The organism is Brevundimonas sp. GW821-FHT12E07 (assembly GCF_058807035.1).
Map to the genome: position 1 here is coordinate 109,570 of NZ_JBXAQH010000002.1, position 110,838 is coordinate 220,407.

Below are 110,838 nucleotides of genomic sequence, written 5' to 3' on the forward strand. Positions count from 1 at the left end.
CCATCGGGATCGAGGCGCGCCGTCAGATCGAGATCCTCGAGGACGGCGGCAAGATCGATCAGGAGACCCGTCTCTACGATCCGAACAAGAACGAGACCCGCTCGATGCGGTCCAAGGAGGAGGCGAACGACTATCGCTACTTCCCCGATCCCGACCTGCTGCCGCTGGAGATCGAACAGGCCTGGATCGACGAGATCAAATCGGCCCTGCCGGAGCTGCCCGACGACAAGCGCCGCCGGCTGATGAGCCAGTACGGCCTGTCGCAGTACGACGCCGTTGTCCTGATCTCGGATCAGGCCAAGGCCGACTATTTCGAGGAGGCCGCGAAGGGCCGCGACGCCAAGCTGGTTGCCAACTGGGTCACCAACGAACTGTCGGCCCGCCTGTCGGCCGATAACCTCGAGTTCGACGCCAGCCCGCTGCCCGCGGCCCATGTCGCCGAGCTGGTGGCCCTGATCGAGGAGGGGGTCATCTCCTCCAAGATCGCCAAGGAAGTCTTCGAGCACGTCTGGAACGGCGAGGGTTCGCCCCGCGCCGTCGTCGAGGCGCGTGGTCTGGTCCAGGTCAATGACACCGGCGCCATCGAAAAGGCCGTCGACGAGCTGATCGCCGCCAACCCCGACAAGGCCGCCGCCGTCGCCGAGAAGCCCCAGGCCCTCGGCTGGTTCGTGGGCCAGGTCATGAAGGCCACCGGCGGCAAGGCCAACCCGGCCTCGGTCAACGAAATCCTGAAGGCGAAGCTCGGTCTTTAGGGCGCTACCGCTCGCGACGCGGTCGCTCGCTGCTTGAGCGCGTTCGGCGTCTGATGACACAATAAAAAGCCCGCCCGGATCGCTCCGGGCGGGCTCTTTCTTATGCGGCGTGTGAGGCCTTTAGTTGCTTAGCAGCGAGATGATCACGCCGGTCGCCAGGGCCGCCAGGACGATGTCGCCCGTGTCGGTCCGGTAGTAGCCGTAGCCGCGCGGCGGAGGGGCGTAGCCGTAGCGGTTGTAGTCGCGGATGTACCAGTTCGAACGGTACTGATACGGCAGGGTCCCGCCGCGGTAGTAGCGACGTTGGTCCTGACGGTAGTCCCGGCGCTGGTCGGCGTAGTAGCGGCGGTCGTCGTTGTAGCGCTCGCGGTTGGTGTAGCGGCCGCCGTCGTAGCGGTTGCGGTCGGCGCGGCGCTCGTTGCGCTCGTAACGGCCGTCGTGGTCGCGGTCGCCGCCGCGCCACGACTGGGCGGAAGCGGCCATGGGGGTGGCGACGACGGCGAGGGCGGCGGCGCCCAGGGCGGCCAGCTTGATGATCTTCGTCATGACGTGTCTCTCCTTTGAGACTGCCGCGGGGGCGGCGTGAAAACCCGACATGGTGAAGGATTAGGCTTTCCAGCCTGAACCGCGCCTGAACGGGCCTGTCAGGGTTCAGGGTTTTACCGGATAGACAAACGGCCCCTCCGGAAGGAGGGGCCGCGGTCATTCTCAGGTTGTGAGACCTGCAGACGCTACCAACGCCAGGCGCTGCGGATCACGTCGATGATATAGCCGTCGTACTCGTCGATCAGATAGATCGAGTTGTCGACATAGACCCAGCGGGTGCCCTCGGGCGGATAGCCGAGGCCATAGGTCCGGTAGTCGTTGATGCTGTAGCGCCAGAAGATCGACGGCAGGTACTGGCCGACATAGTATTGCACGCCGTAATAGCTGCGCGGCACGCTGTAATAGCCGTAGCCCGGGGCGAAATAGAAGCCGAAGCGGACGCCGTTCCAGCCGCGGAAACGGCTGTCGTTGCGCCACCAGTCGTCGCGGTGGCTGCGGCTCCAGTTCTGTTGCCAGCGGTTGGAGTCGAAGCGGTTGCGGTACTCCTGACGCTGCCGATCGCGGTCACGGTTGTCCGGACGGCCCTGATTGCCGTTCCAGCCGCCGTTGTTCCCGGGCCGGCCCTGGTTGCCGTTCCAGCCGCCATTGTTGCCGGGGCGACCCTGGTTTCCGTTCCAGCCGCCGTTGTTGTTCCCGTTGCCGGGACGGCCCTGATCCGGGCGTCCCTGATCCGGGCGTCCCTGATCCGGGCGTCCCTGATCCGGGCGTCCCTGATCGGGCCTGCCTTGATCCGGGCGACCGCCGTTGGGGTTCCAGCCGCCGTTTCCGTTGCCCGGACGGCCCTGGTCAGGACGGCCCTGGTCAGGACGGCCCTGGTCAGGACGGCCCTGATTGGGGCGGTCGGGACGGTTCTGCCCGCCGTTCCACCCGCCGTTCTGGCCACCGTTCCAGCCGCCGTTTTGGCCGCCCGAAGGACGGTCCGGACGCGACGGTTGCTGCTGGGGCTGTTGTTGGGAGGGCTGCGACGGCCGGTCAGGGCGCTGTCCGCCATCGCTGCGGCCACCACCGCGATCGCCCCGATCGCCACCACGGTCGCCGTCCCAGTTCGGACGGTCGCCGGACGAGGGACGCCCGGCGCTATCGTCACGTTGGGGCGCGGATTGCTGCTGGGCGCCGCCGCGGTCGCCGCCGCGGTCGCCGTTGTTGTTGTTGCGGCGGTTGGTGTCACGCTGCGGCGCCCTGGCGGTGGCTTCCTGGCCGCGATCACCGCGGTCCTGGGCCAGGGTGGCGACAGGCGCCATCGCCGGGACGGCGAAGGCGGAGATGGCGGCGAACACCATCAATGTGCGTTTCATGGTCGTTATTCCCCGCACGCCCCTGATGGGCGGCTCGTGGTCAATTTCCGATTTCGTCCATGAACCCTGTCTGAATGAAAACGGACCCGAAAGTGAAGTCTGCGTAATGTATCGCCGGTCCCCGGACACGAAAAAGCCCCGCCGGCCATAGACCTGCGGGGCTCTTCTTCGATCGGGCGCCAGGTCTAGTAGACGCCCGACAGGACGCTGGCGATCAGGCCGGTGGCGACGGCGATCATCACGATGTCGCTGCCGGCGTGGACATAGGCATAGCCGCGCGGGGCCGGACGCAGGCCGTAGACATACGGGTCACGCACGTAATAGCCGCGGTAGGCCGAGGGCAGGTAGCCGCCCCGCTGCCAGCGATAGCCGGCGTAGCGCGGATCGACGCGGTAGTAGCCGTAGCTCGGCGCGTACCAGTAGCCGCTGCGGTAGCCGCGGTAGTCGTAGAAGTCCTGACGGCCGCGATACCAGTCGCGATTGTTGCGGTCCCAGCGCTGGTCCTGACGCCAGTCGCGGCGGTCGTCACGACGGTCGTAGCGGTTGTCCTGACGCCAGTCCCGGCGGTCGTCGCGGCGGTCATAGCGGTTGTCGCGACGGTCATCGCGACGGTCATCGCGGCGGTCCTGGCGATAGTCCGGACGGCCATAGCTCTGGGCCTGGGCGGCGAGGGGGGCGGCGGTGGTCGCGACGGCCAGGGCCATGACGGCCGCCTTCATCAGTCGGTTCATCTTCATGCTCCTTGCTCTGGTGCGCGACGGACATTCCGTCTTGCCCCGTTGAAGATGGCTAACGGTCGCGCTCCGCGCATGAACTCGCCCTGAACGCGAGTGTCAGGTTTCGGAAGCGACACCGTTGCGCCTCGCGACGGCAGGCCCCAGATCGGTTCGGGGGCGATCCGGCCCGCTGGAGGCCACTGCATGACCCGTCCGATCGAGCTTTGGTACTGGCCCACGCCCAACGGCTGGAAGATCTCCATCGCGCTTGAGGAGATGGGTCTGCCCTATGAGGTCAAGTACGTGAACATCGGGGCGGGCGAGCAGTTCACGCCCCAGTTCCAGGCCATCAGCCCCAATGGCCGGATGCCCGCCATCATCGATCCGGACGGCCCCGATGGCCTGCCGTTGTCGATCTTCGAGTCGGGGGCGATCCTGCAGTACCTCGCCGCCAAGACGGGCAAGTTCTACGCCTCGGATCTTCGCCACAAGGCCGAGATCGATCAGTGGCTGTTCTGGCAGGTCGGCGGCCTGGGGCCCATGGCCGGTCAGACCCACCATTTCCGGCAGTACGCCCCCAGCATGATCAAGGACCAGCGCCAGATCGCCTATGGGGTGCGGCGCTATACGAACGAGACCAACCGCCTGTACGGCGTCATGGACAAGCGACTGGCCGACCGGCCCTATCTGGCCGGCAATGACTATTCGATCGCCGACATGGCGTCCTGGCCGTGGATCCTGCCGACGCTGCAGGGCCAGAACCTCGACGACTTCCCGCATCTGAAGGCCTGGGTCGAGCGGGTCGGCGAACGGCCGGCGGTCCAGGCGGGCAGGGCGCTGGGCGAGGATCTGCGCAAGAACCTCGCCGCCTCGGGCAAGGCGGCCGAAGAGGCGCGCAAGGTTCTGTTCGGTCAGAGGGCGCGTTGAACAGGGGCGTAGGGGCTTTGCCGGGGTCGTTTGTTAACCTTGAGAATACCCGAATAAACGCAGGGTTACCGGCGAGTTCATGATGTCTGAACGTGTCGCGGAACTTTGGTAAAGTCTTTACACAAAAGGCTTTTTCGACCCCGTTGCTGTTAACTCTAACTTCAAACCGCGGGTATTTGATGTGACCTCGAAGGACGGCTCCAGAATGGCAGCCACTAGAGGAAGACGACGATGACCGCGCAAGAAACCGCGCCCGAGTTTGTTGAGGCCGCCGCCGATGAGGCGATGATGCCACTGCCGACCCCCGACATGGACGGCGACATGCTGTTCCGCCTGGGCATGCAGTATTCGTCCGGTTCGGGCGGCTGCCCGATGGACCGGGTCTCGGCCCACATGATCTTCAACCTGGCCGCCATGAAGGGCTCCATCGAGGCGCGCGTCTATCGCCGCGAGATGTCGCAGGAAATGGAACGCGAAGAGATCGCCGAAGCCCAGAAGGCCGCCCGTCGCTACATCGACGCCGGCGTGGTCACCCTGGCCGCCTGATCAAGACGCAGACGGCGCGCTCAATCGGGCCGCCGTCCGTCGAGAGGGCAGGAGTGATCTCGCGCTCAAGCAGCGAGCGACCGTGTCGCAAGCGATAGCGCCCTTAAAACTGCTGATACTGGCCGTTGATCGTATAGGTGAAGCCGATCGGCAGAGCCGCCTTCACCTGGGTGAAGAAGACCGCCAGTTCGCCGAGCGTCGAGCGCGGCACATAGATCAGGTCGCCGCGGCGAAGCGCCACGACCTCGCCGCGACGGGGCCTCAGGTCCAGCACCCGCATCATCCGCCGTCCGCCCGGCCCGCGCCGGATCAGGGCGGCCTGTTCGGGCTTGCCGCTGGGCAGATAGCCGCCGGCCATGACCACCGCCTGATAGGCGTCGATGTCGCCGGGCATGTCGTAGACGCCGGGGTTCTTCACCTCGCCGTCGACCCAGACCTTCATCGGTCCCGCCGTCTTCAGCGTGATCTCGACCACCGGCCGCACCAGCTGGGTCGCGTAGGCGGCCGAAATCGTTTGTTGCAGATCATAGATGGAGCGGTCGGCCGCCATCACCTGGCCAATCAGGGGCAGGGCGATCCGGCCGTCGGGTCCCACCTTGACCGTACGGGTCAGCTCGGTCGCCGTGGGCGTCGCCACTTCCAGCTCGTCGCCGGGATAGAACAGATATTCGGGCTCCTGATCCGTCCAGTCCGAGAAGCCGATCTCCTGGAAGCCGCCGCTCTGCACCCGGTTGCCGGTGCGCGGCGCCGGATTGACCAGGGGCACGTGCGGTCCCCCGCCGCAGCCCGCGAGGGCGGATGACGCCGACAGGGCGCCGAGGGCGAGCAGGATCTGGCGGCGGTCAGCGGTCATGAGACGGGACGACTCGAGAAAAGGGACTCGGGGCAGGGGCCCTGGACCGGACCTTTACCGGTTATGGGTAACTGATGGTTAACGCCGCTCGGCGAAGGATCGCATCAGTACCTCATCCGATGGATTCGCTCGCCCTATGCGCACGGCCTATGTGACCGCCCGCCCACGTTACGGCCTCGCGGACATCGTCGGCCTGATGTTCCGCGAGCTGGGGCTGATGATCCTCATCTTCCTGGTGGTGTTCGTGCTCGGCGCCGCGGCGGTCATGACCCTGAAGAAGACCTATACCGCCACCGCCGAGGTCTATGCCGGGGCCGGCCAGGAATATGTCTATGAGCCGCGCGTCGGCACGGTCACCGAGCGCGCCAGCCCGCCGCCGTCGGGCGAGATCGCCCAGACCGAAGCCAATATCCTGACCAGCCGCGACGTGAAGCTGCGCGCCGTCCGTGCCCTGGGCGTCCAGACCTTCCAGAAGCCGGGCGGCAAGCCGGCCGCCGGATCGCTGGCGAAACAGGAAGGCGACGCGATCCGCGCCATCACCGAAGGTCTGGTCGTCGGCACCAGCCCGACCAGCTCGATCATCTCCCTCAGCTATGAGAGCGACAACGCCGAGAAGTCGGCCCGCGTCCTGGCCGCCGTGCTGGAGGCCTACAAGAACTATCGCCGCGAGGTCTTCCAGGACAACTCGACCCAGGCCATCGACGCCCAGCGCCAGACCTTCGAGGACGAACTGGCCAACGTCGATGACGCCTATGAGCAGTTCCTCGCCTCGAACGACATCGGCGATTTCGCCACCGCCAAGGCCGCGGCGACCGCGACATACCAGACCACCTTCACCGACCGGCTCTCGACCCAGGCCCAGCTCAGCCAGGCCGCGCGCCGCGTCGAGACCATCATGGCCCAGCTGGCCACCGTCCCGGCCGAGATCGTCCTGCAGCAGGACCTGAACATCGCCGCCCAGGACCAGATTCTGCAGAAGCGCACCGAGCGCGAGAACCTGCTGTCGCGCTATCGCCCCGATTCCCAGCCGATCCGCGACATCGACGCCCAGATCGCCCAGCTTCAGGCCTATGTCGCCGGCGGCGACACCGTCGGGGCCAAGGAGGTCCGCACCGGGCCGAACCCGAGCTGGGTCGCGCTGGATACGGCCCGCACCACGGCGGAAGCCGACCGCGACGCCCTGGCCGCCCGTCTGGCGGTGCTGGACGGCCAACTGGCCGCCCTGCGCGAGCGTCAGGCCCGCCTGACCCAACTGGAATCGAAGAACGCCATCTTCTCCGGCAATCGCGATGTCCTGACCGCCAACATCAAGGAATTCCAGCAGCGCGGCAGCCAGAGCCGGGCCGACAACGGCCTCGTCGCCTCGGGCGCCGACAATGTGAAAATCCTGTCCCACCCGGCCGCCCCGACCAAGGGCTCCAGTCTGAAGGCGCCGCTGCTGATCCTGGTCTTCCTGTTCGCCGGCTTCACCGCCCTGTGCGTCGGCCTTCTGCGGGTGTTCACCCGGCGCGGCTTCGCCACCCCGGCCTCGGCGGGACGCACCCTGCAGATGCCGGTCCTCGCGGTCGCCCCGGTGAAGGCCTGACGCCGGATGTCCCCGCTTTTTCAAGGGCGTGATAGCCTGAGAGCGGCGGAGAACGCGTAACCGATTCGATGGTCGATCTCACAACCGAAATGGCCGGCCTCTGGGCCGCCCTGGGCTCCGGCCCCGCCCACCGCGGGCGGGTGATCCAGTTCGCCTGCGCCGGGACCGGCGAGGGGACCTCGACCGTCGCCCGGGAGTTCGCCCGTCTGGCCGCCGTGCGCGCCAGAAAGCCCGTCTGGCTGGTCGACGCCGACCTGGCCCAGCAGGGGCAGCAGGAGACGGTCGCCGCCGAGGTCGAGCGTTTCGGTCGCCTGGGTTCGCCCGCCGCCGCCTCGCCCGACGGCTCGGTCTTCTATGCGGTGACGCCCCCGATCCTGGGCCGGGACGGCCGCCCCGTCGATCCGGCCCGGCTGATGACCGCACGCCCTTGCCTCGGCGGGCGTCTGTGGGTGACCCGGTTCCGCGCCGAGACCCTGCGCTCGGGCCAGCGCGCCGAACCCCTGCCGGATCCGCGCTACTGGGACGCCATGCGCAAACACGCCGACACGGTCGTCATCGACAGCCCGGCGGCCGATCGCAACGACGTCGCCATCACCCTGGCCCCCTATGTCGACGCCACCATCCTGGTGGTCGCCGCCGAGAGCACCGCGCCCAACGAGCCCGTCATCCTGCGCGATGAGATCGAAGCCGTCGGCGGCCGCATCGCCGGCGTCGTCGTCAACCGCTCGACCTACAAGCCGCCGTCGTTCCTGCGGCGGCTGGTGGGCTAGGCCTTCGCCTTCTCCAGCCGCTCAAGCTCGCGCACGCCGTAGAAATGCGGCTCGAAGCCCTTCGTCCAGAAGACCTTGCCCAGACCGCGCGCGGCCTTGTCGAGCGCCTCGGCGCGCTTGTCATTGCCGACGATGGTGAGGGCCAGCGCGGCCAGACCCCAGACGCCCGCCTGAGCTGCCCCGATGGCCATCCACAGCAGCATCCGCACCGGCTTGCCCTCGCGCCAGGCCAGCTGGGGCGGGCTCTGGCCATAGGCGAAGGCGCGGGTGAGGGCGTAATTCAGGGTGGCGCGATGGGCAGGGGCGAACTCGTCGACCCAGGCGTCGGCGGCCCAGCCGAAGGTCCCGCCGCGCATCGACAGGGCCGAGAACAGGGCGTCGTCCTCGCCGCCGCTCTGGTCGGTCTTCGGATCGAACGGCGCGTCGCCGGGCAGGGCGGTCGCCCTCAGCATCAGCGAGTTGCCACAGCCGTAGGCGTGGTCGATCAGACCCGTCTTCTCCGGCCCCTGCCGCCCGAAGAAGGTCTCCAGATAGCGGGTGGTCCAGCCCGTGCCCGGCGGCACCCGGCCGTGGATGGGACCGAAGACCACATCGCACTTCAGCGTCTCGCGCGCCTTGATCAGCTTCGCCAGCCAGGTCGGCGTGGCGCGTTCGTCGTCGTCGAGAAAGGCGATCAGGGGCGAGAGGGTCGCGGCCAGCCCGGCGTTCCTCGCCGTCGACACGCCCGGGCGGGGCTCGTGCCGATAGACCAGCGGGACCGGGCATTTCTCCGTCAGCCGTCCAACCACGACCGCCGCGCTGCCCTCGGGATCGTTGTCCACGACCACGACACTGGCCAGCCGGTGCTCCACGCCCTTTTGCGCGAAGACAGACTTCAGGGCGCGTTCGAGGAACTCCGGGCGACGCATCGTCGGGATGATGACGGCGACATCCTTGATCGGCGGCCCCTTCATACGGCCTCGGCATATAGGGCGGCGCGGTAGAGCCTGAGCGAGAAGGCGCGCGCCTTGACCGGCAGCCAGCCGGTCATCGCCGCCTGTTTCATCATCGGCCGCACGGCTTTCAGCATCGGCAGGTGCTTGAGCTTTTTCGCCACGCGGAAGCTGGGATAGCCGGAGACGATGTCCGGATGCTTGGCGACGACGCGGGCGAAGTTGGCGGCCGACTGTTCATACTTGCCCGCCAGCGACGCCGTGGTGTCGAGGCCCATATGGGTCGCGGGATTGTCGACGTGGATCACCGCCCAGCGGCGCGAGACGCGCATGGCCCATTCCACATCCTCCCAGCCCCAGCCGGTGAAGGCGGAATCGAAGGCCTCGGCCTCGAACACGTCACGGCGGACCAGAAGGTTGGAGGTGAAGACGTATTTCTCTGGCGTCAGGGCGCGCACATCGTGCGGCAGGCATTCCGACTTGGTCGCCATGGCCCGATGGACCGAGAATTTCCCGTCGTTCGGCGCCTGCAGCAAGGAGAAGCCGCCGAAGGCCACGGCCGGGTCCTGCGCCTTCACCAGATCGGCCCAGGCGCCGAGGAAGTGGAACTGGTCCGGCCGCATGTCGCTGTCGAGGAACAGCAGGCTGCCGCCCCGCGCCGCCGCAGCCAGACGGTTGCGCCCGACCGAGCGTCCCTCGTTCTTCGCCAGGGTGATCAGCCGCACGGGCAGGCTCATATGGGTGATGACGTCGATCAGCCCGCCGGTCAGGGCCTTGTCGCCGGTGCCGTCGTCCAGCACCACGATCTCGACCGAGCGGCCCACCGAGGCGGCCTCGCGGTCCAGCAGCTTGAGCAGCTCGCGCGGATCGTCGCGCAGGAAGGGCATCAGCACCGACAGAATCGGCTCGGCCCCCGTCCAGGCGGCGTTTTCGGTGAGGCGGGCGGTCATGCCGTGACCTGTCGGGCGCGGAACTTCTGGAGCAGGCCCAGCGCGATGTCGCGCACGCCAGCGGCGTTGATGGTCAGGGCCACGGCCGCATAGACGATGCCGCCCACGGAGGCGTCGAGGATCAGCTCGGGCAGGCCGCCGATGGCCGGCAGCAGGGCCACCGCCACGGCCATGATCCCCGTCGCGACGCCGCAACGGATCAGCGGCTCCCACGGCACGGGCAGGGGCACGACCTTGCGACCCAGCAACATGGTCGCCAGCATGCCGAGGCCGAAGCTGATCGCCGTCGACCAGGCCGCCCCGATGACGCCGAAGCGTGGAATGAGGATGAAGTTCAGCACGACATTGCCCAGCGCCGGCACGCTCATGGCCACCAGCAGCAGCTTCGTCCTGCGCCCGAGGGTGAAGGCCTGTCCGAAATAATAGGCGGTGAGGCCGTACAGCAGGGCTGAAAGGGCGACCCAGGGCGTCACCTGCGCCGCGGCGACCCTCAGGCTCTCGCCGATCATCACCTCGCCCAGCGGCTTGGCCACCAGCGCCACGCCCGCCGCGGCCGGGAAGCCGATCAGGAAGAAGGTCGAGGCCTGTTCGCGCGCGGCGATCTTCAGCTTTTCAAGCCCGCCGCGCTCCAACGCCATGACCAGGGCCGGCTGACCCGCCGCGCCCAGCCACAGGAACAGCACGTCCAGCGTCCGGTTCGCGATGGAGTATCCCGCGTGATAGGCGCCGACCGCCGCCTCATCCATGAACAGGGCCAGCAGGAAGCGGTCGGTAGAGGCCAGCACCAGAGCCAGCGTCAGCGACGCCGCGATCGGATAGCCATAGGCGGCGTAGGACTTCAGCCGGGCCGGATCGACCACGCCCGACTTCGCCTGTTTCAGCTCGCCCGGCAGGATGAAGGGCAGGGCGGCCAGAGGGGCCAGACCCAGTCCTGCCAGAGGCGCAGCCCCGCCCGCGCCGCACAGGGCGAATGCCACGCCGATGCACAGCCCGCCGATGGTCGTCGCCATGTCCAGCATGGCCGAGCGCGAGACCTCGCCCGCCGCGCGGAACCTCTCCTGCGCCAGCTTGGCCAGACACCGCGCCGGGCTTCCGATCAGGCCCGCGCCGATGGCCGCCTTGAACAGCGGGTCGATGGGCGCGAACCACAGGACGATGACCGCCACGGGGATGAACCCTGCGATCAGGATGAAGGCGGTGCGATAGATGCTGGCGAAATGGGCGGCCATGTCGGCGCCCGCCTGTTGCGCCGCCCAGAAACGCGCCATCGCCGCCTCCAGCCAGCTGAAGACGGCGACGTGGCACAGGGTCACGATGGAGAAGGCCAGGGCGTAGCGGCCGAAATCCTCGGGCGTCAGCAGGCGCGTGAAGATGAAGATGGCCAGAAACCCGACCACCCCCTGCACGATATTCGCGGGCAGATAGCCCCAGACGCCACGCCAGAACATCAGACGATCACCGGACCGCCGACCGGTCGCCCAGCAGGACGGGCAGGGTCACGGCCATGATCCACAGATCCAGCCAGAAGGACTGCCGCTCGATATAGTCGACGTCCAGCTGCACCCGGCGGCGCACGTCATGGGCGCTGTCCAGCGGCCCGCGCGAGCCGTTGATGGCGGCCCAGCCGGTCATGCCGGGCTTGATGCGGTGGCGATGGGCGTATTCGGCGACCAGCAGGGCGGATTCGACCTGACCGGTCTTCATGCCGATGGCGTGGGGCCGCGGACCGACCAGCGACATCTCGCCGGTCAGGACGTTCAGAAGCTGCGGCAGTTCGTCGAGGCTGGTCTTGCGCAGGAACTTTCCGACCCTGGTGATCCGGTCGTCGTCGGCCGTGACCTGACGCGAGGCGGTGGCGTCGGAGGCCTCCTGACGCATGGAGCGGAATTTCCACACCACGATGGCTTCCTGATTGAAGCCGTGGCGGCGCTGGCGGAAGAAGATCGGGCCGGGGCTGTCCAGCTTCACGGCCAGGGCGCACAGGCCGATGATCGGCGAGACCGCGATCAGGCCCAGACCGCCGATGACGATGTCCTGCAGTCGCTTGTGAAAGGCGCGGCGGTCCGCGTCTGCGGCGTTCAGCGAGGCCAGCGGCGCGCGGGCCAGCTTGGTCAGGGCGGCGGTGCGCTCCTCCTCGCCCTGCGGATCCACCAGCAGGGTGACTTCATTGGGCAGGGTCTGCAGCCGCGCCGTCAGCTCGCGCACCCGGGCCTGGGCCTCGGGATCGATGGCCAGGACGATGCGGTCGACGTAGGGGGTGATCTTGTGGTTCAGCAGGGCATCGGCGGCGCCCAGAACCGGCACGCCCTCGACGCTGTCGGGGTTGCGGGCCAGACGGTCGTCGAACACGCCCAGCACATTGATGTCGCGACGCTTGAGCGCGTCCTTGATCAGCCGCTCGGCATGGCGGGTCGCGCCCACCACCACGATATTGGGCGTCAAGGCGCCGGTGTCGCGCCAGTGGGCCACAAGGCCGCTCCAGACGCTGTGCAGGATGATGACGGTCAGAAGGGTAGCGCCGGCCCAGACGCCGATCGTCTCCAGCTCCACCGCCGGGCCGCGCAACAGCCAGCCGAGACCCAGTCCCAGACCGCCGGCCGTCGCGACCACCCCGGTCAGGGCGGTCAGATGCAGGGTGAGCGAAGACTGACGGTCGAACTGATAAAGGCCTAGCGACCGCATCAGGCCCAGAACCACGACCGCGCCGAGGATCATGGGCGCGGCGCGCGCGATCTCCAGCGCCATCAGATTATCGGGCGACACCGCCCAGCCGCAGGCCAGGGTCACGGCGATGACCGACAGTACGTCGACCGTGCGGAAATAGTGCACCGACAGGCGCGAACCGTGCTTCTGGCGCGCGTTCAACCACACCTCGGGCCGGAACGGGCCGCGCCGGGAGGCGCCCTCCGCCTTGGGGGCCAGCGCCTGCAACACGCCCGCATCGGCGGTGCGCGCGGCGGCCTCGGGCTCGCCCGTGAGAAGGCGGGTCGCGTTCAGGGTGTTCGACATCGTCGTCCGTCGGCTGGGGAACTCCGTCACATCCTGCACAGCCGCCGTGGATGTCGCGTTAACGCCCGGCGTTTTGCTGTTCGATCAAACTTCTGGCCTCAACTGACGTCTTGCCGATTGCGCCCGGCGACGACCTTCGCTATCGACGCCTCCTGCCGGAGACGTGGCCGAGTGGCTGAAGGCAACGGTTTGCTAAATCGTCATACCCTGTAAGGGGTATCGAGGGTTCGAATCCCTCCGTCTCCGCCAGTCCTGCTTCGCGCCGAAGCGCTACGCAGGACCATCGTCCCGACCGCTCCGGGACGTCCGACAAGCCCCCTCGCACCGATCGTGTCGAGGCGGGGCCTCTGTCCACTGACCTTCATTTCCCGTCCGGCCCATGCGCTCTCGCCAGCGGTGGGTCTCGCTGCGTTCCGAAAGCCATCCATGTCCGACCCCGTCCTGACCATCGGCATCGACTTCGGCACCACCAATACGGTGGTCGCGGTGACGCGCGCGGACGGCCAGGCCGAGGTGCTGCGGTTCGAGGCCCCGACCGGCGACCTGACCGCCTTCCGCTCGACCCTCGGCTTCCAGATGCATCAGACGCCGGGACAGGCGCCGGAGCGGGTGGTGACGGCCGGGCCCTGGGCCATCGACGCCTATGTCGAGGACCCGCTCGACACCCGCTTCATCCAGTCGTTCAAGAGTTTCGCCGCCAGCGCCGCCTTCACCGAGACGGTCATCGACAACCGCCGCTACAAATTCGAGGACCTGCTCGGCGCCTTCCTGCTGCAGCTGCGCAGCCATGGCGGGGAGGGGATGGCCGAGCTGCCGACCCGGATCGTGGTGGGACGGCCCGTGACCTTCGCCGGCGGTTCGCCCGATGCGGCCCTGGCGCTGGAGCGCTATCAGGCGGGGTTCGAGCGGCTGGGCTTCACCGACATCCGCTATGCCTATGAGCCGGTCGGCGCGGCCTTCTTCTTCGCCCGCACGCTCAAGGCCGACGCCACCGTTCTGGTCGCCGACTTCGGCGGTGGCACCAGCGACTTCTCCATCGTCCGCTTCGAACAGACGCCCGACGGCCTGCGCTCCCACGCCCTGGCCCGGTCCGGGGTCGGCGTGGCCGGCGACGCCTTCGACTACCGGATCATCGACCATCTGGTCTCGCCGGCGCTGGGCAAGGGCGGTCAGTACCGGACCTTCGACAAGACCCTGCCGATCCCCCAGCGTTACTACGCCGCCTTCGCCCGCTGGGACCAGCTGGCCCTGCTGCGCGCCTCGCGCGACATGAAGGACATCCGCGACCTGGCCCGCAACGCCGTCGAGCCCGGGAAGCTGGAGCGGCTGGTCGAGGTGCTGGACGACAACCACGGATATGCCCTCTATCAGGCCGTGTCCGCACTCAAGATGGCCCTGTCGGGCGCGGAGGAGGCGGACTTCGCCTTCAATGCCGGTTCCGTTTCCATCGAACAGACCGTCAGCCGCGCCACCTTCGAAGGCTGGATCAGCCCCGAGCTCCAGGCCATGGAAGCCGCCGTCGATCAGGCCCTGGCCGAGGCCGGGCTCGAGGCGACGGGGGTGGACCGCGTCTTCCTCACCGGCGGCACCTCCTTCGTCCCCGCCGTTCGCGACATCTTCGCGCGCCGCTTCGGCGCCGACCGCATCGAGACCGGCGGCGAATTCGAATCCATCGCCTCCGGGCTGGCCCTGATCGGACGTGAGGCGGACCTCGATCTCTGGACCGAGCGGCGTCAGGAACAGAGATAGAGAGAACTTGACCCGACGTGATCTTGTGAGGCCTCGCGCGGCGGTCTAGGGCTCTGGTCACCGAAATCCGGGCGACAAAATCCTAGGGAGACGACCCATGGCCGATCTGGCTCAAGTCACCGATCACATCCGCAACGCCGTCGGCGACAACTCCGGTCTGGGCAAGACCGTGAAGATCGACCTGGGCGACGCCGGCAAGATCTACATCGACGGCGCCTCGACCCCGAACACGGTCACCAACGAGGACAAGCCCGCCGACGCCACCGTCACCATCAGCTGGGACGATTTCATCGCCCTGTCGGAAGGCAAGCTGGACGGCATGATGGCCTTCATGCAGGGCAAGCTGAAGATCGCGGGCGACATGATGATCGCCCAGAAGCTGCCGGCGCTGCTGAAGCGCTGATGCGCGGCGCACAACACGACTGACGGACGGCGCGGCTCCTCGGGGGCCGCGCCGTTTTCGTTTCGACTCCCCAAGCCCGGCGCACGACCGGGAAACAAAAGAGGATACGCACATGGACTTTCAGCACAGCGAACGCGGCCTGCACTGGCAGGAGCGGGTGCAGCGCTTCATGGACGACAAGGTCTATCCGCGCGCCGAGGAATACTGGGCCCAGGTCCACGCCGACCACACCGTCCAGCCGCCGATCATGGAGACCATGAAGGCCGAGGCGCGCGAGGCGGGTCTGTGGAACATGTTCCTGCCGGGCGAGCACGGCGCGGGGCTGACCAACCTCGAATACGCGCCCCTGGCCGAGATCATGGGCCGGTCGCTGTGGTCGGCCGAGGTGTTCAACTGCAACGCCCCCGACACCGGAAATATGGAAGTCCTCCATATGTACGGCAACGAAGCCCAGCAGAAGCAGTGGCTGGAGCCCCTGATGGCCGGGACCATCCGCTCGGCCTTCCTGATGACCGAACCGGCCGTGGCCTCGTCCGACGCCACCAATATCCAGACCTCCATCGTCCGCGACGGCGACGAGTATGTGATCAACGGCCGCAAATGGTGGTCGACCAACATGGGTCACCCGAACGTCAGGATCGCCATCGTCATGGGCAAGACCGACACCTCGGCGGCGACGCACCAGCAACAGTCGCAGATCCTGGTGCCCACCGACACCCCCGGCTTCCGCGTCGAGCGCATGCTGACCGTCTTCGGCTATGACGAGCGCCCGATCGGTCACGCCGAGGTCGTGCTCGACAACGTCCGGGTGCCGGTCACCAACCTGATCGCCGGCGAGGGCCGGGGCTTCGAGATCGCCCAAGGTCGCCTCGGGCCGGGCCGCATCCACCACTGCATGCGCACCATCGGCGCGGCGGAGCGGGCCCTGGACCTGATGTGCGAGCGCCTGCTCAACCGCACCGCCTTCCGCAAGCAACTGGCCGAACATTCGGTTTGGGAGCAGCGCGTCGGCGAAGCCCGCACCAATATCGAGATGTGCCGCCTGATGGTGCTCAAGGCCGCCTGGATGATCGATCAGGCCGGCGCCAAGAACGCCAAGTCCGAGATCGCCCAGATCAAGGTCGCGGCCCCGCGCATGGCGCTCAAGATCATCGACGACGCCATCCAGGCCTTCGGCGGCGCCGGCGTCTCAGGCGACACGCCCCTGGCCGAACTCTACGCCGGGGTGCGGACCCTGCGCCTCGCCGACGGTCCGGACGAGGTCCACAACCGCACCATCGCGCGGCTCGAATACGCCAAGCACGGCGGCAAGCCGGTTCGGTAGAACGGCGCTCGCCCGTTTTTGTCAGCAGCCGTTCGCCGAAGGGGCTTTTCTTCCGGCGAACGGCGGTTGATCCATGGCGAAGCTGACGGTCATCCCCATTTCCCCGCCATCGACGCTTGCGGTTTCCGACACAGGAACCAAACCGCGCCGGTGACATTTCAGGGCCGGGTGGGGAACCGCCGTGGGCAACCCGGGCGGAGGCTGTCGCTATGAACGATCTCGCACGTATTCCGTCGTCCGCCTCGGACGACATCGACCTGTATCGGGCCGTGCGCGCCCGCATGCCGGAGCTGGCGCAGGGCCTTTCGCCTGAGGATCTGGCCGCCCAGCCCATGGCAGACGCCAGCCCGGGCAAATGGCATCTGGCCCACACCAGCTGGTTCTTCGAGGAGATGATCCTGGCCGCCGAGCCGGGCTACAAGCCGGTCGATCCGCGCTGGCGGCAGCTGTTCAACTCCTACTACGAAGCGCTGGGCCAACGCGTCGCCCGGCGCGAGCGCGGTCTGATGACCCGGCCCTCGCTGGACGAGGTTCTGGCCTATCGCCGCGAGATCGACCGGCGCATGGTCGACCGCCTGTCGCGCGGCCTGACGTCCGGCGCCGAACGCTATCTGTTCGCCCTGGGCCTGCATCACGACCAGCAGCATCAGGAGCTGTTCCTGATGGACCTCCTCTATCTGATGTCCCGCTCGCCTCTGGATCCGGTCGCCTATGCCGCCGAACCGCGCGAGGCGGCGGTTCAGTCCGCGGTCGGCGGCGTCACCCGTTTCGACGGCGGTCTGGTCACGATCGGCCATGACGGTTCGGGCTTCGCCTTCGATAATGAAGGTCCGGCGCACCAGACATTCCTCCAGCCCTTCGCCCTGGCCAATGATCTGGTGACCAACGGCGACTGGCTGCGCTTCATCGCCGACGGCGGCTATGACCGGCCCGAGCTCTGGCTGTCAGACGGCTGGGCGATGGTGAAGGGCGAGGGCTGGACCGCGCCGCTGTACTGGCATGCGGAGGAGGGGAACTGGTCTGTGTTCGGCCTCTCCGGCCTCGCCCCCGTCGATCCGACCGCTCGGGTGCGCCACATCTCCTTCTACGAAGCCGACGCCTACGCCCGCTGGGCCGGCAAGCGCCTGCCGACCGAGGTGGAATGGGAACATGCGGCCGTAACCAAGCCGTCCGCCTTCGCGAACCTGTTCGGAGAGGTCTGGCAGCACACGGCCAGCGCTTATTCCCCCTATCCCGGATTCAAACCGACCGACGGCACGGCGTCCGAGTACAACGGCAAGTTCATGGCCAATCAGATGGTCCTGCGCGGCTCCTGCTTCGCCACGCCTCCGGGCCACGCGCGGGCGACTTACCGCAACTTCTTCTATCCGCATCAAAGGTGGGCGTTCATGGGCCTCAGACTGGCCGAAGACCTCGCGCCCGACCGCGCGACCGCCGACACCGATGAGAGCGCGGAGTTCCGCGCCGAACTGATCGAAGGCCTGTCGAAGCCCCAGAAGGCCGTCTCGCCGAAATGGTTCTACGACGCCGAGGGTTCGCGCCTCTTCGAGGACATCACCCGCCTGCCGGAATATTATCCGACGCGGCAGGAGGCGGCCCTGCTCAAGGATCTGGCGCCGCGCCTGACCCGGGACTTCGGCGACAACGCCGTCCTGGTCGAGTTCGGCTCGGGCGCCAGCGAGAAGACCCGCATCATCCTCGACGCGGCGCCCAATCTGTCGACCTATATCCCCATCGACATCAGCCCCGACGCCCTGAACGAGGCGGCCGGGCGGATCACGGCGGCCTATCCGTCGATCGATGTCGTGCCGGTGGTCGGGGACTTCCTGAACCTGCCGCCGCTGCCGGAGCTGGGCCGCGGTCGTCGCATCGGTTTCTTCCCCGGCTCGACCATCGGCAATCTGGACCGCGAGGACGCCATCGCCTTCCTGAAGGTCGCGCGCGCCCGGCTGGACGACGGCTCCCTGTTCATTCTCGGCGTCGATCTGGTCAAGGCGCCCGAGCTTCTGGTCGCCGCCTATGACGACGCGCAAGGGGTGACGGCGGCGTTCAACAGGAACCTGCTGGTCCGCGCCAACGCCGAACTGGGCGCCGATTTCGATCTGGACGCCTTCGAGCATCTGGCGGTCTGGAACGCGGCCGAATCCCGCATGGAGATGCACTTGCGCTCGACGCGGGATCAGAGCGTCCACATCGGCGACACCACGATCCGCTTCACGAAGGGCGAGACCATCCACACCGAAAGCTCGCGCAAATACACCCGCGCCTCGGTGATCAAGATGGCCGAGGCGGCAGGCTGGACCGTCACCCTGTTCGAGACCAGCCCCGCGCCCTCCGTCGCCCTGGCCCTGCTCAGCGCAAGCTGAAGAGGGGTCGGCTGAGGCGCATAAGAAAAAGGCGGCGAAACCTTTCGGTCTCGCCGCCTGATCCTTGTGCTCTTCGGGGGAGGCTACTCCGCCTGGGTCTCGACGTCACCGGGACGCCGCGAGCCGTGCGAGGCCTCGCCGCCCTTGCGGCCGGCCTGGGCGGCCAGACCACGGTCCTGGGAGAAGCTTCTCTTCTCCGACGGGACGCTGGCCCCGCCCTTGCGGGCGATTTCGCGCTGACGTTCCGGGTCCATCGAGGCGAAGCCCCGCTTGGAGACACCCGAGGGGCGGTTGGTCTGACCTTCGGCCATTCGGCTGTTCCTTCCTGAGTAGTGTTGTGGCTCGCGATGAAGAACCCGGACGGTCGGCCAAGGTTCCGGGCGGAGATCATTCAGTCGCCAGAACAATCAACTTGCATTCTGATCAAACGTTCGGGAATCGGGTTCATCCCCAATGCCGGGATCAATCTGCGGCAACTCATCGGGCGCGCCGCCGGGATCGATATCCGGCGTTTCCGTGGGCTCATCGGGGAATTCGGGCGGGGCGCCCGGGTCGATATGGGTCATGTCGGTCTCCTGTCGAAAGGAGAACGTTCAAACGTTCGCGATGTTCAGACGCCGGGGAACCCAAGGCGATGGGCGGCGGTTCTTCCGCCGAACTTCAGGGAGCTTTCCGATGACCGAATCCTATACGCCGACCGCAGACGACATCCTCTCCGACGACCTGCGTGAGGAAGGCCCCGCCCAGCGTCTGGGCCGGAAGGCCGACACCCTGATCGCCGACGCCGAGGGCCGCGCCTTCGCCCGCTCCGAAGGCATCCGCAAGGCCGTCCGCTCGGACCTGCACCAGGGCCGCCTCTGGGCGCGTGATCACGCCAAACAGACCCGCGAGCTCATCCGCGACAACCCGACCAAGACCGCCCTCTACGCTCTCGGCGCGGGCGTCCTGCTGGGGCTTCTGCTGCGACGCTAGGACGGGAACGGGGGGGCGACAGCGGGCGCGGTCCTGCAGGATCCGCCCGCCTCGTCCTTGTACAAGCCGGACGGCGTGCTTAAAGGTTGTATGGACCGAGCGGCCTGCTGCAACCGGAAGGTTCGATCGTGACCGAGGGTGAACTCTATCGCGCGCTGGCTCTGCCGCTGATCCTGGCCGTGACTGTTCTCGCCTTTTCCAAGGTGTCTTGGCCTCGACGGTTTGTGAGCGCGGTCGCGGTCCTCATGGCCGGCGCTATTGTCGGCTTCGGACACATCTGGTTCCTGCGATCCGGCGCCCCCGGATGGACCGGCTGGGCTGCCTTGGCCGTGGTTCTGGCCCTGTTCGCTGCGTGGATGTGGACCCGCCGCCGATCTACGACGGCCCCGTAGGCTCCCGGAACAGCCTCGGCCCCAGCAACGCCCGGTCGGAAACGAACGGGTTCGTCTGCCGCTCCTGGCCGAAGGTCGAGTGCGGGCCGTGGCCGGGAACGAAGGTGACGCCGTTCCCCAGCGGCCAGAGCTTTTGCGTGATCGACTGGATCAGGGCTTCGGGATCGCTCTTCGGGAAGTCCGTGCGGCCGACCGAGCCCTGGAACAGGACGTCGCCGACCTGGGCGAAGCCGATGGCGCGGTTGAAGAAGACGACGTGGCCCGGCGTATGGCCCGGGCAGTGCACCACCTCCCAGGTCGTCTCGCCCAGCGTCAGGACGTCGCCGTCGTTCAGCCAGCGGTTGGGGGTGAAGGTCCGCGCCTCGGGCAGGCCATAGCGCTGGCCCTGCATCGGAATGCCCTCGATCCAGAACAGGTCCTCGATGTGCGGGCCGATGATCTCGACGCCCGACTTCTCCTGCATCTCGGCGGCGCCGCCGGCGTGGTCGAGGTGGCCGTGGGTGATCCAGATCTGGTCCAGCGTCAGGCCCCGCCGCGCGATCTCGCCCAGGATGGCGTCCGCCGAGCCGCCCGGATCGATCACGGCGGCCTTGTTGGTCTTCGTGCACCAGACGGTCGTGCAGTTCTGCTGCAGCGGCGTGACCGGGGTAATGAAGACGCCGACGGGCGGTTGAGGGGAGGGCGATTGGCTCATCCCCGACAGATAGCGGTCCGCGCCCGCGGGCGAAAGGCGTCGCGCCGGGTCTCGGCGGCCTGCTAGAACACCACCATGCTGAACCGCCGCCACCTCCTGTCCGGCCTCGCCGCCGCCTCCGCCCTGACGGCCACCGGAGCCGCCCGCGCCGCAGACGGCCCCCGCCTCGCCATCACCATCGACGACTTCAACATCGCCGACGGCGCCCTGCTGAACGGCGCCGCCCGCCATCGCGCCGTGCTGGACGCCCTTGACGGCGCAGGCATCAAGGCCGCCGGTCTGGTCGCAGGCAAGTACGTCGACAACCCCGCCGGCGCCGCGCATCTGGCCGCCTGGGCCGAGGCGGGGCATCTGATCGGCAACCACACCTTCGCCCACAGCTATTACGGCGGCGCCAACCCCGGCGACCTCGGCGCCGACATCGACCGCTGCGCGCCCCTGATCGCGCCCTACGCCACGACCCGGCCCCTGTTCCGCTTTCCGTTCCTCGCCGAGGGGCGGACCGTCGAGACCCGCGACCGGATGCGCGCCGTCCTCGTCGACCGGGGGCTGCACAACGCCCATGTCACCATCGACGCCTCGGACTGGTACGTCGATCAGCGCCTGCGCGAGCGGCTGGACAAGGAGCCCGGCGCCGACGTCGGCCCTTACGGCGACTTCCTCGTGCGCCACCTGCTGGACCGCGCCGCCTTCTACGACGGTCTGGCCCGCGACGTGCTGGGCCGCAGCCCGCCGCATACGCTCCTGATCCATCACACTCTCGCGACCGCCCTGTTCCTGCCGAAGGTGCTGCAGGGCTTTCGTGACGCGGGCTGGACCTTGGTCGATGCGGAAACCGCCTTCGCCGATCCGGTCTTCCAGTCGAAGCCCGACATCGCCCCCGCCGCCAACAGCCTGATCTGGCAACTGGCGAAGGCCGACGGCCGATTCGAGGCCCGGCTGCGCTCTCCCGGCGAGGACGGTCCCTGGGAGAAGCCCGCCATGGATGGGCTCGGCCTCTAGATCGCCACGTTCGCGTTGACCTTTGGGGCCTGTCTCGACATAAGGGCGGGCTTCGAGGCCGCCCCCTGATCGGGGCGGCTCTTCTGCTTTATCCATTTCGCGTATGGCCCCGTCGGCCGGTTGCGCCCCAGAACGTCAGATACCGACCATGCAAGTCGTCGAAAAATCCACCGAAGGTCTCAGCCGCGTCATCGCCGTGACCATCCCCGCCGCCGAGCTGAACGCCAAGCTGGACGCCAAGCTGAAGGAAGTCGCGCCGCAGATGAAGCTCAAGGGCTTCCGTCCCGGCAAGGTGCCCGCCGCCCACGTCAAGAAGACCTTCGGCCGTGAGTTCATGGGCGAGATCATCAACGCCGAGCTGAACGAGACGAGCCAGAAGGCCCTCGACGAAGCCAAGGTGCGCCCCGCCGCCCCGGCCGAGATGAAACTGATCTCCGACATGGACAAGGTCATCCTGGGCCAGGAAGACCTGGCCTATGAGATGGAGCTGGAAGTCATGCCCGACTTCACGCCCGTCGATCCCAAGACCCTCAAGCTGACCCGTCCGACCTATGAGGCGACCGACGCCGATCTGGACGAGGCCCTCACCGAGCTGGCCGGTCAGGCCAAGTCCTACGAGGACAAGAAGGGCAAGACCGTGAAGGCCGCTGAAGGCGACCAACTGACCATCGACTTCCTGGGCAAGCTGGACGGCGTGCCGTTCGACGGCGGCGCCGCCGAGGACGCGGATCTGGTGATCGGCTCGGGCCGCTTCATCCCCGGCTTCGAAGAGCAGCTGACGGGCGCCAAGGTCGGTGAAGAGAAGACCATCGAAGTCACCTTCCCGGCCGACTATCAGGCCGCCAACCTGGCCGGCAAGCTGGCGACGTTCGACATCAAGGTGAAGGCCATCAAGGCTGAAGCCCCCGCGGTCGTCGACGACGCCTTCGCCACCCGCATCGGTCTGGAATCGCTGGACAAGCTCAAGGAGCTGCTGCGCGACAATCTGAACCAGCAATACGCCGGCGCCGCCCGCTTCAAGCAGAAGCGCGCCCTGCTGGACCAGCTGGACAGCGCCCACAGCTTCGACCTGCCGCCCAAGATGGTCGACGCCGAGTTCGACGGCATCTGGCAACAGGTCCAGGCCGACAAGGCCAAGGGCGACCTGCCGGAAGAAGACGCCAAGAAGTCGGAAGACGAGCTCAAGGCCGAGTACCGCAAGATCGCCGAGCGCCGCGTGCGCCTGGGTCTGGTCCTGGCCGAGATCGGCCGCGCCAACAACGTCGGCGTCACCGATCAGGAACTGAACAACGCCATCATGGCCGAGGCCCGCAACTACCCGGGTCAGGAGCGTATGGTCCTGGACTTCTACCGCCAGAACCCCAACGCCGCCGCCCAGATGCGCGCCCCGATCTATGAGGAGAAGGTCGTCGACCTGATCTTCGGTCAGGCCGAGACGACCGATACGCCGATCACCAAGGAAGAGCTGCTCAAGGAAGAAGAAGAGGGCTGAGGCCGCTTCTTTCCGGACGCCGCTCCGGATCCTGACTGACCTTTGAAGGGCCGGTCCGTTCGCGGGCCGGCCCTTTCATTTGCCCCAAACCGTGGTAGCCACTCCGCCTCCCACCGTTCGTCCGCGAGAGACCCGATGTCCCTGTTCGCCGCCCTGCTCAGCGCCGCCGCCCTGATGGGCCAGACACCGCCTGTGCAGACAGCGCCCCAGGACGCCCAGACGCCGACGACCGTCGTTCCCGATGTCGAGGTCACCGCCCGGCGCGAGTCCGCCTATGAAGCCGCGCGGCGGTTCGTGGACGCCGTGGTCGAGACGCCTCCCGGCCGGGGCCTGGCGCGGTGGGACGGCCGTGTCTGCGTCGGCGTCATGAACATGCGCCGTGATGTGGCCCAGCCCTTGATCGACCGCATTTCCGACCGGATCGCGGAGGTCGGCCTCGACTTCGGCGCGCCGGGCTGCGAGCCCAATATCCTGATCGTGGCCGCCGACGACGGCGCCGCCGCCGCGCGCGCCATGGTCCAGTCGCGTCCCAAGGCCTTCGACGTCGGCGTCAGCGGCGTCAATCTCAGCAGCCGCGCGCTGCAGGCCTTTCAGGATTCCGACGCGGCGGTGCGCTGGTGGCGCCTGACCCTGCCGGTCGATGAGGACACCGGCGACGTGACGGTGCGCCTGCCGGGCCAGGATCCGGCCATGCGCGCCATCCGCGGGCCCTCGCGCATCCGCACCCAGGACCGCAACATCTTTGCGCGGACCTTCGTCATTCTGGACGTCAGCAAGAGCGCGGGCGTCGATATCAACGCGCTGGGCGACTACCTCGCCATGGTTTCGCTGGCGCAGATCGACGCGGACGCCGACGTCTCGGGCTACACCACCATCCTGAACCTGTTCGCCGATCCGACGGGTCAGCGCGAGATGTCGGACTGGGACCTCAGCTATCTGCGCGCCCTCTATTCGGCCCAGCTGAACGAGCGTCAGGTCTCGCAACAGGAAGGCAGCCTGGCCAACCGCATGACGACCCCGCCCCGGGAGTAGGCGCCGGGCGGCGCATTCAGGCGATTGCCGACAGCCGCATTCAGCCCTAGCGTGAGCGCCGAAAACCGGGGTTCGATCAAGGGGTGTGCGGATGGTTGGCTTTTCTGCCTGGGCGGCGATCGGCCTGACAGGTGTGATCCTGCAGACGGCCCCGGTTCCCGAGCAGGGACAGGCGGCGCCGCAGCAGCAGGACCAGGCTCAAACTCCCGCTACCCCGGTCGATGACATCGAGGTCCGTGCGGACCCGTTGCCCGCGGCGGTCCGCGACTTCGTGGACCAGATCACTGTTCCGATCCGGCAACGCGGCAGCGCGCGGTGGAATGGCCTGAAGGTCTGTGTGGGCGCCGTGAACATGCGCAGCGCCGCCGCCCATACCCTGGTCGATCACATTTCGAGCGTGGCGGCCGACTTCGGCCTCGAGCCGCGCGATCCGGGGTGCCAGCCGAATGTTCTGGTCATCGGCGCCGACGACGGTGCGGCCATGGCCGACGGCATGGCGGCCGCGCGGCCTCACGCCTTCCGTATCGGCTCCCTCCAGGCGGATCAGGGCAGCGCCGCCTTCGCGCGTTTCCGGACATCTGACGCTCCCGTGCGCTGGTGGCAGATCAGCGCGCCGACGGATTCCTATACCGGCCAGCCCACTATTCGTTTCCGCGGCCATCCGCCGCCCACGATCGCCATCTCGTCCAAGTCCGAGATGCGTCGCCGCATCCGCGATGACCTGAAGCGGGTCATCGTCATCGTCGATTTCAACCGGGCTGACGGGATGACCTTCAACCAGCTGGGCGACTACATCGCCATGGTCGCCTTCGCACAGATCGACCCCGAGGCGGACATCTCGGGATACCGGACGGTGCTCAACCTGTTCGACACCTCCGGGCAGGAAAGGGTGGACGGGCTCACCGACTGGGACCGGGCCTATCTGACGACGCTCTACGGCTACGGCAACGAACGCATCGTCCCGTCCCGTCAGGCGGAGGCGATGACGGCCGCCCTGCGTTCCGCCGAAACGCCCGGGGACTGACCCGCCCCGATCCCGCCCACCTTGCGTGAACGCTTCCGCAACGCGATATGCTGTTGAACGAGGCGGCGAACTCCCGAGTCGCCGCCCACAAGCATCCGAGAAGGCCATATGCGCGATCCGATCGACTACATCTCCAACAACCTCGTGCCCATGGTCGTGGAGCAATCCAGCCGGGGCGAGCGGTCCTTCGACATCTTCTCCCGCCTGCTGCGCGAGCGGATCATCTTCCTGACGGGTCCGTTCGAGGACACCATGGCCTCGCTGATCTGCGCCCAGCTGCTGTTCCTGGAATCGGAGAACCCCAAGAAGGAAATCTCCATGTACATCAACAGCCCCGGCGGTCAGGTGACCTCGGCGCTCGCGATCTACGACACCATGCAGTACATCAAGTCGCCGGTCTCGACCGTGGTCATGGGCATGGCCGCCTCGGCCGGCTCCCTGATCCTGACGGCCGGTGAGGCGGGCCAGCGCATCGCCCTGCCGAACGCCCGCATCATGGTCCACCAGCCCTCGGGCGGTTTCCGCGGCCAGGCTTCGGACATCGAGCTGCACGCCGCCGACATCCGCTACACCAAGCGCCGCCTCAACGAGATCTACGTCCAGCACACCGGCCGGACCTATGAGGAGGTCGAATCCACCCTCGACCGCGACCACTTCATGGACGCCGAGGCCGCCAAGGCCTGGGGCATCGTCGACCACGTCTACGACAAGCGCACCGAAGCCGAGGCCGACGGCATCAAGACCGTCTGATCCAGACGATCATTTCCGATCGAAGAGGGGCGCGCCGGACACGGCGCGCCCCTTTTTCTTTGTGCTAGCGTCGTTCCATGACCCTCGCTCCGACTCTGCGCACCCTCGTGATCGCCGCCATGGCCGCCGCGACCCTGTCCGGCTGCTACCCCTATCGCCTGACCGGCGACGACGTGGTCCCGACCGATGCGCGGCTGACGGCGGCGGGGATGCGGATCACGCCCGGCCTGCCCCTGGCCGAGGTCGGCGCCCGGCTGGGCCTGACGGTGACCGAGGAAACCCTGCCGGCGGCCTTCGGCCCCGTGGCCCTGACCCGGTTCGAGCATGCGACGCCCCGGCCACTCATCGTCTTCTGCGGCGGCAACATGTTCCGGCGTGAGCTGGGTGGGCAGAAGGTCGTGGCCCTGCTGGCCCCGCTCGGCGACGTCTGGATCTTCGACTACCCCGGCTATGGCGACTCAGCGGGGCAGGGGACGCCCGACCAGTTCGAGGCGATGAACCAGACGATCTCCGCCCGCGTCGACCACGCCTTCGCCACTGGCCGCACCGGCGACCTCGCCTTCTGGGGCCATTCGCTGGGCGGCACGGTCTGCGGCGATCTGGCAGGTCGCACCGACCACGCCTCCGATCTGGTGCTGATCTCCACCTTCCAGAGCTTCGAACAGGTCATTCGCGCGGGCGCCGCCCAGAAGGCCGGCCCGCTCGGCGGCCTCGTCCGGCCCGTCCTCTCGGACGACGTGCCCCGCTTCGATCTGGGCGTGGCGCTTGAGGGCTATCAGGGTACGGCCGTCGTGGTCGGGGCCCGCAATGACGACACCGTGCCCTTCCTCGCCACCGCCCGGCTGGAGCAGACCCTGCGCCGCGAGGGGGTGGCGACCCGCATGATCGCCGTCCCGGCCGCCGACCATTCGCGCATCCAGGAGACGCCCGGCCTGATCGACCAGATCGCCGAGGCCCTGAAAGCCGCCGGCTTCGGGGACTAATTCGGCGACTCTGTGCTATGGCCCCGCCCATGCAGCACACACGCGATCAGAAGGGGACCGTCGAGGTCGACGGCGAGCTCTACGACTGGGAGCTGCGCCGCCAGCCCCGGCGCACCACCGGCAACAACTGGGAAGGCATCGCCGTCAGCCTCTGGATGCAGGGCTACAAGCGCGAGGCCATCATCCAGTTTCCCATGCCGATGCGCGCCAACGGCCATCCGGACCTCGAGAAGCAGAAGGTCAACGTCGACTACGTCAAGAACGCGATCACCGCCGCCATCGAGGCCGGCTGGGAGCCCACCTCGCGCGGCAAGGCTGTCGAGTTCGACGTCGACGCCCAGGGGCGCTAACGGCCGTCAGGGCCGCTCCTTGAACACCCGGAAGCCCTTTTCCCCGGCGATCTGCAGCATTTCCGTGTCGCCCGAGGTGTCGCCATAGGCGGCGGCCAGCCGGATATCGGGCCCATAGACCGCCTGCAGACGCCGCACCTTCTCCGGCCCCCGGCAGTTCGGCCCGGCGAAAGCGCCGGACACCCGGTCGTCGGCGTCGAAGAACAGGGGCGTGCCCAGCAGGTTCTCGGCCCCCAGCCGTTTCGCGAAGGGCGCGACCGTGGTCACCGGCGAGGCGGTGACGATCACCCGGTGCGCCCCTTTGTCGCCCCAGGCGTTCCAGCAGGCGAGGGCGTCCGGTCGCATGAACCGGTCCCAGACGGCGTCGGCGAACCGGTCGGCCTCTGATTCCAGCGTCTGACGCTCCATTCCGCCCAGAAACTCCCGCACCGAGGCCGCCTTGATCCGTCCCCGGTCGCGATCGCGCGCATAGTGGGCCACCGCCGGCGCCAGCTTCAGCAGCCCCATGGCCCAGCCCGCCGGACCGGCCCGCCAGCGCAGGAATTCGGTGAAACTGTCGCGGATCGTCAGGGTGCCGTCGAAATCGAAGGCCACGACCGGCCGGCCGGGCTCGACCTGCACGCGCTCGCCCCTCTGGCGAACCGTGTCTGCGCTCCCCATGTCACTCATCCGCCGTGATCCCCATCGATACAGACCAATCCACGTCCATCACGAACTGCTCACCTTGAGCGGGGTTGTGAGTGGCGTTTGGATGGGTGATTGTCATTTTTTGAATATCTTCGCGTCCATAGTGATGGAATCAACGCGAAGGAAGCGCGAGAGTCCCATCCTCACCTGAGGGGAAAGACGCCGCGAGAGTGAGAAGGGTCCATGACCAAAGCCGCCGGAACTGACGCCAAGAGCACGCTGTATTGCTCCTTCTGCGGCAAGAGCCAGCACGAAGTGCGCAAGCTCATCGCCGGGCCGACCGTGTTCATCTGCGATGAATGCGTCGAACTCTGCATGGATATCATCCGCGAAGAGCACAAGATCGGCTTCGTGAAGTCCAAGGACGGCGTCCCGACCCCGAAGGAGATCCGCGAGGTCCTCGACGACTACGTCATCGGTCAGGGCCACGCCAAGAAGGTCCTCTCGGTCGCGGTGCACAACCACTACAAGCGCCTGAACCACGCGACGAAGAACAACGACGTCGAGCTGGCCAAGTCCAACATCATGCTGATCGGGCCGACCGGCTCGGGCAAGACGCTGCTGGCCCAGACCCTGGCGCGCATCATCGACGTGCCCTTCACCATGGCCGACGCCACCACCCTGACCGAAGCCGGTTATGTGGGTGAGGACGTCGAGAACATCATCCTGAAGCTGCTCCAGGCCTCGGACTACAACGTCGAACGCGCCCAGCGCGGCATCGTCTACATCGATGAGATCGACAAGATCAGCCGCAAGTCGGACAACCCCTCGATCACCCGCGACGTCTCGGGCGAGGGCGTGCAGCAGGCCCTGCTGAAGATCATGGAAGGCACCGTCGCCTCCGTGCCCCCGCAGGGCGGCCGCAAGCATCCGCAGCAGGAGTTCCTGCAGGTCGACACCGCCAACATCCTCTTCATCGTCGGCGGTGCCTTCGCCGGCCTGGAGAAGGTGATCTCGGCGCGCGGCGCGGGCGCCTCGATCGGCTTCGGCGCCAAGGTCAAGGAAATCGACGAGCGCCGCACCGGCGACATCCTCAAGGGCGTCGAGCCTGACGACCTGATGCGCTTCGGCCTGATCCCCGAGTTCATCGGCCGTCTGCCGGTTCTGGCGACCCTGGAAGATCTGGACGAAGCCGCCTTGGTCACCATCCTGACCGAGCCCAAGAACGCTCTGATCAAGCAGTACAAGCGCCTGTTCGAGATGGAGAACGTCAACCTGACCTTCACCGACGACGCGCTCAACGCCGTCGCCAAGAAGGCCATCACCCGCAAGACCGGCGCGCGCGGCCTGCGCTCGATCCTGGAAGGCATCCTGCTCGAGACCATGTTCGAACTGCCGACCTTCGAGGGCGTCGAGGAAGTGGTCGTCAACGCCGAGGTCATCGACGGCAAGGCCCAGCCCCTGCTGATCTATGCCGAGAAGAAGAAGGCGGCCGACGGCGCGGCGTAAGCCGGCCTTCACGCCAACCGATCAGGGGGCGCTTCCTTCGGGGAGCGCCCCTTTTCATGCCTTCAGCGGACCGTGATGCGATAGCGCGCGGTCTCGGCCGGGCGTGTTCCCGCCTCCCAGGGGCGGGCGTAGGCGAAGGTCAGGGTGGTCTGGCCCCGCCGGGCCGCCGTGAACGCCCATCGGGTCTCGGCGGCCCCCCCGGGCCTGTTGGCCGCCGTCGCGACCACGGCGCCGAATGGCTCTCCGCGCGCCAGAACCGTCTCGTCGAAGCTTTCCAGCCGCCATGCATAGCCGGTCCCGCTGTTCCCCGGCAGGGCGATGGACAGGGTCTGGCCCGGCCGCAGCACGGTCTCGCCGTCGCGGATCCCCGCCACGGGTCCAGGCGCCGGCGCCGGCCCGCCCAGACTCGGGAGCGAACCGCAGGCTGCGAGCACCGCCACCGCGAGGCCGGCGACGACGGCGACCTTCAGGACGGATCGAGAGAGGGGCAGGGGCATCAGGGAATCTCCTCGCGGCAGGGCCGTGCTGCGACACTAACCCAATCCGCCGGGCGCCGCCCTCCAGTCGGCTGCTGAGGCTGAATCCTGTCAGACGAACACCCGCAGCAGGGCTTCGGCGAACTCGTCCATGGTCCTCTGCGACATGGCGGTGTTGTTGAGCACCACCACCGCGCCGCGCCCGTCCAGCCGGTGCCCCAGCACCGAGCGATAGCCCATGGTGTTGCCGGTCTCCCAGGCTGCGCTGACGCTTTCGCCGCCGATCTGCACCTCGCGGATCCGGCCGCCCAGCGCATAGTGGTCCGAGGCGACCTCGACCGTGCACAGGGCCCGGCGCGAGGCAGGGGTCAGCAAGCGGGTGTCATAGACCCCGTGGGCGAAGCGCAGCAGGTCCTCTGCGGTGCTGAAATAGCCGCCCGCCGCCGCCAGATAGGCCGGGCGCGGACTGATCCACTCCACCGGCGGGTTGACGGTGCGGTAGGAGGTCGCATCCGTCGGAACCGACAGGGTCGTGTGGCTCATCGCCAGCGGGGCCAGAACCAGCGTCCGTATCGCCTCCGGGAAGGGCAGGCCGGTCACGGCCTCGACCACCGCCACCACGATGATCCAGTTGGTCAGGTTGTAGTCGAACCGGGCCCCGGGCTCGAAGGCCAGGTCGCCCATGGCGAAGGTCCGCACGGCCTCATCCGTCGTCATCGGCCGGTCGATCAGGGTCGCGTCGGCCCGGGTCAGGGGCGTGAACAGGTTGGGCACGCCGCTGCTGTTCGACAGCAGCCGACGCAGGGTGATCCGAGCGCCGGTGTCGGCCCGGTAGGCCTTCAGCCAGGTCGTGATCGGGGCGTCCAGATCCAGCTTTCCCTGATCGAACAGCCGCATCACCGCCACCGAGGTCAGCCGCTTGGAGATCGAGGCGATGCCCAGGGTCGTGCCGACCTGCATCGGAAGCGCCTTGGCGATGTCCGCCTGACCCGTCGCCCGCGCCAGCCGCACCCGACCGCCGCGCCCGAGCATCACGACGCCCTGAAACCCGCTGTCGCGCACCATGCCTTCGAGGATCGGCGTCACGGCCGCCTCCAGTCCCGGGGAAGCGCCGGCGGCCATCGACGCGCAGCCGGGCAGGGCGGCCATGGCGGCGCCGGCCGCGGTCAGCAGGGAACGGCGGTTGAAGCCTTGGGGTCTGGTCTCGGTCACGCTAGAACGCTCCTCACTCTGGTCGGGGACTGTCCGGTCGCGCCAGGGTCGTCCTGATACCCTGATCCGCCGCCGGAGCCTGTTTCATTGGTCTCGCCGACTGTCCTTCCAACCGGATTTCGGTGAACGACCGTGGGCGTCGGTGAGCGTCTGCGCGCCCGGGCGACGGCGCTTCTGCTCCTGCTCGCGGGGCTGGCGGTCCTGATCGGGCCGGCGCTCCAGCCGCTGATGACGCCGACTGCTCCGCCGCGCCCGGCCCTGAGCTGGAGCCTGTGCGACGCGCCCTCGACCTGCCGTCCGGTCCGGATCGACGGCCTGCGTCTCGACAGACCGGTCACCATCCTCCGCACCGCCTTCGTCGCCCGTCAGGGCCAGACCCCGGCGCCGCTCTCGGTCCACCTCGTCGCCATGGCAAGCGGCGAGGTCTGGTGGAACGGACAGCTGATCGGGCGCAACGGCCGCGTCGGTCCCGACCGCGCCGCCGAGACCCCGGGCCGGTTCAGCGCCGTCCTGTTCGTGCCTCCGGATCGGGTGCGCGACGGCGCCAATACTGTCGAGGTCCGGCTGTCGGCCCATCACCTCTGGGCGCCGGTCGCCCGGCCCATCCATCTGATCGCCATCGGCGCCTATGACGACCCGCTGAGGGGGGCGCTGGTCCACTATCTGCCGACCCTGCTGGCGGTCGGACTGCTGGCGTTGGCCCTGTTGTTCAACGTCCTGTTGTGGGCGACGCGCCGTCCGCCCGGCTCGGCCGCCTTCGCCGTCATGGCCGGGGCGGTGCTCTGTCAGGCCGTCATCGAGGCCGGCAAACTGGTCCAGACCTATGGCTATCCCTGGCAGCTTGGGCGGCTGATGGGGATCGTCGCCTGCGCCGCGCTCGCCGCCGCCGCCTTGGGCAGCCTCACGTCACGCTTCACCGCCGACCGGCGCGCGCGCCTTGCCCTGAACGCGGCTCTGGCCGTCGGACTGGCGACCGCCGTCTTCGGCCCGCCCTGGTGGGACGCCAAGGCGCTGTGGGCCTTCCGCTGCGGCCTCGCCGTCCTGCTGGCCGGAACGCTGTCAGGCCTGCTCAAGGACCAGCGCGGCGTCGTCTGGGCTGGTCTGGCCTGCGTCGCCGCCCTCGGCCTGTCCTGGACCCGGAACTTCCTCGACACCGGCTATTACTGGGGCTTTCTGGCCCTGTTCGGGTGGTGGGGCGTCCACGCCGTCCGGTCGCTGCGCCGCGAGGCCTCCGCCCCGGCCGTGGCCACGCCAACGCCCGACGACAGCCTCCTGTCGATCCCCAACGGCGGCTCGCGTCACCGGGTCCGCGCCGGGGACATCCTCCACATCCGCGCCGCCGACGACTATTGTCTGGTCCGGCTGGCGGATGGGCGCGAGCTGCTGTCGACGGCCAATCTCTCGGCCCTGATGGCGTTGGCCCCCGGCCGGTTCCTGCGCATCCACCGCAGCCACGCCGTCAATCCGCGCCGCATCGCCGTCGTCCATCGCGCGGGCCGGTTCGCGCGCACGGTCGAGATGGAGGGCGGGGAGCGTCTCGGCGTCGGCCGCACCTATTGGACCCGGCTCGAAGCCGGCCTCGCGCCGTCGGTTGAGGGGTAGCCTTCCGGGGGCGGACGGGTCTAGGGAGCGGTCCTGAAACCGGAGGCCCCGCCCGTGACCAATCCTGACACCGATCCCGACTTCGATTCCGGCGGTTACGACATCGACGACTGGTCGCGGCTGACGGCCTTCACCGGCCGGGTGGCGACCCTGGACGATGTTCAGGCCAAACAGGCGGTCTTCGCCCTCGACGACACCGAGCGGCCGTTCCCGCTGGATCTCGACCTGCCCCAGCCGGTGATCTGGTGGGAGGAGGACGGCGAACAGGCGGCCATCGCCGTCCAGGCCGAGTGCCACACCAATGCCGAGGGCGTGGAGATGGAGGTCGTCGGCCTGATCCTGCCGGACGGGGAGGCGGCCATCGCCCTGTTGGAAGACATCGACATCGTCGACGACACCGACCCGACCTGGCGCAAGCTGGTCTCGAGCGCCGTCGACGGCGTCTCTACCGACGACTGAACCTCAGACGACGTAGGGGATCAGCGGCGTATCCCCCCGTAAATACAGGGGATGTTTGGGACTGCCGTCGCCGTTCTGGCCGAAACACCACAGCTCGACCCCGTCGGCCCTCAGGGCCTCGATCAGGGCCTTTCCGGCGGGGGCCAGCGCCTTGTTGAGCTTGCCGTGGCAGACCACGACCTTGCCGGCCTTCGCCGCCTGGGCCCGGATCACCGGCAGGTTCTCGGGCGACACCGCCTCGACGCCGGGCGCCAGCAGCATCTTCGGATCGGTGGCGCGATAGTCGCCGACATTGGCCTTGACCATGGCGTCGAAGCCCTCGCGCTGGGTGAAGGTCCATTCGCGCGCGCAGGTCGGGTCGTTGACCATGGCGTCCGCGGTCGAGGGGTTCATGCCGATAAACAGGACGTAGCGCTCGGGGAAGGTCTCCCCCAGCCAGCGCCGCATCAGCTGGCGATACCGCCCGTCGGCGCTGAACGCCGCATCCCCCTTCACCCCCGGCATCAGGGCCAGCCGCACCTTGCCGCCGGGGTCGTGCCGCTCTGGACTGGAATGTTCAGCGGTCATTGTGCTGGCTCCAGGCAATCGGACTGGCGCCGATTCCCGCTGTGTTAGACTTCAGGTCTGGTCTTTGACATTCGCGGCGAACCCGCAAGCTCTTTGCACACCGTCTTTTCGCCGACGGATTGGGGTGGGCTTTTCGGGTGCGTAAATTCAAGCAGTTGTCGTCGTCTTCTGAGGCATCACTTACGAATTGCACTTTTTGCACCCACCTCTTTTGAGTGCAAAACGGTGTTCGAATACCCCGCGCCTACGCCTTGGCCGCCCGCTCCACGACCTTGGCCGCGTCCCACAGACCGTCCATCTCGGCGAGGTCGGACTGGTCGGGCGTGCGGCCGTCCTTCGCCAGCTCGGCCTCGATGAAGCCGAAGCGGCGCACGAACTTGGCGTTGGCGCCACGCAGCGCATCCTCGGGCTCGACCCCCAGCTTGCGGGCCAGGTTGGCGACGACGAACAGCAGGTCGCCCATCTCCTCGCGCGCCTTGTCCAGGTCGCCGGCGGCGATCTCGGCCTTCAGCTCGCCGACCTCCTCGTCCAGCTTGTCGAAGACCTCGTCGGTGGAGGGCCAGTCGAAGCCGACCCGCGCCGCCCGTTTGGTCAGCTTGGCCGCGCGGGCTAGGGCGGGCAGGCCCACGGGCACATCGTCCAGCACCCCGTGCTGGGCCTTGGCGGCGCGCTCGGCCGCCTTGATGTCCTCCCAGCGCGCCTTCTGCCCGGCCGCATCGCTCTTGGCCGCTTCATCAGCAAACACATGAGGATGTCGGCGTACCAGCTTGTCTGACATCGCATTTGCGATATCGTCGAAGGCGAACAGCCCGGCTTCCTCGGCCATGCGGGCGTGGAAGACCGTCTGGAACAGCAGGTCGCCCAGCTCGGACTTCAGCTCGGTCATGTCGCCCCGCTCGATGGCGTCGGCGACCTCATAGGCCTCCTCGATCGTATAGGCGGCGATGGTGGCGAAGGTCTGCTCCAGGTCCCACGGACAGCCGCCGTCAGGGTCCCGGAGCTTCGCCATGATGCCCAGCAGGCGTTCGATCGGGGTCATGCGGAAGGCGCCTCGGCGTCGCGGGCTTCCAGCGCCCGACGGATCTCGTCATGCCGCTCGGGCGTCAGGGGATAGCGCCTCAGGATCACCGCCGCCGAGGCGATCAGCAGTGCCGGAACCGCGATGAACAGGACCTGTAGCACCAGCAGCGAGGTCGGGCTGTTGCCCCCGACCGGCGGCTCGGCCTGGAAGCCCACCCAGCCCAGAACGACATAGGGGATCAGGGCGAAGACGTGGCCCAGCTTGGTCGTGGCGCTGAGGATGGAGAACATCAGGGCCGTCCGGTCCACCCCGGTCTCCAGCCGCACCTCGTCGCCCGCATCGGCCATCATGGCCCGCAGCAGGAACAGGCCGGCCGCATAGGGCAGGCCGGCGATGAACATGGCGACCGCCGTCAGGGCGAAGCTGCCGCCGGGCAGCAGGGTCGCGACGACGTACAGGGCCGCGAAGATGGTGCTGGCCACGGCCAGGGCCCGGTGCTTGCCGATCCGCGTGGCCAGCTTCGCCCAGATCGGGGCGCCACACAGGCCGCCGACGAAGTAGAGCAGCATGAAGATCGAGGCCGCCGCCTTGTTGTAGCCCTTCACCTGATCGAAGAAGAAGAACAGCAGGGCCCCGGTGATGCCCGGCGCGACACCCAGCACCACGTCCGAGGCCAGCAGTCGCGCCACTGTCGGGCGTTTGACGATGTCCCAATAGGCCTTGAGGCCGCCGTGGGCGGGCGCCCCCGCATTGACCGGCTCGGGCACGGCGAACAGGGCCAGGCCGATAGTGATCGGCAGGGCGGCGACGATGGCCCAGCCCATGACATGGACCCCGGCGACATAGTCTCCGAGCCCCAGCTGCACCACGGCCGCGGGCAGGATCAGGATGGCGATGACGCCGATGATGTTGAACGCCTGCCACCAGGCATAGACCCGGCTTCGCTGGTCGTACTGGGGCGCGAGCACCGCCGCCCAGCCCAGCTGGCTCAGGGTCCCGATCGAGAAGCCGATATAGAGCACCAGCAGCCAGGCGAAGAGATAGAAGGGCCCGGCGCCCGGCTTGACCATGACGAAGACCATCAGGGCCGCCAGCATCAGCACCGGGGTCGAGGCCGCCATCCACGGGCGATAGCGGCCGAAGCGGGTCCGCGTCCGGTCCATCGCCGCCCCGATCAGCGGGTCCGCGGCGATGTCGAAGGCCCGCACGGCCATGAAGACGAAGCCGACCATGGCGATGTCCAGCCCGACGTGGGTCGCATAGTACTCCGGCAGGGTGACCGGCAGGGCCACCCCGAACGCCGCCAGCGGCAAGCAGACGGTCGAGAAGGCCGCCAGCACCGCATTGGACCGCCGGGGCGCTCCGGCGGCCGGGGGGGCAGGGGAAGCGGAGACGTCGGTCGAGGACATGCGGCGATCCGTGCGGCCGGCCGGAGGATTCGGCCCGTCCCGTTATCGCAGCAATGACGCCGGGCGCAGAAGGCCAATTCCGCTTGCGGCCCGGGCCGTCCTCAGGCTTCCTCGCCGCATGGGTATACGCGCCGCCTTCGCCGCATTCGCCGCCTTCCTGCTGCTGGCCTTCGCGGGCGCGGCGAACGCCCAATCCTGCGACCGGGCAGGGGCCCAGTGGTCGGGGCAGGCCTTCTCCAACGCCATCTCCGTCTATTCGCTGGAGTGGTCGCCGTTCGGTCGGCCGGAGATGGGCTGGGAGACCTATCTGCCCCTCTTGCAGCGTGAACTGCGCACCGACTGCGCTCCCGGCACGGCCGACTTCGCCGCGGCGCTCGCCGCCTTTCAGGGTCGCTACGCCCTGACCCCGACCGGCGTCTTCGACCAGGCGACCTTCACAGTCCTCAAGGGCGTGCTGCAGGAGCGCCGGCCCTTCGTCATGGCCCGGACCCGCGACGAATGCCCCGACCCGCCGCCGCTGAACCAGCTGGGCTATCTCTCGCCGGAGGAGGAGCACGCCGACCGCCTGACCCGCCTCCTGCGCCGCGACACCCTGGACGCCTACCGCGCCATGGCCGCCGCCGCCCGGCGCGAGGTCCCGGCCATCGCCGCCGATCCGGAACTGCTGCAGATCTTCTCGGGCTTCCGCGATCCGGAGGCCGACGCCGCCCGTTGCGCCGCCGAGGCCAACTGCGACGGCGTCCGCCGCGCCGCCTGCTCGCCCCACCGCACGGGCGCCGCCGTCGACCTCTATGTCGGCCATATGGAGGGGATGGGCGTCGACTCGACCGACCCCGCCAGCCGCCTCTACATGACGCGCGGCCCCACCTACCGCTGGCTCGTCGCCAACGCCGCCCGCTTCGGCTTCGTCCCCTACCTCTACGAGCCCTGGCACTGGGAGTATGTCGGGACGCCCCGCGGGTGAAGGTGCGGCCCCTGACGCCCGGCGAACAGGCCCTGGCCCGCTCCGTCTTCGCCGACGCCATCCCGCTGGAGAGCGTGCGGCTGCTGGCCAGCCCGTTCGACCGCGCCTTCGTGCCCGGCGTCTGGTGGGGCAGGGGCTGGATCGTCTGGCCGGGACGCAGCCTGCCCGCCGACATCGCCCTGTCGCCCCTGTCTCTGCAGGCCACCCTGATCCACGAACTGGTCCACGTCTGGCAGGCCCTGAACGGCGTCAACCTGCTGCTGGCCAAGCTGAAGGCGGGCGACAGTGCCGCCGCCTACACCTATCCCCTTGATCCGGCCTGCGGCTGGGACCATCTGAATATCGAGCAGCAGGCGACGGCCGTGGAGCATCGTTTCCGCCTGTCGCGCGGCCAAAAAATGCCTGTGCACGCTGATTTTTATGACCGGCTATGTCCGTTTCCGAAACCGAGCGTTTCGACCTTGAGGCTTGAACCGCGCGCGGGATGAGCTAAATCCGCTACCGACGCTGTTACTGAATTGGCGTCCCTCATTCTCAAGGAGCGCCCCATGGCGAAGGTTCTGGTTCTCTATCATTCCACCTACGGCCATCTCGAGACGATGGCGCAAGCCGTCGCCGAAGGCGCGGGCTCGGTCGAGGGCGTGACCGTCGACATCAAGCGCGTCCCCGAGACCGTGCCGGAAGAGCTGGCCAAGGCCTCGCACTACAAGCTGGACCAGGCGGCCCCGATCGCCACCGTCGACGACCTCAAGAACTATGACGCCATCATCGTCGGCGCCGGCACCCGCTTCGGCACCGTCGCCTCGCAGATGCGCGCCTTCTGGGACCAGACCGGCGGTCTGTGGTTCTCGGGCGGCCTGATCGGCAAGGTCGGCGGCGTCTTCACCTCGACCGCGACCCAGCACGGCGGTCAGGAATCGACCATCCTCGGCTTCATCCCGACCCTGCTGCACCACGGTCTGGTCGTCGTCGGTCTGCCCTATAACTATCAGGAGCAGATGACGCTGGAAGCCATCCACGGCGGCAGCCCCTACGGCGCCACCACCATCACCGGCGGCGACGGCTCGCGTCAGCCTTCGGACATCGACCTCGGCGGCGCCCGCCATCAGGGCAAGCATATCGCCGAGATCGCGAAGAAGCTGCACGGCTAAGGCGATGACCACCCAACCGGCGATCTTCTTCGGCCACGGCTCTCCCATGAATGCGCTCGGCGGCCCCTATACGGCGGCCTGGCGCGAGCTGGGGCAGGCGGTGGGCAAGCCGAAGGGCGTGGTCATGATCTCGGCCCACTGGGAGACCCGTGGGCTGGGCGTGACCGCACAGGCGCGGCCTGAGACCATCCATGACTTCGGCGGCTTCCCGCCGGCGCTGCATGCGGTCCAGTACCCCGCGCCGGGATCGCCGGAACTGGCGGCGCGCGTCGCCGAACTGGCCGGCGCCCTGCCGGTCGAGCAGTGGGGTCTGGATCACGGGACCTGGTCGGTGCTGGTCCATGTCTGGCCCGAGGCCGATGTGCCCGTCGTCCAGCTGTCCCTCAATCGCGACCTGACCGCGCGTCAGCACTATGAGCTGGCCAAGGCGCTCAGGCCGCTGCGGGAGGAGGGGATCGTCATCGCCGGCTCCGGCGATTTCGTCCACAACCTGCGCACCTGGAAGCGGACGGAGGACGACGGCCCCTATCCCTGGGCCGCCAGCTTCAACGAGGCGGTCAAGGCGGCCTTCGTCAGCGGCGATCACGACGCCCTGATCGACTGGGTCCATCTGGCCGAGGACGCCCAGCTCAGCGTCCCCACCGACGAACACTATCTGCCGCTGCTCTATATCGCGGCCCAGCATAAGCCCGGCGAGCCCGTCGCCTTCTTCAACGACGAGATCGTCGGCGGCTCCATCTCGATGACGGGCGTGCGGATCGGTTAGGCGGCCCTACGCCGCCTCGACCATCTTCTGGATCGCCACATAGTCCGTCTTGCCGGTGCCCAGAACCGGGACCTCGGCGACGGTGATGATCTTCTTGGGGATGGCCAGTTCGGGGGCGCCGTGGTCGCGGGCCCATTCCGACAGGCGGGCCGAGGTCGCGGCCGCATTGTCGGTGACCAGCACCAGCTTCTCGCCCTTGCGGCTATCAGGCACTGAGACAACGGCATGACGGTTGTCGGGCCAGACGGCCGAGGCCAGACCCTCGACGGCGGTCAGGGAGACCATCTCGCCGCCGATCTTGGCGAAGCGCTTCACCCGGCCGAGGATGGTGACATAGCCTTCCTCGTCGATGTCGACGATGTCGCCGGTGTCGTGCCAGCCGTCGGCCAGCGGATCCAGCGCCTCAGGGTCCTCCGGCGAGATATAGCCTTCCATGACGTTCGGGCCGCGCAGGTACAGGCGGCCGCCGCCGGTGATGCCCGGCACCTCGTCGATGCGGTATTCGATGCCCGGCAGGATCTGGCCGACCGAGCCCGGCCGGTTGCGGTCCGGGTGGTTCACGGCGACCACGGGCGCGGCCTCGGTCGCCCCATAGCCTTCCAGCAGGGCCACGCCGCCGAACTTGGTGTTGAAGATGTGCCGGGTCTCGTCGCGGACCTTCTCGGCCCCGGCCACGGCGAACTGAAGCGTGGCGAAGTCGTCCGGCTCGGCGACGCGGGCGTACTGGTTCAGGAAGGTGTCGGTCGCGAACAGGATCGAGGCCTTCACCTGCGGGAGCAGGTCGGTGATCTGTTTGGCGTGCAGCGGGGAGGGGTATTCGAACGCCTTCATCCCCTGCAGCAGCGGGAGGATGACCCCGCCCGTCAGGCCGAAGGAGTGGAATGTCGGCAGCGGGTTGAACATCACCCACTCGGGCTTCAGGTCGATGTGCAGCGCCACCTGACGGGCGTTGGCGACCAGATTGGTCTGGCTGAGGACCACGCCCTTGGGCGCGCCGAAGCTGCCGGAGGTGAACAGGACCACGCCCGGCCCGTTCGGGTCGGTCTTCGTGCGGAAACGCCTGGGCGCGATGCCCGCGGCCAGGCCGAAGAGCTTGTCCGGCAGGCCGATGGTGGCGCGGACGTCGTCCAACCAGGTGATCTCGGCGACCTTGCCGAGCGCGTCGGTCAGCTCCTCCAGCTTGGCCTGCTGGATGAAGCGCTTGGCCGAGAGGATGCGTTTGACGCCCGAGGTCGCCAGCGCCGCCTTCAGATTGGCCTCGCCTGCGGTGAAGTTAAGCATCACCGGCACCCGGCCGAAGGCGTGCAGGCCGAAGAAGGTGACGACCACCCCCATCGACGACGGCAGCAGGACGCCGACCCGCTCGCCCGGTTCGGTCATGGCGGCGATCTTGCGGCCCAGCACGAAGGCGGCGCGGATCAGGCCGGTGTAGGTGATGGGCTTGCGGTCCTGGTCCTCCAGGATCTCCTTGTCGCCGAACCGCGCCCGCGCCGCGATCAGGGCGTCGAACAGGGTCTCTTCATAGGCGGCCGGCTTAAGGGCGCTGGAGTTCGGGGCGAACGGCAAGCGGTAATCTCCTCCGGGAAGCTCCACGGCTTCCTCGCATCAGGCGGCGGAACCTAGTGCCCTCGGCGCGGCTTGAAAAGATAAGTTACGTCGCGTGAAGCCGTTCCCGCCTGCGAACGCTGAAACCAGTCGTGCTGGCCGCCTGCCTTGCCTTCCGGGCCCGGAAAGACGAAATACCGGCCATGGTCACCCTGATCGACACCCTGAAGACGTCGCCGTCCGCCCTGCGTCACCCCGAGAAGCAGAACCGCCCGGAATCGGCGGTGCTCAAGAAGCCGGACTGGCTGCGGGTCAAGGCGCCCGGCTCGGGCCAGTACAACGCCACAAAGGACATCGTCCGCTCCAAGGGGCTGGTGACGGTCTGCGAAGAGGCCGCCTGCCCGAACATCGGCGAGTGCTGGAGCCAGAAGCACGCCACCCTGATGATCATGGGCGACACCTGCACGCGGGCCTGCGCCTTCTGCAACGTCAAGACGGGCCTGCCCCAGCCGCTGGATCCGGAAGAGCCGGGCAAGGTCGGCCTGGCCGTTCAGCAGATGGGCCTGAACCACGTGGTGATCACCTCGGTGGACCGCGATGACGTCGCCGACGGCGGCGCCGCCCACTTCGCCGAGGTCGTGCGCCAGATCCGCCTGCAGGCGCCCCAGACGACCATCGAGATCCTGACCCCCGACTTCCTGCGCAAGGACGGGGCGGCCGAGGTGATGATCGATGCGAAGCCCGACGTCTTCAACCACAACCTCGAAACCGTGCCGCGCCTCTATCTGAAGATCCGGCCCGGCGCCCGCTACTTCCACTCCCTGCGCCTGTTGCAGATGGTCAAGGAGCGCGACCCCAACCAGTTCACCAAGTCCGGCATCATGGTCGGTCTGGGCGAGACCAAGGAGGAGGTCATGCAGGTCATGGACGACATGCGCTCCGCCGGCGTCGACTTCATCACCATCGGCCAGTACCTGGCGCCGACCCGCAAGCACGCGGCCATCGAGCGCTTCGTCACGCCGGAAGAGTTCAAGGCCTATGAGGCCATCGCCCGGGCCAAGGGTTTCCTGATGGTGTCCTCGTCGCCCCTGACGCGCTCCTCGCACCACGCCGGCGACGACTTCGCCCGGCTGAAGGCGGCGCGTGAAGGTCAGAACAGGCGTTGAGGGCTGACACCGCCCCGGTCTGGAGCCTTCTGTTCCGGATCGGGCTCTTCGCGGCCTTCGCCGATGTCGCCCTTCTGACGACCCTGGCGGCCGGGCCTCTGCCCTTGAGCGCAAACCCGGTCTGGCTGGCCTATGTCGCCATCGTGGTCGGGATCGCCGTCGTCGCCCTGGTGCTGCGCAGGACCGGTCGGCTTCAGCTGGCGGCCATCGTCATTGCGGCCGAGCTTCTGCCATTGGCATTCTGGTGCGTGCTGTTTATCGGCATGACCAACGGGATCGACGTTCTGGAACGGCTTTCTCTCAATCCGCCGAGCGTCGCCGCTCCCCGACCGACAGACTGAGTTTGGCTCTCCACCGCGTCACCCGCATCCTGCCCTATGAACCCGCCCAGCTCGCCGCGCTGGTGGCGGACGTGCGCGCCTATCCGGACTTCGTGAAGTGGGTCACCTCGATGCGCGTCTGGAACGCGCGCGAGGAGGCGCCGGGCGTGACCCTGCTCGACGCCGAGGCCCAGGTGGGCTTTTCCTTCCTGAAGGAGCGGTTCTCGACCTGGGTGCGCCATGACACCAATCTGCCGCGCGTCGAGGTCGGCCTGATCCGCGGGCCGTTCAAGCATCTGAAGAACCGTTGGGACTTCCATGAGGACCCGGCCGGGACCCGGCTGGAGTTCATGATCGACTTCGCCTTCAGGAGCCCGATCCTGAACGCCATGCTGAACGCCAACTTCGATCTGGCCGTGTCCAAGCTGATCTCCAGCTTCGAGGCCGAGGCCAAACGCAGGTACGGATGACCATGGCCTTCGACTTCGACGCGACCGTGGTAGGGGCAGGGGCCGTGGGTCTGGCCTGTGGACGGGCGCTGGCGAAGCGCGGCCTGACCGTTCTGGTGCTGGAGAAGGAAGGCCATATCGGCCAGGGCGTCTCCTCGCGGAACTCCGAGGTCATCCACGGCGGCCTCTACTATCCGACCGGGTCGCTGAAGGCGCGCTTCTGCGTCGAGGGGCGTCGGGCGCTGTATGCCTTCCTCGAAAGCCACAAGATCGACTACCGCAAATGCGGCAAGCTGGTCGTGGCGACGGAAGAGGGCGAGGTCGCCCATATCGAGGACATCTTCAAACAGGCCACGACCAACGGCGTCGAGGGGCTGGAGCATCTGACCGGGGCCCAGGCGCGGGCCATGGAGCCGGCGCTGAACGCCCATGCGGCCATCCTGTCGCCCGAGAGCGGCCTGTTCGCCAGCCACGACTATATGCTGGCCCTGCAGGGCGAGATCGAGGACGCGGGCGGCTCGGTGGTCCTGTCGACCCCCTTCGAACGCGCCGAGCCCCTGCCGGGCGGGGGCTTCACGATCACGGCGGGCGGGGAGGGTGGAGCCACGCTCACCACCCGCTTCCTGGTCACCGCCCCGGGACTGCAGTCCCAGCACGTCGCCGGCCTGATCGAGGGCTATCCCGCCGACCGCATCCCGGCAGGCCATTTCGGCAAGGGCATCTATTTCCGCCTGACCGGCAAGGCCCCGTTCGACCGGCTGATCTATCCGCCGCCCATCGCGGGGGCGCTGGGCACCCACTACCGCAAGGATCTGGGCGGTCAGGCCGTGTTCGGGCCGGACCTCGTCTATGTCGAGACCGAGGACTATTCGGTCGATCCGGCGAAGGCGGAAGAGTTCGCCCGCTATATCCGCCGCTTCTGGCCCGGCCTGCCCGACGGCGCCCTGACGCCCGACTACGCCGGCATCCGGCCCAAGCTGCACGGCCCCGGCGAGCCCCAGCCCGACTTCCAGCTGCGTGGCGCCGAGGATCACGGCATCGAGGGGCTGATGGCCCTGTTCGGCATCGAAAGCCCCGGCCTGACCAGCTCCCTGGCCATCGGCGAGGCAGTCGCGGAGCGGCTGATCGACCCGGGTTCCTGAGAGGCGAAACTGCCCCTTGAAACTTCGGGCGTGTTCCGGCATAAGCCCCCGCTCGCAGGCGGCTCACCGATGGGCCGCCGCTTCTGTTTTTCGCGTTTCCTCCCCGGAAGCGCCGAGCCCTGAGATTGAGACGGACATGGCTGTTCCGAAGCGCAAAGTATCCCCCTCGCGTCGCAACATGCGCCGCGCCCACGACGCCCTGACCTCGAACGCCTACACCGAGGACAAGGACACGGGCGAGCTGCGCCGCTCGCACCACATCGACCTGAAGACCGGCACCTACCGCGGCCGTCAGGTTCTGACGCCCAAGGAAGACTAGTTCTTTCAGGTGTTTGGCCGCTGATGCGGCTGACCGGGAATTGAACGGCGCGCGATAGCCTCGCGCGCCGTTTTCGTGCGTTACAGTCGGGCTTCGACCTTCGGAGCCCTGCCCATGATTCGCCGCGCCCTCGCCCTGACGACCGTCGCCGTCCTCGCGCCCGTTCTGGTCCTGGCGGCCTGTGACCGGTCAAAGCCCGCAGAGAAGGCCGAGGCGCCCGCCGCCACTGCCCCGGTCGAGACCGCCTCCATCGACCCGAATCTGCTGACCCCCGACGGCATCGGAGCGATTCGCATCGGTCAGAGCATCGGCGAGGTTCAGGCCCTGTCCGGCATGTCCGACACCCCCATCAATGACCCGTCCGGCTGCAACATCTTCCACCCCTCGCGCGCGCCCGCCGGGGTCATGGTCATGGCCGAGCTGGGCCACGTCACCCGGATCAGCCTGCACGAAGGCGCGACAGTGAAGACGGCCAAGGGCTTCGGCGTCGGCTCGGAAGGCTCTGCGATCAAGGCGGCCTACGGCGGCGGCGTGATCGTCCACCCGGCCAAATACGAACCGGCTCCGGCCCAGGACCTCTATGTCTGGGCCAAAGGCGGCTCGACCCAGTATGTCGCCGACCCGGAGGCGCGCGGCGTCCGCTTCGAGGTCGGGACCGACGGCAAGGTGACGGCGGTCCATGCGGGCGGCCCGTCGATCCAGCTGGCCGAAAGCTGCGGCTGATCTGCAACCGGACGCTTGCGGGTTTAAGTTTCGGCGGTCGCGGGCTAAACCCCGAGGCATTCCCGAAATCATCCGCCAGAGCAGCGCCTGAATGACCGACATCGCCGACATCGTCGCCCGCCAGATCCTCGACAGCCGTGGCAATCCGACCGTCGAGGTCGATGTGACCCTGGACGACGGCTCCTTCGGCCGCGCCGCCGTGCCCTCGGGCGCCTCGACCGGCGCCCACGAGGCCGTTGAACTGCGTGACGGCGACAAGGGTCTGTGGGGCGGCAAGGGCGTCCAGAACGCGGTCGACGCCGTCAACGGCGAGATCTTCGACGCCCTGTCAGGCATGGACGCGGAAGACCAGCGCCGCATCGACGAGGCGATGATCGCGCTGGACGGCACCGAGAACAAGGGCCGCCTGGGCGCCAACGCCATCCTCGGCGTCTCGCTCGCCGTCGCCAAGGCCAGCGCCATCTCGGCCGGCCTGCCGCTCTACCGCTACGTCGGCGGCGTCTCGGCCCGCGTCCTGCCCACCCCGATGATGAACATCATCAACGGCGGCATGCATGCCGACAATCCGATCGACATCCAGGAGTTCATGATCCTGCCGACCGGCGCCGAGAGCTTCTCCGAAGCCCTGCGCATGGGTTCGGAGATCTTCCACGCCCTGAAGAAGGCCCTGAAGGACGCCGGTCACAACACCAACGTCGGCGACGAGGGCGGCTTTGCCCCCAACCTGGCCTCGGCCGAGGAAGCCCTGAGCTTCATCACCAAGGCGGGCCAGTCGGCCGGCTATCTGGCCGGTGAGGACTTCCACCTGGGCCTCGACGTCGCCTCGACCGAGTTCTTCAAGAAGGGCAAGTACGAGCTGACCGGCGAGGGCAAGTCCTTCGACGCCGACGGCATGGTGGGCTACCTTGCCGACCTGTGCGAGCGCTTCCCGATCGTCTCGATCGAGGACGGCTGCGCCGAGGACGACTTCGACGGCTGGAAGCTGCTGACCGAGCGCCTGGGCGACCGCATCCAGCTGGTCGGCGACGATCTGTTCGTGACCAACCCGGCCCGTCTGGCCGCCGGCATCGGCGAGGGCCTGGCCAACTCGATCCTGATCAAGGTCAACCAGATCGGCACGCTTTCGGAGACTCTGGATGCGGTCGATATGGCCAATCGCGCCGGCTACACCTCGGTGATGAGCCACCGTTCGGGCGAGACCGAGGACTCGACCATCGCCGACCTGGCCGTCGCCACCAACTGCGGACAGATCAAGACCGGCTCCCTGGCCCGTTCGGACCGCACGGCCAAATACAACCAGCTGCTCCGCATCGAAGAGATGCTGGGCGACCAGGGCGCCTATTACGGCGACGGCATGCTGCTGAAATAAAAGGGGAAGGGGGCAGGCCTCAGGTCTGTCCACCGACCAACGCCGTTCCTCCACAGACCCGCCCGTCGGCAGCCCCGACCGGCGGGTCTGTCTGTATTAGACTGCCTGCATCCCCCACGCGTCCACGGTTCGTCGAATCCCGGTTTCACGGTTGAAACAAAGGTTACGAACTTATGGTCAAGCTACCGTTTGTTAGGCATTTTCGGTGATGTTCGGTCAACTGTACCCACGCTCAGAAGGAGCGTTCGCTTTGCCCGAACGGATGAAACCGTATTCCCTGTCCGCCTTCCTGTTGCTTTTGTTCGCCTACCTCGGCGTTCAGGCGATGACGGGCGAACGGGGCCTGCTCAGCGGCCATGCCCGCGACGCCCTGCTGGCCGAGCGCGAGGCCCAACTCACCGAGCTTAGCCAGAAACGCGCCGACCTGGAGGTCCGCGCCCGCTATCTGCGAACCAATAGCCTGTCGCGCGATCTGCTCGAGGAGCGGGCCCGTGTCGTGCTCGGCTTCGCCGACCCTCGCGACTATGTGGTGCATGTTTCGGCTCCGGTCGGCCCGGACGCAAAAGTTATGGCTTCCTGAACTATTGTTACAGCCGGACCGGCTCGCTTTGCGTTACAGGATCGAAGGCTGCTAAAGCCGCTTTCCGTAACGATAAGAAGCCCTGAAGCCAGTGTGGTTCTTCGGGGCTCCAGCCGGGAGATGCCGGATGGCGAAAGCCCCCTCCGCTAAGACCGCCGCGAAACCCGCGGCAAAGACCGACAAGATCCCGAACACGCCCACAGCGTCCAAGGAAGACCTGCTCCGCTACTATCGCGAGATGGTGCTGATCCGCCGCTTCGAGGAGCGCGCGGGCCAACTGTACGGCATGGGGCTGATCGGGGGCTTCTGCCACCTGTACATCGGCCAGGAAGCCGTCGCCGTGGGCGTTCAGGAGAGCGTCAAACAGGGCCACGACAAGATCATCACCGGCTATCGCGACCACGGCCACATGCTGGCCGCCGGGATGGACCCCAAGGAAGTGATGGCCGAGCTGACCGGCCGCTCGGGCGGTTCGTCCAAGGGCAAGGGCGGCTCGATGCACATGTTCGACGTGCCGACCGGCTTCTACGGCGGTCACGGCATCGTCGGCGCCCAGGTGGCGCTGGGCACCGGCCTGGCCTTCGCGGGCAAGTACCGCGGCGATGACTCGGTCGCCTTCGTCTATTTCGGCGACGGCGCCTCGAACCAGGGTCAGGTCTACGAGAGCTTCAACATGGCCCAGCTGTGGAAGCTGCCGGCCATCTACATCATCGAGAACAACCAGTACGCCATGGGCACGAGCATCGAGCGCTCGTCCTCCACGACCGAACTCTATATGCGCGGCGCCTCGTTCGGCATCCCGGGCGAGCAGGTCGACGGCATGGACGTCCTGGCGGTCAAGGATGCGGTCGAACGCGCCGTGGCCCGCGCCCGGGCAGGCGAGGGGCCCTTCATCCTCGAGGTGAAGACCTACCGCTATCGCGGTCACTCCATGTCCGACCCGGCCAAATACCGGTCCAAGGAAGAGGTCGACGAGGTCAAGAAGACCCGCGACCCGATCGATCACGTCAAGCTGCTACTGGAGGAGGCCAAGGCCACCGAGGACGAGCTGAAGGCGATCGACAACGAGATCAAGGCCATCGTCGCCGAGGCCGTGCAGTTCGCTCAAGAGAGCCCGGAGCCGGATCCGTCCGAGCTCTATACCGACGTCTACGTAGAGGCCTGATCCGTGACCGATATTCTGATGCCGGCGCTGTCCCCCACCATGGAAGAGGGCACGCTGACGAAATGGCACATCAAGGCCGGCGACACCGTCAAGGCCGGTGACGTCATCGCCGAGATCGAAACCGACAAGGCCACGATGGAAGTCGAGGCCGTCGACGAGGGCGAGGTACTGGAAATCCTGGTGCCGGAAGGCACAGAAGGCGTGAAGGTCAACGCCCTGATCGCCCGCCTGTCCGGCGACGACGCCGGCGCCAAGGCCCCGGCCGCCGCCGCCGCGCCTGCCGAAGCCGCTCCGGCTGAAGCGCCGAAGGAAGAGGCCGCCGCTCCTGCTGCCGCCGCCCCGGTCGCCGCTCCGAAGGTCGAGCTGCGCGATCCCGAGTTCCCGGAAGGGACCAAGCTGGTCAAGACGACCGTGCGCGACGCCCTGCGCGACGCCATGGCCGAGGAAATGCGCCGTGACGAGGCCGTCTTCCTGATCGGCGAGGAAGTCGCCCAGTACCAGGGCGCCTACAAGGTCAGCCGGGAGTTGCTGCAGGAGTTCGGCGACCGCCGCGTGGTCGACACCCCGATCACCGAGCACGGCTTCGCCGGCCTGGGCGTCGGCGCCGCCATGTCGGGTCTGAAGCCGATCGTCGAGTTCATGACGTTCAACTTCGCCATGCAGGCCATCGACCACATCATCAACTCGGCGGCCAAGACCCTCTACATGTCGGGCGGCCAGATCCGCGCGCCCATCGTGTTCCGCGGTCCCAACGGCGCCGCCAGCCGCGTCGGCGCCCAGCACAGCCAGGACTATTCGGCCTGGTACGCCCAGGTGCCGGGCCTGAAGGTCGTCGCCCCTTACGACTCGGCCGACGCCAAGGGCCTGCTCAAGGCCGCGATCCGCGACCCGAACCCCGTCGTCTTCCTCGAGCACGAGATGATGTACGGCATCGAGTTTGACGTGCCCGAGGTCGAGGACTACATCGTCCCGATCGGCAAGGCCAAGGTTCGCCGCGAAGGCACGGACGTCACCATCACGGCCCACGCCCGCATGGTCGGCTTCGCCCTGCAGGCCGCCGAGAAGCTGGCCGAGGACGGCATCAGCTGCGAGGTCATCGACCTGCGCACCCTGCGTCCGCTGGACCACGAAACCATCGTCGCCAGCGTCAAGAAGACCAGCCGTCTGGTCTCGGCCGAGGAAGGCTGGGGGCCGATGGGCGTCGGCGCCGAGGTCGTGGCCCGGGTGATCGAGCACGCCTTCGACTACCTCGACGCCCCGCCGTTGCGGGTCCACCAGGAAGACGTGCCTCTGCCCTACGCCGCCAACCTCGAAATCCTCTCCCTGCCGGGCGTGGACAAGATCGTCGCGGCCGTGAAGGCGGTGATGGCGTGAGCGGACCGGCCGAATTCGAGCTGACGGTGCCCGACAGCGTCGCGGCCGATCCGGACGCGATCGAGGTCATCCGCATGTGGTGGTCGAACAAGGAGCCGGTGATGGCGGTGAAACCCGCCTTCAGCGATCCCGCCAAGTTCGGCGAGCTGCTGGCCATCGCGGCCCGGCACATGGCCCATGGCTACGCCCTGCGGCACGGCCATGACGAGAAGGCGGCCTATAACCGCATTCTTCAGGGGCTCAGCGAGGTGATCAAGGCTGACAATGTCGCCACCGTCACCGAGCCCACCGTTTTGAAGGGAGGCAATGCCTGATGACCGACATCCTGATGCCCGCCCTGTCGCCCACCATGGAAGAGGGCGTTCTGGCCAAGTGGCACGTCAAGGCCGGCGACGTGGTCAAGGCCGGCGACGTGATCGCCGAGATCGAGACCGACAAGGCCACGATGGAAGTCGAGGCCGTCGACGAGGGCGAGATCACCGACATCCTGGTGCCCGAAGGCACCGAGGGCGTGAAGGTCAACACCCCGATCGCCCGCCTGAAGGACGAGGGCGGCGCCGCCGCTCCCGCGCCCAAGGCCGCGCCTGCTGCGGCTGAGGCTCCGAAGGCCGCCGCGCCTGCCGCTGCTGCTCCGGCTCCGGCCGCTGCCGCCGCGCCGGCTCCGGCCGCGCCGAAGGCCGCTTCGGGCGAACGCGTCTTCTCCTCGCCTCTGGCCCGCCGTCTGGCCGCCCAAGCCGGTCTGGACCTGAAGTCCATTGCGGGCACCGGTCCGCACGGTCGCGTGGTCAAGCGCGACGTCGAGGCCGCCGGAAAGGGCGGGGCCGCCAAGGCTCCGGCCGCCGCTTCCGCGCCTTCGCCGGAGTTCCGTAAGGTCCAGTCCCTGGCCCAGATGGGCATTCCGGACGGCAGCTACGACCTCGTCCCGCTGGACGGCATGCGCAAGGCCATCGCCCGCCGCATGGTCGAATCCATCCAGCAGGTTCCGCACTTCCCGCTGACCATCGACGTCGAGATCGACGCCCTGCTGGCCGCGCGGACCAAGGTCAACGCCCTGCTCGAGAAGTCGGGCGTCAAGGTCTCGGTCAACGACTTCGTCATCAAGGCCGCCGCCATGGCCCTGAAGGCGGTGCCGGAAGCCAACGCCAGCTACAGCCCCGAGGGCATCGCGATGCACCACCACGCCGACGTGGCGATGGCGGTGGCGATCGACGGCGGTCTGATCACCCCGATCATCTTCAAGGCTGAAACCAAGACCCTGTCGCAAATCGCTGTAGAGTCGAAGGATCTGGCCAAGCGGGCGCGTGAGCGCAAGCTGAAGCCGGAAGAGTTCCAGGGCGGCACCTTCTCGGTGTCCAACCTGGGCATGTTCGGGATCAAGCAGTTCTCCTCGATCATCAACGAGCCCCAGGGCGCGATCATGAGCGTGGGCGCGGGCGAGCAGCGTCCGGTCGTCAAGAACGGCCAGCTGACCGTGGCGACCGTGATGACGGTCACCGTCACCTGCGATCACCGCGTGGTCGACGGCGCCACCGGCGCCCGCTTCCTGCAGGCCTTCAAGCCCCTGATCGAAGATCCCGTGACGATGCTGGCCTGAGGTCAGCGCGATGACCTCGGTCTATGACTTCAGCGCCCAGAGCCTCGACGGCGAGCCGGTCTCCTTCGACCGGTTTCGCGGTCAGGCCCTGCTGATCGTGAACACGGCGTCCAAATGCGGCTTCACCGGCCAGTACGCCGGTCTGGAGACCCTGCACCGCCAGTTCGCCGATCAGCCGTTCGAGGTCCTGGGCTTTCCCTGCAACCAGTTCGGCAATCAGGAGCCCGGACTGGCCGACGAGATCGCGACCTTCTGCTCGACCCAGTTCGACGTGTCGTTCCCGATGTTCGACAAGGTCGAGGTCAACGGCCCGCACCGGCACCCGCTCTACGCCTGGCTGACCAGTCAGAAGCGCGGCTTCCTCGGCTCGAAGACCATCAAGTGGAACTTCACCAAATTCCTGACCGACCGGGAGGGAAGGGTGGTCGCCCGCTATTCCCCCCAGACTGAACCCTCGGCGATCCAGGCCGACATAGAGAAGTTGATCTGATCATGGCTGTTGAATTCGACCTCATCGTCATCGGTTCGGGCCCCGGCGGCTATGTCGCGGCCATTCGCGCCGCGCAGCTGGGCCAGAAGGTCGCCATCGTCGAGCGCGAGAGCCTGGGCGGCATCTGCCTGAACTGGGGCTGTATCCCGACCAAGGCCCTGCTCAAGTCGGGCGAGAAGTTCGAGAGTCTGTCCCATCTGAAGGACTACGGCCTGTCCGCCTCCGGCGCGACCTTCGACTTCGACGCCATCATCCAGCGCTCGCGCGGCGTGGCGTCGACGATGAACAAGGGCGTCACCTTCCTGATGAAGAAGAACAAGATCGAGGTCATCGAGGGCTCGGCCAAGCTCGAGAAGGGCCCGGCCGCTCCCAAGGTGGTCATCGATCTGAAGGCCGGCGGTTCGCGCACGGTCGAGGCCAAGGCGGTCATGCTGGCCGTCGGCGCCCGCGCCCGCGCCCTGCCGCAGATCGGTCTGGAGGCCGACGGCGACAAGATCTGGGCCTATCGCGACGCCCTGGCTCCCAAGAAGCTGCCAAAGACCTTCGTGGTCATCGGCTCGGGCGCCATCGGTCTGGAGTTCGCCAGCTTCTACCGCGCCCTGGGTTCCGAGGTGACGGTCGTCGAGGCCGTGGACCGCATCATGCCCGTCGAGGACGAGGAGGTCTCCAAGGCCGCCCAGAAGTCGTTCGAGAAGCGCGGCATCAAGTTCCGCGTCGGCGCCAAGGTGTCCAAGGTCACCAAGACAGCCTCGGGCGTGAAGGTCGACGTCGAGATCGGCGGCAAGGCCGAGAGCCTGGAAGCCGAGGTCTGCATCTCGGCCGTGGGCATCACCGCCAACACCGACGGCATCGGTCTGGAGGCCCTGGGCGTGACCCTGGACCGCGGCCATATCGTCATCGACAGCCACTGCCAGACCAATGTGAAGGGGCTGTTCGCCATCGGCGACTGCGCCGGCGCCCCCTGGCTGGCCCACAAGGCCTCGCACGAGGGCATCCACGCCGCCGAATACATCGCCGGCTACAAGACCCCGAACGTCGTCTCCCCGATCGCCGGCTGCACCTACACCCAGCCCCAGGTCGCCTCGGTCGGCGTCACGGAGCAAGGCGCGCGCGAGGCCAAGCGGGAGGTCAAGGTCGGCCGCTTCCCCTTCCGTGTGAACGGCAAGGCCGTGGCGGCGGGCGAGGTCGACGGGTTCGTCAAGGTCATCTTCGATGCCAAGACCGGCGCCCTGATCGGCGCCCATATGATCGGCCACGAGGTCACCGAGATGATCCAGGGCTATGTCACCGCCATCACCATGGAAGCGACCGAGGAAGACATCCACGGCATCGTCTATCCGCACCCGACCATGTCGGAAGCCATGCATGAGGCGGCGCTGGACGCCTATGGGCGGACGATCCACCTGTGAGCCTGAGCGTCGTCTACGCCCTGCGGCGTGACGAGGTCTGGCGTTGGTACAAGACGGCGTGGAAGCGCCGTCTCTGGCCGTTCCACGCCCTGATGCTGGTGATGCCCATCGGCTTGTTTCTGGCCCTTCGTCATGACGGCGACTGGATGAACGCCCTCGTTTCGGGCGGGATCATCGGCCTGATCGGCTGTGTGTTCATGGCGGTCTATCCGCAGATCCGGTATCGCCCCGAAGAGCGGACGCTAACTGTCGACGACGACGGCGTTCGCGGCGCTCGGGGCAAGACGGACTACTTCGTGAAATGGGCGAAGATCGCGGGGATCGAGGACGACGGCGACTATCTGGTCATCCGTGAGCGCGGCCAGAACGCCTTCATCGTTCCCCATCGCGCCTTCGCTTCGGAGACTGCCCGGGCGGGGTTCCGGGATTTCGTGACGGCGCGCGTCCCCGGCTGACTTCGCTTCCTTTCAGCGCACCTCCTGACACCGGTGGACATTCCGTCGGCTTTCCTCGACATTCGTCATACAAATCGGCATCAGACCGACGGAGGACGACGATGGGAAGAGTGCTTTGGACCGTCACGGCGGTGGGGCTGGCGCTCGGCGGGGCAGGGGGCTCGGCCTTCGCCCAGAGCCACGGCTGGTACACCCAGGGCGACTTCATCCCCGTCGAACGGGTCGAGATCGTCATCGCCAATGACCTGAACGAGGATCGAAAGGGTCAGCCCATCGTCCTGCGCCGCGACCAGCTGCCGATGCTGGCCGACATTCAGGAGCTGACCGCCACCGTGGTGGATCCTGACGGCGAGGCTCGGCCTGACCCGACCGCCGCCCAGCTGGCGCGCCAAGGGCCGCATGAGCGGCGCGGCGAGACGAACGGCCGGGCGCTGGACTATCAGTTCGACGACCTGGACAAGGACGGGATCTGGGACGAGCTGGTCTTCGTCGCGGACCTCAAGGCCGGGGAGCACAAACGCTTCTACGTCTATCGCGGCTTCCAGCAGCGCGGCTGGAACCCGCACCGCACCCATGCGGCCATCGGCTCCTACATGCGCCACACCGTGCCCTTCTGGGAGAGCGAGAATGTGGGCTGGAAGCTGTGGTTCCCGACCGACATCGACATCTACGCCAAGCGCAAACCGCTGCTGATGTCGAACCGGCTCTATATGGGCAACCTCGACGGCTATGGCGTCTCGGCCGAGAACCCGGACTACGGCACCGACATCCAGTCGGTCGACGACAGCTTCGGCGGCGGCGGCATCGGGGTGTTCGAGGGCGATGTGCTGCAGCGGCCGCGCTTCTCGCCCACCGCCGACCTCGAGCATCGCTTCAACGCCGGCCAGCAGTCCGACACCCGCTACGCTTTCGAGGTGATCACCAACGGGCCGGTCCGCAGCACGGTCCGCATCCGCACGATGAACTGGAACACGGGGCAGGGGACCTATGCCCTGGAGCAGACCTACGCCGCCTGGGCCGGCCAGAACTATACGACCGCCGAGGCCCGCTTCCTGACGTGGCGGCCGGGCGCTCAAGGCGCCGACTTCGCCGTCGGCATCCGGCGTCGGCCGGGCCAGAATTTCGAGGTCCAGGACGGGAATCTGGTCGTGACCGCCGCGCCCGAGGCCCTGCGCAATCCCGACGACGTCGAGGGGCTGCAGCAGCAGGCGCCGATCCTCTATGCTGGCACCGCCCTGGTCGTGCCCGACGACGAGAACGGCCGCTACCAGTTCGTCGAGACGCGCGGCGGCAACCACGTCTATCGCATCCCCGCGCGCGCCGACGGGACATATCGCTATATGCTGGCCGCGGGCTGGAGCGAGGGCGAGGTCCTGAAGACCCCGCAGGCCTTCGCCGACTACGTCGCCGCCAGCGCCCGCAGCTACAACAGCCCGCCGCGGCTGGAGGGCGCGAAGGTGGAGCAGAAGCCCTGAGGCAAGGCGACGGGCGAGGGGCCTAGCGCTTCTTGCCCAGTTCGGCCGCGATGTCCTTGGTCATGCGGCCGACCTTGCGGTGGGCGGCGGTGATCTGGTCCCTGGTCACGCCCCAGCGCTTCATCCAGTATTCGACGGCCTGACGCTCGGACAGGTCCAGACGGTCCTTGTCGATGAAGCCGCGCTTGTCCTTGAGGCCGGCCATGGTTCGTCTCGTTTGTTAATAAAATCAGAGCGCAGGGTGGATATTCTGAGTCAGAACCTTCGCTGCCTCAGGCGCATTCATAGCCCAGACTCAGGCGCGGTCCGTCGCCGACAGGATCGCCCAGGATCTCGATGAAGTCGAACAGGTCGGGCACGCGCACGCCGGCCTCGGCGGCCAGCTCTTCGAGTTCGTCGATCTCGATATTGTAGAGGACGACGACGGTGACGCGGAAAACGCCGTCGACCTGGGCCTCGCCATCCACGCCGCTTTCGTAGGAGGCGCCGCCGTTGAGGACGCCGTCATAGCCGTCCGTGCGAACGTCGAGGATCCGGGCCGCGCGACCGCAGCTTACGCAGGTCAGTCCATGCGGCGGTCGCCAGAGGGTTTCGCCGGGCGCCACGTCGAAATACGGCGACGGGTCGGGCGCGGTCTTGGGAAAGCCCGAGATCCGGAAATCCGCGCCGCCACAGGTCGGGCAGCTTACGGCGAAACGCGCGGTGATATCGCGCCGGCCATCGGCGGGGGCGGGCAAGGCGGTCAGGGCGAAACCCGACAGGCAGGACGGCGGCTGGAGGGTCGCGAGAGCCGCCGCGGAGGTCCGGTTTTCCATGGATCTGTTTTGCGCCTAAGATATATTATGCGAAATAAGTGATAGGGTCAGAGCGGAATGGACGCGGCCCAGCCGTCGTATCCGACCTCAACGTTTGCCGGAACTCTGGCGGTCAAGTCATTGTAATCGAGGTCGATGTGCAGGTTCGTCAGCACGGCGCGCTCGACGTCGGCGCGCGCGATCCAGTCCAGGGCCTGATCGACGGTCGCGTGCGTCGGATGCGGCGTCCAGCGCAGCGCGTCGACGATCCAGAGCTTCGATCCGCGCACGGCGTCCAGAGCCGCGTCGTCCAGATCCGAGACGTCGCTCGAATAGCTGACGTCTCCAAGCCGATAGCCGACCGAGCGGATCGGTCCGTGGGCCTGGTCGAAGGTCACGACCGGAACTTCGCCGCCGGGGCCGTTAACACTCCAGTGCTGGCCATGCGGCGGGATCAGATTGAGGTCCAGCAGCGCCGGATAGCCCAGCTGGCTCTCGAAGATATAGGGAAATCGCGGCTGCAGCGCGTCGGCCGTGGCCTGGTCCATCCAGGCCGGGATCCGGGCACGGCGGCGGATGGCGAAGACCCTGAGGTCGTCGATCCCGTGGGTCTGGTCGGCGTGGTCGTGGGTATAGAGAACCGCATCGACGGACGTGGCCTTCGCCGCGAGCATCTGCTGGCGCAGGTCCGGCGAAGTGTCGATCAGGACGCTGGTGACGCCCGCCGGGCCGTTTCGACGCGCCAGCATCGAACAGCGCGTACGGCGGTTCTTCGGCTCGGCCGGATCGCAAACGCCCCAGTCGCCGTCTCCGCGCGGCACGCCGCCGGACGAGCCGGACCCGAGGATTGTGATCTCCAGCGCCGAAACCTCATCCATCGGTTTAACTCGGCCTCGGAATACGGTCGAACAGGTCGAAGAAGGCGTCGGTCGTCCGCGCCTCGGCCTCGGCCCGGTCCCAGCCGCGCACCTCGGCCAGTTTGTCGAGCACGTGACCGACATAGGCCGGTTCGTTGCGGCGACCCCGGTGTGGCATGGGCGCCAGGTAGGGGCAGTCGGTTTCGACGATGATCCGGTCCGCCGGCATGGTGCGGATCACGGCCCGGACCTCTTCTGCGGCCTTGAAGGTGGCGATGCCGGAGACGGAGAACCATCCGCCAAGTTCATGAGCGATATCAGCCAGTTCCTGACCGCTGGTATAGCAGTGCATGAGGAATTTGAACGCCCCCCTGCCCTGTTCCTCCCTCAGGATCGCCGCCATGACCGCATCGGCCTCGCGGGTGTGCACCACCAGCGGCAGGCCGGTTTCGCGCGCGGCCTCGATATGGCGGCGGAACACCTCGGCCTGAACATCGCGCGGGCTCAGATCGTAGTGGAAGTCCAGACCGCATTCGCCGATGCCGACCACGCGCGGCCGTCCGGCCAGTTCGACCAGATCGGCCGCCGTCATGGCCGTATGATCCTTGGCCTCATGCGGATGGGCCCCGACGGTGCACCAGATGTCGTCGTGAGCCAGGGCCAGGGCGTGGGTGGCCTCGAAGGTCGACAGCTTGTCGGAGATCTCGACCATCATCTGGACCCCGGCCTCGCGGGCGCGGACGATGACGGCGTCGCGGTCTTCGTCGAACTGGGGCGCGTGCAGATTGACGTGGCTGTCGATAATCATCCAGCGATCCTGCGCGTGCGGGCGACGTCGGTCAGGGCGCCGGCGAGCGCATCGCCCCGGTCGAGGTTCAGCCCCGCCGTCCGGTCCGGCAGCTCGCTGAGTCGGCCCCAGAGCTCGGCCCAGGCGGCGGCCCCCTGCCCGGCCGGCGCGTGCAGCGCCTGCGCCTTCACCGCCGCGATCAGCCGGTCCAGCACCATGTCGAACCGCGCCTGACCCTCCGCGCCCCGGAAGCCGTCGGCGATGGCCAGAGCCTCGGCGCGATCGAGCGACGGCTCCGACACCCAGCGCCGCGCCAGCTGGTCGGCTTCCGAGGTCGCCCCGGCGCTGAGCGCCAGCGCCTGGCCGGGCGAGCCTCCGGCCATGGCGGCGATGCGGTCGGCCTCATCGGGATCGACGCCGGACCGGTCCAGCACCAGCTCGGCCAGGGCGTGCCGCGACCAGACCGGAAAGGCCAGGCGACGGCAGCGCGACCGGATGGTGGCCAGCAGCCGCCCCGGCGCATGGGTCACCATCAGCAGCACGCCATGTTCGGGCGGTTCTTCAAGAATCTTCAACAAGGCATTGGCGGCGTTGACATTCAGGTCGTCGGCAGCGTCGATGATAGCGACGCGGGCCTGGGCTTGGGACGGGCTCTTGGAGAAGAACTCCGGCAGGTCTCGGGCCTGATCGACCGAGATGGACTTCTTCGTCTTGCCGTTCTCCACCAGCCGCTCCAGCACCAGCAGATCCGGATGGGCCTGGGCCGAGATCAGCTTGGACACCGGATCGTCCGGACGCGCGCCCAGGATTCCGCGCGACGGATCGGGCATGGCGCCCAGCAGACGGCGAGCGGCGCGATAGGCGAAAGTGGCCTTGCCCACGCCTTCCGGCCCGCAGAGCAGCCAGGCATGGTGCAGGCGTCCGCGCAGGCGCGCGTCCTCGAAGGCGGCTTCGGCTTCGGAAGACGGCTGCAGGTCGAAACGGTCGCGGGGATGGGTGGTCACCCGCGCATGATGACGACGCGGGTCCCCAGCAACAACCCCGGGAGGGCGATCAGCGGCCTGAAATCAACAGGGCGTCGCGCACGCCCCGCGCCACGATGGACTGGCGCTCGCGCTCGGCGGCGTTGGCGTCGTCCCAGGGCCCCACCAGGACCCGGAAGTAGCGCTGACCGTCTACCGAGGCCGTGTTCACACTGGCCTGGGCGCCCAGCGATTCGGCGGCCAGATGGGCCAGGGTCGGGTCGGAGAAGGATCCGGCCTGCACCCAGAAGCGGTCGCCCGCGGGCGGTTGCGGTTGTGGCTGTAGTTGCGGCGGGGGCCGGTCGTTCGAGGCGATCTGGTACCCCCCGCCCATCCCGGTGCCGCCGCCGCGCGGGGCTGGACCCAGATAGCGGACCCTGACCTCGCCCACGCCGCGCGAGAGCAGGTCCAGCTCCTCGGCCGCACCCCGCGACAGGTCTATGATGCGGTTGTCGACGAAGGGGCCCCGGTCGTTGACGCGCACGACGACAGAGCGGCCGTTGGCCTCATTGGTCACCTCGACCAGGGCCGGCAGGGGCAGCGTCTTGTGGGCGGCGCTGAGGCCATGCATGTCGAACCGCTCGCCGGTCGAGGTCGGCCGTCCGTTGAACTGGTCGCCGTACCAGGAGGCCAGACCGGTCTCGTCATAGCCCCGGGCGTCGCTCATCGGCCGATACCAGCGTCCTCGCACCTGATAGGGCCGCATGGTGCCGGGCACGATCGGGGCCGGATCGGTGACCACGGGGATGCGCGGTCGCCCTGCCCCGCCCATTCCGGGCACGCTGGCGCAGGCGGCCAGTGTGGCGGTCGCCGCCGCCACCGCCGCCGCTCGTATGACGCCTTTCAGCGATCCTGCCCGCATGGTCCACACCGAAGCCTCGGGCCGATCCCGAGCCATCAGTGTGGACGACGACATTTCCGTTTTGGTTAACCGGGGCTTTCACTGCTAAGGAGCCCCTCCGCACGGCCCAGCCCACCGTGCGACGTCCGGATGGACAGGTGGCCGAGTGGTTTAAGGCAGCGGTCTTGAAAACCGCCGTGGGTGGAAGCCCACCGTGGGTTCGAATCCCACCCTGTCCGCCAATCCTTCACTCGCGAGGCTCCGCCTGGCCGACGCCATTCCCGCCTGGGCTTCGCCGGGTGAGGGACGCACTCAGGGTCGGCAGGACAATCAGGGTCAGCAGGGTCGCCGTGATCAGGCCGCCGATGACGACGGTCGCCAGCGGCTTCTGCACCTCGGCCCCGGCGCCCGAGGCGAAGGCCATGGGCGTGAAGCCGAGCACCGCCACCAGGGCCGTGGTCAGGACGGCGCGCAGCCGTCCGACCGCCCCCTCGACCACCGCCGTCGCCGGGGTGAGCCCTGCGTCCAGCCGCTCGCGAATGCCCTGCATCAGGACGAGGCCGTTCAGCGTCGCCACCCCGGAGACGGCGATGAAGCCCACCGCCGCCGAGATCGACAGGGGCATGCCGCGCAGCGCCAGAGCCAAGGCTCCGCCGACCAGCGCCAGAGGCACGCCCGCGAACACCAGCGCCGCGTCCTTCCATGACCTGAGCGCCAGCACCAGCAGCCCGCCGATGGTCAGGAAGACGATCGGCACGATCAGCCCGAGGCGCGCCGAGGCCCGCTGCAGGTTCTCGAACTGCCCGCCCCAGTCCAGCCAGCCGCCCGGTGGGGGCGCGACCTTGCCGTCGATCGCCGCCTGCGCCTCCCTGACGAAGCCGCCCAGATCGCGGCCGCGCACATTGGCCTGGACCACGATCAGCCGCTTGCCGTTCTCGCGGCTGATCTGGTTCGGCCCCTCGGCGACGTCGAACCGGGCCACGGCCGAGAGGGGCACGGTCGGGGCGCCGGATTCGGCGTCCTCGGGCATGACCGGCAGCTGGGCCATGACCGCCGGATCGTTGCGGAGATTGTCGGCCAGCCGGACGACGACGTCGAAGCGCCGGTCGCCCTCGTTGACCTGACCGGCCTCGCGGCCCGCCAGGGCGATGGCCAGGGCGTCGGCGGCGTCTGAGGCATGGATGCCCTGCGCCGCCGCGAGGGTGCGATCGACTGCGGCGGTGATGGTCGGCTGGCCGCTGATCTGCTCGACCCGCACATCGGCGGCCCCGTCGATGCCGCGCAGCACGCCCGCGACCTGATCCGCCGTCCGGCTCATGGCCGCGAAGTCGTCGCCATAGACCTTTACGGCCACATCGGAGCGAACCCCGGCGATCAGCTCGTTGAAGCGCATCTGGATCGGCTGGGTGAACTCATAGGCGTTGCCCAGCAGCGTCCCGAGGTCTCCCTCCATCCGCTCGACCAGTTCGGCCTTGGACAGGTTCGGGTTCGGCCAGTCCTTGCGGTCCTTGAGGATGACGAAGGTGTCCGAGATCGAGGGCGGCATGGGGTCGGACGCCACCTCGGCCGTGCCGGTGCGGGTGAAGACGCGCTCGACCTCGGGCATGGCTTTCAGCGTCCGTTCGACCCGGAACTGCATGGCCTGGCTCTGCTCCAGCGAGGTGGAGGGCACGCGCATGGCCTGGACAAGCACATCCCCCTCGTCCAGCGTCGGCACGAACTCGCGCCCCAGCATCAGGAAGGCGACGATCCCGGCCAGCAGGGCGACGCCCGCTCCGGCCAGCACCGCCTTCGGCCGCGCGACGGCGGCCTCCAGCAAGGGGCGATACCGCGCCTTGGCGGCGCGGCTCAGCCGGGTGTCCTCGTGGTCTTCCTTCGGCTCCCTGATCCACAGGGCGGCCATGGCGGGCACGAAGGTGAAGCTCAGGATGAAGGCGGCCAGCAGCGCCAGCATGACGGTCGCGGCCATGGGGCCGAACATCTTGCCCTCCACCCCCTCGAACATCAGCAGGGGCGCATAGACCAGCAGGATGATCGCCTGACCGAAGGCGGCGGGCCGGGCCATCTCCCGCGCCGCCATCGCCGCCACCGACAATCGTTCAGCCATGGTCAGCGCCCGCCCGGTCTCATGCCGCTTCAGCCCCAACCGCCTCAGGGTGTTCTCGATCACCACCACGGCGCCGTCGACGATCAGGCCGAAGTCCAGCGCCCCGAGGCTCAACAGATTGGCGCTGATCCCGAACCGGTTCATGACCGAGGCCGCGAACAGGAAGGCCAGCGGAATGACGAGCGCCGTGATGATCGCCGCCCGCACATTGCCGAGCGCCAGGAACAGGACGGCGATGACCAGCAACGCCCCCAGCGCCAGATTGTGCTCCACCGTCCGGATGGTCGCCTCGACCAGTTCGGTCCGATCCAGGGCCGGAACGACGGCGACGCCGGGCGGCAGGCTGGGCGCGATGGATTTCAGCCGCTCTCCGACGCGGTGCGCCACCTCGCGCGAGTTCTCGCCCTGCAGCATCAGGGCCGTGCCCACCACCGTCTCGTGCCCGTCGGCGCTGGCCGAACCCAGGCGCGGCGCCCGGCCGGTCTCGACGGTGGCCACGTCCGACACCCGGATCACCTGCCCGCCCCGGTTCAGGATCGGGGTCTCGGCAAGTTCGGCCAGGGACTTCACCCGGGCGTCGGCGCGCACGATATAGGCTTCGCCCGCGCGGTTGACGTAGCCGGCGCCGGCGATGCGGTTGGCGTGCTCCAGCGCCTCGACCAGCTGGACCAGACCGACGCCGTAGGCCGCCAGCCGCGCCGGGTCGGGATGGACCGCATATTCCTTCACATAGCCGCCCAGCACATCGACCCCGGCGACGCCCGGAACGGTCTTCAGCTGGGGCGCGACGATCCAGTCCTGAACGGTGCGGAGGTAGGTCGCCTTCTCGGCGTCGGTGACCAGCCGCTCGCCTTCGGGGGTGACATAGGGGACGCCCGTCTGCGCGGCCGGGCCCTTGAGCTCCAGCGTCCAGATATAGACCTCGCCCAGACCGGTCACGACCGGCCCCATTGACGGCGACAGGCCGCCGGGCAGGTCCTCGCGCGCCGACTGGATGCGCTCATTGACGAGGTTGCGGGCGAAATAGATGTCCGTGCTGTCGGTGAAGACGGCGGTGATCTGGGAGAAGCCGTGGCGCGACAGGGAGCGGGTTCCGGTCAGGCCGGGCAGGCCCGCCAGCGCCGTCTCCAGCGGGAAGGTCACCTGCCGCTCCACCTCCTCCGGCCCCAGGGCGGGGGCGACGGTGGTGATCTGCACCTGTCGGTTGGTGATGTCGGGGACGGCGTCGATGGGCAGCTTGAGCAACTCGCGCGCGCCCAGCACGGCCAGGACGCAGGCGATGCCCACGACCCACCAGCGGAAGCGCACCGAGGCGTCGATGATCCGGTCCAGCATGGTCAGTGTCCGTGCTCGGCTTCGCCCTTGGCCAGTTCGGCCTTGAGCAGGAAGGCGCCGGTTCCGGCGATGCGTTCGGATCCGGTCAGGCCCGAGACGATTTCGGTGCGACCCCCGGCGATGCGGCCGGTGCCGACCGGGCGGGCGCGGAAGACCTGCCCCTCCACGACGAAGACGGCGGGCGCCCCTTCGACGGTCTGGACGGCGTCGGTCGGGACGGTCAGGCCCTGACCGCCGGCGCCGGAGACCCGGGCGGACACCACCGTCCCCGCGGGCGGCGGCGGCCCCTCGATGCGGGCGCGGACCAGCACCACCCCGGCCCCGGTCGCCGGGGCGATGGCGGTGACCACCCCCGCCACCGTGCGCCCGTCCGGCGTGCGACCCTCCACGGCGTCGCCGACGTTGAGCAGGGCGGACGCGGCAGGCGGGGCTTCGAAGGCCAGCTCGACGCGGCGGGCGTCGGACACGGCCGCCACCTCCTGATCCTCTTCATGCAGGACCTGACCCGGGGTGGTGGTCAGGCGGGTGACGACCCCGGCGATCGGGCTGCGCACCAGCACCAGCCCGTCAGCGCCCGGCGCGCCGTATGCAGCGGCTCTCGCCCGGGCTGCGCGAAGTTCCGCGTCAGCACGCCGGGCCTCGGCCTCGGTGATGTCCAGCCGCGCGCGGGCGATATAGCCGCGCTCGAACAGGGCGCGGTCGCGACGCACGGCTGCCTGGGCGACCTCGGCGGCGGCGGCGGTCGCCTCGGTGGCGGCGCGCGAGGCGGCGCCTTCGGGACTGCGCAGGGTGATCAGGACGGCGCCCGCCGTGACCCGGCTGCCCGGCCCGACGTGGACCCGCACCACGGTTCCCGGCAGGGGCGCGTCCACCACGGCCTCGGCTCCGGGCGCGGTCTGGACCCGCCCGGGCAGCCTCAGTTCGGAGCCCCCGCCCCGCTCCACCCCGACGATGGTCACGCCCGCCGCGGCGGCGGCCTGGGGCGACAGGGCGACGACGCCTTCCGGCGCGGTCTCTTCATGGTCTTCCCCTTCGGTGTGGTCCGCCGGGCGCGGCTCCAGCCAGCGGGCCGCGCCGAAGCCGCCTCCCAGTCCGATGCCGAGGGCGGCGATGACGGCGGCGCCGGTCATCAGCCAGTGTCTGTCGATGGTCATTCAAGGTCTCGCACGGTCCGGCGAGGCGCGCTTCAGCCTTCGGCCGGACTCTCAGGGTCCACGATGCGTCGCGCGCGGGCCGGAGCCCGGGTGTGCGACAGCGATGAGGGGGACGCCTCAGCCCCGTGGAGGGCGATCGAGACCTTCGGGCGCGCCGAGCGGAACCCCGGCGACATGGGTCCAGGACACGGGCGAGCGGAAGCGCAGCGGCGTCAGGATCGGCCGGTCCTCGCTGGGCAGGGCGACATGGGAGGCGTGGCAACAGCCGTGCAGACAGGCGGGACCGCAGTCGCGGCACCCGTCCGATCCTTGTTCGGGAGTCTGGGCCACGGCCGTGGCCGCGTCCGGCGCCGCGCAGGCCAGGGCCTCGCCGGCGGGGACGATGGCGACGAGCGCCATCAACAGGGCGCCGAGCACCCCGAACCGCCTGAGAACCTGTCTCGCCGCCTTCAGCATCCGCTCCGGATAGCACAGGAATCTGCGCGCGATCACGCCTGCGACGTTTCGTCCTTGCGGCGAACTTCGATACAGGTGGCGGCCATGAGCACCCTGAACCTTGAACTCGACGACCGCATCCTGTGGATCCGGCTCGACCGCCCCGACCAGCTCAACGCCTTCAACGAGGCCATGGGCGATGAGCTGGAGGCGGCCTTCCTCTCGGCCAGCGCCGATGACGCCGTCGGCGCAATCATCGTCACCGGAAACGGCCGCAGCTTCTGCGCCGGCGCCGACCTGACCCGGTCCGACAATGTCTTCGCCCTCGATGAGACCGCGCGGCCTGATCTGGCCATGCTGCGCGAGCGCTTCGACGATCCCTATGTGGTCAGGAACATTCGCGACAAGGGCGGCCGGGTGGCGCTGGCGATCCATAACTGTCGCAAGCCCGTGATCGCCGCCATCAACGGCGCGGCCGTGGGCGTGGGCGCGACCATGACCCTGGCCATGGATTTCCGCATGGCCTCGACCGAGGCGAAGATCGGCTTCGTCTTCGCCCGGCTGGGCGTCGTGCCCGAGGCCTGTTCGACCTGGTTCCTGCCGCGCCTGGTGGGTCAGCAGCAGGCGCTGGAGTGGTGCCTGACGGGCGACATCTTCGATGCGGCGACCGGCCATGCGGCGGGGCTGGTGCGCTCGGTCCACGCTCCGGATCAGCTGCTGGCCGAGGCCGAGGCCTTCGCGCGACGGCTGATCAGGGACCGCTCGCCCGCCGCCGTCGCCCTGACCCGTCAGATGCTGCGCCGCAATCCCGCCCTGCCCAGCCCGCTGGAGGCGCATCTGATCGAGAGCCTGGCCATGTTCGACATGAGCCAGGCCGACGGCAAGGAGGGCGTCGCCGCCTTCATGGAAAAGCGCAAGGCGGTGTTCACGGACAAGGCCTCGGCCCTGCCGGGCGGTCTGGAGGCCCTGTTCGGCGAGCTGCCGCAGGGCTGACCGCCGCTCCGTTCCGGTCACCCGGAGAGCGTCCGGGGGGTTTTACCCGATGTCGTCCCAGGCGTCGGCGCGCGACATCGGCCGGGCAACAGGAGCGCCCCCATGGCCGGTCAGACGCAACGTCCCAACATCCTCGCCATCATGATCGACGACATGGCCCCGATGGACCTGTCGGCCTATCACCGGGGCCTCGGCGCGGTGGCGACGCCCAATATCGATCGGCTGGCCCGCGAGGGGCTGATGGTCTCGGACTACTACGCCCAGCCCAGCTGTACGGCGGGCCGCGCCGCCTTCCTGACCGGCCAGTATCCGATCCGCACCGGCCTGACCTCGGTCGGCCAGCCGGGCGCCAAGGTGGGGCTGCAGCCGCAGGACATCACCATCGCCACCCTGCTCAAGGACCTGGGCTACGCCACCGCCCTGTTCGGCAAGAGCCATGTGGGCGATCGCAACGAGTTTCTGCCGACGGTCCACGGCTTCGACGAGTTCAAGGGCTTCCTCTATCACCTCAACATGATGGAAATGCCGGAACAGCCGGATTTTCCTGCGGATCCTTCCTTCGCGGGCCGCCCCCGCAACATGATCCACGCCTGGGCGACCGAGGCCGACGACGCGACCGAGGATCCGCGCTGGGGCCGGGTGGGCAAGCAGCGCATCGAGGACCTCGGCCCCCTGACCACCACGCGGATGGGCGTCATCGACGACGAGTTCACCGACGACGCCATCGACTACATCAAGACCCGGAAGGCGACGAGTACGCCCTTCTTCCTCTGGTACTGCCCCTCGCGGATGCACCAGCAGATCCACGTCTCGCCGGACTGGCTCGGCAAGAGCGGGCACACCCCCTATTTCGACGCCGTGCTGCAACTGGACGGCCTGGTGGGCCGGCTGCTCGACACGCTCGACGCGGAGGGGCTGACTGACAACACCATCGTGCTGCTGACCTCCGACAACGGGGTGAATCTGGCGCACTGGCCGATGGCCGGCACCGCCTCGTTCCGGGGCGAGAAGGGCACGACCTGGGACGGCGGCTTCCGCGTGCCCATGCTGGTCCGCTGGCCCGGCAAGATCGCGCCCGATACCTGGACCGGCGAGTTCATGACCAGCGAGGACTGGCTGCCGACCCTGCTGGCGGCCGCCGGAGAGCCGGATGTGAAGGACGAACTGGTCGCCGGGCGGCGCGTCGGCGCGACCGACTACAGGGTCCATCTGGACGGCTATAACCAGCTCGAGATGCTGACCTCGCCCGACGGCCGGTCGCAACGCCGCGAGTTCTTCTTCTTCGCCGAGACCGAGCCCACCGCCGTCCGCATCGACGACTGGAAGATCCATATCGCCATCAAGGACAAGTGGCTGGAGGCGGCGACCAAGCTTCCGGGCGGGTTGATGATCGACATCAAGGCCGATCCGTTCGAGCGCAGCCCCGACACCGGCGGCCAGTTCCTCTGGATGAAGGAAAAGAGCTGGGTCATGCCCGAGCTGATCGGGCCGATCGCCCACTTCGTCCAGAGCCTGCACGACTTCCCGCCGTCCCAGACGGGCACCGGCATCGGCATGGCGGCGATCCTCGCCGGCATGAAGGACCAGGCGCCGAGCGACTAGGGCGCCGCGACATGGGTCCGGTTCAGATCGTCAAACTGATCGTGCTGGCGAGCGTGATGCTCACCGTGCTGTCGCTCGCCCTGCACGCGCGGCCGGGCGACGTCTTCCACCTGTTCCGCAACTGGCGCCTGGGCCTGCGGGCCATGGTCGCCATGTTCGTGGTCGTGCCGGCCGTGGCCCTGCTGATGGCGGGGATCCTCGACCTCAAGGCGCCGGTGAAGATCGCCCTGGTGGCCCTGGCCTTCTCGCCCGTGCCGCCGCTGCTGCCGCGCAAGCAGGTCAAGGCGGGCGGCGACGCGGCCTATATCACCGGCCTTCTGGTGGCGGCGGCCCTGTGTTCGCTGGTGCTGGCGCCCCTGGGTCTGGCCCTGGCCGGGGCCCTGTTCGGCGTCGAGACCCAGGTGTCCTTCGCGGGCATGGCCAAAACGCTCGGCCTGACCATCGCCCTGCCCCTGATGCTCGGTCTTCTCGGCCAGCCGCTGCTGGGGGCGCGGGCGGCGATGGTGTCGAGCCTGCTGGGCAAGCTGGCGTCCCTGCTGTTCATCGGCGGGGTGCTGGCCCTGCTGTTCCTGCTGGCCCCCGCGATCGGCAAGCTGTTCGGCGACGGCACGGTCGTGGCCCTGATCGCCATGAGCGGCGTCGGTCTGGCCGCGGGCTGGTTTCTGGCGGGTCCGGTGCGCGATCAGCGGATCGTCCTGTCGCTGGCCTCGGCCGCGCGTCACCCCGGCGTCGCGATCGGCATCGCCGCGACCAGCTTTCCGGCCGCCCATCTGGCGCCGGCCGCCATCGTGCTGGCGGCCGTCATCAATGCCGCGGTGGCCATTCCGTTTCTGAGGATGCTGCGGCAAGCGGAATAGCCGCCGTGGTTCGTCAGTGCAGGGTGGGACCCGGTGTTCCGACGGTGGAGCAGCAGCCGATCATGGCCTCGACGAACTCCGGGATCGCCGACTGAAGGTCCACGCCGTCGGCGCTGGCGAAATAGGCCTCGGCCACCTCCTGCCAGGCCTGCTGCAGGACGCGCCGTCCGGCTTCGGCCGTCACCTGTTCCAGGGTTTCGATGCCGCGCTCGGCCAGCAACCGTTGCGCCACCTGACCGGCGTGCTCGGCCAGCAGGTGAAAGACGTCGACTTCTTCGGGGGTGAGTTCGCTGTAGAGCAAGGCGGCCTCCCATGCGGATTCCATGCCCCTGACACAGGGCTCCGCAGATAGGACGGCGCCGCCCGGTGGCGACCTCAGATGTTTCGAAAGACTGTTGTTCGCCGACGCGCAGCGTCACCGGCGCCGATGCGAAAACAGGCTGAACTTTCAGGAAGCGGCGACCCCGCCTCGAAGGGAGGGTGGAGGCGACCCGGCTTGGTGACTGGAAAATCCACCGGGCCGCCTGACCAAGGTGTGCCCCCTTAGCCGTTTACCATCAACCATAGAAAACAGGGGTTTGCACCCTCAGAAGCGCAGACGTTCCCGTCGCGAGACCGAAAGGACGATCAACCGTTGCACGGCCCACACGGTCGCGACCAGACCCAGACCCACGGCTCCGGCGATGATTTCCTGCGGCATGCGATTGTTCCCCTGAGGCTCCGGAGCCCCCGCTCCGGCCTGACAGCCCGCTGCCATCTGGGGGCGCTTGAGGGCCTGCGCCAAGCGGATACCCCGCACACGCGAAACCGGCGCGGCAGGTGCAAGCGCGTTGACTCCAGGGCCGGTGGGGCTCCATCTCGCTCCGTGTTCGAGGGGGAGTGATGTGATGTCGGGCAAAGGGGTGATCCGGGGCTTGGGGCTGGGTCTTCTGGTGTCGGGGCTGGCGGCCTGCGCGACCGTGGAGACGACCCCCGTGCAGGCGCCTTCCGCCGGGACGGATGCGGCCACCGTCGCCTGGTGGAAGACGACCACGGCCCTGTCCGGCGACGACATGCAGGGGCGCGACACGGGCTCGGAGGGCTATCGCAAGGCCGCCGCCTACGTCATCGACCGCTTCCGACGCGCGGGACTCCAGCCGGCGGGCGACAACGGGACCTATATCCAGTCCATCCCCCTGCATGAGATCGCGGTCCTGAAAGAGGGGACCAGCTTTACCGTCGTCGGCGACGACCGCTCGACCCGGCCGCTCCAGTTCCTGCGCGAGATTTCGGTGACCCCCGCCACCGCCCTGCCCGCCAGCCTCGAGGCGCCGCTGGCCTTCCGGGGCTATTGTTCTCCGCAGGAACTCGGCGATGTGCGCGGCAAGATCGTCGTCTGTTTCGCCGGTCGCCGCACGGGCATGACCACGGCCGCCGAGCGTTCGGCCGCCGTGACCGCGGGCGACGCGGCGGGCCTGATCAACATCGACGACATCGGCTTCACGGTGGAGCCGCCGCGCTGGCCCATGGCCTATGCGCGCTCGGTCGCCTTCGCCAACGCCGCCCCGTCAAACGGCCCCGCCTACCCCGTCATGCGCCTCAGCGCCGAGGCCTTGGCCGCCGTCATCGCGGGCTCGGGCCAGGACGCGGCCGACATCCTCGCCAGGGCCGTCGCCGCCGCCCCCCTGCCCGCCTTCGACATCCCGGCCCGGATGCGCCTGACCTTCGCGGTGAAGGAAAGCGACTACAGCTCTGAAAACGTTCTGGCCGTCCTGCCCGGGACCGACCCGGCCCTGGCCGACCAGCCGGTGCTGGTGAACGCCCATCTGGACGGCTACGGCTATGGCGAGCCGGTCGACGGCGACGGCCTCTATAACGGTGCGCTCGACGACGCCGCCTATGTCGCCACCCTGATCGAGATGGCCGATCATTTCGGCGGCAAGGGTTTGCGTCGTCCGGTCTTCTTCGCGGCCTATACGGGCGAGGAGAAGGGCCTGCTGGGTTCGCGCTGGCTGGCCGACCACCCGACCCCGGCCATGGGCGCCAGGGGGCTTCCGGTCGCCGTGCTCAACCTCGACCAGCTGCGGCCCCTCTATCCCCTGACCATCCTGACGACCCTGGCGGTCAACGACACCTCTCTCGGCGCCGTGACGCGCGAGATCGCGGGCGAGATGGGCGTCGAGGTCCGGCCCGATCCCGAGCCGGAACGCGGCCTGCTGCGCCGCTCGGACCACTGGCCCTTCATGCAGAAGGGCGTGCCCGGCATCAGCTTCATCTTCGGCTATGACCCGGGGACCGAGGCCGAGGCCCGTTACCGCCTCTGGTACCAAACCCGCTACCACATGCCCCAGGACGACCTGACCACCCCCATCGACTGGAAGGCGGCGGGCGACTTCAACCGCTTCTACGAGACCCTGACCCGCCGCGTCGCCGACGCCGATCAGGCCCCGCACTGGATCCCCGGCAGCCCCATCGCCCCGGCGACGGCGATCTCGGCGGGCAAGCCTTGATGCGGGGGCTGCTGATCCTCCTGCTGGCGCTGATCGCGGGTCCGGCGTTTGCGCAAACCGCCCCTCAGGCCACCCTGCTCCGCCCCGACCGCGTCTTCGACGGCGTGAACCCGGAGCCCCATGTCGGCTGGCAGGTGCTGGTGCGCGGCGAGCGGATCGAGGCGGTGGGGCCCAACCTGACCGCGCCCGCCGACGCCCGTGTGGTCGACCTGCCCGGCATGACCCTGATGCCCGGGATGATCGAGGGGCATTCGCACCTCTTCCTGCATCCCTACAACGAGACCTCGTGGGACGATCAGGTGCTGCATGAGCCCCTGGCGTTGCGCACCGCACGGGCGACCGTCTCGGCGCGGCTGACCCTGATGGCCGGTTTCACCACGGTGCGCGATCTGGGCACCGAGGGCGCGGGCTATGCCGACGTCGGGCTGAAGAAGGCCATCGAACAGGGCATCATCCCCGGGCCGCGCATGCTGGTCGCCACCCGCGCCATCGTCGCCACCGGCGCCTATGGCCCCAAGGGCTTCGAGCCCGGCGTCGAGGTTCCGCTTGGAGCCGAGGAAGCTGACGGCGATACGCTGGTTCGCGTGGTGCGCAGCCAGATCGGCGCGGGCGCCGACATCGTCAAACTCTATGCCGACTACCGCTGGGGTCCCGGCGAGCCCAGCCGCCCGACCTTCTCCGAGGCCGAGCTGCGGCTGGCGGTGGAGACGGCGCATTCGGCCGGCCGTCTGGTCGCGGTCCACGCCGGCACCGCCGAGGGCATGCGCCGCGCCATCCTGGCCGGCGCCGACACCCTCGAGCACGGCGACGCGGGCACGCCCGAGATCTTCCGCCTGATGCACGATCACGGAACGGCCCTTTGTCCGACCCTCGCTGCTACCGACGCCATCAGTAGGTATCGCGGCTGGAACGGTCAGGAGCCGGCGCCGGAGAACGTCCTGGCCAAGCGCCGGGCCTTCGCCGCGGCCATGGCCGCCGACGTGACCCTGTGCATGGGCGGCGACGTCGGGGTTTTCGCCCACGGGACCAATGCGCGTGAGATGGTGCTCATGGTCTCCGCCGGCCTGTCGCCCTCCGCAACCCTGATCGCCGCGACCGGCGGCAACGCCCGCATCTTCCACATCGACGACCGACTCGGCGCGGTGAAGCCGGGCTTGCTGGCCGATCTGGTCGCGGTCCAGGGCGATCCGACCCGGGACATCACCGCCGTCGAGGCCGTGCGCTGGGTCATGAAGGGCGGTGTGGTCGTTCGCACCCCGGAACCGCTTGAGGTCCAGCCCGCGATCATGTGAAGTCCCGGCGCGATCAGCAGGGAGTGAGTCATGGTGCGTCGGATGGTGGCGATGGTCCTCTCGGCGGCGCTCGCCGTCGGGCCCGGCGGACTGGCCTTCGCGGGAACGGGCGCGCAGACGACGACGCCCTCCCCCTACGACGCCGTCGATCCCTTCATCGGCACGGCCGGTCAGGGCCACACCTTCCCCGGCGCCGTCGCCCCCTTCGGCATGGTGCAGCTGAGCCCGGACACCGAGCACAAGGTGCTGCGTCAGGGCTATGACTGGGCCTCGGGCTATCGCTACGACGACCCGACCATCCTCGGCTTCTCCCACACCCATTTCTCGGGCTCGGGCCACTCCGACCTCGGCGACGTCCTGCTGACGCCGCTGGGCGCGGGCGAGGTGAAGCTGGAGCCCGGCGATGCGGCGACGCCCGGCTCGGGCTACCGCTCCCGCTACGACAAGGCCTCCGAGGTCGCCGAGCCCGGCTATTACGCCGTCAATCTCACCGACTCCGGCGTTCATGCCGAGCTGACGGCGGGCACGCGCGTGGGCATGCACCGCTACCAATTCGCGGCCGGCGCCCCGGCCCGGGTCCTGCTCGACTTCCGCCCGTCGATCTATGACTACCCGGGCAAGGTATCGTGGTCGCGCATCCGGGTGGCTCCGGACGGCACGGTCACCGGCTATCGCGAGACGCGCGGCTGGGCGCCCGGCCGCCAGCTCTATTTCGCCATGCGCTTCTCGAAGCCCATGGTCAGCCGCTCGATCCAGAACCGGGAAGAGAACGTCACCTACAACGGCTTCACCAAGCCCGGCCGCACCCCCGGGGACCGCGATCAGGTCGAGGGTCGCGCGCTGGAGGCGGTGTTCGACTTCGGTCCGATCGATGGCCCTCTGACCGTCAAGGTCGCCCTGTCCGGCGTCGATGAGGCGGGGGCCATCAGGAACCTCGACACCGAAGGTGGGGACTTCGATTTCAACGGCTTGCGCGCCTCGACGAAGGCTCAGTGGGAACAGGCTCTGGGCGCGGTCCAGATCGACGCCCCGGCGGAGATGCGCACCACCCTCTACACCGCCCTCTATCATTCGCTGATGGCCCCGAGCGTCATGGGCGACGTCGACGGTCGCTATCGCGGGCCCGATCAGGCGGTGCACGCGGCCGAGGGCTTCACCTTCCACTCGACCTTTTCGCTGTGGGACACCTTCCGCGCCGAGCATCCGCTGTTGACCCTGGTGCAACCCGAGCAGCGCAACGCCGACATGATCAACTCCCTGATCGCGTCGCAGCAGCACAGCCCCTACGGCCTGCTGCCCGTCTGGCAGTTCGCGGGTCAGGAGACCTGGACCATGATCGGCTATCACGCCGTTCCGGTCATCGCCGACGCCTGGATGAAGGGCATCCGTGGCTTCGACGGCGAGGCGGCGCTGAAGGCCATGGTGGCCAGCGCGACCTACCGTCCCTACGGCGGGCTCGGCGACTATATGGACCTCGGCTATGTCCCCATCGACCGGGAGCCGGAGGCCGCGTCCAAGACCGTCGAATACGCCTATGACGACTGGACCATCGCCCGCATGGCCCGCGACCTCGGCCATCCCGACATCGCCGCCACCTTCGAGAAACGGGCGCAGAACTGGAGGAACAGCTTCGATCTGGAGACCGGCTTCCTGCGCGCCCGCAAGGTCGACGGGACCTACCGCACCCCCTTCGACCCGACCGCGATCAACTACGGATCGGACTATACCGAGGGCAACGCCTGGCAGTATTCCTGGTTCGCGCCCCAGGACCTCGGCGGCATCGTCGGCGCCATGGGCGGGGATGCGGCGACCGTCGCCAAGCTCGACGCCATGTTCGACTTCGACAATTCGAAACTCGACTACTCCCACGCCGAGGACATCGCCGGCCTGATCGGCCAATACATTCACGGCAACGAGCCCAGCCACCACTCGGCCTATATGTACGTCTACGCGGGCGCGCCCTGGCGCACCCAGGCGCGGCTGAAGCAGATCGTCGACAGCCAGTACCACGCCCGCCCCGACGGCCTCGCCGGCAACGACGACCTCGGCCAGATGTCGGCCTGGCTGGTCTTCACGGGCCTGGGCTTCTATCCGGTCACGCCGGGCAGCAACCAGTATGTGATCGGGCGGCCCTTCGTGGACCGGGCGGTTCTCAACCTGCCGAACGGGCGGAAGTTCACCGTCGTGACCGAAGGCCTGTCGGACGCCCACCCCTACGTCGGGTCCGTCACCCTGAACGGCCGCCCCCTCACCCGCAGCTGGATCGGCGACGACGAAATCCGCGCCGGCGGCGAACTCCGCTTCGTCATGAGCGCGAGGCCGAACCGGGGTTGGGGTTCGGGAACGGCGGCAAGGCCGTATTCGATGACCGGGTTCGGGCGGTAGTGCGCTCACCTCCCCATCGCCGAAGGGCGATGGGGAGGACAGACCGCTAAGCGGTCAGGAGGGGGCGACACCGTGGTAGCCGTTAGGGACTCTCTCCCGCACGCTCCGCTGAATGAAATCCATCACCCCCTCGATTTCGTCGCGCACATCCGAAGCCCGTAGCCGGATCACCCGGATGCCCTGCGTCGCCAGCCACGCCGTCCGTCGCCGGTCATGAGCGATCCGCTCCGGCTCATCATGTGAGGCCCCATCCACCTCGATCGCCAGCTTCACCCAGGCGCAGTAGAAATCGAGGATGTAGGGCCCGACCGGATGCTGGCGGCGGAACTTGACCCCGTTCAGACGTTTGCCGCGCAGCCGTGTCCACAGCCGCGCCTCCGGCGGCGTCATCACACGCCGGAAGACCTTGGCTCGCGTATAGCTGATCCCGTCAGGCGTAATGCAACTATGGAGTGCAAAATGGCCGACGTCGAGTCGCCCTCTCCTGATCGTCGCTGCGCGCCGATCTGTCCTCTCCATCGCCCTCCGGCGATGGAGAGGTGAACGCTCCTACGCCCGTTTGAACCCCCTGAGCACATTCGCCTCCGTGCTCAGCTGGAGCCGGCCGTAGTCCACCCGCTTCGCGTCGGCGAACAGCAGGTAGTAGTATTTCATCTGCTCGGACCACCAGTAGCCGGGGCAGTTGTCGCTCTGCTCCATCGGGCGGGTCGTGATGTCCTTCAGCGATGTGTAGCCATACGCCGCCTTCGAGGTGGTCTTCATGTTGCGATAGTGGATGGCCGCCAGACCGCGATAGCGGTCGTCGCGATCCCCGAGCCACAGGTTCAGGCAGGCGTCGGCGAACTCGGGCCTTAGCCCCGTCCGCTTGGTGCGTGCCGTGCCGGTCGTGACGTCGGTGCTCTCCGGGATGATGACGTACTTCTCCTGCATGGCCGTATAGGTGGCCAGGAAGTCGTCGCCGGCGGCCTTGAGCCCCACCTGCCCGAGCAAGCCCGCCAGATAGGCGCCCAGCACCGTCTGGGAGGTGTTGGTCACCGCCCCGGTCTCGTAGTCGACCATGGGGAACCACAGCTTGCCGTCGTAGCGATGGCCCTGATGCCCGACCATGGCGGCCATGCATTCCTCGGCGGCCATCTTCATCTCCGGGTCGCCGAACATCTCCCAGCTGTCCCAGAGGTATTCGTAGAAGCTGTCGGCATAGACGTCGATCGAGGCGTTGCGGCTGGTGAACTTGCCGGTCTCGGCGTGGATGTTGGCGGCCATCAGACCCAGCGGCGAGCGCATGTCGAGCGCATGTTTCATCGCCCGCTTGGCGGCGGCGTAATAGCGGTCGTCGCCGGTCAGCTGGCCCAGCAGGCCGAACTCGGTGGCATAGGTGCCGATCTCGGCGAGGTTGGTCTCGGGATCGCGGACCGCGCCGGTCTTCAGGTTTACATAGCGGTACGGCAGGCCGTGGGGCGAGGCGTCGAAGGCCTTCATCAGCCTGTCGGCCAGATCCTTCGCCTTGGCCAGCAGCACCGGATCGCCGCAGGCCAGATGGGCCGACAGCAGCCCGCCCACGAGCCGGATATTGGTCTCGAACACCTGGGCCTCGCCGTCGATGTCGAAATCGAGGTTCGCCTTGACCCAGTCGACCCCGGCCCGAAACTCGTCGTCCAGCTCCATGATCCACAGGGTGTCCAGCGCCTCGACCAGCGACAGGCCCAGGTCATGGCCCTCGATGAAGAAGGACTGCGACGTGCCCGAGACCGGATTGATCTCGTCCTTGCCCCAGGCCTTTTCGGCATAGTGGTCCCAGGCCCATTTGAACTCGGCCTTCACGTCGGCCCCGAGGGCGGACCAGTCTTCCGGGGACGCGCCCTGCCTTGCGAAAGCCGGGGTCGCGGCGGCGGCGGCCATCAGGGCCAGGGTGGAACGGCGGGAGAAGGAGCGCTGATTCATAACGCCACCTTCGGCGAAAGCGCGAAGGCTGGCCAGCGGGATCGGAGGTCTAGCGCGCGGTCAGCAGATGGAAGACGGCGAAAGTCGCCGCCGCGAACGCCAGCACCACGGCAGGCGTCACGATCCGGACGTGCCGGTGCAGAAAGGTGATGAACTCACCGACCATCGCAAGCGCCTCCCCGACGCCTCAACGCCCGCCTGACCGATCGAACGCTTCATGTTTATAACACGAAACTGTTCAAAAACCGTGTTCAAGTTTTCGCGTTTTGCGAGCAGGTCCGCGCGGGGATCAGACCAGACGGCTCTGCACCACCGCAGCCCCGATGAAGCTGGCGAACAGCGGGTGCGGCTTGAACGGCCGGCTCTTCAGTTCGGGGTGGTACTGGACGCCGATGAACCACGGGTGGTCGGTGCGCTCGACGGTCTCGGGCAGGACCCCGTCGGGCGACAGGCCGGCGAAGACCAGGCCCTTGGCCTCGATGGCCTCGCGGTAGTTGATGTTGACTTCATAGCGGTGGCGGTGCCGCTCGCTGATGGCCGTCGAGCCGTAGATCTCGGCGATCTTGGACCCCGCCGCCAAGGTCGAGTCATAGGCGCCCAGACGCATGGTGCCGCCCAGATCGCCGCCCTGCTGGCGCAGGACCCGCTGGTTGCCTTGGGTCCATTCGGTCATCAGGCCGACGACCGGCTCCTCGGTCGGGCCGAACTCGGTGGACGAGGCCTTGGGATAGCCGGCCTGGTTCCGGGCCGCCTCGATCACCGCCATCTGCATGCCGAAGCAGATGCCGAAATAGGGGATGTTGCGCTCGCGGGCGAAGCGGGCCGCCTCGATCTTGCCCTCGGAGCCGCGCTCGCCGAAGCCGCCGGGCACCAGCACCGCATGAGCCGACTGCAGCCGCTCCTCGCAGGCGTCGCGGTCGCCCTCGAAGGTGTCAGCCTCGACCCAGTCGATGTTGACCTTGACGTTGTTGGCCACCCCGCCGTGATGGAGGGCCTCGATCAGGGATTTGTAGGCGTCCTTGAGCACCGTGTACTTGCCGACCACGGCGACGGTGACCTCGCCGTCGGGCTGCAGCCGGCGGCGTGCGATCTCTTCCCACATGGTCAGGTCGGGCGCCGGGGCGTCGGTGATCCCGAAGTGGGCCAGGACCTCGGCGTCCAGACCCTCGCGGTGATAGTCCAGCGGCACCGCATAGATGTCGGCCGAGTCCATCGCCTGGATGACGCCGCTTTCGCGGACGTTGCAGAACAGGCCGATCTTGCGCTTCTCCTCGGCCGGGATCGGCTGTTCGCAGCGGCACAGCAGGATGTCGGGCTGGATGCCGATCGAGCGCAGCTCCTTGACCGAGTGCTGGGTCGGCTTGGTCTTCATCTCGCCGGCGGTCTTGATGAAGGGCAGCAGCGTCAGGTGCACGAAGCACGACTGGCCGCGCGGCAGGTCCTGGCCCAGCTGGCGGATCGCCTCGAAGAACGGCAGGCCCTCGATGTCGCCGACCGTGCCGCCGATCTCGACCAGCACGAAGTCCACGTCCTCGCCGACGTCGGTGAAGGCGGGGGTCAGGCAGAAGGATTTGATCTGGTCGGTGACGTGAGGGATCACCTGGACGGTCGCGCCCAGATAGTCGCCGCGGCGCTCCTTCTCCAGGATGGTCGAATAGATGCGGCCGGTGGTGATGTTGTCGGACCTGGCCGCCGACACGCCGGTGAACCGCTCATAGTGGCCCAGATCCAGGTCGGTCTCGGCGCCGTCGTCGGTCACGAAGACCTCGCCGTGCTGATAGGGGCTCATCGTGCCCGGATCGACGTTCAGATAGGGGTCGAGCTTGCGCAGACGCACCTTGTAGCCGCGCGCTTGCAGAAGCGCGCCGAGAGCGGCGGATGCGAGGCCTTTTCCGAGAGAGGAAACCACGCCGCCGGTGATGAACACATAACGGGCCATGGGGGATCACCTTACCGCTGATTCGCGGCCGCTCGACCGGATCGCGAACGAAACGGCTGTTGAAAACAGAACGAGCGCGGTCCGGATCGGCTCCGGTCGCGCTCGCTGGGGGGACTGGGGGCGGGAGCGGCGGGGAGGAAGTCCCGCCGTCCTCACCTTATTGCTTGGGCGCCGGAGCGCTTTGGGCCGGAGCCGGAGCCACGCCGGCGGTCGGGAGACTGGCCTCCAGATCGTCGAGCGACGGAGCCGCCGGGGCGGCCGGCTGGGTCGCCGGAGCCTGCTGGGCGGGCGCGTTCTGGGTCGGAGCCTGGTCGACGGCGATGGAGCCGACGGCCTTGGCGTCGATCACCGAGGCGGCGCCGCGCTGGACGTTGCCCAGGATGGTCAGGCCGATGGCGCAGGCGAAGAAGGCGCCGGCCAGCCACCAGGTGACCGTGGTCAGAAGATTGCCCGCGCCGCGCGCGGTCATGAAGCCCGAGGGGCCGCCGCCCATGCCGAGGGCGCCGCCCTCCGAGCGTTGCAGCAGGACCACCCCGGTCAGGGCGATCGAGATGAGGATCATGACGACGAGGAGAATGGTCTGGAGCATGGTCGCTTACATGTGTGGCGCGGCGCGCCGATCAAGCGGCGGCGTCTAACATTGATGGACGGGATGGGCAACGCGGCTCGTCGCCCGCACAAATATTCGCCGTTCGATGTCACATCCGGAGGTGTCGACTCGTCACCGCTTCGAACGCCGCCCGCCCTCGCTTTCGAGGCCATGGGGTCTGGCGATGGAGGTGGAAATGAAGATTGTGGTGATCGGTGGAACCGGCCTGATCGGGTCAAAGGTCGTTGAGCGACTGACAGCGCGCGGTCACGCGGCCCTCGCCGCTTCGCCCAACACCGGGGTGAACCTGCTGACCGGCGAAGGCCTCGCCGAGGCCTTGGCCGGCGCTGCTGTTGTCATTGACGTGGCCAATGCGCCCTCATTCGAGGACGCGGCCGCGATGAGCTTCTTCCGCACGGCGGGGGCCAATCTGCTGGCGGCGGAAGAGGTCGCGGGCGTGGGCCACCATCTGGCCCTATCCGTCGTCGGGACGGAGCGACTGCAGGCCAGCGGCTATTTCCGCGCCAAGCTCGTGCAGGAGGACCTGATCAAGGACGCGCCCGTGCCCTGGACCCTGCTGCGCTCGACCCAATTCTTCCCCTTTATTTCCGGCATCGTTCAGTCGGGCGGCTCCGGCGACGAAATCCGCCTGCCCCGCGCGCTGGTCCAGCCGGTCGCGGCCGATGACGTCGCCGACGCCCTTGTGGACCTGGCCCTCGCCGCCCCGTTGAACGACACCGTCGAGATCGCCGGGCCGGAGCTGATCCGCATCGACGTCTTCGCCCGGGAATATCTGGCGGCGCGAGAGGACCCTCGCGCGGTGATCGCCGACCCTGAAGCCTTCTATTTCGGCGCGCGTCTGGAAGACCGGACCCTGATGCCGGGCGCCGAACCGCGACTGGGAACGATCACCCTCGACGACTGGCTGCGCGCCACCATCTCCGCCGACTGAGGATCCCGGTCATGAAACTCTACTACAGCCCCCTCGCCTGCAGCCTCGCCGACCACATCGCCCTGCGCGAGGCCGGTTACGCATTCGACCTGGAGCGCGTCGATCTCAAGACCCATCGCACCGAAGCCGGCGTCGATTTCCGCACGATCAGTCCCAAGGGTTATGTCCCCGCCCTGATTCTCGACGACGGAAGCCTGATCACCGAGAATGTCGCCGTTCTCGACTGGATCGCGACGACAACGCCAGACCTGACCGTCGACCTGCCTCTGGGCCGGACGCGCGTGCTGGAGATGCTGACCTACGTCACCACGGAGATTCACCGCGCTTTCAAGCCGATGTGGCACGGCGGCTCGACGGACGAGAAGGCCGCGGCCGCCAAAACGGTGGCGGAACTGCTGGAGCCCGTCAGGCCGCGCGGTGACTATCTGTTCGGTGACCGCCCCAGCGTCGCGGACTTCTACCTGTTCGTCATGCTGCTCTGGGCGAAGCGTTTCGGCGTTGAGGTTCCCGAGGTTCTGGAACGTCTGCGCGACCGGATCGGCGCTCGTCCCGCCGTCCGGGCCGCCATGGCTCACGAGGGCCTTGTCTAGACCGCCCGGATGATCCCGAGGAAGTCGGCGGCCTTCAGGGAGGCGCCGCCGACCAGGGCGCCGCCGACCTCGGGGACATTCAGGATCTCGGCGGCGTTCGAGGGTTTGACCGAGCCACCGTACAGGATCGGGGCGGTGCGGCCGCCCTCCCCCAGCCGCGCGACCATGGCGGCGCGGACGGCGGCGTGGACCTCCTCGATCTGCTCCAGCGTCGGGGTCAGGCCGGTGCCGATGGCCCAGACGGGTTCATAGGCGACGGCGAAGGCCTTGCCCGACAGGCTTTCCGGCAGGGAGCCGGTCACCTGGGCCGAGACGATGGCGACGGCGTCGCCCGCCTTACGTTGCTCCAGGGTCTCGCCGACGCAGATGATGGGCTCCAGACCGGCGGCCAGGGCGGCCTCGGTCTTGGCGGCGACCTCGGCGTCGGTCTCGCCGAAGCCCGCGCGGCGCTCCGAATGGCCCAGAATCACCAGGCCCGCCCCGGCGTCCTTCAGCATCCCGGCCGAGACGCAGCCGGTGAAGGCGCCGCAGACCTCGACATGGCAGTCCTGTCCGCCCACTTCGACGGCCCCGCCCTTCACCGTCACGGCCAGCCGGTCGATCAGGGTCGAGGGCGGACAGACGGCGACGCGGCAGGCGGCGGGTTCGGCGGCCAAAGCCTGTTTCAGCGCCTCGGCCTCGGCCAGACTGGCGGCTGTGCCGTTCATTTTCCAGTTGCCGGCGATCAACTTCACGGATTGTTTCATGCGGCCTTCCTAAAGCAGGATTCCCTGCAAAGCCAAGCTGCTGCCGCAATCGCGTCACAAGGCCGCTCGTGCGTCCGGCGCGGCCCGAGTTCCGAAGGGTCCGCTTGCCGTGCCGCCGCCCCCTGCCTATAGGCCAGAGCGGCGCCGCTCACTTCCTGTCCCTGGTCGCCTCTTCAGGTTCGCTCGATGATCTCCGTGTTCCGCAATTTCGCGAAGTCCAAATGGGCCGCCGCCCTCCTGGTCCTCGTCGGTGTCGCTCTCCTTGTCGGCGGCGCGAAGCTGGACGTCTTCTCGGGCATCATGCCCAAGCACATCATCGACGCGGGCAGCCGCACGATCGACGCGGCCGAGTTCCGCAGCGATTTCGACCGCGCGCGTGAGCAGCTTCAGGAACGGGCCGGTCGCCCCCTGACGACCGAGGATCTGGTCAAGGAGAACGTCCACGTCCGCTACCTCGAGCAGCGGACCCAGGAACTGGGCTTCCTCGACTGGGCCTGGCGGACCGGCATCCGCCCTGGCAAGGCTCTGGTGATCAAGCAGATCCGCACCATTCCCGCCTTCTTCAACTCGGTCACCGGCCAGTTTGACGAGCAGCAGTACCAGTCGGTGCTGGCCGAGAAGAACTACACCCCGGTCATGATCGAGCGTGAGCTGCGCGACCAGTATGTCAGCCAGCACGCCGGCACGGCCGTCATGGCGGGCTACCGCGTGCCGCGCATCTATGGCGCCCTGCTGGCCGGCCGCGCTCTGGAGACCCGCGACGGTCGCTGGTTCCTCGTCACCCCGGCCATGGTTGGCGCGACCCCGGCTCCGACCGACGCCCAGCTGCAGAGCTTCATCACCGAGAACGCGACCCGTCTGCGCCGCCCCGAGTTCCGGATGGCGTCGGTGGTCCTGTTCACGCCGTCGGCCGACGCCTCGACGGCCGCCATCCCGGAAGCCCGGATCGTGGAGCGCTTTAACTTCAAGAAGGATTCGCTGTCGACGCCGGAAACCCGGACCTTCGTTACCCTGACCGCTCCGACCAAGGCCGCCGCCGACAAGATCGCCGCCGCCCTGCGCGCGGGCCAGAGCCCGGCCGACGCCGGCAAGGCCAATGGCGACATCCGCCCGGCCGACTTCAACAACACCCCGCGCAGCGCCGTCAGCGAACCGGCCGTCGCCGCCGCCGTCTTCGGCATGCAGCCCGGTCAGGTCTCTGACGCCATCCAGGGCCGCGTCGGCTTCACCGTCGCCAAACTGACCTCCGCGACCCCGGGTCACGCCGCCACCCTGGAAGACAGCCGCGCCGCCCTGATCCAGGAACTGCGCGCCGAGGACGCCAAGGCCCAGGTCTTCTCCAAGGTCGAGCAGTACGAAAAGGCCCGTTCCGAGGGCAAGACGCTCGAACAGGCCGTCGCGGCCATCGGCGCCCGCATCGTTCAGCTGCCCCCGATCGACAAGGACGGCAAACTGCCGAACGGCCAGGCGATGAACGCCCCGCCGCAGCTGCTGCAGACCGCCTGGACCCTGTCGAAGGGCGGCGAGTCCGACGTGATCGATGCCGGTCAGGGCCAGTATTTCGTCCTGCGCCTCGACGACATCAAGCCGGCCGCCCTGCCGACCCTGGACGAGGTCCGCGGCCCGCTGACCCAGGCCTGGATCCAGCGTGAGAGCGCCCGTCGCATCGCCGCCAAGGCTGATGAACTGGCGGCCCGCGTGCGCGGCGGTCAGGACATCGCCGCCGTCGCCTCCTCGGCCGGCGCGACCCTCGTGACCCGCAGCTCCGCCCAGCAGAACCAGCAGACCCAGACCGAAATCGGCGAGGGCGTGCTTCAGGGCCTGTTCGGTCAGGGCAAGGGTCAGGTCTTCTCGGGCCCGGCGTCCGAGACCGGCTTCGTGGTCGGCCGCGTCGACAACATCCATCCCGCCGTTCCGGCCCTGGCCGCCCCGGTCGCCGAACAGCTTCGCGTCCGCATGGGCCAGAACATGGCCCAGGCCGCCGTGGAACAGGCCATCGCCGCCGCGGCCCGCTCGACCAAGGCCAAGAACGACCCGGCCCTGGCCCTGGAAGCGCTGGGCGTCTCGGCGCCTGCCCCCGGCGGCTCCACCGCTCCGGCCGCGCCCGCCCAGTGACGGACGTCGGGTACGAAGACTTCGCGACGGGGCTGGCCGCCGGCCGGCCCCAGGTCGTGGTTCGCCGTCTGATCGACGATCTGGAGACCCCGGTCTCCGCCTATCTGAAGGTGGGCCTGGGCCGCACCCACGCCTTCCTGCTGGAATCGGTCGAGGGCGGCGCCCTGAACGGCCGCTATTCGATCATTACGGTCGATCCTGACGTGGTCTGGCGCTGCCGGGGCGGCGCAGCCGAGATCGCGCGCGGCCCCGACATCGCCGCCGACCGCTTCGCGCCGGAGCCCCTGCCCGCACTCCAGTCCCTGCGCGCCCTTATCGCGGCGACGAAGTTCGACCTGACGGCGACGCCCTGGGGCGAGCTGCCGCCCATGGCCGCCGGCCTGTTCGGCGTCTTCGGCTATGACATGGTCCGGTTGCTGGAGCCGCTGGGGGAAGCCAATCCCGACCCGCTGGACCTGCCCGACGCCGTCCTGACCCGCCCCTCGCTGGTCGCCATGTTCGATTCGGTGCGGCGCGAGATCGTCATGGTCGCGACCATCTATCCGGACGCCGGTCTCGGCGCCGAACAGGCCTGGACCGCCGCCAACGCCCGTCTGGACGACTTCGAGGCCCGTCTGCGCCGTCCGCTCGTCGGCCGCAGCGCTCCGGTCCCGGCCGAGGCGCCCGCCTTCGTCTCCCCGGTCGACGGTCAGGCCTTCAACGGCATGGTGGCGGCGGCCAAGGACTACATCGGCGCCGGCGACATCTTCCAGGTCGTGCTCAGCCACCGGTTCAGCGCCCCCTGGATCGGCGAGCCCTTCGCCTTCTACCGCTCACTGCGGCGCCAGAACCCCTCGCCCTATCTCTTCTATCTGAACTTCGGCGACTTCCAGCTGGCCGGGTCCAGCCCGGAAATCCTGGTGCGTCTGAAGGACGGCGGGGTCACCATCCGTCCGCTGGCCGGCACCCGCCCGCGCGGCGCGACCCCCGCCGCCGACAAGGCGCTGGAGGCCGAACTGCTGGCCGATCCCAAGGAACGGGCCGAGCATCTGATGCTGCTGGATCTGGGCCGCAACGACGTCGGTCGCGTCTCGGCGCCGGGCACCGTCGAGGTGACCGAAAGCTTCGTGGTCGAGCGCTACAGCCAGGTCATGCACATCGTCTCCAACGTCGTCGGCAAGGCTGATCCGAAGCTGGACGCCGTCGACACCCTGCTGGCCGCCCTGCCCGCCGGCACCCTGTCGGGCGCGCCCAAGGTGCGGGCGATGGAGATCATCGACGAGCTGGAGTCCACAAAACGCGGCGTCGGCTACGGCGGCGGCGTGGGCTATATCTCGGCAGGCGGCGAGGCCGACATCTGCATCGTCCTGCGCACCGCCATGTTCACGCAAGGCCAGGTCTTCGTTCAGGCCGGCGCCGGCGTGGTCTCCGACTCCGATCCCGCCGCCGAATACGCCGAGACCCAGGCCAAGGCCCGCGCCCCGATCAACGCCGCCTCCGACGCCTGGCGCTTCGAACTGGGCCAACCGCTCAACGACGCGGGCGCGATCTAGTCTTCCGGCTTCTCTGAATGCGGTCTTTCACGCGTCATCGGCGCGTGATCGCGGACGTCTGCAAGCGGTCTGGGTCTCCGCTTTCCGAAGCCGCAAGGCTTCGCGACATTTCAAAAATGATCAGTTTCGCGAAAATACCCGACACTTTGTTGCCATGAAGCCCGATTTGGTCCTAGTCTGAATGACACCGGTATCAAAAGGGCGATAAGCGTCCTTTGGGCCGGTGGCGTCCGCAGTCGCGGGCGATCCGTACAGGGACCGCAAGAGTCTCCTGACGGGTGGAAACGGGAAGGGAACCCCAGGATGAACACTCGCAATTTCACGCGCCTGTCCCGCATGACCGGCGTCTCGCTCGGCGTCCTCGCCCTGGCGCTGGCGACCGGGGCCCATGCCCAGACAGCTCCGGCGCCCGCAGATCCCCAGGATGACGGCGCCACCTCCGTTGACGAGGTCGTGGTCACCGGCTTCCGCGCCAGTCTGGCCGCCGCCCTGAGCATCAAACGCCGTGAAGCCGGGGTCGTCGACGCCATCTCGGCCGAAGACATCGCCGACTTCCCCGACACCAACCTCGCCGAATCGATCCAGCGGATCCCCGGCGTCTCCATCGACCGCGACGCAGGCGAAGGCCGCACGATCACGGTCCGCGGCCTCGGTCCGGACTTCACCCGCACCCGCATCAACGGCATTGAGGCCCAGGCCACGACCGGTGCCACCGATTCCTCGGGCGGCACCAACCGCGGCCGCGGCTTCGACTTCAACGTCTTCGCCTCCGAGCTCTTCAACAACATCACGGTCCGCAAGACCGCCTCGGCCGAGGTCGAGGAAGGGTCGCTGGGCGCGACCGTGGACCTGCGCACCAGCCGCCCGTTCGACTACACGGGCTTCACCGCCGCCGGCTCGGTCCAGGGCGGTTATAACGACCTGTCAAAAACCTGGAGCCCGCGCTACGCCGTTCTGGCTTCCAACACCTGGTTCGACGGTCAACTCGGCGCCCTGGCCTCGCTGGCCTACAGCAAGAAGGATTCGATCGAGGAAGGCTTCTCCTCGGTGCGCTGGGGCCCGGCCAACGGCGACAACGGCTTCCAGAACCCGGCGGCCCTGCCCGGCGGGTCGGCGGCGGCCGGCGGCCTCTTCCACCCGCGCATCCCGCGCTATGGCCGTCTGACCCACGAACAGGAACGCACCGGCGCCACCGTGTCGCTGCAGTTCCGTCCGGCCAGCGGCAAGACCCTGCTGACCTACGACCTGTTGTGGTCGCAGCTGGACTCGACCCGCCGCGAAAACTTCCTCGAGGCCTGGTCCTTCAGCCGTAACGCTTCCCAGGGCGGCAAGCCCGAGGTCGATATCGTCGACACCGTCGTCGATCCGGACACCGGCGAGATGGTCTATGCCAAGTTCAACGACGTCGACATGCGGACCGAGAACCGCTTCGACATCCTTGAAACCACCTATACCCAGAGCACCCTGTCGCTGGAGCAGGAGTTCACCGACAACTTCCGCTTCTCGGGCGCGATCGGTCGGTCCAAGTCGGAGTTCGGCAACCCGCTGCAGGTCGATGCGATCATCGATCATCTCAACGGCGCCGGTTACAGCTGGGACTTCCGTCAGAACCACGACCTGCCGCTGATCAACTACGGCTTCGACGTCACCGATCCGAATTCGTGGACGGTCACGGGGCCGACCGGCCTGCTGAAGTCCGAGCTGCGTCTGAACACCAGCTACCAGACCAACATCTACGAGACGGCCGAAGGCGGCTTCGAGTGGAACGTCAATGACGTCCTGACCCTCAAGGCCGGGGCCAGCCACAAGAAGTACGACTCGGTCGGCACCGGCTACAGCCGCCTGAACAACGTCAATGACGCCCCGGCCCTGCCTGCGGGCACGTCGATGGCTTCGGTGACCCAGCTGCTGACGGGCTTCGGCCGCAACCTCGACCTCCCGGCAGGTTCGGCGACGTCCTGGATCATCCCCGACCTCGATGCGCTCCGGAACATCTGGAAGTGGGACTGCAACTGCAACACCGGCGTTGCGGGCGGCGACTTCCGCCTTCTGGGGCTCGACAACCCGGGCTCCTTCGCCAGCTTCCGCCAGGTCACCGAGACCGACACCGGCTACTGGATCCAGGCGGACTGGGACACCTCCCTGTTCGGCGTGCCGTTCCGCGGTAACGTCGGGGTGCGTCAGGTCAAGACCGAGCTGGCGGCCCAGGGCTACTCCAACATCAACAATCTGCCGGTTCTGACCTCCGGGACGAACGAGTACGACGACACCCTGCCGTCCCTGAACGTCGCGTTCGAACCGATCGAGAACCTGCAGATCCGCTTCGCGGCCGCCAAGGTCATGGCCCGTCCGCCGATCACCAACCTGGTGCCGGTCTATACGCTCAGCGCCGCCACGGCGCCGAACCCCTCGGCCTCGATCGGCAACATCGATCTGGAGCCCTACCGCGCCAAGACCTACGACGTGTCGGTCGAATGGTATTTCGCGCCGGAGTCCCTGCTGTCCTTCGCCTACTTCTACAAGGACATCTCGACCTTCGTTCAGACCACCCAGACGACCCTGCCCTACTCCCAGCTGACGGCCATCGACCCGGTGGCCTTCCCGGCGGGTGCGCGGGATCCGAACCTGAACCACGTCTTCTCGACCCAGGCCAACACGCCCGGCGGACCGCTGAAGGGCTTCGAGATCAGCTATCAGCAGCCGTTCCACTTCCTGCCGGGCCTGTTCTCCAACCTCGGAACCCAGCTGAACTACACCCACGTCGAATCCGAGATCGACTACTGCACGACCGCGACCTGCGCCGCCTTCGTGACCGAGGATCTGGTCAACCTGTCGCCCAACGCCTGGAACGCCACCCTCTATTACGACGACGGCAAGCTGAACGCCCGCATCTCGGCGGCCTACCGCGACGACTACTTCCAGCAGGTGCCGGCGGCCAACGGCGGCACGCGCGGGATCGCCGTCACCGGCAAGACCGAGACCCTGTCGATCGACGGCTCGGCCTCCTATCAGCTGACCGACCACGTCACCGTGACGCTGGAAGGCATCAACCTGACCGACGAGCCGAACCGCCAGTACCACGGCGACCTCGGCGGCGAGCGTAACTCGACCTACGTCTACCACCACACCGGCCGTCAGGTGTTCGTGGGCGCCCGCTACAAGTTCTGATCCCCGAAGACCTCCGGTCGGAAATCGCCCGGACGCTGCTGCGTCCGGGCGTTTTTCTGTCCGGCGTCGATCGGCTCAGGCCCGGCCCACGGATCGAAACAGCTTCGCTGCCGTTGTTGTTAATCAACGAACGGAGATCGCTATGTCGACCATCCAGGATAACCACGTCGAAGAGACGACCGAAGAGGCCCGTCAGGGCGAGAATGTGAAGGGCATGACCTCGGTGCTGGGCGTGTCGGTGGCGGCGGTCGCCGTCCTGTTCGCCCTGATCCTTCTGGTCTTCTTCGGCTTTACGGCCGGCTGGTTCGGCTAGTTCTCGAACTGGCCCTGATAGACCGGGTCCTTCATCGCGAAGCCCGGCCCCAGCACCATGACGCCCGCCAGCAGCACAGCTGCGCTGGCGGCCAGAAAGGCGGCCCCGAGCGCGCCCAGCGAGCTGGCCGGACGCTCGGGCGTCTCGACCAGCAGGGCGCGGGCCTGTTCGATCTCGGCGGCGGTATCGATCACGCGGCGACTCTCTGCGACAGGGAACCGATCTGACGGCCACGATGGTTAACGTCCGGTGTCCGCGCAAGCTTCGGCTTGGCGCGGAGGATTTCAGGTCCTAGAACCGCCGCATGATCCTCGTCGTCGATAACTACGACAGCTTTACCTACAACCTCGTCCACTACCTCGCGGAACTGGGCGCGGAGACGCATGTCGTCCGCAATGACGACCTGACGACCGCCGAGGCCTGGGCGCTGAAACCCGAAGCCGTCCTGCTGTCGCCGGGCCCCTGCGCGCCCGATCAGGCGGGCATCTGCCTGCCGCTGATCGACACCGCGCCGCTGGACATGCCGATCCTCGGCGTCTGCCTGGGGCATCAGGCCATCGGTCAGGCCATGGGCGGCCACGTCATCCGCGCCAAGGCCCTGATGCACGGCAAGACCTCGCCGATCCTCCATGAGGGCAAGGGCATGTTCGCCGGCCTGCCCTCGCCCTTCACCGCCACCCGCTACCATTCTCTGGCAGTGCAGCGCGAAACCCTGCCCAATACGCTTCAGGTCACCGCCTGGACCGAGGACGGCGAGATCATGGGCTTCCAGCACCACGAGCGGCCGATCCACGGGGTCCAGTTCCACCCCGAGTCGATCGCCACTGAACACGGCCACGAAATGCTGGCGAACTTCCTCGATCTGGCGGGCGTCAAGCGTCTGGCCATGGTCTGAGGTCATGGCTGAGGGTGGTTTCAAGCCGCTGCTGGCCAAGCTGGTCGATGGCAAACCCCTGACCTCTGCCGAGGCCGGCGACTTCTTCGCGGCCTGCCTGCGCGGCGAGCCCACCCCGGCCCAGGTCGCCGCCGCCGTCACCGCCCTGCGCATGCGTGGCGAGACCGTCGACGAAATCGCCGCCTTCGCGGGCGAGATGCGCAAGGCCGCCCTGACCCTCGATCACGACTACGACGTCATCGACACCTGCGGCACTGGCGGCGACGGGGCCCACACCTTCAACATCTCGACCGCGGCGGCGCTGGTTCTGGCCGGGGCTGGCCTGAAAGTCGCGAAACATGGCAACCGGGCCATGAGCTCCAAGTCCGGCTCCTCCGACGTCCTCGGCGTTCTCGGCGTCGATCTGACCGCCGGGCTGGACCAGCAGAAGGCGGCGCTGGACGAGGCGGGCATCGCCTTCCTTTTCGCCCCTGCCTACCACGGCGCCATGCGCCACGTCGGCCCGGTCCGCGCCGAGATCGGCTTCCGCACCGTCTTCAACCTGCTCGGCCCTTTGTCCAACCCGGCGGGCGCGAAGCGTCAGGTCATGGGCGTTTATGACCCCCGTCTGCTGGAGCCGCTGGCCGAAGTGCTCGGCCGCCTCGGCGCCACCCGTGCCTGGACCGTCCATGGTGAGGGTCTCGACGAACTGACCATCACGGGGGCCAGCGAGGTCGCGGAATGGAAGGACGGGCGTGTGCGTCGCTTCACCGTCACCCCCGAGGACGCCGGCCTGCCCCGCGCCGACATCAGCGCCCTGCGCGGCGGCGACGCCGAAACCAACGCCAAGGCCCTGAGCGCCCTGCTGGCCGGCCAGACCGGCCCTTATCGCGACGTGGTCCTTCTGAACGCTGCCGCCGCCCTGATAGTCGCCGACAAGGCGGATGACCTGAAATCCGGCGTCGCCCTCGCCGCCGCCGCCATCGATGACGGCAAGGCCGCCGAAGCCCTCGCCTCTCTCGCGCGGATCACCTCCACGCCCTTGCCGATCGAAGACCTCGTATGACTGCCGCCCCCCGCGAAGACGTTCTGGCCCGCATCGCCGCCTACAAGCGCGAGGACGTCGCCGCCCGCAAGGCCGCCCAGTCGCAGTCCGAGATCGAGTCGCTGGCCATGATCGCCGGCATGCCGCGCGGCTTCCGCCACAGCCTCGAAAAGCACGCCGCCCCCGGACGCCCGGCCCTGATCGCCGAGATCAAGAAGGCCAGCCCGTCCAAAGGCCTGATCCGCGAGGACTTCGACCCGCCGGCGCTCGCGAAGGCCTATGAGGCGGGCGGCGCGGCCTGTCTGTCGGTCCTGACCGACGGCCCCAGCTTCCAGGGCGCCGACGACTATCTGGTCCAGGCCCGGGCGGCGGTCACCCTGCCCTGCCTGCGCAAGGATTTCCTCGTCGATCCCTGGCAGGTCGCCGAGAGCCGGGCCCTCGGCGCCGACTGCATCCTGATCATCCTCGCCATGATCGACGACGGTCTGGCCGGCGAGTTGCTGGCCGAGGCCCGTCGATTTGGCATGGACGCCCTGATCGAGACCCATGACGAGCTGGAGATGGCCCGCGCGGTCCAGCTGGGCGGCGACCTGATCGGGGTCAACAACCGCTCGCTTCGCACCTTCGAGGTCGACCTTGGCACGACGGCCCGCCTGTCGCATCTGGCGCCGAAGTCCGCCCTTCTGGTCGCCGAGAGCGGCGTCTTCACCCCCGACGACGTCGCCGACGTCTGCATGGCCGGCGCCCGCGCCATCCTCGTCGGCGAAAGCCTGATGCGTCAGCCGGACGTCGAGGCCGCGACCCGGGCCTTGCTGGATTGAGCGAGGATCAGCCGAGGACCAGCGCTCTCAAACTGGCGCTGATTCTCCTCACCGGCATCGCCATGGTCCTGGCAGGTATCGCGCTGTTGTGGACTCACGGTCGGGCGTTTGACGTTCGCGGCCCGTGGCAGGTCTCCGCCGTGCTGTCGTTGATTGCCGGTCCCGGCTGCATCTACGCCTGCTACCGGCTGGCCTTCCTGAAAAAGCCCGTGCTGGTGATCCTGCCTGACCGGGTTGAGCACTACGCCTGGCCGGACCCCGTCTACTTCGACGACGTGCAGGAGGTCATCTTCGAGAAGGGAAGTTTCTGGTCGAAGACCGTCTCTTCCGCCACGCTTCTGATGACGTCCGGGGAGCGGCGCACCGTTTTCACCCTGCTTTTGAATCGCGACGCCAAACAGATCGCGGACCTTCCGCAGGCCGCCCTGACGCGCCGCCGCTGCTCGGCGTCACCGTTAAGTTGACATTAGTGAAGAACACTTACAGAACATCGACAACGGTTCACGTCTTGTTCTGAAGGCTTCTCCCATGCTCACGCGCAAGCAGCACGAACTCCTGATGTTCATCCACGAACGCATCAAGGAGACGGGCGTCTCCCCCTCGTTCGACGAGATGAAGGAGGCGCTGGATCTGGCGTCCAAGTCGGGCATCCACCGGCTGATCACGGCCCTGGAGGAGCGCGGCTTCATCCGCCGCCTCGCCCACCGCGCCCGCGCCCTTGAGGTGACCAAGCTGCCGGAACAGGCGACGACGGGCCCGATTCGCGGCCGCGCGCCCTTCACCCCGGCGGTGATCGAGGGCGGCGGACGTTCGGCGCCGGTCTCCGAGGCCGCCAACGACACCCGCGAACTGGTTCTGGTCGGCAAGATCGCCGCCGGCGTGCCCATCGCCGCCATCCAGGGCGACAACGGCCGCTATCAGGTGCCCGAGGCCATGCTGGGCGCCGGCGAGCATTACATGCTCGAGATCGAGGGCGACTCGATGATCGAGGCCGGCATTCTCAACGGCGATCTGGTCGTCATCAAACGCGTCGACACCGCCTCCTCGGGCGAGATCGTCGTGGCCCTGGTCGAGGGCGAGGAAGCCACCCTCAAGCGCCTGCGCAAGAAGGGCCAGTCCATCGCGCTCGAACCCGCCAACCGCAACTACGAGACCCGCATCTTCGGCCCCGACCAGGTCGAGGTCCAGGGCAAGCTGGTCGGGCTCATTCGGCAGTATCACTAGCTCACTGCCCCTCTCCCACAGGGAGAGGGAGGGACCCGCGAGCAAAGCGAGTGGGAGGGTGAGGGGTTCTGTCGTCAGCCGGTGAGGGCATAACCCCTCACCCTTTCGCGCGAACCGATCGCTACGCTCCCGGGCGCTCAAGCCCTCTCCCTATGGGAGAGGGTTTTGCTTTGACCACGGCCGGTCCCCCCGCACATGCGCTGTCCACACCGCCTTCCAGCCCGCGCCGGACCGCCACAGCTCCACCGCCCCGCCGCGCCCGAAGTCGACCCCGTCCAGCACCAGTGTCTGCGCACACCCCGCCGGAACCCTCGCCACCGCCGCCCGCACACTGACCACGGGCGCCGCGCCGCACAGGGATGTCAGCACCTCCGCCGTCGGCGGCTTCGTCCCCCACCACAGGGCCACCGGCGCCGCATCCCGCACCTGAGGCGCGCAGGCGAACCGCCCGCAGACCCAGCCCGCATCCGGCCGGTCCGTCAATGTCAGTCCCCGCCGCCGCGACCACAGGTCGGCCGCGAACTCCCGCACCCCCGGCCGCACCGCCACGGCATCCTTGCCAGAGTGAAACGCCGCATTGGTCCCGCTGTCGCCGATCCAGAGGTCCGGCGTCGGAGCCCTCGGCCACAGCATCACCGCCGCCGCCAACGGCAGGCCCAGCCACCTCAGCCGCCCCTTCCACAGACAGATGAACAGCACACCCAGAAAGGCGATGGGCAGCACATAGTCCGGCGCGCTCGCCACCGTCCGCACCGCTCCCGGCAGCTCCGCCGTCCAGTGCCCGATGGCCAGCATCAGGTCGATGCCCCTGCCCGCCACCCACAGGAAGGGCGCGCCCAGCCCCATGGGCTCCAGCAAGGCTCCCAGCGCCAGGGCCGGCATCATCACGAAATCCGCCACCGGCGAGGTCAGCAGATTCGCCCCGAGGCCATAGACCGCCGTCCGGTTGAAATGCTGCATGGCGAACGGGCCGGTCGCCAGCCCCGCCACCAGACTGGCCGTCACCGCCGCGACGATCCAGCCGCCGATCCTCTGCACAATCAGGATGGGCAGAGGCGCCGAAATCTCCCGCACCCGCGCCGGCCAGCTCTCGACAAGCGCCACCAGCGCCGCCGTCGCCGCGAACGACATCTGGAAGCCCGGGGTGACGATGGCCTCGGGCTGGAGCGCCAGCACGATCAGGGCCGCGACCGCCAGCGCGTGCATGGTGATCGCCTGCCGGTCCAGCAGGATGGCCAGGAAGGCGATGGAATAGGTGATGGCGGCCCGCTCGGCCGGCGGCGGCGCCCCCGAGATGACCAGATAGGTCGCGACCGCGATCAGGCCCGCGACGGCCGCGACCTTCTTGCCCGACACCCTCAACGCCACCCACGGGATCGCCGCCACGCCCAGACGCACCGCGAAGAAGACAAAGCCGCCCACGACCGCCATATGCAGGCCCGAGATCGACAGGATGTGCGCCAACCCCGAATCCCGCATGGCGTCCAGGTCCTCGCGTTCGATCCAGGTCTCGTGCCCCGTCACCATCGCCGCCGCCACCCCGCCGGTGCGCGGCCCCAGCCGGTCGACGATCTTCTGCGCCAGTCCGAACCGCACCCCGTTGATCTGCATCGCCAGTCTCAGCCGCCACGGCGCCTCGGGCAGGAGCGCGGGCCGGGTCGGCGACAGGGCGAAGGCGGTGCCGCCCATCCCCTCGAAGAAGGCGTTGCGGCCGAAATCATAGGCGCCCGGGCTGGCCGGGGGCGGCGGCGGATTGAGGATGGCGAACAGCCGGACGGGCGTCCCCGGCGGCGGCGGATCGCCCTTGACCGTGGCCCTCAGCCGGATCGGCGTCGCCTGGGACTCCAACCCCCGGATCCACACCGGCGCCACCACCACCCGGTGCCCGTTCGCGCCCGGACTGTCGACATCCAGCACCCAGGCCTCGATGACCGTAGGCGCGTCGAGCTCCGGTTCGATCGGCGCCGCGACCCTTTCCGTCCGAACCTTCGCCGCCGCCAGCCCCAGCGCCACACACATGAGCAGCATCAGCGGCAGGGTCACGACCCGCGACAGCCCCCTCGCCCGAGCCACCAGCCACAGCCCCACCGCCACGCCCGCCGCGACCAGCGGCGGCCACAACGGCGGCTCGACCTTCAGGCCGAAATAGATCGCGCAGCCGCCGCCGAACGCCACCGGCGCCCACAGCCGCCAGCGCAGGCCCTGCCCGGCGACCTCGTCGCGCACGGAGGCGACGATCCTGTCTGGAAGGCTGGGCTTTGCCGCGTCGGGCGGTATAAGGGCGGCCCGTACGGACCTCCCTGCCATGACCTCTCCTGCCTCTTCCCCAGACGCGTCCTCGACAGTCGTCACCCGCTTCGCCCCCTCGCCGACCGGCTCCCTGCACATCGGCGGTGCGAGAACGGCGCTATTCAACTACCTTTACGCGAAGGGGCGCAACGGCAAGTTCCTGATCCGTGTCGAGGACACCGACCGCGAGCGTTCGACCGATGAGGCCGTGAAGGCCATCTTCGACGGCCTGAGCTGGCTGGAGCTGTTCGCCGACGAGGAGCCGGTGTTCCAGTTCTCGCGCGCCGACCGTCACCGCGAGGTCGTCCAGACCCTGCTCGACACCGGCCATGCCTACCGCGACTACACGACCGCCGAAGAGACCGGCCGTCTGCGCGACGAGGCCAAGGCCGAGCGCCGCAGCTTCGAATCCCCCTGGCGCGATCGTGTCGCCGCCGGGCTGGAGGCCGAACAGCCTTTCGTCGTCCGCTTCCGCCGCCCCCTGCCCGGCCGGGTCGAGGTCAATGATGAAGTCCAGGGCGCGGTCAGCTGGGACAACGGCGACCTCGACGACCTGGTGCTGCTGCGCAGTGACGGCGCGCCGACCTACAACCTCGCCGTGGTGGTCGACGACCACGACATGGGCGTGACCCACGTCATCCGTGGCGACGACCATCTGAACAACGCTGCTCGTCAATCATTGATCTATGACGCCCTCGGATGGCCCCGTCCGAGCTTCGCCCACATTCCCCTGATCCACGGCCCGGACGGCGCCAAACTGTCCAAGCGCCACGGCGCGCAAGCCGTGCATGAGTATGCAGAGATGGGCTATCTGCCCGAGGCCATGCGCAACTATCTGGCGCGCCTCGGCTGGGCCCACGGCGACGACGAACTGTTCTCCGACGAACAGGCGCAGGCCTGGTTCGACCTGTCCGGCGTCGGCAAGGCCCCGGCCCGGCTGGACTTCGACAAACTGGCCCACGTCAACGCCCACTGGATGCGGCTGGCCGACGACGACGGCCTGGCCAAACAGGTCCTCGATCTGCACCTCGCGCGCGGCCATGTCCTGGGCGAGGACGACGAGGTCCGCCTGACCCGCGCCATGCCCTTCCTCAAGGACCGGGCGAAGACCCTCAACGAACTGGTCGACCAGACCGCCTTCGTCCTGCGCCGCCGCCCTCTGGTCATCTTCGAAAAAGCCCTGCCGCTGCTGGCCGGCGAGTCGGGCGAGCGCATCGGCCGTCTGCGCGACCGGCTGAAGCTGTTCGCCAGCTGGGACGTCTTCGCCCTGGAGGCCGAGCTCAAGGCCTTCGCCGAGGAAGAGGCCGTCGGCTTCGGCAAGATCGGCCCCGCCGTCCGCGCCGCCCTGACCGGAGACGGGGTTTCGCCCGACATCGCCAAAACTCTTGCCGCTTTGGGGCGCGAAGAATCGCTCGGGCGCTTGGATGATGCGCTGCAACAGACTAAGTGACGTTCACGAACAACAAGGGGTCCGGCGTCTCCCCGGCGCGGGCCCTGATTCACAAGGGGCTACAATGACTGAACCTGCCAAATCGGCGACCCTCACCCTCGGCGACAAGACCGTCGAACTGCCCGTCCTGAGCGGTTCCACCGGCCCCGACGTTATCGACATCCGCAAGCTGTACGGCGCCACTGACGCCTTCACCTTCGACCCCGGCTTCACCTCGACGGCGGCTTGCGAAAGCGCCATCACCTACATCGACGGCGACGCCGGCGTGCTGCTGCACCGCGGCTATCCGATCGGCCAGCTGGCCTCGCAGTCGAACTTCCTCGAGGTCTGCCACCTGCTCCTCTACGGAGAGCTGCCGACCGCCGCCCAGTATGCGGAGTTCGAGACCACCATCACGCGGCACACCATGCTGCACGCCCAGTTCGACCGCTTCTTCGAAGGCTTCCGTCGCGACGCCCACCCCATGTCGATCATGGTCGGCGCCGTCGGCGCCCTGTCGGCCTTCTATCACGACAGCCTGGACATCCATGATCCGGTCCAGCGCAACATCTCGGCCATCCGCCTGATCGCCAAGATGCCGACCATCGCCGCGCGCGCGTACAAGTACCACGTGGGCCAGCCCTTCATCTCGCCGCGCAACGACCTGTCGTACGCCGAGAACTTCCTGCGCATGTGCTTCGCTGTCCCGGCCGAGGACTATGTGATCGACCCCGCCCTGGCCCGCGCCATGGACCGGATCTTCACCCTGCACGCCGACCACGAACAGAACGCCTCGACCTCGACCGTCCGTCTGGCCGGTTCGTCGGGCGCCAACCCGTTCGCCTGTATCGCCGCCGGCATTGCCTGCCTGTGGGGCCCGTCGCACGGCGGCGCCAACGAAGAAGCCCTGACCATGCTTCAGGAAATCGGCACCCCGGACAAGATTCCGGAGTTCATCCAGGGCGTGAAGGACCGCAAGTACAAGCTGATGGGCTTCGGCCACCGGGTGTACAAGAACTACGACCCGCGCGCGAAGGTCATGCAGGAAAGCGCCTATGAGGTGCTGGCCGCCACGGGCCGCGAGAACGACCCACTGTTCCAGGTCGCCAAGGAGCTGGAGAAGGTTGCCCTGAACGACGAATACTTCACCTCGCGCAAGCTGTTCCCGAACGTCGACTTCTACTCGGGCATCACCCTGTCGGCGATGGGCTTCCCGACCTCGATGTTCACCGTCCTGTTCGCTCTGGCCCGCACCGTGGGCTGGATCTCGCAGTGGCAGGAAATGATCGGCGATCCGGCCCAGAAGATCGGCCGCCCGCGTCAGCTGTACACCGGCCCGACCGAGCGCGACTACGTGCCGATCAGCGCCCGCGGCTGATCGGACCCCGGTCTGAAATGCAAAACGCCGGAGCGAAAGCTCCGGCGTTTTTCTTTGGGCGATGGCCTGCGGTGTCAGCCGCCGATGGCGTCCAGCGCGGTCATGGCGGCCTCGTCCAGCACCAGATCGCCGGCCGCCAGATTCTCCTTCAGGTGTCCGACCGACGAGGTGCCGGGGATCAGCAGGATGTTGGGCGACCGCTTCAGCAGCCAGGCCAGGGCGACCTGCATCGGCGTCGCGCCCAGACCCGCCGCCACCGTGTTCAGGGCGTCCGACTGCAACGGGCTGAACCCGCCCAGCGGGAAGAAGGGCACATAGGCGATGCCGGCGGCGTTCAGGCTGTCGATCAGGGCGTCGTCCTCGCGGTGCGCCAGGTTGTAGAGGTTCTGGACGCAGACGATCTCCGCCATCGACCGCCCCTCCTCGACCTGTTTCGCGGTGACATTGCTCAGGCCGATGTTGCGGATCAGGCCCTGCCGCTGCAGGTCGACCACGACCGACAGCGTCTCCGCGATCGAGCCCTCGGCCGGGCCATGGGCCTCGCCCATCATGACCCTCAGATTGACCACATCCAACGTCTCGAGCCCGAGGTTGGTCAGGTTGTCATGCACCGCCCGCTCCAGCTCCGAAGCCGAGAAGGCCGGCAGCCAGGCGCCGGTCTCGTCGCGCCGCGCCCCGATCTTGGTCACGATGGTCAGGTCGTCTGTATACGGATGAAGCGCTTCCCGGATCAGCCTGTTGGTGACGTGCGGGCCGTAGAAGTCCGAGGTGTCGATATGGTCCACGCCCGAGGCCACGGCCTCGCGCAGCACGGCCAGGGCGCCCTCGTGATCCTTGGGCGGGCCGAACACGCCCGGCCCGGCCAGCTGCATCGCGCCATAGCCGAGCCGCTTCACGGTCCGGTCGCCCATCGTGTAGCTGCCGACAGTCGGGGAAATGGTCATGGGAAAACTCCTTGTTCCGAGCCCGAAATCTAGGCCCCGCAACGGCGCGCGATAAGCCGGTGTAATCCGCATGAGCTGTTCGGCGTTCCGCACAATGGCTGCGTCAATCGGGCGAGGCCGGGCCGGATGACATCTCTGGATTGCGTGCCTGGTCTGGTCCACAAAAGGCGGCGGCTCTAACCGCGTACAGGGAAGGATCGACCATGAGGCTCCTCGCGATCGCATCGATCCTGCTGGCCACGGCCTGCGCCGCACCCGTCGCCCGGATCGAGGCTCTGCCGCTGGATGCGAATGGCGCCGAGCCCGTCTTCCTGCTCAACAGTGGCAGCTGGACCCTGTCGTCTGCCCGGCCCGCCTTCCCGCTGACCGAGAGCCAGCCCGCGCTCAGCGGCATGTCGGGCGCCGCGACCGCCACCCCCTTCGGCTGCGGCCTCGTGGACGTCCATGGCGGCTATTTCTCCGGCGATCGTGGCCGTCTTGCCTGCGTCTCGCGCGGCCCCGGCGGGCGGCTGCGCCTGACCCGACTGGGCGGCCGTATCGACTATTCCCGGGTTTACGACGCCGCTCCTTCCAACGGCGGCTATGTCGTTGTCGCCCGCCCCTACAAGAGCCGGGCCGCGCAGGTCATGACGCTTTCGGCGGCGGGCGACCTGTTGCACATGATCGCGCTGCCGGACGTCTACGACTGGTCTCCGGATCAGATCGCCCTTCTGCCGACGGGCCGGGTTCTTGTTCTGACGCGCACCGCCGGGGCCTGCGAATGGCGCGTTCTCGAACGCAGCGGAGAGACCTTCGTGACGGTCTCCGTCACCCCTGCGGACCATGTCTTCCAGTGCCAGACCTCAAACCGGGGCGAAGAGATCATCCGCGACCAGGCGACCGGCCAGATCTACCTCCGTCAATTCTATCCCGACAAGAACGCCCTCTACCGGCTGGACGACAACGGCGCGGAGCGCGGCCCGGCGACGCTGGCGGTGCGCGACATGGCCGCTCTCCTGCCGATGGAGATGGGCTCGCAGCTGGCCAAGGTCTCGGTGCTGGACGGCGCCCTCTATTTCGAAGCGCCGTCGGTCTCGGGCCCGACCGTGGTTCGCTACGACCTCGCGACCGAAAAGCTCAGCCGCACCGACCTCAGGGCCGCGAGCGGGCAGTGGCATGACGCTGGTCGCGTCCACGGCCTGATGCTGACCGGTAAGGCCGACGACCGGATGCAGATGGCGGTCATGAGCCCGAGGGGCGCTATCGAGGTCGGTCCCGTGGCGCAGGACTAGCCGCGCTCGCCGATCACCTTGAGGACCGCCTCGGCGGCGATCTCCGACGGGTCGCGCCCGCCCCGGCCCATCCGGTCCAGCGCCGTCTTCTGGCGGGCCGCCTGCGCCACGCGGGCCTCCGGATCGTCCAGCAGCGCCCCGACGGCCCCGGCCAGCTTCTCCGCCGTGGCGTCCTTCTGGATCAACTCCGGCGCGATCATCTCGTCGGCGGCGGTGTTGAACAGGGTCGCGAACTTGCCGGTGAAGAACGGCTTCATGATCGCATAGCTGAGGCCGTCGAACCGGTAGCCGATGACCATCGGCGCCCCCGCCAGCGCCAGTTCGGTCGAGACGGTGCCCGAGGTCGCCAGGGCGACGGTCGCGGCGCGCATGGCGTCGTACTTCTCGTCCTCCTGCACCAGATGCACGCGGAACGGCCAGGCGGCGACGCGGGCGGTGACGTCGGCGGCGACGGTGCCCGCGACCACCACGGCGACCTCCAGCCCCGGATGGGTCTTCCTCAGCAGGGCGACCGCCTCGCCATAGACGGGCGTCATATGGCGGATCTCCGACGGCCGGCTGCCCGGCAGGATCAGCAGCAGGGGCGCATCGGCCGCCAGCCCGCGTGAGGCTCGGAACCGCGCGCCGTCGGCGCTGTCCATGTCCACATGCAGGGCCTGTGACCCGACCACGGTCGTCGCCAGCCCCTCGGCCTCGAACCAGGGCGCGTCGAAGGTGTAGAGCGCCAGCAGATGGTCCACCGTCGCCGCCAGGGTCTTGGCCCGTCCCGGCCGCGACGCCCAGACCTGCGGCCCGACGTATTTGATCAGGGGCACGCCCGGCAGGGCCTCGCGCAAGGCCTTGGCCACCCGGATGGTGAAGCCCCAGCTGTCGATCAGGACCACGGCGTCGGGCCGCTCCTTGACCGCCAGAGCCACCGTGTCCGCCACCCGCGCCTTGACCCGCTTGTAGGCGCGCAAGCCCTCCAGCCAGCCGAGGATGGACAGTTCGGCGATGTCGAACGGGCTCTCGACGCCTTCTGCCGCCATCTTGGGCCCGCCGACGCCGACAAACGTCACGGCCGGATCGCGCGCCTTCAGCGCCTTGGCCAAGCCCGCGCCCAGGGCGTCGCCCGAGGCCTCGGCGGCGACCAGCATGATCTTCATGACCTGTCCTCGCCCCAGACGAACAGGCCCAGACGGTTCGCGGTCTCGATCAGGGCCGGGCGGTCGATCAGGATCAGCTTGCCCGCCACCCCGCCGACGCCCGCCAGCCCGGCCGCGGCGGACAGCTCCAGCGTCCGCGTCCCGATCACCGGCATGTCGACGCGCAGGTCCTGAATGGGCTTGGGCGCCTTGCCCAGCGCGCCCTTGAGGGCTCCGGCGGCCCCGCGAAGGTCGGCCGGCAGTCCGGCGACGCGGCTCAGCATGGCGTCCGTTCCCTCCTGGGCCTCGACGGCCAGCACCAGTCCGTCACAGACGACCGCGCCCTGACCGATGTCCAGTTCGCCCGCCTTTTCCGCGACATGCAGCGCCTTCCTGAGGTCGGCCAGCTGGTCTTCGGTCGGCGAGACCGCGCCCAGAGCGCCCGGCGCCAGCGTCTCTCCGCCCAGAATGTCGTCGGCGCCCTCGACGGCATAGCCCTCGTTCTCGAACACCGACAGGATCTTGCGCAGCAGGGCGTCGTCGCCCCTGGTCGCCGCCGCGATGATGCCGGGCAGCAGGGTCGCCCCCTTCAGATCGGGCTTCAGGCTTTTGAAGTCTGGCCGGTTGACGGTGCCGGCGAAACAGACGGCCTTGCAGCCCGCCGCCTTCAACGCCGCCAGCGCCTTGCCCAGCTCGGCCATGCCGATCTCGGCGCCCGCATAGCGGACCAGATGCGGATCGGCGAAGCCGGTCAGGCGGATCACGAACAGGTCCCGATCCTCGGCCTCGCAGCGCGCCGCGATGGCCAGAGGCAGGGCCCCGCCGCCGGCGATCAGACCCAGCTTGGGCGCGTGCGGCGCGCTCACCGCCTCACTCGCCCGGAAGGCAGAGCGGCCGCTTGCCGCCGTCGCGGATGAAGGCGACGATCTCCATGATCTCGGGCAGGTCGGCGTAGGTCTCCTCGACCCCGTCCAGGCGGTCGGCGAACACCCCGTCGGCTTCGAACAGGTCGCGGAAGGCGGCCAGCAGGCGACGCACCGCGTCCTTGCCGTAGCCCTTGCGCTTCAGCCCGATCAGATTCAGCCCGTGCAACCGCGCGTGGTTGCCCCAGGCCGAGCCATAGGGGATGACGTCGCGCGTTACGGCGGCCAGACCGCCGACGATTGCGCCCTGCCCCACCCGGCCGTTCTGGTGCACGGCGCACAGCCCACCCAGGAAGACCTTGTCGCCGATCTGGGCATGACCGCCCAGGGTGGCGTTATTGGCCATGACGACATTGCTGCCGACGACCGCGTCGTGGCCGACGTGGGCGCCGGTCATGAACAGGTTGTTGGAGCCGACGCGCGTCACGCCCGAACCCTGGGGCGTACCCCGGTTGAAGGTCGAGTGCTCGCGGATCGAGTTGTCCGAACCGATCTCCAGCCGCACCGGCTCGCCCTTGTAGCCGTTGTGCTGCGGGTCGCCGCCGATGACGGCGAAGGGATGGACGATGGTGCGGGCGCCGATCGTGGTGTCCTGCTGGACCACCACATGGCTGACCAGGGTGACGTTCTCGGCCAGGCTGACGCCCGGTCCGACCGTGCACCAGGGTCCGATCTGCACCCCGTCGGCCAGCTGGGCCTCGGGGTGGACGATGGCGGAGGGATGGATGGTGGCCATGATCAGGTCGCCGGCTGGTCGACCGTGACCACCATGGCCATGAACTCGGCCTCGGCGGCCAGTTTGTCGTCGATGAAGGTCTCGCCGCGGAATTTGTAGGCGTCGCCGCGGGCGCGGGTCACGATCACCTTCATCTTCAGCTGGTCGCCCGGCCGCGCGGGCTTGCGGAACCGCACCCCGTCGATCGACATGAACATGATGACCTTGTCCGCCACGGCGACGTCCATGGTCTTGGACATCAGCAGGGCGCCCGTCTGGGCCATGGCCTCGACGATCAGCACGCCCGGCATGACCGGATCGATCGGGAAGTGGCCCGGGAAGAAGGGCTCGTTGTGGGTGACGTTCTTGATGCCGGTGATCGAGGTCGCGGGCACGAAGTCCTCGGCCTTGTCGACCAGCAGGAAGGGATAGCGGTGCGGCAGCCGCCGCATGACTTCGGCGTAGTCGATCTTCACGCTGTCCGGGGCGGTTTCGGAGCCGTCGCTCATCCCTCTGATTCCTTCGTACGCTTCTTCGGGGCGACCTGTTTGGACACCCAGACCGTTTCGCGCAAGAATTGTCGAAGCGGCTTCGCGGGATAGCCGGACCAGACCTCGCCCGCCGGCACATTGGCCAGAATGCCGCCCCCGGCCGCGACGGCTGCGCCGTCACCGATGGTCAGGTGGTCGCCGACCCCGGCCTGGCCGCCGAACATCACGTTGTCGCCGACGGTGACCGAGCCCGACAGGCCGCTCTGGGCCGCCATCAGGACGTTGCGCCCCAGCACGCTGTTGTGGCCGATCATGCACAGGTTATCGATCTTGGAGTTCTCGCCGACGACCGTGTCGTCATAGGCGCCGCGGTCGATGCAGGTATTGGCCCCGACGGTCACCCCGTCCTGGATGATCACCCGACCCAGCTGGGGGATGTCGACCGCCCCGGCCTTCGATCCGGCGGCGCCGAAGCCCGCCTCGCCGATCCGGGCGCCGGCATAGATCTTCACCCGGTCGCCGATCAGGGCGAACCACAGGCTGGCGTTGGAGCCGATGGCGCAGTCGCGGCCGATCTGGACGCCCGGACCGATGACCGTATTGGCCCCGATCCTTGTGCCCCGGCCGATGCGTACGCCCTGCCCCAGCACCACACCGGGCTCCAGAACGACGCTGTCGTCCTCACAGGCCTCTTCGCGCGTCGCGGCGGTATCGAGCGTCCGGGCCCTGTGCAGACGCAGCGACGCCCGCGCCCAGGCGGCCTGGGCCTCGCTTGAGGTGATGACCGCCACCCCCTCGGGAACCGCGTCCACCGCCGAGGCGGGCACGATCACGCAGCCGGCCTTCGTCTGCGAAAGCGCAGCGGCGAATTTTCGGTCGGCCAGAAACGACACCGCGCCCCGGTCCGCGGAGGACAGGGGCGCGACGGAGGCGATCTCGGTCTCGCCGCCCCGGACGACCGTCCCGCCGATCAGCTCGGCCAGGGCGGTCGCCGTCAGGGACGGCAGGGTCTCGAAGAACCTGGTATCGGGCATGCGCCCGTTCCCGACCTTACTGGCCCTGCTGGACCGGAACCGGCAGGCGGTTGAAGGTCAGCGTGGGCAGTTGGGCGTTCAGGCGGGTGATGACCTCGCCCGTCACGTCCATGGCGGGGTTCATGATGAAGACGCTCTCGCGGTCCAGCATGATGCCGCAGCCCTTTTCCTGGTAGACGGCGACCAGGATCGGCTCGACGGCGACCGAGATCAGGCGGCGCTGTTCGCTCAGGGTGTAGCGCAGCTCGTCTTCACGGGTCTGTTGCAGCTGCTGGGCTTCCTGGGCGCGGGCCTGCAGGGCCTGGCGGCGCTGGTTCATCTGGTCGGCCGGGATGGTCGCGGCGCCCTGTTGCAGGGCCGTGGCCTCGGTCTGGATGGCGGTCGCGTAGGGCTGGAGCTCGCCCTGTACTTCGTTGGCAAGTGCGGCCATGCGGGTCTGGACCGATTGGCCGGCCGTCGAGGTCGCCAGCATCTGCTGGTTGAAGAACACGCACACGCCCGGGATCACGGGACCGGGATTGGCCGGGCCGGCGGTCTGGGCCGAGGCGGCCGAGGCGGCGAAGAGCGAAGCCAGCGCGACAGCGCCGATAAGCAGGGTTTTCATTTCAGGCCTTTGTGCGGTCCTTTTGGACCTGCGGTTGTCAGAACTGGGTTGAAGTCGAGAAGCGGAAGGATTCCGTGCGGTCATAGTCTTCCTTGGACCAGACCTTGGAAATGTCGAAGCGGATCGGGCCCATCGGGGACTTCCAGTGGATGCTGACGCCGGAGGCGGCGCGCAGCGACAGGTCGTCGACGATATTGGTGTCCTGCACCCCGGTCGAGGTCAGGGTGTAGCGGTCGTCGAGCACGCCCAGGGTCCCCACGTCCGTGAACAGCGAGGTCTTGATGCCGTAGGTATCGGGCAGGAAGTTGGGCACGGTCAGTTCAACGGTTCCGACGGCGTAGAAGTTGCCGCCCAGGGCGTCGTTGGTCGACAGGTCGCGCGGACCCATGCCGGCCGTCTCGAAGCCGCGGAAGGTGTTGCCGCCGCGGAAGAAGCGGTCGTTGATGCGCACCGCGTCGCCGGACCAGCCGCTGACATAGCCCACCGAGCCGTCGACGCTGACGATCCAGGACGGGGTGAAGCCGTAGTAGACCGAACCCTCGACCTCGGTCTTGATGTAGTTCACGTCGCCGCCGACGCCGGCCAGATCCTGACGGACCGTGCCGTTCCAGCCGCGCGTGGCGCGGATCGGGTCGTTGCGGCGGTCGATGGCCAGCGTATAGCCGACCGAGGAGTTCAGCGAGGCGCCGACCTGTTCGCACAGGGCCCGCGAGCCGCCGCCGCCGGTCGAGCAATAGCCGGTCGGGACGATGATCTCATCGTCCTTGATGAAGTAGCGGGTGCTCAGGCGGGTATAGCCGTTGATCGGATACGACAGACGCAGACCGGCCCCGGTCGAGCGATAGTCGAACGACGACTCGTCCTGGAAGTCATAGCGCGAGTGGAACAGGTCGAAACCGGCGCCGATGTCGCGGCCCAGGAACTTGGGCTCGGTGAAGCGGAAGTCCAGCTGCTGACGCAGCGAGCCCCATTCGGCGCGGGCGACAACGTTCTGGCCGCGGCCGCGGAAGTTCCGCTCCGTGATGCCCAGGTTGACGACGAAGCTGTCGACCGAGGAGAAGCCCGCGCCGACCGAAAGCTCGCCGGTCGGCTGTTCCTCGACCTTGACGTTGACGACGGTGCGGTCCGGGGCCGAGCCGCGGACTTCGTCGATGGTCACGTCCTTGAAGAAGCCCAGGGCGCGCAGATTGTTGCGCGAGCGTTCGATCAGGGTGCGGTTGAAGGCGTCGCCTTCGGTCAGCATCATTTCGCGACGGATGACCGGGTCGATGGTGCGGGTGTTGCCGACCACATTGATGCGGTCGATGTAGACCCGCTGGCCTTCGGAGATGTTGAAGGTCACGTCGACGGTGTCGGTCTCGGGGTTGGCCCGGTACGACGGCTTGATGTCGACGAAGGCGTAGCCCGCAGAACCGGCCGCGAAGGTCAGGGCGTCGACCGAGCTCTCGATCTTGTCGCTCTCGTACAGCTGGCCTTCCCGGATCGGGATCAGCAGCTTCAGGAAGTCGGCGTTCAGGCGGCTGTTTTCGGTGACGACGTTGATCTTGCCGAAATTGTACCGGTCGCCCTCGTCGACCGTCATCGTCAGGCCGAAGGCGTGGTCGTCGGGGACCAGTTCGGCGACGGCGGAGACGATGCGGAAGTCGTAGTAGCCCCGGTTCGTATAGAATTTCCGCAGTTGCTCGCGGTCATAGTCCAGACGGTTGGGGTCGTAGTTGTCGTTCGAGCTGAACAGCCGATACCAGGCCGATTCCTTGGTCACCATGACCTCGCGCAGCTCGCCGTCCGAATAGGCGGTGTTGCCCAGGAAGGTGATGGCCTGCAGGCCGGTCTCCGGGCCTTCGTCGATCTCGAAGACGACGTCGACGCGGTTCTGTTCCAGCTGGACCAGCTTGGGCGTTACGGTCGCGGAGATCCGGCCCGAGAGGCGGTACAGTTCGATGATCTTGCCGACGTCTTCCTGCACCTTGGCGCGGGTATAGATGCCGCGCGGCGCCAGGGTGACCTCTTCGGTCAGCTTCTTCTCCGAGAGGGCGCTGTTCCCCTCGAAGGTCACCTGGTTGATGATCGGGTTTTCGACGATCGAGACCACCAGGTCGCCGTTCGGCTGCAGGCCGATCTGGACGTTGGCGAACAGCTGGGTGCGGTTCAGGGTGCGGACCGCGACGTCCAGCAGCACGGAATCGACCGTGTCGCCCGGCTGGATCGGCAGATAGGACAGGACCGTGGTCTGGTCGATGCGCTGGTTGCCCTCGACCAGGATGCGGTTGACCACCCCCGTCTCGGCCGGACGCGGAGCCGGAGCGGCGGCGGGCGCGACCTGCACGGTCGGCGGCGCGGCGGGCGCAGGCGTGGGGGCGGCGGCGGGCGCCGGCGCGGTCTGGGCCATGGCGGTCCCGCCCAGTCCTGCGGCGATCACAAGGGTCATCGCACTGCAGAGCGGCGCCCGGAAGCGGGCGGCCATGGCGGCGGGAGCACGTCGGTCGGTCATCATCATACGGGAAACCATCGGGGGCTGGCGTCGGCTCAACTGACGAGCCCGCCGAGGAATTTGAACAGGTTCAGCTTCTGCAAGTCGTTCCAGGTCGCGAACAACATCAAACCCGCCAGCAAAGCAAGACCGACCCGGTATCCCGCCTCCTGAACCCTGGCCGCCACGGGTTTCTGCGCCACAGCTTCGTAGGCGTAGAAAACCAGGTGACCACCGTCCAGAACCGGGATGGGCATCAGATTGATGAAGCCGATTCCGATCGAAAGTATGGCGGCGAAGCTTGTCATCGTGAGGAGCAGATTCAGCACGATGGCGACGGGGTCCGGGTTGGCCGCGACGGCGGCGCTGGTCAGGGCGCCGGAGGCCTTGGCCATGCCGAGCGGCCCGCTCAGCTGGTCGCCGGACTCGCGGCCCGAGAAGATGCGGCCGATGTATTTCATCGTCGTGCCGAGGATTTCGCCCGTCTGACGCACTCCCTCGCCCACCGCCTGAACGGGATTGTAGCGGACATAGCGGGTTTCGGCCCGGGTCGAGGCCAGACTGATGCCGATCCGGCCCGCGCTGACCCGGCCGGCGACGGGGTCGTTCCAGACCTGCCGTTCCGGCGTGGCGGTGAGGTGGACGGACGCGCCGGCGCGTTCGACCGTGAAGTCGACGGGGTCGCCGCTGCTCAGATTGACCTTGCGCATGACGTCCGACGAATCCCGGATCGCCTTGCCGCTGATTTCAGTGATGACATCGCCCGCGCGGAACCCGGCGATCGCGGCGGGCGATCCCGGAGCGACCTCGGCGACCCGCGCCGGATGCAGGACCACCCCGACCAGCGAGAACAGGATGGTGAAAAGGGTGATGGCCAGGACGAAATTGGCGAACGGTCCGCCGGCGGTGATCAGGGCCCGCTGCCACACCGGCTTGAAGTGGAAATAGTCGCGCTCTGCGCCCGGGCCGTGCTCGGCGATGACGCGCCCGCGCAGCTCGGCCAGACCCGCCTGGTCCGGCACGCTGGCGGCATCCAGATCGCCCGAGAATTTCACATAGCCGCCCAGCGGGATCCAGCCGACCCGCCATTCGACGCCGCGCTTGTCGGTGCGGCTCAGCAGGGCCCGGCCGAAACCGATCGCGAACCGGTCCATCTTCACGTTGAAGGCGCGCGCAATCAGATAGTGGCCCAGCTCATGGATGGTGACGACGAAGGTCAGCACCAGCAGGAAGGGCACGATGTAGATCAGGATCTGACCCAGGGCGCTCAGCATTCGAACGTCGTCTCCTTCGCCTCAGGCGGCGATAGCCAGGCTGGCGACGATGCCTCCCGCGATTCTCCGTGCTTCTGCGTCGACGGCCAGGGCCGCGTCGCAGGCATCGTTGAAACCGGAATCCATCCCCGCGCTCATCGCCCGCTCAAGCGTTTCGGCGACGACTGCGGCAATATTGAGAAAGGTCAGCCGACGGTCAAGGAAGGCGTATGCGGCGACCTCATTGGCGGCGTTGAACACCGTGGGGGCCGAACCGCCCGCCGTCAGGGCCTCGCGGGCCAGTTTCAGCGCCGGGAATCGCTCGTAATCCGGCGCCTCGAACGTCAGTTTGCCGAGCGCGGCCAGGTCCAGCTTCGGCGCCGGCCAGGCCAGGCGGTGCGGCCACGCCAGGGCGCAGGCGATCGGCGTCTTCATGTCCGGCGGCCCCATCTGGGCCAGGGTCGAGCCGTCGACGTACTCGACCATCGAATGGATGATCGATTCGGGATGGACCACGACGTCGATCTTTTCGGCCGGCATATTGAACAGATAGGCGGCCTCGATGGTCTCCAGACCCTTGTTGGCCATGGTCGCGCTGTCGACCGAGATCTTGGCGCCCATCGACCAATTGGGGTGGGCCACGGCCTGTTCGGGTGTCATCCGCGCCATCTCGGCCAGGGGCGTTCTGCGGAACGGCCCGCCCGAGGCGGTCAGGATCAGCTTTTCGACCCGCTCCGGCGCCTCGGCAGGGAACACCTGAAAGATGGCCGAATGCTCCGAATCGACCGGGATCAGCGTCCCGCCGCTGTTTGCGATCCGCTCGATCAGGCGCGGGCCGCAGCAGACCAGGCTTTCCTTGTTGGCCAGGGCCAGGGTCGCCCCCGTCCCCGCCGCCGCCCAGGTCGAGCGCAGCCCCGCCGCGCCGACGATGGAGGCCATGATCCAGTCGGCGGGCCGGTGCGCGGCCTCGACGACCGCCTCATCCCCCGCCGCCACGTCGATATCGAGTCCGCCGAGGGCGTCGCGCAGGTCCTGCAGACGCTTCGGATCGGCGACGACCACCTGCTTCGGCTTCCAGCGCCGCGCCTGTTCGGCCAGCCGGGCGACATTGCCGCCGCCCGTCAGGACCTCGACCTCGAAGGCGCCGGTCCCGGCCGCCTCGGCCTGATCCATCAGGTCCAGCGTCGAACAGCCGACCGAGCCGGTCGACCCCAGCACGCTGACGCGGCGCCGGATCATACCGTTCGCTCCAGCAGGATCACCAGCCAGCGACCCAGGGCCACCACCACGACCGCGAACATCAGGCCGTCGACCCGGTCCATCAGTCCGCCGTGGCCGGGGATCAGATTGCCCGCGTCCTTGACCCCGAAGCGGCGTTTCAGGCCCGATTCCCACAGATCGCCGGCCATGGTCGCCAGCGCGGCGGCCAGACCCAGGACGGCGCCCCAGAACATGTTCAGACGGCCCATCTCCAGCCAGTGCGCCATTCCGGCGCCGGCGATCATCCCGGCCGCCAACCCGCCGATGAAGCCGGACCAGGTCTTGTTGGGCGAAAAGCGCGGCCACAGCTTGGGCCCGCCCACGGCGCTGCCGACCAGATAGGCCAGGATGTCCGAGGCCCAGGCCACGGCGAAAACCAGCACCGTCCAGTGCAGCCCGACCGGCGAATGATCGTCCCTCAGCCAGATCAGCAGCACCGCCGGCCAGCCCAGATAGAGGACGCCATAGGCCGCGTTCAGGGCCTCCTGCCCCCGGCTGCGCGCGAACAGGCCCGCCGCCCCCGCTCCAAAGACCAGCAGCACAAGAGCCAGTGAAAGTTGCCCGACATGCGCCGTCACGACCGCTGCGAACAGACCCAGGGCCACCGCCCCGGTCATCATCCGCCAGGCGCCGGGCGCGCTCATCATCGCCCATTCGACGGCCAGCAGGGCGCAGGCGATCAGGATCAGGGCAAGGAACCACACGCCCCCGGCCCAGGTGGCCAGGACGGCGGCGGGCGCCAGCACGACGGCTGACGCGGCGCGAATGCCGATGTCCCCCACCTTGAGCGCCATCAGCCCGTCGCGAGCGCCGGTTGCGCCATCAGCCCGCCGAACCGGCGATCCCTGTTGCGATACTGTTCGACGGCCTCGCCCAGCGGTCCGGCGCCATAGTCGGGCCAGAGGACGTTCTGGAACACCATTTCAGCGTAGGCGGCTTCCCACAGCAGGAAGTTCGACAGCCGCTGCTCGCCCGAGGTGCGCACGATCAGGTCGACCGGCGGTCCGCCCGCGGTCGACAGGCCGGCGCTCAGAGCCGCCTCGTCCAGCGGGCCGACGGCCTCACCGGCCAGGACCTTGTCGATATGGCGCTGGGCGGCGTCGACGATGTCGGCCTGACCGCCGTAGTTGAACGCGACCTGCAGCAGGAAGCGGGTGTTGTGGGCGGTCTGGGCCTCGGCCCGGTCCACGATGGCGGCGATGTCGGCGGGCAGGCCCTTGCGGCGGCCCAGCACCCGCACCCGCACGCCCTCGCGCGCCAGTCGGTTCAGATCGCTGGCCACATAGGAGCGCACCAGACCCATCAGGTCCGACACTTCCTCCACCGGGCGGCGCCAGTTCTCGGTCGAGAAGCCGAACACCGTCAGGCATTCGATTCCGTACTGGGGCGCGGCCTGGACGGTGCGTTTCAGGGCCTGGACCCCCTCGCGGTGGCCCATGGCGCGCGGCAGCCCCCGGGCCTGCGCCCAGCGACCGTTGCCGTCCATGATGAGCGCGACATGCTTCGGACCTTCGACAGGTTCGGGCAGACCGGCGGTGGGTGCCGTCATTTCATAGCGTCCTGGCAGGACCTGAGGCGGACCTCAGACCTGCATGATCTCAACTTCCTTGGTCTTCAAGGTCTCGTCGATGCGTTTGATGGCGGCGTCGGTGTCCTTCTGGACCTCGGTCTCCATCTTCTTCTGTTCGTCCTGGCTGATGTCGCCCGCCTTCTCGGCCTTCTTCAGGTCGTCGTTGGCGTCGCGGCGCACGTTGCGCACGGCGATCTTCTGCTGTTCGGCGTATTTGGCGGCCAGTTTGGCCAGGTCCTTGCGGCGCTCCTCGGTCAGGGGCGGCACGGGGATGCGCAGGGTCTGGCCGTCGGTGACGGGGTTCAGGCCCAGGCCGGCGGAGCGGATGGCCTTCTCGACCGGACCGACCATCGACTTGTCCCAGACATTGACCGAGATCATGCGCGGCTCGGGCACGCTGATCGCGGCGACGGCGTTCAGCGGCGAGCGCGAGCCATAGGCCTCGACCGAGACCGGATCCAGCAGGCCGGCG

General features: G+C 68.2%; 109 protein-coding genes and 2 tRNA genes (2 of these 111 cut by a window edge). 63 read left to right on the forward strand and 48 right to left on the reverse strand.

From position 1 onward, the window contains the following. Positions 1 to 752: the 3' portion of an Asp-tRNA(Asn)/Glu-tRNA(Gln) amidotransferase subunit GatB gene (gatB, locus tag AC1ROD_RS08580; RefSeq protein WP_492947848.1), read on the forward strand. Its footprint begins 754 nt before the window's first position; only the last 752 of its 1,506 coding nucleotides appear in the window; the start codon falls outside the window, past its left edge; its stop codon occupies positions 750 to 752. 120 nt (positions 753 to 872) lie between these two features. On the opposite strand, the gene AC1ROD_RS08585 is transcribed toward gatB, so the two are convergent. From AC1ROD_RS08585 to AC1ROD_RS08595, 3 genes are all read right to left on the reverse strand, one after another. Continuing rightward, a complete protein-coding gene (locus tag AC1ROD_RS08585; RefSeq protein WP_492947849.1) occupies positions 873 to 1,298 on the reverse strand; it encodes an RcnB family protein in 426 nt (141 codons plus the stop codon). A 185-nt stretch (positions 1,299 to 1,483) separates the two neighbouring features. After that, positions 1,484 to 2,653, reverse strand: a complete 1,170-nt coding sequence (locus AC1ROD_RS08590; protein ID WP_492947850.1) for an RcnB family protein — start codon at positions 2,651 to 2,653, stop codon at positions 1,484 to 1,486. 185 nt (positions 2,654 to 2,838) lie between these two features. Continuing rightward, a complete protein-coding gene (locus AC1ROD_RS08595) occupies positions 2,839 to 3,384 on the reverse strand; it encodes an RcnB family protein (protein WP_492947851.1) in 546 nt (181 codons plus the stop codon). 189 nt (positions 3,385 to 3,573) lie between these two features. On the opposite strand from AC1ROD_RS08595, the gene AC1ROD_RS08600 reads away from it, so the two are divergent. Together AC1ROD_RS08600 and AC1ROD_RS08605 are read left to right on the forward strand one after the other, a co-directional pair. Next, positions 3,574 to 4,296: a glutathione S-transferase N-terminal domain-containing protein gene (locus tag AC1ROD_RS08600; RefSeq protein ID WP_492947852.1), complete on the forward strand. Its 723-nt coding sequence runs from the start codon at positions 3,574 to 3,576 to the stop codon at positions 4,294 to 4,296. 231 nt (positions 4,297 to 4,527) lie between these two features. Continuing rightward, a complete protein-coding gene (locus AC1ROD_RS08605) occupies positions 4,528 to 4,842 on the forward strand; it encodes a sel1 repeat family protein (RefSeq protein ID WP_492947853.1) in 315 nt (104 codons plus the stop codon). A 103-nt stretch (positions 4,843 to 4,945) separates the two neighbouring features. On the opposite strand, the gene AC1ROD_RS08610 is transcribed toward AC1ROD_RS08605, so the two are convergent. Further along, on the reverse strand, positions 4,946 to 5,695 hold the full coding sequence (locus AC1ROD_RS08610) for a polysaccharide biosynthesis/export family protein (protein ID WP_492947854.1): 750 nt from the start codon (positions 5,693 to 5,695) through the stop codon (positions 4,946 to 4,948). Between the two features lie 136 nt (positions 5,696 to 5,831). On the opposite strand from AC1ROD_RS08610, the gene AC1ROD_RS08615 reads away from it, so the two are divergent. Further along, positions 5,832 to 7,280 (forward strand): GumC family protein, encoded by a 1,449-nt coding sequence (locus AC1ROD_RS08615; RefSeq protein WP_492947855.1) that lies wholly within the window; start codon positions 5,832 to 5,834, stop codon positions 7,278 to 7,280. Between the two features lie 68 nt (positions 7,281 to 7,348). Then, the gene (locus tag AC1ROD_RS08620; RefSeq protein ID WP_492947856.1) at positions 7,349 to 8,050 is read left to right on the forward strand and encodes a P-loop NTPase family protein; all 702 of its coding nucleotides are present in this window, start codon (positions 7,349 to 7,351) and stop codon (positions 8,048 to 8,050) included. On the opposite strand, the gene AC1ROD_RS08625 is transcribed toward AC1ROD_RS08620, so the two are convergent. Genes AC1ROD_RS08625 through AC1ROD_RS08640 form a run of 4 tightly spaced genes read right to left on the reverse strand, consistent with a single transcriptional unit; the run spans position 8,047 to position 12,941 of the window. After that, positions 8,047 to 9,003: a glycosyltransferase family 2 protein gene (locus AC1ROD_RS08625; protein WP_492947857.1), complete on the reverse strand. Its 957-nt coding sequence runs from the start codon at positions 9,001 to 9,003 to the stop codon at positions 8,047 to 8,049. The two genes, AC1ROD_RS08620 and AC1ROD_RS08625, sit on opposite strands and share 4 nt — an antisense overlap. Then, positions 9,000 to 9,932 carry a glycosyltransferase family 2 protein gene (locus tag AC1ROD_RS08630; protein WP_492947858.1) on the reverse strand — a complete coding sequence of 311 codons (933 nt, stop codon included), beginning with the start codon at positions 9,930 to 9,932 and terminating at the stop codon, positions 9,000 to 9,002. Before AC1ROD_RS08630 ends, AC1ROD_RS08625 begins: the two co-directional genes overlap by 4 nt. After that, a complete protein-coding gene (locus AC1ROD_RS08635) occupies positions 9,929 to 11,380 on the reverse strand; it encodes a lipopolysaccharide biosynthesis protein (RefSeq protein ID WP_492947859.1) in 1,452 nt (483 codons plus the stop codon). The genes AC1ROD_RS08630 and AC1ROD_RS08635 overlap by 4 nt, the downstream gene beginning before the upstream one ends. A 7-nt stretch (positions 11,381 to 11,387) precedes the next feature. Then, a complete protein-coding gene (locus AC1ROD_RS08640) occupies positions 11,388 to 12,941 on the reverse strand; it encodes an exopolysaccharide biosynthesis polyprenyl glycosylphosphotransferase (RefSeq protein ID WP_492947860.1) in 1,554 nt (517 codons plus the stop codon). Between the two features lie 157 nt (positions 12,942 to 13,098). Between AC1ROD_RS08640 and AC1ROD_RS08645 the strand changes: the two genes are divergently transcribed. The 5 genes from AC1ROD_RS08645 (at position 13,099) to egtB (ending at position 18,783) form a co-directional block, all read left to right on the forward strand. Beyond that, positions 13,099 to 13,190 (forward strand) — tRNA-Ser (locus AC1ROD_RS08645). Between the two features lie 177 nt (positions 13,191 to 13,367). Continuing rightward, positions 13,368 to 14,690, forward strand: a complete 1,323-nt coding sequence (locus AC1ROD_RS08650) for an Hsp70 family protein (protein ID WP_492947861.1) — start codon at positions 13,368 to 13,370, stop codon at positions 14,688 to 14,690. Between the two features lie 97 nt (positions 14,691 to 14,787). Continuing rightward, a complete protein-coding gene (locus AC1ROD_RS08655; protein WP_492032885.1) occupies positions 14,788 to 15,093 on the forward strand; it encodes an SCP2 sterol-binding domain-containing protein in 306 nt (101 codons plus the stop codon). Positions 15,094 to 15,205: 112 nt separating this feature from the next. Continuing rightward, positions 15,206 to 16,417 (forward strand): acyl-CoA dehydrogenase family protein, encoded by a 1,212-nt coding sequence (locus tag AC1ROD_RS08660; RefSeq protein WP_492947862.1) that lies wholly within the window; start codon positions 15,206 to 15,208, stop codon positions 16,415 to 16,417. A gap of 209 nt (positions 16,418 to 16,626) precedes the next feature. Continuing rightward, positions 16,627 to 18,783: an ergothioneine biosynthesis protein EgtB gene (gene egtB / locus AC1ROD_RS08665; RefSeq protein ID WP_492947863.1), complete on the forward strand. Its 2,157-nt coding sequence runs from the start codon at positions 16,627 to 16,629 to the stop codon at positions 18,781 to 18,783. An 83-nt stretch (positions 18,784 to 18,866) separates the two neighbouring features. On the opposite strand, the gene AC1ROD_RS08670 is transcribed toward egtB, so the two are convergent. Together AC1ROD_RS08670 and AC1ROD_RS08675 are read right to left on the reverse strand one after the other, a co-directional pair. Next, the gene (locus AC1ROD_RS08670) at positions 18,867 to 19,094 is read right to left on the reverse strand and encodes a con-10 family general stress protein (protein ID WP_492947864.1); all 228 of its coding nucleotides are present in this window, start codon (positions 19,092 to 19,094) and stop codon (positions 18,867 to 18,869) included. Between the two features lie 96 nt (positions 19,095 to 19,190). After that, the gene (locus AC1ROD_RS08675; protein ID WP_492947865.1) at positions 19,191 to 19,349 is read right to left on the reverse strand and encodes a hypothetical protein; all 159 of its coding nucleotides are present in this window, start codon (positions 19,347 to 19,349) and stop codon (positions 19,191 to 19,193) included. Between the two features lie 109 nt (positions 19,350 to 19,458). Here AC1ROD_RS08675 and AC1ROD_RS08680 point away from each other — a divergent pair, with 109 nt between their 5' ends. Both AC1ROD_RS08680 and AC1ROD_RS08685 read left to right on the forward strand, forming a co-directional pair. Then, positions 19,459 to 19,755: a hypothetical protein gene (locus tag AC1ROD_RS08680; RefSeq protein WP_492947866.1), complete on the forward strand. Its 297-nt coding sequence runs from the start codon at positions 19,459 to 19,461 to the stop codon at positions 19,753 to 19,755. 128 nt (positions 19,756 to 19,883) lie between these two features. After that, entirely contained in the window at positions 19,884 to 20,147 is a 264-nt protein-coding gene (locus AC1ROD_RS08685) for a hypothetical protein (RefSeq protein WP_492947867.1), read from the forward strand. Here AC1ROD_RS08685 and AC1ROD_RS08690 read toward each other — a convergent pair. Further along, on the reverse strand, positions 20,131 to 20,841 hold the full coding sequence (locus AC1ROD_RS08690) for an MBL fold metallo-hydrolase (RefSeq protein WP_492947868.1): 711 nt from the start codon (positions 20,839 to 20,841) through the stop codon (positions 20,131 to 20,133). The two genes, AC1ROD_RS08685 and AC1ROD_RS08690, sit on opposite strands and share 17 nt — an antisense overlap. Before the next feature lie 75 nt (positions 20,842 to 20,916). Between AC1ROD_RS08690 and AC1ROD_RS08695 the strand changes: the two genes are divergently transcribed. The 7 genes from AC1ROD_RS08695 to AC1ROD_RS08725 all read left to right on the forward strand — a co-directional run bounded on the left by AC1ROD_RS08695 (position 20,917) and on the right by AC1ROD_RS08725 (position 27,474). Continuing rightward, positions 20,917 to 21,843, forward strand: coding sequence for a polysaccharide deacetylase family protein (locus AC1ROD_RS08695; protein WP_492947869.1), 927 nt, complete (start codon positions 20,917 to 20,919; stop codon positions 21,841 to 21,843). A 148-nt stretch (positions 21,844 to 21,991) separates the two neighbouring features. Beyond that, positions 21,992 to 23,335, forward strand: a complete 1,344-nt coding sequence (gene tig / locus AC1ROD_RS08700; protein WP_492947870.1) for a trigger factor — start codon at positions 21,992 to 21,994, stop codon at positions 23,333 to 23,335. Positions 23,336 to 23,470: 135 nt separating this feature from the next. Beyond that, positions 23,471 to 24,367 carry a hypothetical protein gene (locus tag AC1ROD_RS08705; RefSeq protein ID WP_492947871.1) on the forward strand — a complete coding sequence of 299 codons (897 nt, stop codon included), beginning with the start codon at positions 23,471 to 23,473 and terminating at the stop codon, positions 24,365 to 24,367. Positions 24,368 to 24,458: 91 nt separating this feature from the next. Continuing rightward, positions 24,459 to 25,391, forward strand: a complete 933-nt coding sequence (locus AC1ROD_RS08710; protein WP_492947872.1) for a hypothetical protein — start codon at positions 24,459 to 24,461, stop codon at positions 25,389 to 25,391. A 108-nt stretch (positions 25,392 to 25,499) separates the two neighbouring features. Next, the gene (locus tag AC1ROD_RS08715; RefSeq protein WP_207931818.1) at positions 25,500 to 26,141 is read left to right on the forward strand and encodes an ATP-dependent Clp protease proteolytic subunit; all 642 of its coding nucleotides are present in this window, start codon (positions 25,500 to 25,502) and stop codon (positions 26,139 to 26,141) included. A gap of 77 nt (positions 26,142 to 26,218) precedes the next feature. Next, on the forward strand, positions 26,219 to 27,124 hold the full coding sequence (locus tag AC1ROD_RS08720; RefSeq protein ID WP_492947873.1) for an alpha/beta hydrolase family protein: 906 nt from the start codon (positions 26,219 to 26,221) through the stop codon (positions 27,122 to 27,124). 29 nt (positions 27,125 to 27,153) lie between these two features. Beyond that, positions 27,154 to 27,474, forward strand: a complete 321-nt coding sequence (locus tag AC1ROD_RS08725) for a hypothetical protein (RefSeq protein ID WP_492947874.1) — start codon at positions 27,154 to 27,156, stop codon at positions 27,472 to 27,474. A gap of 6 nt (positions 27,475 to 27,480) precedes the next feature. Here the strand turns inward: AC1ROD_RS08725 and AC1ROD_RS08730 are convergent, their stop codons facing one another. After that, positions 27,481 to 28,134: an HAD-IB family hydrolase gene (locus AC1ROD_RS08730; RefSeq protein WP_492947875.1), complete on the reverse strand. Its 654-nt coding sequence runs from the start codon at positions 28,132 to 28,134 to the stop codon at positions 27,481 to 27,483. 210 nt (positions 28,135 to 28,344) lie between these two features. On the opposite strand from AC1ROD_RS08730, the gene clpX reads away from it, so the two are divergent. Next, entirely contained in the window at positions 28,345 to 29,610 is a 1,266-nt protein-coding gene (gene clpX / locus AC1ROD_RS08735) for an ATP-dependent Clp protease ATP-binding subunit ClpX (RefSeq protein WP_207931821.1), read from the forward strand. Positions 29,611 to 29,672: 62 nt separating this feature from the next. Here the strand turns inward: clpX and AC1ROD_RS08740 are convergent, their stop codons facing one another. Both AC1ROD_RS08740 and AC1ROD_RS08745 read right to left on the reverse strand, forming a co-directional pair. After that, positions 29,673 to 30,107, reverse strand: coding sequence for a protease inhibitor I42 family protein (locus AC1ROD_RS08740; RefSeq protein WP_492947876.1), 435 nt, complete (start codon positions 30,105 to 30,107; stop codon positions 29,673 to 29,675). Between the two features lie 90 nt (positions 30,108 to 30,197). Next, positions 30,198 to 31,298 (reverse strand): serine hydrolase domain-containing protein, encoded by a 1,101-nt coding sequence (locus tag AC1ROD_RS08745; protein WP_492947877.1) that lies wholly within the window; start codon positions 31,296 to 31,298, stop codon positions 30,198 to 30,200. A gap of 132 nt (positions 31,299 to 31,430) precedes the next feature. Here AC1ROD_RS08745 and AC1ROD_RS08750 point away from each other — a divergent pair, with 132 nt between their 5' ends. Both AC1ROD_RS08750 and AC1ROD_RS08755 read left to right on the forward strand, forming a co-directional pair. Next, entirely contained in the window at positions 31,431 to 32,900 is a 1,470-nt protein-coding gene (locus AC1ROD_RS08750; RefSeq protein ID WP_492947878.1) for a LytR/AlgR family response regulator transcription factor, read from the forward strand. 54 nt (positions 32,901 to 32,954) lie between these two features. After that, positions 32,955 to 33,359, forward strand: coding sequence for a hypothetical protein (locus AC1ROD_RS08755; protein ID WP_492947879.1), 405 nt, complete (start codon positions 32,955 to 32,957; stop codon positions 33,357 to 33,359). Between the two features lie 3 nt (positions 33,360 to 33,362). Here the strand turns inward: AC1ROD_RS08755 and AC1ROD_RS08760 are convergent, their stop codons facing one another. The 3 genes from AC1ROD_RS08760 to AC1ROD_RS08770 all read right to left on the reverse strand — a co-directional run bounded on the left by AC1ROD_RS08760 (position 33,363) and on the right by AC1ROD_RS08770 (position 36,356). Then, entirely contained in the window at positions 33,363 to 33,926 is a 564-nt protein-coding gene (locus tag AC1ROD_RS08760) for a DUF1643 domain-containing protein (protein ID WP_492947880.1), read from the reverse strand. 244 nt (positions 33,927 to 34,170) lie between these two features. Continuing rightward, positions 34,171 to 34,965, reverse strand: coding sequence for a nucleoside triphosphate pyrophosphohydrolase (gene mazG / locus AC1ROD_RS08765; protein ID WP_492947881.1), 795 nt, complete (start codon positions 34,963 to 34,965; stop codon positions 34,171 to 34,173). After that, a complete protein-coding gene (locus AC1ROD_RS08770; protein ID WP_492947882.1) occupies positions 34,962 to 36,356 on the reverse strand; it encodes an MFS transporter in 1,395 nt (464 codons plus the stop codon). Before AC1ROD_RS08770 ends, mazG begins: the two co-directional genes overlap by 4 nt. A gap of 118 nt (positions 36,357 to 36,474) precedes the next feature. Here AC1ROD_RS08770 and AC1ROD_RS08775 point away from each other — a divergent pair, with 118 nt between their 5' ends. The 4 genes from AC1ROD_RS08775 to ygiD are packed head-to-tail and all read left to right on the forward strand — an operon-like array spanning position 36,475 to position 39,237. Beyond that, positions 36,475 to 37,320: a D-alanyl-D-alanine carboxypeptidase family protein gene (locus AC1ROD_RS08775; protein ID WP_492947883.1), complete on the forward strand. Its 846-nt coding sequence runs from the start codon at positions 36,475 to 36,477 to the stop codon at positions 37,318 to 37,320. Continuing rightward, positions 37,317 to 37,808, forward strand: a complete 492-nt coding sequence (locus tag AC1ROD_RS08780) for a hypothetical protein (protein ID WP_492947884.1) — start codon at positions 37,317 to 37,319, stop codon at positions 37,806 to 37,808. The genes AC1ROD_RS08775 and AC1ROD_RS08780 overlap by 4 nt, the downstream gene beginning before the upstream one ends. Positions 37,809 to 37,868: 60 nt before the next feature. After that, positions 37,869 to 38,471: an NAD(P)H:quinone oxidoreductase gene (wrbA, locus tag AC1ROD_RS08785; protein WP_492947885.1), complete on the forward strand. Its 603-nt coding sequence runs from the start codon at positions 37,869 to 37,871 to the stop codon at positions 38,469 to 38,471. Between the two features lie 4 nt (positions 38,472 to 38,475). Next, positions 38,476 to 39,237, forward strand: coding sequence for a 4,5-DOPA-extradiol-dioxygenase (gene ygiD, locus AC1ROD_RS08790; RefSeq protein ID WP_492947886.1), 762 nt, complete (start codon positions 38,476 to 38,478; stop codon positions 39,235 to 39,237). A gap of 6 nt (positions 39,238 to 39,243) precedes the next feature. On the opposite strand, the gene AC1ROD_RS08795 is transcribed toward ygiD, so the two are convergent. Beyond that, complete coding sequence (locus AC1ROD_RS08795; RefSeq protein WP_492947887.1) at positions 39,244 to 40,803, reverse strand: AMP-binding protein; 1,560 nt, start codon at positions 40,801 to 40,803, stop codon at positions 39,244 to 39,246. 182 nt (positions 40,804 to 40,985) lie between these two features. Between AC1ROD_RS08795 and lipA the strand changes: the two genes are divergently transcribed. From lipA to AC1ROD_RS08875, 16 genes are all read left to right on the forward strand, one after another. Further along, complete coding sequence (gene lipA, locus AC1ROD_RS08800; RefSeq protein ID WP_492947888.1) at positions 40,986 to 41,948, forward strand: lipoyl synthase; 963 nt, start codon at positions 40,986 to 40,988, stop codon at positions 41,946 to 41,948. Next, a complete protein-coding gene (locus tag AC1ROD_RS08805; protein WP_492947889.1) occupies positions 41,945 to 42,289 on the forward strand; it encodes a hypothetical protein in 345 nt (114 codons plus the stop codon). The genes lipA and AC1ROD_RS08805 overlap by 4 nt, the downstream gene beginning before the upstream one ends. Positions 42,290 to 42,291: 2 nt before the next feature. Further along, positions 42,292 to 42,738, forward strand: coding sequence for a type II toxin-antitoxin system RatA family toxin (locus AC1ROD_RS08810; protein ID WP_492947890.1), 447 nt, complete (start codon positions 42,292 to 42,294; stop codon positions 42,736 to 42,738). A gap of 2 nt (positions 42,739 to 42,740) precedes the next feature. Next, positions 42,741 to 43,859, forward strand: a complete 1,119-nt coding sequence (locus AC1ROD_RS08815; RefSeq protein WP_492948429.1) for an NAD(P)/FAD-dependent oxidoreductase — start codon at positions 42,741 to 42,743, stop codon at positions 43,857 to 43,859. A gap of 136 nt (positions 43,860 to 43,995) precedes the next feature. Then, positions 43,996 to 44,178, forward strand: coding sequence for a 50S ribosomal protein L32 (gene rpmF, locus AC1ROD_RS08820; protein ID WP_207931837.1), 183 nt, complete (start codon positions 43,996 to 43,998; stop codon positions 44,176 to 44,178). Between the two features lie 114 nt (positions 44,179 to 44,292). Beyond that, complete coding sequence (locus AC1ROD_RS08825) at positions 44,293 to 44,901, forward strand: hypothetical protein (protein WP_492947891.1); 609 nt, start codon at positions 44,293 to 44,295, stop codon at positions 44,899 to 44,901. Between the two features lie 91 nt (positions 44,902 to 44,992). Continuing rightward, entirely contained in the window at positions 44,993 to 46,270 is a 1,278-nt protein-coding gene (eno, locus tag AC1ROD_RS08830) for a phosphopyruvate hydratase (RefSeq protein ID WP_207931839.1), read from the forward strand. A gap of 262 nt (positions 46,271 to 46,532) precedes the next feature. Then, positions 46,533 to 46,850 carry an FtsB family cell division protein gene (locus tag AC1ROD_RS08835; protein WP_492947892.1) on the forward strand — a complete coding sequence of 106 codons (318 nt, stop codon included), beginning with the start codon at positions 46,533 to 46,535 and terminating at the stop codon, positions 46,848 to 46,850. A 127-nt stretch (positions 46,851 to 46,977) separates the two neighbouring features. Then, complete coding sequence (gene pdhA / locus AC1ROD_RS08840) at positions 46,978 to 48,015, forward strand: pyruvate dehydrogenase (acetyl-transferring) E1 component subunit alpha (RefSeq protein ID WP_492947893.1); 1,038 nt, start codon at positions 46,978 to 46,980, stop codon at positions 48,013 to 48,015. A 3-nt stretch (positions 48,016 to 48,018) separates the two neighbouring features. After that, on the forward strand, positions 48,019 to 49,389 hold the full coding sequence (locus AC1ROD_RS08845) for a pyruvate dehydrogenase complex E1 component subunit beta (RefSeq protein ID WP_492947894.1): 1,371 nt from the start codon (positions 48,019 to 48,021) through the stop codon (positions 49,387 to 49,389). After that, entirely contained in the window at positions 49,386 to 49,703 is a 318-nt protein-coding gene (locus AC1ROD_RS08850; protein WP_492947895.1) for a DUF5076 domain-containing protein, read from the forward strand. The genes AC1ROD_RS08845 and AC1ROD_RS08850 overlap by 4 nt, the downstream gene beginning before the upstream one ends. After that, positions 49,700 to 50,983 carry a pyruvate dehydrogenase complex dihydrolipoamide acetyltransferase gene (locus tag AC1ROD_RS08855; RefSeq protein WP_492948430.1) on the forward strand — a complete coding sequence of 428 codons (1,284 nt, stop codon included), beginning with the start codon at positions 49,700 to 49,702 and terminating at the stop codon, positions 50,981 to 50,983. Before AC1ROD_RS08850 ends, AC1ROD_RS08855 begins: the two co-directional genes overlap by 4 nt. Before the next feature lie 10 nt (positions 50,984 to 50,993). Beyond that, the gene (locus AC1ROD_RS08860) at positions 50,994 to 51,473 is read left to right on the forward strand and encodes a glutathione peroxidase (protein WP_492947896.1); all 480 of its coding nucleotides are present in this window, start codon (positions 50,994 to 50,996) and stop codon (positions 51,471 to 51,473) included. Positions 51,474 to 51,475: 2 nt separating this feature from the next. Beyond that, on the forward strand, positions 51,476 to 52,882 hold the full coding sequence (gene lpdA / locus AC1ROD_RS08865; RefSeq protein ID WP_492947897.1) for a dihydrolipoyl dehydrogenase: 1,407 nt from the start codon (positions 51,476 to 51,478) through the stop codon (positions 52,880 to 52,882). Further along, positions 52,879 to 53,337: a YcxB family protein gene (locus AC1ROD_RS08870; protein ID WP_492947898.1), complete on the forward strand. Its 459-nt coding sequence runs from the start codon at positions 52,879 to 52,881 to the stop codon at positions 53,335 to 53,337. The genes lpdA and AC1ROD_RS08870 overlap by 4 nt, the downstream gene beginning before the upstream one ends. 101 nt (positions 53,338 to 53,438) lie before the next feature. Then, positions 53,439 to 54,812: a DUF4861 family protein gene (locus AC1ROD_RS08875; protein ID WP_492947899.1), complete on the forward strand. Its 1,374-nt coding sequence runs from the start codon at positions 53,439 to 53,441 to the stop codon at positions 54,810 to 54,812. Between the two features lie 22 nt (positions 54,813 to 54,834). Here the strand turns inward: AC1ROD_RS08875 and AC1ROD_RS08880 are convergent, their stop codons facing one another. The 6 genes from AC1ROD_RS08880 to AC1ROD_RS08905 form a co-directional block, all read right to left on the reverse strand. After that, positions 54,835 to 55,017, reverse strand: coding sequence for a DUF3606 domain-containing protein (locus AC1ROD_RS08880; RefSeq protein WP_047413801.1), 183 nt, complete (start codon positions 55,015 to 55,017; stop codon positions 54,835 to 54,837). 67 nt (positions 55,018 to 55,084) lie between these two features. Next, positions 55,085 to 55,627: a hypothetical protein gene (locus tag AC1ROD_RS08885; RefSeq protein WP_492947900.1), complete on the reverse strand. Its 543-nt coding sequence runs from the start codon at positions 55,625 to 55,627 to the stop codon at positions 55,085 to 55,087. A gap of 47 nt (positions 55,628 to 55,674) precedes the next feature. Further along, entirely contained in the window at positions 55,675 to 56,484 is an 810-nt protein-coding gene (locus AC1ROD_RS08890) for an MBL fold metallo-hydrolase (RefSeq protein WP_492947901.1), read from the reverse strand. A gap of 4 nt (positions 56,485 to 56,488) precedes the next feature. Beyond that, positions 56,489 to 57,271 carry a TatD family hydrolase gene (locus AC1ROD_RS08895; protein WP_492947902.1) on the reverse strand — a complete coding sequence of 261 codons (783 nt, stop codon included), beginning with the start codon at positions 57,269 to 57,271 and terminating at the stop codon, positions 56,489 to 56,491. Next, positions 57,268 to 58,254, reverse strand: a complete 987-nt coding sequence (locus AC1ROD_RS08900; protein ID WP_492947903.1) for a DNA polymerase III subunit delta' — start codon at positions 58,252 to 58,254, stop codon at positions 57,268 to 57,270. Before AC1ROD_RS08900 ends, AC1ROD_RS08895 begins: the two co-directional genes overlap by 4 nt. A gap of 49 nt (positions 58,255 to 58,303) precedes the next feature. After that, a complete protein-coding gene (locus tag AC1ROD_RS08905; RefSeq protein WP_492947904.1) occupies positions 58,304 to 59,188 on the reverse strand; it encodes a septal ring lytic transglycosylase RlpA family protein in 885 nt (294 codons plus the stop codon). A gap of 77 nt (positions 59,189 to 59,265) precedes the next feature. On the opposite strand from AC1ROD_RS08905, the gene AC1ROD_RS08910 reads away from it, so the two are divergent. Further along, positions 59,266 to 59,355: transfer RNA gene (locus AC1ROD_RS08910), tRNA-Ser, on the forward strand. Between the two features lie 5 nt (positions 59,356 to 59,360). Here the strand turns inward: AC1ROD_RS08910 and AC1ROD_RS08915 are convergent. The 3 genes from AC1ROD_RS08915 to AC1ROD_RS08925 form a co-directional block, all read right to left on the reverse strand. Then, positions 59,361 to 62,555, reverse strand: coding sequence for an efflux RND transporter permease subunit (locus AC1ROD_RS08915; RefSeq protein WP_492947905.1), 3,195 nt, complete (start codon positions 62,553 to 62,555; stop codon positions 59,361 to 59,363). Between the two features lie 2 nt (positions 62,556 to 62,557). Next, positions 62,558 to 63,709: an efflux RND transporter periplasmic adaptor subunit gene (locus AC1ROD_RS08920; RefSeq protein ID WP_492947906.1), complete on the reverse strand. Its 1,152-nt coding sequence runs from the start codon at positions 63,707 to 63,709 to the stop codon at positions 62,558 to 62,560. Positions 63,710 to 63,826: 117 nt separating this feature from the next. Further along, on the reverse strand, positions 63,827 to 64,201 hold the full coding sequence (locus tag AC1ROD_RS08925) for a hypothetical protein (RefSeq protein WP_492947907.1): 375 nt from the start codon (positions 64,199 to 64,201) through the stop codon (positions 63,827 to 63,829). A 48-nt stretch (positions 64,202 to 64,249) separates the two neighbouring features. On the opposite strand from AC1ROD_RS08925, the gene AC1ROD_RS08930 reads away from it, so the two are divergent. From AC1ROD_RS08930 to AC1ROD_RS08940, 3 genes are all read left to right on the forward strand, one after another. Continuing rightward, positions 64,250 to 65,137 (forward strand): crotonase/enoyl-CoA hydratase family protein, encoded by an 888-nt coding sequence (locus AC1ROD_RS08930; protein WP_492947908.1) that lies wholly within the window; start codon positions 64,250 to 64,252, stop codon positions 65,135 to 65,137. 102 nt (positions 65,138 to 65,239) lie between these two features. Beyond that, a complete protein-coding gene (locus tag AC1ROD_RS08935; RefSeq protein ID WP_492947909.1) occupies positions 65,240 to 66,739 on the forward strand; it encodes an arylsulfatase in 1,500 nt (499 codons plus the stop codon). Between the two features lie 11 nt (positions 66,740 to 66,750). Then, the gene (locus tag AC1ROD_RS08940) at positions 66,751 to 67,596 is read left to right on the forward strand and encodes a hypothetical protein (RefSeq protein ID WP_492947910.1); all 846 of its coding nucleotides are present in this window, start codon (positions 66,751 to 66,753) and stop codon (positions 67,594 to 67,596) included. A gap of 13 nt (positions 67,597 to 67,609) precedes the next feature. On the opposite strand, the gene AC1ROD_RS08945 is transcribed toward AC1ROD_RS08940, so the two are convergent. After that, entirely contained in the window at positions 67,610 to 67,921 is a 312-nt protein-coding gene (locus tag AC1ROD_RS08945) for a hypothetical protein (RefSeq protein ID WP_492947911.1), read from the reverse strand. A 562-nt stretch (positions 67,922 to 68,483) separates the two neighbouring features. On the opposite strand from AC1ROD_RS08945, the gene AC1ROD_RS08950 reads away from it, so the two are divergent. The 3 genes from AC1ROD_RS08950 to AC1ROD_RS08960 are packed head-to-tail and all read left to right on the forward strand — an operon-like array spanning position 68,484 to position 73,762. Continuing rightward, positions 68,484 to 70,085: a M28 family peptidase gene (locus AC1ROD_RS08950; RefSeq protein WP_492947912.1), complete on the forward strand. Its 1,602-nt coding sequence runs from the start codon at positions 68,484 to 68,486 to the stop codon at positions 70,083 to 70,085. Continuing rightward, complete coding sequence (locus AC1ROD_RS08955) at positions 70,085 to 71,377, forward strand: metal-dependent hydrolase family protein (RefSeq protein ID WP_492947913.1); 1,293 nt, start codon at positions 70,085 to 70,087, stop codon at positions 71,375 to 71,377. The genes AC1ROD_RS08950 and AC1ROD_RS08955 overlap by 1 nt, the downstream gene beginning before the upstream one ends. A gap of 30 nt (positions 71,378 to 71,407) precedes the next feature. Next, entirely contained in the window at positions 71,408 to 73,762 is a 2,355-nt protein-coding gene (locus AC1ROD_RS08960) for a GH92 family glycosyl hydrolase (protein ID WP_492947914.1), read from the forward strand. Between the two features lie 54 nt (positions 73,763 to 73,816). Here AC1ROD_RS08960 and AC1ROD_RS08965 read toward each other — a convergent pair whose 3' ends face one another. From AC1ROD_RS08965 to secG, 4 genes are all read right to left on the reverse strand, one after another. Next, complete coding sequence (locus AC1ROD_RS08965; protein WP_492948431.1) at positions 73,817 to 74,251, reverse strand: endonuclease domain-containing protein; 435 nt, start codon at positions 74,249 to 74,251, stop codon at positions 73,817 to 73,819. 60 nt (positions 74,252 to 74,311) lie between these two features. Continuing rightward, positions 74,312 to 75,703: a glycoside hydrolase family 47 protein gene (locus AC1ROD_RS08970; RefSeq protein WP_492947915.1), complete on the reverse strand. Its 1,392-nt coding sequence runs from the start codon at positions 75,701 to 75,703 to the stop codon at positions 74,312 to 74,314. 289 nt (positions 75,704 to 75,992) lie between these two features. Next, positions 75,993 to 77,642, reverse strand: a complete 1,650-nt coding sequence (gene pyrG, locus AC1ROD_RS08975) for a CTP synthase (RefSeq protein WP_492947916.1) — start codon at positions 77,640 to 77,642, stop codon at positions 75,993 to 75,995. 157 nt (positions 77,643 to 77,799) lie between these two features. After that, a complete protein-coding gene (secG, locus tag AC1ROD_RS08980; RefSeq protein ID WP_492947917.1) occupies positions 77,800 to 78,231 on the reverse strand; it encodes a preprotein translocase subunit SecG in 432 nt (143 codons plus the stop codon). Positions 78,232 to 78,427: 196 nt separating this feature from the next. On the opposite strand from secG, the gene AC1ROD_RS08985 reads away from it, so the two are divergent. Beyond that, positions 78,428 to 79,183, forward strand: a complete 756-nt coding sequence (locus AC1ROD_RS08985) for an SDR family oxidoreductase (RefSeq protein ID WP_492947918.1) — start codon at positions 78,428 to 78,430, stop codon at positions 79,181 to 79,183. Positions 79,184 to 79,194: 11 nt separating this feature from the next. After that, positions 79,195 to 79,773 (forward strand): glutathione S-transferase C-terminal domain-containing protein, encoded by a 579-nt coding sequence (locus AC1ROD_RS08990; protein ID WP_492947919.1) that lies wholly within the window; start codon positions 79,195 to 79,197, stop codon positions 79,771 to 79,773. Here AC1ROD_RS08990 and tpiA read toward each other — a convergent pair. After that, positions 79,770 to 80,519, reverse strand: a complete 750-nt coding sequence (tpiA, locus tag AC1ROD_RS08995; protein ID WP_492947920.1) for a triose-phosphate isomerase — start codon at positions 80,517 to 80,519, stop codon at positions 79,770 to 79,772. The two genes, AC1ROD_RS08990 and tpiA, sit on opposite strands and share 4 nt — an antisense overlap. Positions 80,520 to 80,705: 186 nt before the next feature. On the opposite strand from tpiA, the gene AC1ROD_RS09000 reads away from it, so the two are divergent. The 4 genes from AC1ROD_RS09000 (at position 80,706) to AC1ROD_RS09015 (ending at position 87,647) form a co-directional block, all read left to right on the forward strand. Beyond that, the gene (locus AC1ROD_RS09000; protein WP_492947921.1) at positions 80,706 to 82,634 is read left to right on the forward strand and encodes a peptidylprolyl isomerase; all 1,929 of its coding nucleotides are present in this window, start codon (positions 80,706 to 80,708) and stop codon (positions 82,632 to 82,634) included. Further along, complete coding sequence (trpE, locus tag AC1ROD_RS09005) at positions 82,631 to 84,166, forward strand: anthranilate synthase component I (protein WP_492947922.1); 1,536 nt, start codon at positions 82,631 to 82,633, stop codon at positions 84,164 to 84,166. Before AC1ROD_RS09000 ends, trpE begins: the two co-directional genes overlap by 4 nt. Before the next feature lie 303 nt (positions 84,167 to 84,469). Beyond that, positions 84,470 to 87,334 (forward strand): TonB-dependent receptor, encoded by a 2,865-nt coding sequence (locus AC1ROD_RS09010; RefSeq protein ID WP_492947923.1) that lies wholly within the window; start codon positions 84,470 to 84,472, stop codon positions 87,332 to 87,334. Between the two features lie 142 nt (positions 87,335 to 87,476). After that, entirely contained in the window at positions 87,477 to 87,647 is a 171-nt protein-coding gene (locus AC1ROD_RS09015) for a hypothetical protein (protein ID WP_492947924.1), read from the forward strand. On the opposite strand, the gene AC1ROD_RS09020 is transcribed toward AC1ROD_RS09015, so the two are convergent. Then, the gene (locus tag AC1ROD_RS09020; RefSeq protein WP_492947925.1) at positions 87,644 to 87,841 is read right to left on the reverse strand and encodes a peptidoglycan-binding protein; all 198 of its coding nucleotides are present in this window, start codon (positions 87,839 to 87,841) and stop codon (positions 87,644 to 87,646) included. The genes AC1ROD_RS09015 and AC1ROD_RS09020 overlap by 4 nt on opposite strands. Positions 87,842 to 87,951: 110 nt before the next feature. Between AC1ROD_RS09020 and AC1ROD_RS09025 the strand changes: the two genes are divergently transcribed. From AC1ROD_RS09025 to lexA, 5 genes are all read left to right on the forward strand, one after another. After that, complete coding sequence (locus AC1ROD_RS09025; protein WP_492947926.1) at positions 87,952 to 88,542, forward strand: anthranilate synthase component II; 591 nt, start codon at positions 87,952 to 87,954, stop codon at positions 88,540 to 88,542. A gap of 4 nt (positions 88,543 to 88,546) precedes the next feature. Continuing rightward, positions 88,547 to 89,587: an anthranilate phosphoribosyltransferase gene (gene trpD / locus AC1ROD_RS09030; RefSeq protein WP_492947927.1), complete on the forward strand. Its 1,041-nt coding sequence runs from the start codon at positions 88,547 to 88,549 to the stop codon at positions 89,585 to 89,587. Continuing rightward, a complete protein-coding gene (trpC, locus tag AC1ROD_RS09035; RefSeq protein WP_492947928.1) occupies positions 89,584 to 90,387 on the forward strand; it encodes an indole-3-glycerol phosphate synthase TrpC in 804 nt (267 codons plus the stop codon). Before trpD ends, trpC begins: the two co-directional genes overlap by 4 nt. Next, a complete protein-coding gene (locus tag AC1ROD_RS09040) occupies positions 90,384 to 90,851 on the forward strand; it encodes a hypothetical protein (RefSeq protein ID WP_492947929.1) in 468 nt (155 codons plus the stop codon). The genes trpC and AC1ROD_RS09040 overlap by 4 nt, the downstream gene beginning before the upstream one ends. A gap of 64 nt (positions 90,852 to 90,915) precedes the next feature. After that, positions 90,916 to 91,611 carry a transcriptional repressor LexA gene (gene lexA / locus AC1ROD_RS09045; protein WP_207931869.1) on the forward strand — a complete coding sequence of 232 codons (696 nt, stop codon included), beginning with the start codon at positions 90,916 to 90,918 and terminating at the stop codon, positions 91,609 to 91,611. A gap of 150 nt (positions 91,612 to 91,761) precedes the next feature. On the opposite strand, the gene AC1ROD_RS09050 is transcribed toward lexA, so the two are convergent. Then, positions 91,762 to 93,837 carry a ComEC/Rec2 family competence protein gene (locus tag AC1ROD_RS09050; RefSeq protein WP_492947930.1) on the reverse strand — a complete coding sequence of 692 codons (2,076 nt, stop codon included), beginning with the start codon at positions 93,835 to 93,837 and terminating at the stop codon, positions 91,762 to 91,764. A 79-nt stretch (positions 93,838 to 93,916) separates the two neighbouring features. Between AC1ROD_RS09050 and gltX the strand changes: the two genes are divergently transcribed. Together gltX and gltA are read left to right on the forward strand one after the other, a co-directional pair. Next, entirely contained in the window at positions 93,917 to 95,350 is a 1,434-nt protein-coding gene (gltX, locus tag AC1ROD_RS09055) for a glutamate--tRNA ligase (protein ID WP_492947931.1), read from the forward strand. 64 nt (positions 95,351 to 95,414) lie between these two features. Beyond that, a complete protein-coding gene (gltA, locus tag AC1ROD_RS09060; protein WP_492947932.1) occupies positions 95,415 to 96,707 on the forward strand; it encodes a citrate synthase in 1,293 nt (430 codons plus the stop codon). A gap of 74 nt (positions 96,708 to 96,781) precedes the next feature. Here gltA and AC1ROD_RS09065 read toward each other — a convergent pair whose 3' ends face one another. Further along, a complete protein-coding gene (locus tag AC1ROD_RS09065) occupies positions 96,782 to 97,651 on the reverse strand; it encodes an aldo/keto reductase family oxidoreductase (RefSeq protein ID WP_492947933.1) in 870 nt (289 codons plus the stop codon). Positions 97,652 to 97,854: 203 nt separating this feature from the next. Between AC1ROD_RS09065 and AC1ROD_RS09070 the strand changes: the two genes are divergently transcribed. Then, positions 97,855 to 98,922: a hypothetical protein gene (locus tag AC1ROD_RS09070; protein ID WP_492947934.1), complete on the forward strand. Its 1,068-nt coding sequence runs from the start codon at positions 97,855 to 97,857 to the stop codon at positions 98,920 to 98,922. Here AC1ROD_RS09070 and lpxB read toward each other — a convergent pair. The 12 genes from lpxB to frr all read right to left on the reverse strand — a co-directional run. Continuing rightward, positions 98,919 to 100,067 carry a lipid-A-disaccharide synthase gene (gene lpxB / locus AC1ROD_RS09075; RefSeq protein ID WP_492947935.1) on the reverse strand — a complete coding sequence of 383 codons (1,149 nt, stop codon included), beginning with the start codon at positions 100,065 to 100,067 and terminating at the stop codon, positions 98,919 to 98,921. The genes AC1ROD_RS09070 and lpxB overlap by 4 nt on opposite strands. Beyond that, the gene (gene lpxI / locus AC1ROD_RS09080) at positions 100,064 to 100,912 is read right to left on the reverse strand and encodes a UDP-2,3-diacylglucosamine diphosphatase (protein WP_492947936.1); all 849 of its coding nucleotides are present in this window, start codon (positions 100,910 to 100,912) and stop codon (positions 100,064 to 100,066) included. Before lpxI ends, lpxB begins: the two co-directional genes overlap by 4 nt. Before the next feature lie 4 nt (positions 100,913 to 100,916). Then, positions 100,917 to 101,705, reverse strand: a complete 789-nt coding sequence (lpxA, locus tag AC1ROD_RS09085) for an acyl-ACP--UDP-N-acetylglucosamine O-acyltransferase (protein WP_492947937.1) — start codon at positions 101,703 to 101,705, stop codon at positions 100,917 to 100,919. A gap of 2 nt (positions 101,706 to 101,707) precedes the next feature. Next, positions 101,708 to 102,193: a 3-hydroxyacyl-ACP dehydratase FabZ gene (gene fabZ, locus AC1ROD_RS09090; RefSeq protein WP_492947938.1), complete on the reverse strand. Its 486-nt coding sequence runs from the start codon at positions 102,191 to 102,193 to the stop codon at positions 101,708 to 101,710. Beyond that, a complete protein-coding gene (gene lpxD / locus AC1ROD_RS09095; protein WP_492947939.1) occupies positions 102,190 to 103,209 on the reverse strand; it encodes a UDP-3-O-(3-hydroxymyristoyl)glucosamine N-acyltransferase in 1,020 nt (339 codons plus the stop codon). Before lpxD ends, fabZ begins: the two co-directional genes overlap by 4 nt. Positions 103,210 to 103,225: 16 nt before the next feature. Continuing rightward, entirely contained in the window at positions 103,226 to 103,813 is a 588-nt protein-coding gene (locus tag AC1ROD_RS09100) for an OmpH/Skp family outer membrane protein (protein WP_492947940.1), read from the reverse strand. Positions 103,814 to 103,850: 37 nt separating this feature from the next. Further along, positions 103,851 to 106,202 (reverse strand): outer membrane protein assembly factor BamA, encoded by a 2,352-nt coding sequence (bamA, locus tag AC1ROD_RS09105; protein WP_492948432.1) that lies wholly within the window; start codon positions 106,200 to 106,202, stop codon positions 103,851 to 103,853. Between the two features lie 137 nt (positions 106,203 to 106,339). Then, complete coding sequence (locus AC1ROD_RS09110) at positions 106,340 to 107,557, reverse strand: M50 family metallopeptidase (protein ID WP_492947941.1); 1,218 nt, start codon at positions 107,555 to 107,557, stop codon at positions 106,340 to 106,342. Between the two features lie 21 nt (positions 107,558 to 107,578). Beyond that, complete coding sequence (gene dxr / locus AC1ROD_RS09115) at positions 107,579 to 108,775, reverse strand: 1-deoxy-D-xylulose-5-phosphate reductoisomerase (protein WP_492947942.1); 1,197 nt, start codon at positions 108,773 to 108,775, stop codon at positions 107,579 to 107,581. Further along, positions 108,772 to 109,590 (reverse strand): phosphatidate cytidylyltransferase, encoded by an 819-nt coding sequence (locus tag AC1ROD_RS09120; RefSeq protein ID WP_492947943.1) that lies wholly within the window; start codon positions 109,588 to 109,590, stop codon positions 108,772 to 108,774. Before AC1ROD_RS09120 ends, dxr begins: the two co-directional genes overlap by 4 nt. Beyond that, positions 109,590 to 110,345 carry a polyprenyl diphosphate synthase gene (gene uppS / locus AC1ROD_RS09125; RefSeq protein ID WP_492947944.1) on the reverse strand — a complete coding sequence of 252 codons (756 nt, stop codon included), beginning with the start codon at positions 110,343 to 110,345 and terminating at the stop codon, positions 109,590 to 109,592. The genes AC1ROD_RS09120 and uppS overlap by 1 nt, the downstream gene beginning before the upstream one ends. 33 nt (positions 110,346 to 110,378) lie before the next feature. Then, positions 110,379 to 110,838, reverse strand: partial view of a ribosome recycling factor gene (gene frr, locus AC1ROD_RS09130; protein WP_492947945.1) — the 3' portion only. The gene runs 98 nt beyond the window's last position; 460 of the gene's 558 nt are visible here — the last part of the coding sequence; the start codon falls outside the window, past its right edge — the gene reads right to left on this strand; it ends in the stop codon at positions 110,379 to 110,381.

Bases quoted from the DNA above. Each gene is read 5' to 3' on its own strand.
- eno (WP_207931839.1), top strand. From the start codon at position 44,993: ATGACCGACATCGCCGACATCGTCGCCCGCCAGATCCTCGACAGCCGT.
- AC1ROD_RS08935 (WP_492947909.1), top strand. From the start codon at position 65,240: ATGGCCGGTCAGACGCAACGTCCCAACATCCTCGCCATCATGATCGAC.
- AC1ROD_RS09015 (WP_492947924.1), top strand. From the start codon at position 87,477: ATGTCGACCATCCAGGATAACCACGTCGAAGAGACGACCGAAGAGGCC.
- lpxA (WP_492947937.1), bottom strand. From the start codon at position 101,705: ATGGCCACCATCCATCCCTCCGCCATCGTCCACCCCGAGGCCCAGCTG.
- AC1ROD_RS08670 (WP_492947864.1), bottom strand. From the start codon at position 19,094: ATGGCCGAAGGTCAGACCAACCGCCCCTCGGGTGTCTCCAAGCGGGGC.
- AC1ROD_RS08625 (WP_492947857.1), bottom strand. From the start codon at position 9,003: ATGAAGGGGCCGCCGATCAAGGATGTCGCCGTCATCATCCCGACGATG.
- mazG (WP_492947881.1), bottom strand. From the start codon at position 34,965: ATGACCCCGATCGAACGCCTGCTGGGCATCATGGCGAAGCTCCGGGAC.
- AC1ROD_RS09010 (WP_492947923.1), top strand. From the start codon at position 84,470: ATGAACACTCGCAATTTCACGCGCCTGTCCCGCATGACCGGCGTCTCG.
- AC1ROD_RS08885 (WP_492947900.1), bottom strand. From the start codon at position 55,627: ATGGAAAACCGGACCTCCGCGGCGGCTCTCGCGACCCTCCAGCCGCCG.
- AC1ROD_RS08710 (WP_492947872.1), top strand. From the start codon at position 24,459: ATGGTTGGCTTTTCTGCCTGGGCGGCGATCGGCCTGACAGGTGTGATC.
- AC1ROD_RS08940 (WP_492947910.1), top strand. From the start codon at position 66,751: ATGGGTCCGGTTCAGATCGTCAAACTGATCGTGCTGGCGAGCGTGATG.
- gltX (WP_492947931.1), top strand. From the start codon at position 93,917: ATGACCTCTCCTGCCTCTTCCCCAGACGCGTCCTCGACAGTCGTCACC.
- AC1ROD_RS09070 (WP_492947934.1), top strand. From the start codon at position 97,855: ATGAGGCTCCTCGCGATCGCATCGATCCTGCTGGCCACGGCCTGCGCC.
- AC1ROD_RS08895 (WP_492947902.1), bottom strand. From the start codon at position 57,271: ATGATTATCGACAGCCACGTCAATCTGCACGCGCCCCAGTTCGACGAA.
- AC1ROD_RS08640 (WP_492947860.1), bottom strand. From the start codon at position 12,941: ATGTCGAACACCCTGAACGCGACCCGCCTTCTCACGGGCGAGCCCGAG.
- AC1ROD_RS08985 (WP_492947918.1), top strand. From the start codon at position 78,428: ATGAAGATTGTGGTGATCGGTGGAACCGGCCTGATCGGGTCAAAGGTC.
- AC1ROD_RS08960 (WP_492947914.1), top strand. From the start codon at position 71,408: ATGGTGCGTCGGATGGTGGCGATGGTCCTCTCGGCGGCGCTCGCCGTC.
- AC1ROD_RS09120 (WP_492947943.1), bottom strand. From the start codon at position 109,590: ATGGCGCTCAAGGTGGGGGACATCGGCATTCGCGCCGCGTCAGCCGTC.
- pyrG (WP_492947916.1), bottom strand. From the start codon at position 77,642: ATGGCCCGTTATGTGTTCATCACCGGCGGCGTGGTTTCCTCTCTCGGA.
- egtB (WP_492947863.1), top strand. From the start codon at position 16,627: ATGAACGATCTCGCACGTATTCCGTCGTCCGCCTCGGACGACATCGAC.
- AC1ROD_RS09110 (WP_492947941.1), bottom strand. From the start codon at position 107,557: ATGCTGAGCGCCCTGGGTCAGATCCTGATCTACATCGTGCCCTTCCTG.
- secG (WP_492947917.1), bottom strand. From the start codon at position 78,231: ATGCTCCAGACCATTCTCCTCGTCGTCATGATCCTCATCTCGATCGCC.
- AC1ROD_RS08585 (WP_492947849.1), bottom strand. From the start codon at position 1,298: ATGACGAAGATCATCAAGCTGGCCGCCCTGGGCGCCGCCGCCCTCGCC.
- AC1ROD_RS08905 (WP_492947904.1), bottom strand. From the start codon at position 59,188: ATGTCGTCGTCCACACTGATGGCTCGGGATCGGCCCGAGGCTTCGGTG.
- AC1ROD_RS08760 (WP_492947880.1), bottom strand. From the start codon at position 33,926: ATGACCGCTGAACATTCCAGTCCAGAGCGGCACGACCCCGGCGGCAAG.
- AC1ROD_RS09000 (WP_492947921.1), top strand. From the start codon at position 80,706: ATGATCTCCGTGTTCCGCAATTTCGCGAAGTCCAAATGGGCCGCCGCC.
- AC1ROD_RS08715 (WP_207931818.1), top strand. From the start codon at position 25,500: ATGCGCGATCCGATCGACTACATCTCCAACAACCTCGTGCCCATGGTC.
- bamA (WP_492948432.1), bottom strand. From the start codon at position 106,202: ATGGCCCAGACCGCGCCGGCGCCCGCCGCCGCCCCCACGCCTGCGCCC.
- lipA (WP_492947888.1), top strand. From the start codon at position 40,986: ATGGTCACCCTGATCGACACCCTGAAGACGTCGCCGTCCGCCCTGCGT.
- AC1ROD_RS08600 (WP_492947852.1), top strand. From the start codon at position 3,574: ATGACCCGTCCGATCGAGCTTTGGTACTGGCCCACGCCCAACGGCTGG.
- trpC (WP_492947928.1), top strand. From the start codon at position 89,584: ATGACTGCCGCCCCCCGCGAAGACGTTCTGGCCCGCATCGCCGCCTAC.
- AC1ROD_RS08690 (WP_492947868.1), bottom strand. From the start codon at position 20,841: ATGAGCCAATCGCCCTCCCCTCAACCGCCCGTCGGCGTCTTCATTACC.
- AC1ROD_RS08815 (WP_492948429.1), top strand. From the start codon at position 42,741: ATGGCCTTCGACTTCGACGCGACCGTGGTAGGGGCAGGGGCCGTGGGT.
- ygiD (WP_492947886.1), top strand. From the start codon at position 38,476: ATGACCACCCAACCGGCGATCTTCTTCGGCCACGGCTCTCCCATGAAT.
- AC1ROD_RS08730 (WP_492947875.1), bottom strand. From the start codon at position 28,134: ATGGGGAGCGCAGACACGGTTCGCCAGAGGGGCGAGCGCGTGCAGGTC.
- dxr (WP_492947942.1), bottom strand. From the start codon at position 108,775: ATGATCCGGCGCCGCGTCAGCGTGCTGGGGTCGACCGGCTCGGTCGGC.
- tpiA (WP_492947920.1), bottom strand. From the start codon at position 80,519: ATGAAACAATCCGTGAAGTTGATCGCCGGCAACTGGAAAATGAACGGC.
- AC1ROD_RS08770 (WP_492947882.1), bottom strand. From the start codon at position 36,356: ATGTCCTCGACCGACGTCTCCGCTTCCCCTGCCCCCCCGGCCGCCGGA.
- gltA (WP_492947932.1), top strand. From the start codon at position 95,415: ATGACTGAACCTGCCAAATCGGCGACCCTCACCCTCGGCGACAAGACC.
- lpxB (WP_492947935.1), bottom strand. From the start codon at position 100,067: ATGAAGATCATGCTGGTCGCCGCCGAGGCCTCGGGCGACGCCCTGGGC.
- lpdA (WP_492947897.1), top strand. From the start codon at position 51,476: ATGGCTGTTGAATTCGACCTCATCGTCATCGGTTCGGGCCCCGGCGGC.
- AC1ROD_RS08775 (WP_492947883.1), top strand. From the start codon at position 36,475: ATGGGTATACGCGCCGCCTTCGCCGCATTCGCCGCCTTCCTGCTGCTG.
- clpX (WP_207931821.1), top strand. From the start codon at position 28,345: ATGACCAAAGCCGCCGGAACTGACGCCAAGAGCACGCTGTATTGCTCC.
- lpxD (WP_492947939.1), bottom strand. From the start codon at position 103,209: ATGCCCGATACCAGGTTCTTCGAGACCCTGCCGTCCCTGACGGCGACC.
- AC1ROD_RS08695 (WP_492947869.1), top strand. From the start codon at position 20,917: ATGCTGAACCGCCGCCACCTCCTGTCCGGCCTCGCCGCCGCCTCCGCC.
- AC1ROD_RS08725 (WP_492947874.1), top strand. From the start codon at position 27,154: ATGCAGCACACACGCGATCAGAAGGGGACCGTCGAGGTCGACGGCGAG.
- AC1ROD_RS08630 (WP_492947858.1), bottom strand. From the start codon at position 9,932: ATGACCGCCCGCCTCACCGAAAACGCCGCCTGGACGGGGGCCGAGCCG.
- AC1ROD_RS08605 (WP_492947853.1), top strand. From the start codon at position 4,528: ATGACCGCGCAAGAAACCGCGCCCGAGTTTGTTGAGGCCGCCGCCGAT.
- pdhA (WP_492947893.1), top strand. From the start codon at position 46,978: ATGGCGAAAGCCCCCTCCGCTAAGACCGCCGCGAAACCCGCGGCAAAG.
- wrbA (WP_492947885.1), top strand. From the start codon at position 37,869: ATGGCGAAGGTTCTGGTTCTCTATCATTCCACCTACGGCCATCTCGAG.
- AC1ROD_RS08655 (WP_492032885.1), top strand. From the start codon at position 14,788: ATGGCCGATCTGGCTCAAGTCACCGATCACATCCGCAACGCCGTCGGC.
- AC1ROD_RS08930 (WP_492947908.1), top strand. From the start codon at position 64,250: ATGAGCACCCTGAACCTTGAACTCGACGACCGCATCCTGTGGATCCGG.
- AC1ROD_RS08950 (WP_492947912.1), top strand. From the start codon at position 68,484: ATGTCGGGCAAAGGGGTGATCCGGGGCTTGGGGCTGGGTCTTCTGGTG.
- AC1ROD_RS08915 (WP_492947905.1), bottom strand. From the start codon at position 62,555: ATGCTGGACCGGATCATCGACGCCTCGGTGCGCTTCCGCTGGTGGGTC.
- AC1ROD_RS08720 (WP_492947873.1), top strand. From the start codon at position 26,219: ATGACCCTCGCTCCGACTCTGCGCACCCTCGTGATCGCCGCCATGGCC.
- AC1ROD_RS08675 (WP_492947865.1), bottom strand. From the start codon at position 19,349: ATGACCCATATCGACCCGGGCGCCCCGCCCGAATTCCCCGATGAGCCC.
- AC1ROD_RS08740 (WP_492947876.1), bottom strand. From the start codon at position 30,107: ATGCCCCTGCCCCTCTCTCGATCCGTCCTGAAGGTCGCCGTCGTCGCC.
- AC1ROD_RS08680 (WP_492947866.1), top strand. From the start codon at position 19,459: ATGACCGAATCCTATACGCCGACCGCAGACGACATCCTCTCCGACGAC.
- AC1ROD_RS08880 (WP_047413801.1), bottom strand. From the start codon at position 55,017: ATGGCCGGCCTCAAGGACAAGCGCGGCTTCATCGACAAGGACCGTCTG.
- uppS (WP_492947944.1), bottom strand. From the start codon at position 110,345: ATGACGGCACCCACCGCCGGTCTGCCCGAACCTGTCGAAGGTCCGAAG.
- trpD (WP_492947927.1), top strand. From the start codon at position 88,547: ATGGCTGAGGGTGGTTTCAAGCCGCTGCTGGCCAAGCTGGTCGATGGC.
- AC1ROD_RS08590 (WP_492947850.1), bottom strand. From the start codon at position 2,653: ATGAAACGCACATTGATGGTGTTCGCCGCCATCTCCGCCTTCGCCGTC.
- AC1ROD_RS08955 (WP_492947913.1), top strand. From the start codon at position 70,085: ATGCGGGGGCTGCTGATCCTCCTGCTGGCGCTGATCGCGGGTCCGGCG.
- lexA (WP_207931869.1), top strand. From the start codon at position 90,916: ATGCTCACGCGCAAGCAGCACGAACTCCTGATGTTCATCCACGAACGC.
- AC1ROD_RS08945 (WP_492947911.1), bottom strand. From the start codon at position 67,921: ATGGAATCCGCATGGGAGGCCGCCTTGCTCTACAGCGAACTCACCCCC.
- AC1ROD_RS08615 (WP_492947855.1), top strand. From the start codon at position 5,832: ATGCGCACGGCCTATGTGACCGCCCGCCCACGTTACGGCCTCGCGGAC.
- AC1ROD_RS08835 (WP_492947892.1), top strand. From the start codon at position 46,533: ATGAAACCGTATTCCCTGTCCGCCTTCCTGTTGCTTTTGTTCGCCTAC.
- AC1ROD_RS08890 (WP_492947901.1), bottom strand. From the start codon at position 56,484: ATGGATGAGGTTTCGGCGCTGGAGATCACAATCCTCGGGTCCGGCTCG.
- AC1ROD_RS08860 (WP_492947896.1), top strand. From the start codon at position 50,994: ATGACCTCGGTCTATGACTTCAGCGCCCAGAGCCTCGACGGCGAGCCG.
- AC1ROD_RS08990 (WP_492947919.1), top strand. From the start codon at position 79,195: ATGAAACTCTACTACAGCCCCCTCGCCTGCAGCCTCGCCGACCACATC.
- AC1ROD_RS08635 (WP_492947859.1), bottom strand. From the start codon at position 11,380: ATGTTCTGGCGTGGCGTCTGGGGCTATCTGCCCGCGAATATCGTGCAG.
- AC1ROD_RS08610 (WP_492947854.1), bottom strand. From the start codon at position 5,695: ATGACCGCTGACCGCCGCCAGATCCTGCTCGCCCTCGGCGCCCTGTCG.
- AC1ROD_RS08705 (WP_492947871.1), top strand. From the start codon at position 23,471: ATGTCCCTGTTCGCCGCCCTGCTCAGCGCCGCCGCCCTGATGGGCCAG.
- AC1ROD_RS08970 (WP_492947915.1), bottom strand. From the start codon at position 75,703: ATGAATCAGCGCTCCTTCTCCCGCCGTTCCACCCTGGCCCTGATGGCC.
- AC1ROD_RS08875 (WP_492947899.1), top strand. From the start codon at position 53,439: ATGGGAAGAGTGCTTTGGACCGTCACGGCGGTGGGGCTGGCGCTCGGC.
- AC1ROD_RS09100 (WP_492947940.1), bottom strand. From the start codon at position 103,813: ATGAAAACCCTGCTTATCGGCGCTGTCGCGCTGGCTTCGCTCTTCGCC.
- tig (WP_492947870.1), top strand. From the start codon at position 21,992: ATGCAAGTCGTCGAAAAATCCACCGAAGGTCTCAGCCGCGTCATCGCC.
- AC1ROD_RS08595 (WP_492947851.1), bottom strand. From the start codon at position 3,384: ATGAACCGACTGATGAAGGCGGCCGTCATGGCCCTGGCCGTCGCGACC.
- AC1ROD_RS08650 (WP_492947861.1), top strand. From the start codon at position 13,368: ATGTCCGACCCCGTCCTGACCATCGGCATCGACTTCGGCACCACCAAT.
- AC1ROD_RS08920 (WP_492947906.1), bottom strand. From the start codon at position 63,709: ATGACCATCGACAGACACTGGCTGATGACCGGCGCCGCCGTCATCGCC.
- AC1ROD_RS08620 (WP_492947856.1), top strand. From the start codon at position 7,349: ATGGTCGATCTCACAACCGAAATGGCCGGCCTCTGGGCCGCCCTGGGC.
- fabZ (WP_492947938.1), bottom strand. From the start codon at position 102,193: ATGAGCGACGGCTCCGAAACCGCCCCGGACAGCGTGAAGATCGACTAC.
- AC1ROD_RS08660 (WP_492947862.1), top strand. From the start codon at position 15,206: ATGGACTTTCAGCACAGCGAACGCGGCCTGCACTGGCAGGAGCGGGTG.
- AC1ROD_RS09065 (WP_492947933.1), bottom strand. From the start codon at position 97,651: ATGACCATTTCCCCGACTGTCGGCAGCTACACGATGGGCGACCGGACC.
- AC1ROD_RS08825 (WP_492947891.1), top strand. From the start codon at position 44,293: ATGATTCGCCGCGCCCTCGCCCTGACGACCGTCGCCGTCCTCGCGCCC.
- rpmF (WP_207931837.1), top strand. From the start codon at position 43,996: ATGGCTGTTCCGAAGCGCAAAGTATCCCCCTCGCGTCGCAACATGCGC.
- AC1ROD_RS09025 (WP_492947926.1), top strand. From the start codon at position 87,952: ATGATCCTCGTCGTCGATAACTACGACAGCTTTACCTACAACCTCGTC.